General features: G+C 64.5%; 91 protein-coding genes, 1 tRNA gene and 2 pseudogenes (1 of these 94 running past the window's edge). 58 read left to right on the top strand and 36 right to left on the bottom strand.

Features of this window, described 5'->3' with window-relative positions; all coding sequences use genetic code 11:
* The 3 genes in view from panC to C404_RS46535 are tightly spaced (at most 51 nt apart) and all read right to left on the bottom strand, a layout consistent with a single transcriptional unit that may run on beyond the window.
* On the bottom strand, positions 1–278 hold the start of the coding sequence (gene panC, locus C404_RS46545) for a pantoate--beta-alanine ligase (RefSeq protein WP_021195641.1). It extends 574 nt beyond the left edge of the window; only the first 278 of its 852 coding nucleotides appear in the window; the start codon lies at positions 276–278; the stop codon falls past the left edge of the window.
* Between the two features lie 51 nt (positions 279–329).
* Complete coding sequence (locus tag C404_RS46540; protein WP_021195640.1) at positions 330–1,211, bottom strand: segregation and condensation protein A; 882 nt, start codon at positions 1,209–1,211, stop codon at positions 330–332.
* A 31-nt stretch (positions 1,212–1,242) separates the two neighbouring features.
* Entirely contained in the window at positions 1,243–1,431 is a 189-nt protein-coding gene (locus C404_RS46535; RefSeq protein ID WP_021195639.1) for a DUF3460 family protein, read from the bottom strand.
* A gap of 226 nt (positions 1,432–1,657) precedes the next feature.
* Between C404_RS46535 and C404_RS46530 the strand changes: the two genes are divergently transcribed.
* The 3 genes from C404_RS46530 to C404_RS46520 all read left to right on the top strand — a co-directional run bounded on the left by C404_RS46530 (position 1,658) and on the right by C404_RS46520 (position 7,995).
* Entirely contained in the window at positions 1,658–3,436 is a 1,779-nt protein-coding gene (locus C404_RS46530; RefSeq protein ID WP_031329594.1) for an autotransporter assembly complex protein TamA, read from the top strand.
* An 8-nt stretch (positions 3,437–3,444) separates the two neighbouring features.
* Positions 3,445–7,356 (top strand): translocation/assembly module TamB domain-containing protein, encoded by a 3,912-nt coding sequence (locus C404_RS46525; RefSeq protein ID WP_021195637.1) that lies wholly within the window; start codon positions 3,445–3,447, stop codon positions 7,354–7,356.
* Between the two features lie 96 nt (positions 7,357–7,452).
* Entirely contained in the window at positions 7,453–7,995 is a 543-nt protein-coding gene (locus C404_RS46520) for a hypothetical protein (protein ID WP_031329592.1), read from the top strand.
* Positions 7,996–8,080: 85 nt separating this feature from the next.
* Here C404_RS46520 and metG read toward each other — a convergent pair whose 3' ends face one another.
* Both metG and C404_RS46510 read right to left on the bottom strand, forming a co-directional pair.
* Positions 8,081–10,150, bottom strand: coding sequence for a methionine--tRNA ligase (gene metG, locus C404_RS46515; protein ID WP_021195635.1), 2,070 nt, complete (start codon positions 10,148–10,150; stop codon positions 8,081–8,083).
* Between the two features lie 292 nt (positions 10,151–10,442).
* The gene (locus C404_RS46510) at positions 10,443–11,072 is read right to left on the bottom strand and encodes an OmpA family protein (RefSeq protein ID WP_021195634.1); all 630 of its coding nucleotides are present in this window, start codon (positions 11,070–11,072) and stop codon (positions 10,443–10,445) included.
* A gap of 206 nt (positions 11,073–11,278) precedes the next feature.
* Between C404_RS46510 and apbC the strand changes: the two genes are divergently transcribed.
* From apbC to C404_RS46440, 15 genes are all read left to right on the top strand, one after another.
* Entirely contained in the window at positions 11,279–12,367 is a 1,089-nt protein-coding gene (gene apbC, locus C404_RS46505) for an iron-sulfur cluster carrier protein ApbC (RefSeq protein WP_031329591.1), read from the top strand.
* 3 nt (positions 12,368–12,370) lie between these two features.
* Positions 12,371–12,901 (top strand): DUF3305 domain-containing protein, encoded by a 531-nt coding sequence (locus C404_RS46500; protein WP_021195632.1) that lies wholly within the window; start codon positions 12,371–12,373, stop codon positions 12,899–12,901.
* 11 nt (positions 12,902–12,912) lie between these two features.
* Complete coding sequence (locus C404_RS46495; protein WP_021195631.1) at positions 12,913–13,473, top strand: DUF3306 domain-containing protein; 561 nt, start codon at positions 12,913–12,915, stop codon at positions 13,471–13,473.
* Positions 13,474–13,556: 83 nt separating this feature from the next.
* Positions 13,557–15,728, top strand: a complete 2,172-nt coding sequence (locus C404_RS46490; RefSeq protein WP_021195630.1) for a 4Fe-4S binding protein — start codon at positions 13,557–13,559, stop codon at positions 15,726–15,728.
* Between the two features lie 32 nt (positions 15,729–15,760).
* Positions 15,761–16,432, top strand: coding sequence for a TorD/DmsD family molecular chaperone (locus tag C404_RS46485; protein WP_021195629.1), 672 nt, complete (start codon positions 15,761–15,763; stop codon positions 16,430–16,432).
* Between the two features lie 234 nt (positions 16,433–16,666).
* Positions 16,667–16,927, top strand: a complete 261-nt coding sequence (locus tag C404_RS0130125; protein ID WP_031329590.1) for a twin-arginine translocation signal domain-containing protein — start codon at positions 16,667–16,669, stop codon at positions 16,925–16,927.
* 70 nt (positions 16,928–16,997) lie between these two features.
* Entirely contained in the window at positions 16,998–20,006 is a 3,009-nt protein-coding gene (locus C404_RS46480; protein ID WP_021195627.1) for a molybdopterin-dependent oxidoreductase, read from the top strand.
* Positions 20,007–20,022: 16 nt separating this feature from the next.
* Positions 20,023–20,694 carry a formate dehydrogenase FDH3 subunit beta gene (fdh3B, locus tag C404_RS46475; RefSeq protein ID WP_021195626.1) on the top strand — a complete coding sequence of 224 codons (672 nt, stop codon included), beginning with the start codon at positions 20,023–20,025 and terminating at the stop codon, positions 20,692–20,694.
* A gap of 2 nt (positions 20,695–20,696) precedes the next feature.
* Positions 20,697–20,933 (top strand): hypothetical protein, encoded by a 237-nt coding sequence (locus C404_RS46470; RefSeq protein WP_021195625.1) that lies wholly within the window; start codon positions 20,697–20,699, stop codon positions 20,931–20,933.
* Positions 20,934–20,956: 23 nt separating this feature from the next.
* A complete protein-coding gene (locus C404_RS46465; RefSeq protein ID WP_031329589.1) occupies positions 20,957–22,114 on the top strand; it encodes a formate dehydrogenase subunit gamma in 1,158 nt (385 codons plus the stop codon).
* A 35-nt stretch (positions 22,115–22,149) separates the two neighbouring features.
* Positions 22,150–22,467, top strand: coding sequence for a hypothetical protein (locus C404_RS46460; protein ID WP_021195623.1), 318 nt, complete (start codon positions 22,150–22,152; stop codon positions 22,465–22,467).
* 78 nt (positions 22,468–22,545) lie between these two features.
* Positions 22,546–23,088 carry a superoxide dismutase family protein gene (locus C404_RS46455; protein ID WP_021195622.1) on the top strand — a complete coding sequence of 181 codons (543 nt, stop codon included), beginning with the start codon at positions 22,546–22,548 and terminating at the stop codon, positions 23,086–23,088.
* Positions 23,089–23,185: 97 nt separating this feature from the next.
* Complete coding sequence (locus C404_RS46450) at positions 23,186–24,061, top strand: formate dehydrogenase accessory sulfurtransferase FdhD (RefSeq protein WP_031329586.1); 876 nt, start codon at positions 23,186–23,188, stop codon at positions 24,059–24,061.
* A 199-nt stretch (positions 24,062–24,260) separates the two neighbouring features.
* Entirely contained in the window at positions 24,261–24,827 is a 567-nt protein-coding gene (dcd, locus tag C404_RS46445; protein WP_012762552.1) for a dCTP deaminase, read from the top strand.
* A gap of 64 nt (positions 24,828–24,891) precedes the next feature.
* Complete coding sequence (locus C404_RS46440; protein ID WP_021195620.1) at positions 24,892–27,171, top strand: arginine/lysine/ornithine decarboxylase; 2,280 nt, start codon at positions 24,892–24,894, stop codon at positions 27,169–27,171.
* Between the two features lie 192 nt (positions 27,172–27,363).
* Here the strand turns inward: C404_RS46440 and argH are convergent, their stop codons facing one another.
* The 3 genes from argH to C404_RS46425 form a co-directional block, all read right to left on the bottom strand.
* On the bottom strand, positions 27,364–28,791 hold the full coding sequence (argH, locus tag C404_RS46435; protein ID WP_021195619.1) for an argininosuccinate lyase: 1,428 nt from the start codon (positions 28,789–28,791) through the stop codon (positions 27,364–27,366).
* A 108-nt stretch (positions 28,792–28,899) separates the two neighbouring features.
* A complete protein-coding gene (locus tag C404_RS46430; RefSeq protein ID WP_021195618.1) occupies positions 28,900–29,619 on the bottom strand; it encodes an anti-sigma factor in 720 nt (239 codons plus the stop codon).
* Entirely contained in the window at positions 29,619–30,263 is a 645-nt protein-coding gene (locus tag C404_RS46425; RefSeq protein ID WP_021195617.1) for an RNA polymerase sigma factor, read from the bottom strand. Before C404_RS46425 ends, C404_RS46430 begins: the two co-directional genes overlap by 1 nt.
* Before the next feature lie 221 nt (positions 30,264–30,484).
* Between C404_RS46425 and C404_RS46420 the strand changes: the two genes are divergently transcribed.
* On the top strand, positions 30,485–31,090 hold the full coding sequence (locus tag C404_RS46420) for a ferritin-like domain-containing protein (RefSeq protein WP_021195616.1): 606 nt from the start codon (positions 30,485–30,487) through the stop codon (positions 31,088–31,090).
* 59 nt (positions 31,091–31,149) lie between these two features.
* On the opposite strand, the gene C404_RS46415 is transcribed toward C404_RS46420, so the two are convergent.
* A complete protein-coding gene (locus tag C404_RS46415) occupies positions 31,150–32,052 on the bottom strand; it encodes a LysR family transcriptional regulator (RefSeq protein WP_031329584.1) in 903 nt (300 codons plus the stop codon).
* A 125-nt stretch (positions 32,053–32,177) separates the two neighbouring features.
* On the opposite strand from C404_RS46415, the gene C404_RS46410 reads away from it, so the two are divergent.
* Complete coding sequence (locus tag C404_RS46410; protein WP_021195614.1) at positions 32,178–33,590, top strand: MFS transporter; 1,413 nt, start codon at positions 32,178–32,180, stop codon at positions 33,588–33,590.
* A gap of 14 nt (positions 33,591–33,604) precedes the next feature.
* On the opposite strand, the gene ppc is transcribed toward C404_RS46410, so the two are convergent.
* Positions 33,605–36,616 (bottom strand): phosphoenolpyruvate carboxylase, encoded by a 3,012-nt coding sequence (gene ppc, locus C404_RS46405; RefSeq protein WP_021195613.1) that lies wholly within the window; start codon positions 36,614–36,616, stop codon positions 33,605–33,607.
* 109 nt (positions 36,617–36,725) lie between these two features.
* Between ppc and hemC the strand changes: the two genes are divergently transcribed.
* Genes hemC through C404_RS46390 form a run of 3 tightly spaced genes read left to right on the top strand, consistent with a single transcriptional unit; the run spans position 36,726 to position 41,071 of the window.
* On the top strand, positions 36,726–37,742 hold the full coding sequence (hemC, locus tag C404_RS46400) for a hydroxymethylbilane synthase (RefSeq protein ID WP_021195612.1): 1,017 nt from the start codon (positions 36,726–36,728) through the stop codon (positions 37,740–37,742).
* Positions 37,743–37,757: 15 nt separating this feature from the next.
* Positions 37,758–39,875: a fused uroporphyrinogen-III synthase HemD/membrane protein HemX gene (gene hemDX / locus C404_RS46395; RefSeq protein WP_021195611.1), complete on the top strand. Its 2,118-nt coding sequence runs from the start codon at positions 37,758–37,760 to the stop codon at positions 39,873–39,875.
* 2 nt (positions 39,876–39,877) lie between these two features.
* Positions 39,878–41,071, top strand: a complete 1,194-nt coding sequence (locus C404_RS46390) for a heme biosynthesis protein HemY (protein WP_021195610.1) — start codon at positions 39,878–39,880, stop codon at positions 41,069–41,071.
* 60 nt (positions 41,072–41,131) lie between these two features.
* Here the strand turns inward: C404_RS46390 and C404_RS46385 are convergent, their stop codons facing one another.
* From C404_RS46385 to C404_RS46375, 3 genes are all read right to left on the bottom strand, one after another.
* Complete coding sequence (locus C404_RS46385; protein ID WP_021195609.1) at positions 41,132–42,454, bottom strand: MFS transporter; 1,323 nt, start codon at positions 42,452–42,454, stop codon at positions 41,132–41,134.
* A 135-nt stretch (positions 42,455–42,589) separates the two neighbouring features.
* Positions 42,590–43,348: an SDR family oxidoreductase gene (locus tag C404_RS46380; protein WP_021195608.1), complete on the bottom strand. Its 759-nt coding sequence runs from the start codon at positions 43,346–43,348 to the stop codon at positions 42,590–42,592.
* A 36-nt stretch (positions 43,349–43,384) separates the two neighbouring features.
* Positions 43,385–44,821: an aldehyde dehydrogenase family protein gene (locus C404_RS46375; protein ID WP_021195607.1), complete on the bottom strand. Its 1,437-nt coding sequence runs from the start codon at positions 44,819–44,821 to the stop codon at positions 43,385–43,387.
* Positions 44,822–44,978: 157 nt separating this feature from the next.
* Here C404_RS46375 and ppa point away from each other — a divergent pair, with 157 nt between their 5' ends.
* A complete protein-coding gene (gene ppa, locus C404_RS46370; protein ID WP_021195606.1) occupies positions 44,979–45,506 on the top strand; it encodes an inorganic diphosphatase in 528 nt (175 codons plus the stop codon).
* A gap of 301 nt (positions 45,507–45,807) precedes the next feature.
* Positions 45,808–46,005, top strand: a complete 198-nt coding sequence (locus C404_RS46365) for a hypothetical protein (RefSeq protein WP_037011969.1) — start codon at positions 45,808–45,810, stop codon at positions 46,003–46,005.
* Between the two features lie 67 nt (positions 46,006–46,072).
* On the opposite strand, the gene C404_RS46360 is transcribed toward C404_RS46365, so the two are convergent.
* Entirely contained in the window at positions 46,073–47,287 is a 1,215-nt protein-coding gene (locus C404_RS46360) for a GNAT family N-acetyltransferase (RefSeq protein ID WP_031329583.1), read from the bottom strand.
* 55 nt (positions 47,288–47,342) lie between these two features.
* On the opposite strand from C404_RS46360, the gene C404_RS46355 reads away from it, so the two are divergent.
* From C404_RS46355 to glnK, 3 genes are read left to right on the top strand one after another with little or no spacing between them, the layout of a single operon-like run.
* Positions 47,343–48,980 carry an NAD+ synthase gene (locus C404_RS46355; protein WP_021195603.1) on the top strand — a complete coding sequence of 546 codons (1,638 nt, stop codon included), beginning with the start codon at positions 47,343–47,345 and terminating at the stop codon, positions 48,978–48,980.
* Between the two features lie 11 nt (positions 48,981–48,991).
* Positions 48,992–49,618 carry a class I SAM-dependent methyltransferase gene (locus C404_RS46350; protein WP_021195602.1) on the top strand — a complete coding sequence of 209 codons (627 nt, stop codon included), beginning with the start codon at positions 48,992–48,994 and terminating at the stop codon, positions 49,616–49,618.
* A 14-nt stretch (positions 49,619–49,632) separates the two neighbouring features.
* Positions 49,633–49,971, top strand: coding sequence for a P-II family nitrogen regulator (glnK, locus tag C404_RS46345; RefSeq protein ID WP_021195601.1), 339 nt, complete (start codon positions 49,633–49,635; stop codon positions 49,969–49,971).
* Positions 49,972–50,012: 41 nt separating this feature from the next.
* On the opposite strand, the gene C404_RS46340 is transcribed toward glnK, so the two are convergent.
* The 3 genes from C404_RS46340 to trxB all read right to left on the bottom strand — a co-directional run bounded on the left by C404_RS46340 (position 50,013) and on the right by trxB (position 52,435).
* A complete protein-coding gene (locus tag C404_RS46340; RefSeq protein WP_031329582.1) occupies positions 50,013–50,636 on the bottom strand; it encodes a trimeric intracellular cation channel family protein in 624 nt (207 codons plus the stop codon).
* A gap of 45 nt (positions 50,637–50,681) precedes the next feature.
* The gene (locus C404_RS46335) at positions 50,682–51,347 is read right to left on the bottom strand and encodes a Smr/MutS family protein (RefSeq protein WP_021195599.1); all 666 of its coding nucleotides are present in this window, start codon (positions 51,345–51,347) and stop codon (positions 50,682–50,684) included.
* 131 nt (positions 51,348–51,478) lie between these two features.
* A complete protein-coding gene (gene trxB / locus C404_RS46330) occupies positions 51,479–52,435 on the bottom strand; it encodes a thioredoxin-disulfide reductase (protein WP_021195598.1) in 957 nt (318 codons plus the stop codon).
* A 211-nt stretch (positions 52,436–52,646) separates the two neighbouring features.
* On the opposite strand from trxB, the gene C404_RS46325 reads away from it, so the two are divergent.
* The 6 genes from C404_RS46325 (at position 52,647) to C404_RS46300 (ending at position 59,175) form a co-directional block, all read left to right on the top strand.
* Positions 52,647–55,004 carry a DNA translocase FtsK gene (locus tag C404_RS46325; RefSeq protein ID WP_021195597.1) on the top strand — a complete coding sequence of 786 codons (2,358 nt, stop codon included), beginning with the start codon at positions 52,647–52,649 and terminating at the stop codon, positions 55,002–55,004.
* Between the two features lie 100 nt (positions 55,005–55,104).
* Positions 55,105–55,752: an outer membrane lipoprotein chaperone LolA gene (gene lolA / locus C404_RS46320; RefSeq protein ID WP_021195596.1), complete on the top strand. Its 648-nt coding sequence runs from the start codon at positions 55,105–55,107 to the stop codon at positions 55,750–55,752.
* 35 nt (positions 55,753–55,787) lie between these two features.
* A complete protein-coding gene (locus C404_RS46315) occupies positions 55,788–56,204 on the top strand; it encodes a hypothetical protein (protein WP_021195595.1) in 417 nt (138 codons plus the stop codon).
* Between the two features lie 101 nt (positions 56,205–56,305).
* Positions 56,306–57,613: a replication-associated recombination protein A gene (locus C404_RS46310; protein ID WP_021195594.1), complete on the top strand. Its 1,308-nt coding sequence runs from the start codon at positions 56,306–56,308 to the stop codon at positions 57,611–57,613.
* A gap of 75 nt (positions 57,614–57,688) precedes the next feature.
* On the top strand, positions 57,689–59,005 hold the full coding sequence (gene serS, locus C404_RS46305; protein WP_021195593.1) for a serine--tRNA ligase: 1,317 nt from the start codon (positions 57,689–57,691) through the stop codon (positions 59,003–59,005).
* Between the two features lie 80 nt (positions 59,006–59,085).
* Positions 59,086–59,175: transfer RNA gene (locus C404_RS46300), tRNA-Ser, on the top strand.
* Positions 59,176–59,296: 121 nt separating this feature from the next.
* Here C404_RS46300 and C404_RS46295 read toward each other — a convergent pair.
* Positions 59,297–60,199: a LysR family transcriptional regulator gene (locus C404_RS46295; RefSeq protein WP_021195592.1), complete on the bottom strand. Its 903-nt coding sequence runs from the start codon at positions 60,197–60,199 to the stop codon at positions 59,297–59,299.
* Between the two features lie 171 nt (positions 60,200–60,370).
* On the opposite strand from C404_RS46295, the gene C404_RS46290 reads away from it, so the two are divergent.
* From C404_RS46290 to C404_RS46280, 3 genes are all read left to right on the top strand, one after another.
* Positions 60,371–62,143, top strand: a complete 1,773-nt coding sequence (locus C404_RS46290) for an adenine deaminase C-terminal domain-containing protein (RefSeq protein WP_021195591.1) — start codon at positions 60,371–60,373, stop codon at positions 62,141–62,143.
* 138 nt (positions 62,144–62,281) lie between these two features.
* Complete coding sequence (locus tag C404_RS46285; protein ID WP_021195590.1) at positions 62,282–62,992, top strand: YczE/YyaS/YitT family protein; 711 nt, start codon at positions 62,282–62,284, stop codon at positions 62,990–62,992.
* A gap of 169 nt (positions 62,993–63,161) precedes the next feature.
* Positions 63,162–64,241 carry a porin gene (locus tag C404_RS46280; RefSeq protein ID WP_021195589.1) on the top strand — a complete coding sequence of 360 codons (1,080 nt, stop codon included), beginning with the start codon at positions 63,162–63,164 and terminating at the stop codon, positions 64,239–64,241.
* 371 nt (positions 64,242–64,612) lie between these two features.
* Here the strand turns inward: C404_RS46280 and C404_RS60690 are convergent.
* From C404_RS60690 to C404_RS46265, 3 genes and pseudogenes are all read right to left on the bottom strand, one after another.
* Positions 64,613–64,804 (bottom strand): annotated as a pseudogene (locus tag C404_RS60690) (hypothetical protein); the annotation flags it as partial.
* A gap of 273 nt (positions 64,805–65,077) precedes the next feature.
* Entirely contained in the window at positions 65,078–65,800 is a 723-nt protein-coding gene (locus tag C404_RS46270; protein WP_021195587.1) for a haloacid dehalogenase type II, read from the bottom strand.
* 31 nt (positions 65,801–65,831) lie between these two features.
* Complete coding sequence (locus tag C404_RS46265; RefSeq protein WP_031329578.1) at positions 65,832–66,626, bottom strand: MipA/OmpV family protein; 795 nt, start codon at positions 66,624–66,626, stop codon at positions 65,832–65,834.
* Positions 66,627–66,842: 216 nt separating this feature from the next.
* Between C404_RS46265 and C404_RS46260 the strand changes: the two genes are divergently transcribed.
* Positions 66,843–68,585, top strand: a complete 1,743-nt coding sequence (locus C404_RS46260) for an alkaline phosphatase family protein (protein ID WP_021195585.1) — start codon at positions 66,843–66,845, stop codon at positions 68,583–68,585.
* Positions 68,586–68,649: 64 nt separating this feature from the next.
* Here C404_RS46260 and C404_RS46255 read toward each other — a convergent pair whose 3' ends face one another.
* Complete coding sequence (locus C404_RS46255) at positions 68,650–68,925, bottom strand: hypothetical protein (protein WP_021195584.1); 276 nt, start codon at positions 68,923–68,925, stop codon at positions 68,650–68,652.
* Between the two features lie 393 nt (positions 68,926–69,318).
* Between C404_RS46255 and C404_RS46250 the strand changes: the two genes are divergently transcribed.
* The 3 genes from C404_RS46250 (at position 69,319) to C404_RS46240 (ending at position 70,627) form a co-directional block, all read left to right on the top strand.
* Entirely contained in the window at positions 69,319–69,537 is a 219-nt protein-coding gene (locus tag C404_RS46250; RefSeq protein WP_021195583.1) for a hypothetical protein, read from the top strand.
* 144 nt (positions 69,538–69,681) lie between these two features.
* Complete coding sequence (locus tag C404_RS46245) at positions 69,682–70,212, top strand: MerR family transcriptional regulator (protein WP_021195582.1); 531 nt, start codon at positions 69,682–69,684, stop codon at positions 70,210–70,212.
* Positions 70,190–70,627, top strand: a complete 438-nt coding sequence (locus C404_RS46240) for a carboxymuconolactone decarboxylase family protein (RefSeq protein ID WP_037011989.1) — start codon at positions 70,190–70,192, stop codon at positions 70,625–70,627. Before C404_RS46245 ends, C404_RS46240 begins: the two co-directional genes overlap by 23 nt.
* On the opposite strand, the gene C404_RS46235 is transcribed toward C404_RS46240, so the two are convergent.
* Positions 70,567–71,883, bottom strand: a complete 1,317-nt coding sequence (locus C404_RS46235) for a hemolysin family protein (protein ID WP_031329575.1) — start codon at positions 71,881–71,883, stop codon at positions 70,567–70,569. The genes C404_RS46240 and C404_RS46235 overlap by 61 nt on opposite strands.
* A gap of 501 nt (positions 71,884–72,384) precedes the next feature.
* Here C404_RS46235 and C404_RS46230 point away from each other — a divergent pair.
* From C404_RS46230 to pelG, 7 genes and pseudogenes are all read left to right on the top strand, one after another.
* The gene (locus C404_RS46230; RefSeq protein ID WP_021195579.1) at positions 72,385–75,213 is read left to right on the top strand and encodes a bifunctional glycoside hydrolase 114/ polysaccharide deacetylase family protein; all 2,829 of its coding nucleotides are present in this window, start codon (positions 72,385–72,387) and stop codon (positions 75,211–75,213) included.
* A pseudogene (locus C404_RS46225) lies at positions 75,200–79,221 on the top strand (tetratricopeptide repeat protein). Before C404_RS46230 ends, C404_RS46225 begins: the two are co-directional and overlap by 14 nt.
* An 83-nt stretch (positions 79,222–79,304) precedes the next feature.
* Positions 79,305–79,865, top strand: a complete 561-nt coding sequence (locus tag C404_RS46220; protein ID WP_031329572.1) for a hypothetical protein — start codon at positions 79,305–79,307, stop codon at positions 79,863–79,865.
* Positions 79,865–81,319 (top strand): PelD GGDEF domain-containing protein, encoded by a 1,455-nt coding sequence (locus C404_RS46215; protein WP_021195577.1) that lies wholly within the window; start codon positions 79,865–79,867, stop codon positions 81,317–81,319. Before C404_RS46220 ends, C404_RS46215 begins: the two co-directional genes overlap by 1 nt.
* A gap of 17 nt (positions 81,320–81,336) precedes the next feature.
* The gene (locus C404_RS46210) at positions 81,337–82,323 is read left to right on the top strand and encodes a tetratricopeptide repeat protein (RefSeq protein WP_021195576.1); all 987 of its coding nucleotides are present in this window, start codon (positions 81,337–81,339) and stop codon (positions 82,321–82,323) included.
* Complete coding sequence (pelF, locus tag C404_RS46205) at positions 82,320–83,927, top strand: GT4 family glycosyltransferase PelF (RefSeq protein ID WP_021195575.1); 1,608 nt, start codon at positions 82,320–82,322, stop codon at positions 83,925–83,927. Before C404_RS46210 ends, pelF begins: the two co-directional genes overlap by 4 nt.
* Entirely contained in the window at positions 83,927–85,297 is a 1,371-nt protein-coding gene (gene pelG, locus C404_RS46200; RefSeq protein WP_021195574.1) for an exopolysaccharide Pel transporter PelG, read from the top strand. Before pelF ends, pelG begins: the two co-directional genes overlap by 1 nt.
* Positions 85,298–85,466: 169 nt before the next feature.
* Here pelG and C404_RS46195 read toward each other — a convergent pair whose 3' ends face one another.
* The 3 genes from C404_RS46195 to C404_RS46185 all read right to left on the bottom strand — a co-directional run bounded on the left by C404_RS46195 (position 85,467) and on the right by C404_RS46185 (position 88,645).
* Positions 85,467–86,216, bottom strand: coding sequence for a slipin family protein (locus C404_RS46195; RefSeq protein WP_021195573.1), 750 nt, complete (start codon positions 86,214–86,216; stop codon positions 85,467–85,469).
* Between the two features lie 20 nt (positions 86,217–86,236).
* Positions 86,237–87,637, bottom strand: a complete 1,401-nt coding sequence (locus tag C404_RS46190; RefSeq protein WP_031329571.1) for an NfeD family protein — start codon at positions 87,635–87,637, stop codon at positions 86,237–86,239.
* 87 nt (positions 87,638–87,724) lie between these two features.
* Positions 87,725–88,645: a LysR family transcriptional regulator gene (locus C404_RS46185; protein ID WP_021195571.1), complete on the bottom strand. Its 921-nt coding sequence runs from the start codon at positions 88,643–88,645 to the stop codon at positions 87,725–87,727.
* A 102-nt stretch (positions 88,646–88,747) separates the two neighbouring features.
* On the opposite strand from C404_RS46185, the gene C404_RS46180 reads away from it, so the two are divergent.
* The 6 genes from C404_RS46180 (at position 88,748) to C404_RS46155 (ending at position 93,082) form a co-directional block, all read left to right on the top strand.
* Positions 88,748–89,989 carry a YbfB/YjiJ family MFS transporter gene (locus C404_RS46180; RefSeq protein WP_031329570.1) on the top strand — a complete coding sequence of 414 codons (1,242 nt, stop codon included), beginning with the start codon at positions 88,748–88,750 and terminating at the stop codon, positions 89,987–89,989.
* A 114-nt stretch (positions 89,990–90,103) separates the two neighbouring features.
* On the top strand, positions 90,104–90,898 hold the full coding sequence (locus tag C404_RS46175) for a class II aldolase/adducin family protein (protein ID WP_021195569.1): 795 nt from the start codon (positions 90,104–90,106) through the stop codon (positions 90,896–90,898).
* A 41-nt stretch (positions 90,899–90,939) separates the two neighbouring features.
* Positions 90,940–91,128 (top strand): 4-oxalocrotonate tautomerase, encoded by a 189-nt coding sequence (locus tag C404_RS46170; RefSeq protein ID WP_021195568.1) that lies wholly within the window; start codon positions 90,940–90,942, stop codon positions 91,126–91,128.
* Positions 91,129–91,168: 40 nt separating this feature from the next.
* Positions 91,169–92,206: a threonine aldolase family protein gene (locus tag C404_RS46165; protein ID WP_031329569.1), complete on the top strand. Its 1,038-nt coding sequence runs from the start codon at positions 91,169–91,171 to the stop codon at positions 92,204–92,206.
* Positions 92,207–92,221: 15 nt separating this feature from the next.
* A complete protein-coding gene (locus C404_RS46160; protein ID WP_021195566.1) occupies positions 92,222–92,803 on the top strand; it encodes an NUDIX hydrolase in 582 nt (193 codons plus the stop codon).
* Positions 92,804–92,854: 51 nt separating this feature from the next.
* A complete protein-coding gene (locus tag C404_RS46155; protein WP_021195565.1) occupies positions 92,855–93,082 on the top strand; it encodes a sulfurtransferase TusA family protein in 228 nt (75 codons plus the stop codon).
* 56 nt (positions 93,083–93,138) lie between these two features.
* Here the strand turns inward: C404_RS46155 and sorB are convergent, their stop codons facing one another.
* The 4 genes from sorB to C404_RS46135 form a co-directional block, all read right to left on the bottom strand.
* A complete protein-coding gene (gene sorB, locus C404_RS46150) occupies positions 93,139–93,483 on the bottom strand; it encodes a SorB family sulfite dehydrogenase c-type cytochrome subunit (RefSeq protein ID WP_021195564.1) in 345 nt (114 codons plus the stop codon).
* Between the two features lie 10 nt (positions 93,484–93,493).
* Positions 93,494–94,744, bottom strand: a complete 1,251-nt coding sequence (gene sorA, locus C404_RS46145; protein ID WP_021195563.1) for a SorA family sulfite dehydrogenase catalytic subunit — start codon at positions 94,742–94,744, stop codon at positions 93,494–93,496.
* Positions 94,745–94,859: 115 nt separating this feature from the next.
* Positions 94,860–95,492 carry a LysE family translocator gene (locus C404_RS46140; RefSeq protein ID WP_021195562.1) on the bottom strand — a complete coding sequence of 211 codons (633 nt, stop codon included), beginning with the start codon at positions 95,490–95,492 and terminating at the stop codon, positions 94,860–94,862.
* A gap of 117 nt (positions 95,493–95,609) precedes the next feature.
* Entirely contained in the window at positions 95,610–96,035 is a 426-nt protein-coding gene (locus C404_RS46135) for a universal stress protein (RefSeq protein ID WP_021195561.1), read from the bottom strand.
* Positions 96,036–96,459: 424 nt separating this feature from the next.
* On the opposite strand from C404_RS46135, the gene C404_RS46130 reads away from it, so the two are divergent.
* From C404_RS46130 to rrtA, 4 genes are all read left to right on the top strand, one after another.
* Positions 96,460–96,807, top strand: a complete 348-nt coding sequence (locus C404_RS46130) for an RcnB family protein (protein WP_021195560.1) — start codon at positions 96,460–96,462, stop codon at positions 96,805–96,807.
* A gap of 218 nt (positions 96,808–97,025) precedes the next feature.
* Positions 97,026–98,927: a bifunctional metallophosphatase/5'-nucleotidase gene (locus tag C404_RS46125; RefSeq protein ID WP_021195559.1), complete on the top strand. Its 1,902-nt coding sequence runs from the start codon at positions 97,026–97,028 to the stop codon at positions 98,925–98,927.
* A 121-nt stretch (positions 98,928–99,048) separates the two neighbouring features.
* Positions 99,049–101,523, top strand: coding sequence for an ExeM/NucH family extracellular endonuclease (locus C404_RS46120; RefSeq protein WP_031329567.1), 2,475 nt, complete (start codon positions 99,049–99,051; stop codon positions 101,521–101,523).
* On the top strand, positions 101,463–102,155 hold the full coding sequence (gene rrtA, locus C404_RS46115) for a rhombosortase (protein ID WP_021195557.1): 693 nt from the start codon (positions 101,463–101,465) through the stop codon (positions 102,153–102,155). The genes C404_RS46120 and rrtA overlap by 61 nt, the downstream gene beginning before the upstream one ends.
* Before the next feature lie 249 nt (positions 102,156–102,404).
* On the opposite strand, the gene C404_RS46110 is transcribed toward rrtA, so the two are convergent.
* From C404_RS46110 to C404_RS46085, 6 genes are all read right to left on the bottom strand, one after another.
* Entirely contained in the window at positions 102,405–103,478 is a 1,074-nt protein-coding gene (locus C404_RS46110; RefSeq protein WP_031329565.1) for a porin, read from the bottom strand.
* Positions 103,479–103,904: 426 nt separating this feature from the next.
* Positions 103,905–104,564 (bottom strand): GNAT family N-acetyltransferase, encoded by a 660-nt coding sequence (locus tag C404_RS46105; RefSeq protein WP_031329564.1) that lies wholly within the window; start codon positions 104,562–104,564, stop codon positions 103,905–103,907.
* 11 nt (positions 104,565–104,575) lie between these two features.
* Entirely contained in the window at positions 104,576–105,931 is a 1,356-nt protein-coding gene (locus C404_RS46100) for an aminotransferase class I/II-fold pyridoxal phosphate-dependent enzyme (RefSeq protein ID WP_031329563.1), read from the bottom strand.
* 16 nt (positions 105,932–105,947) lie between these two features.
* On the bottom strand, positions 105,948–106,844 hold the full coding sequence (locus C404_RS46095; RefSeq protein ID WP_031329562.1) for a UDP-3-O-acyl N-acetylglycosamine deacetylase: 897 nt from the start codon (positions 106,842–106,844) through the stop codon (positions 105,948–105,950).
* Positions 106,841–114,469, bottom strand: a complete 7,629-nt coding sequence (locus C404_RS46090; protein WP_031329561.1) for a type I polyketide synthase — start codon at positions 114,467–114,469, stop codon at positions 106,841–106,843. Before C404_RS46090 ends, C404_RS46095 begins: the two co-directional genes overlap by 4 nt.
* Positions 114,470–114,544: 75 nt before the next feature.
* A partial coding sequence (locus tag C404_RS46085) for an LTA synthase family protein (protein WP_021195551.1) occupies positions 114,545–115,343 on the bottom strand: 799 nt, incomplete at its 5' end.

The raw sequence follows: 115,343 nt of genomic DNA, 5'->3' as shown, positions 1-115,343 counted from the left end.
TCGCGCTCAGTGGGCGCGAACAGCACGTACACGCCTTCCTTCTGCAGCTTTTCGATGTCGTCCTGCAGCGTGCGCGGGTACTTGTCGAAGTCTTCATTCGGGCCGAACTGCAGGCGGTTCACGAAAATGGACGCCACCACCGGATCGCCGTGCTGGCGCGCCAGGCGCATCAGGCTCAGGTGGCCCTCATGCAGGTTACCCATGGTCGGCACGAAGGCGACGCGGTTCTGGCCGCGCAGCTGGTCGCGCAGTTCCTGGATGGACGAGATGACTTTCATGCGTTTGTGGTGTGAGTCAGCGGCTGACTTTGGCCGGATGTGGTGGCCGAATTACGTCGGGGAATAGGCGAGGCGCACGTAAATGGGCGCGTACGGTTCCGCCTGGGTGATCTCCAGCAGCGATTCGCGCGAGAGCTCCAGCATGGCGACAAAGTTGACCACCACGATGGGTGCGCCCTTGCCGGACTGGATCGCTTCTTCAAACAGCTCGGTGAACTCCATGAACCGCGCATGCTGCAGCTTACGCAGGATCTGGCTCATGTGCTCCCGCACGGACAGCTCTTCGCGCGAGATCTTGTGATGCTGCGTGAGCTTGGCCCGGCGCAGCACGTCGGCCCACGCGACGCGCAGGTCGTCGGCGTTGACGTCGGGGTAGCGCGGCGCAAGGCTCTGCTCGATGTAGACCTGGGCACGCAGGAAGTCGCGGCCGAGCTGCGGCAGCGTATCGAGCTTTTGCGCGGCGAGCTTCATTTGCTCGTATTCGAGCAGGCGGCGCACCAGTTCGGCACGCGGGTCTTCGGGTTCTTCGCCGGAGTCGGTCTTCTTGACCGGCAGCAGCATGCGCGACTTGATCTCGATCAGCATGGCCGCCATCAGCAGGTATTCGGCGGCCAGCTCCAGATTGGTCGCGCGGATCTGCTCGATGTACGCCAGGTACTGCCGCGTGACCTGCGCCAGCGGAATGTCCAGCACGTTGAAGTTCTGGCGCCGGATCAGGTACAGCAGCAAGTCCAGTGGCCCTTCAAACGCTTCGAGAAACACCTCGAGCGCATCGGGCGGGATGTAGAGGTCTTGCGGGAGCTTGAACAGCGGCTCGCCGTATAGCCGCGCGAAGGCAAGACCGTCGACCTGTACTGGCGTGGAGTCCTGCTCGGGCGCCACGCTGGGCAACTCGACGGGCAGCGGCAGCTTGTCCTGCGCAGAAGTGGTCATGCGGCGGCGGGCCTGGGGATCGGCTTGCCGATCAGTCCAGCGAGTAGACGTACGGTTTTTGCGCCACGCGTGCTGCCTGGGCGCGGGTGCGTTCGTCCAGGTCGATCGGGTCCTTGTCCCACAGCAGCGAGCGGCCTTGGCGCTGTTGCGCTTCCAGGTCGGGCTTCTGGGTCTTGAGTTCTTCCAGGAACTGGGTGATCTCGGACTTATACAGGGCCATGGCAGTCAGTGATATTGGGTGATCCGGCCCGCACGGGAGGTTCCCGGGCGGAAAACGGCGCATTTTACCGTATTGGCCGACGGGCACGGCGCACACGAAGCCCTTCGGATTGATCCGAAAGCTAGGTTTCGTTGCATTTGCCTGGGCACCTGCCGGGGTCCGTATGGTCAAATACGCCTTTCCTTTGACTGAGCCGGCCCGTGGGGGCGGCGCCACGCTAGCCACGATGACCGGCCCTCGTCGACCGTCACGACCGTCTCACTTTCGTTTTCCTGCTGCCAATGCCGCTATGCTCGCGGCGGGCATCGCCCTGTCGCTCGCGTGCGCGCCAGCCTGTGCCGAGTACGACGTCAAGATCGAAGCGCCCAAGGCCATCCGCGATCTGCTGGAGCGTCATCTTGATCTGTCGCGCTATCAGGATCGCAAGGACATCACCGACGACCAGCTTCAGTACATGGTCGAGACCATTGGCGACCAAGTCACCAAGCTGACGGCCACCGAGGGGTATTTCGTGCCCAAGGCCACGGCCAACATGGATGGCCCGCCCGATCACCGTGTCGTGCACGTGAAGGTCGAGCCCGGCCCGCGCACCACCATCGACAGCGTGGCGTTGGATTTCAACGGCGCAATCACGCAGGACCCAAAGCGCATTGAAGAACTGAAGAAGGCCTGGGGCCTGCAGAAGGACACGGCGTTTCGCCAGTCCGGCTGGGACAAGGCCAAGGACGACAGCCTGGCTGCGCTGCAGAGCAAGCGATATTACTCGGCCAAGCAGACGGCGTCGCAGGCGCGTGTGGATCCGGACGAGAACAAGGCGGATCTGTCCGTTTCCTATGACAGCGGTCCGGCTTACACGCTGGGGCCGCTGGACGTGCAGGGTCTGACGCGTTATCCACTGAGCATCATCACCAACGTCAATCCGCTGCGCGTGGGCGAGGATTACTCGGCAGACCGCCTGCAAGCATTGCAGGCGGCCATCCAGGGCCAGCCGTACTTCGCCAACGCCATTGTTGATCTGGGCGACGATCCGAAAGACCCGGTCAACGCGCCGGTGCGTGTGCGGGTGCGCGAGTATCCGCCCAATCGTCTCACCAGCGGTGTCGGTTACGGCACGGACACAGGTGCTTCGGTGGAAGGGCGCTATCAGTATCTGAACCTGTTCAACAAGGCGTGGGTGCTCGACACGCAGGCGCGCATTGAACAGCGCCGGCAGTATCTGTTTGCCGGCGTGACCCTGCCGCCCGACGAGAAGCAGTACGTCAACAGCCTCTACAGCAGCATGGACCGGACCGACACTTCGGGCACCGAGACGCGCAGCTATCGCTCGGGTTTCAAGCAGACGCGCGTACGCGGCATCTACGAAACCTCGTTCACCATCGACTTCTACTACGACGACCTGCGCCCCGAAGGCGCCGAGCGCCAGTTGAGCAAGGCGCTGGTACCCGGCTTCGCGTGGACGCGCCGTGACGTGGACGACCCGCTGTTCCCGCGCCGGGGCAACATCATCACCACGCAGATCGGCGCGGCGGTGAAGGGCTTCCTGACGGACCAAACGTTTGTGCGCTCGTATAGCCGCATTCGCCAGTTCGTGCCGGTCGGGCAGCGCGATATTTTTGTCGCGCGGGCGGAATTAGGCGCTGTCATCACCGGCGGCACGGGTGATGGCGTGCCGGCCACGCTGCGTTTCCGTACGGGCGGCACGCAGTCGGTGCGCGGCTATGACTTCCAGAGCATCGGCAACGAGGTCAACGGCAGTACGCTGCCGACGAAATTCCTTGCGACGGGCGGGCTGGAGTACCAGCGCTGGTTCCTGCCGCAGTGGGGCGGTGCGGTGTTCTGGGATACCGGTACCGCCACTGACAACTGGTCGGAGCGCCGCTGGTTCAACGGCGTGGGCGTGGGCGTGCGCTGGAAGAGCCCGGTCGGGCCAATCCAGCTCGACTTGGCCTACGGTATCCAGCAGAAGCAATTCCGGCCGAGCGTGTCGCTGGGCATCGCGTTCTGAGCATGACCATGACTGACTCTCAGACGCCAGCATCCACCCAACCTGAAGCGCCGAAGCCCAAGCGCGGCTGGGGCCGTCGTCTAGCACGCTGGCTGGGCGGCCTCGTCGCTCTTGTGCTGGTAATCGTGCTTGGCATTGCCGGCTGGCTGGCCTGGGCTATCCACTCGCCGACGGGCACCGCACAGTTGTGGTCGCTCGCCACGCGTTTGGGCCACGACTACGTATCGGGCACGCTGGCCGGCGGTACGTTGCGCGAAGGGCTGTCGCTGCGGGACGTGCATGTGCGTGCGGGCAGCACCGAAGTGCGCATCGACCACGTGGAAGGCCGCTGGACCATCACGCGTGGGCCGTGGCATGCCCACTTTGCGTATCTCACAGCGGGCAGTGTCGAGGTGATCCTGCATCCGACGCCGCCATCGCCGCCGAGTGGTCCGCCCGCTTCGCTGGTGTTGCCGCTGGCGTTGGATGTGGATCGGCTGGCCGTAGACCGCCTCGCCATCCGCGAGGGCACGTCGACTACCGAACTCAAGTCGATTGCCGGCAGCGTGCATACCGATGGCACGCACCACAATGTGCTGCTCGACGGGGTGGAAACGCCCGCCGGCAAGCTGGCGGCCACGCTGCGCATGACGGGCACACGGCCGTATCCGCTCACGGGGGCGGCCACGCTGGCCACGCAGTTCGAAGCGAACGGGCAGAAGCAGGATGCGTCGGTGTCGGCGCAGCTTTCGGGCTCGTTGGAAGCGCTGCATATCGACGCGACCGGCACCGGTGCCAAGCTGACTGCGCAGGCGCAGATCGACGCCACGCCGTTTGGGGCATTGCCCTTGTCGCGCGCCGTGGTGTCGGCCGATCACGTCAACCCGCGTGCGTTTGCGCCGGGCGCACCGGAGGCATCGCTCACCATCCACGCGGATCTGCGCCCCGACGAGAAAGCCAAGACGCTGACCGTCGCGGGCCCCATCCAGATCGACAACGCGCAGGCAGGTACGCTCGACAAGCAGAAACTGCCGCTGCAATCCCTGCGTGCGCAAGTGCGGCTGAACGAAGACGATCAACAGCTCGCGGGCCTCGACGTGCGCCTGCTGGGCGGTGCGCAACTGACCGGCAGCGCGGATGTGAAGAAGGGCCACGGCACGTTGCGCGTCGATGTGCGCCAGCTGGATCTGCAGGCGCTGCACGCGTCGCTGGAGAAAACGCAGCTCGCCGGCCCCATCACCGTGGACTTTGCAGGCGGTACGCAGCATGTGGCGCTGGATCTGGCGGGTGGCGACATGCGTGCACAGGCCAAGGCGGTGCTAGATGCCGCGCAGGTGGCTGTGGAGAGCGCACAGGTGTCGCTGGGCCGCTCGCGGCTGACGCTGGCGGGCACGCTCAAGCATGACGACGCGCAGTCGTTCGCCTTCAAGGGTGATCTGGCGGAGTTCGATCCGTCACGGCTGGCCAAGGTGGCCAAGGGCCGTATCAACGCGTCTTTTGACGCGCGTGGCACGCTAGGTGAGCCGATTGATGCGGCGATCAAGTTTGCGGTGCGTGACAGCGACTACGCGGGCTTGCCGATGACGGGCGACGGCAACGTCCATCTGCGCAAGGTTGACGAATTGATGCGCCTGCTACCGAGCGACGCCAAGCTGGATGTGGCCGGCAACAAAGCCAGCCTGCGCGGCAGCTTTGGCGCGGCGGGCGACCGCCTGCACGTAGAAGTCGACGCACCACAGCTCGCGCGCCTGCAGCTTGGCGTGAGTGGGGCGCTCACCCTGTCTGGCGACGTGTCCGGCACGATCAAGCGCCCGCAGGTGGATGCCACGTTCCGCGCGCAGCAGCTTGCGTATCAGGGCAACAAAGTCGAATTGGCGAATGGCCGTGCGCAGATGCGCGATGGGATCGATGGTCCGCTGCAGTTCGAGCTGACCGCGCAGCGTGTGACGGCCCCGAGTGTGTCATTGCGCGAAGTGCACGCCACGTTGGACGGTACGCGTCGCGCTCACCGCTTCCGCGCCGATGCCGACGGCAACGTGCGAAGCCAGCCGTTCAAGTTCGCGCTGGCTGGTGATGGCGCACTGACGCCCGGTAAAGAGGGTGATGCGTGGGACGGCACGATCTCCACGCTGTCGGCGCAGGGCGCGCCCAACCTCCAATTGACGGCGCCGGTACGTGTGTCGGTGGCGCCAAATCGCTTGATGATCGGCCGCGCAGATCTGACGCTGGAGCAGACGCCCATCCACATCGAGCGCGTGGAATCCAACCAGGGCCACCTGCGCAGCGCCGGCCGTGTCGACGGATTGCAGATCGCTCGCGTGCTGGAGCTGGTGCACACCTGGACTGGCCAGGCACCGCCAGTGCGCACGGATCTCGTCATCGACGGCCAATGGGATCTGGACCTCGGCGGTACAGCCACCGGCACGGCGCGCTTTGCCCGTCGCAGTGGTGATCTGTCGATCAACGCTGGCCGTGGTTTCACACCGCTTGGGCTGACCGCGTTGGTGGTCGAGGCACGCGGTGAGGGCATGCGGTTGGCACTGCGCGGCGATGCGCAATCGACGCGCGTTGGCAATCTCTACCTCGATGCCAGTATCGGACTGACGCGCGATGCTGTGCCAGGTGCGCTGGCGCTGATGTCGCCCGCATCACCGCTGACGGGCGGGCTGACCATCAGCCTGCCGCATCTCAAGGGCATCGGCGATCTGCTTGGTCCTGACGTGGCAACCGACGGCCAGCTGGCGGCCAGTTTGCAGTTTGCCGGCACGGTTGGCGCGCCCAAGATCAGCGGCTTCCTGACCGGGCAGGACATCGAGGTGGCGCTGTACGACCAGGGCATTCGTCTGACCAAGGGCGTGGTGCGCGTGGCGCTGGACCAGAACGTGGTCGACCTGCAGGACGTGGTGTTCTACGGCGGCGACGGCACCGTGCGTGCGAAAGGCCGCGTGCAACTCGGCGAGGCCAACCCCAACCTGAGCGGTTCCATCGTTGCCGACAAGCTGCAGCTCTTTGCCGATCCGGATCGCACGCTGGTGCTGTCGGGCCAGGCGCGCATTGCGAACGACAACGACCGCGTGGGCATTACCGGCAAGTTCAAGGTCGACCGCGGCCTGTTCGATCTGCCCAAGGACGGCGCACCGTCGCTGGGTGACGACGTGGTCATCGTGCGTCGTGCCGATGCTGCCCGCAATCAGGCCGAGCGCGGCGTCAAGCGCGAAGAAAAGCCTGCCGGCCGCTTCAGCCCGGTCATCAACGTCGATGTCGACTTTGGCGACAACTTCCGCTTCAAGGGCGCGGGTGCCGACCTTTCGCTGGGCGGCCAGATGACGGTGCATAGTGAACCGCTGGTGCCGTTGCGCGGCACCGGCACGATCTACGTACGCCAGGGCAGCACCTATGAAGCGTTCGGCCGCAAGCTGGCCATCGATCAGGGCGTGCTGAACTTCACCGGGCCGATCAACAACCCGTCGTTCAACATCACCGCCATGCGCCGTAATCAGGAGGTTGAGGCCGGCGTGCAGGTGACGGGCACGGTGCGTCAGCCGCGCGTGAAGCTGGTCTCCGAACCGAACGTGCCGGATGAAGACAAGCTCTCGTGGCTGATGTTTGGCTACAGCGCATCCAACGCGGGTCTGGGCCAGCAGCAGGCGATGTCCGGCGCAGCGCTGGGGTTGCTGGGCAATGTGGCGGGCAAGAATGTGGCGCGGCGCTTCGGGCTGGATGAATTTTCGATCGGCGCATCCACTTCGGGTCTGACCGACCCGCAGGTGGTGAGCCTGGGCAAGGCCATCTCCGAGAGCATCACCGTGGGTTACGAACAGAGCCTGTCGACCGCGGATTCCATCGTCAAGATGACGTGGCAGTTCTCACGGCGATGGTCGGTCGTGGCACGTGGCGGCACGATCAACGGTGCTTCGGTGCTGTTCAACAAGCGTTGGTAATCGGGTGATCCGGCTGCCAAAATGGCGACGGATCTACGTTTTGAACGAGGGGGTTCCATGCCGCATCGTCGTCAACTCGCACAAGTGGGGGTCACCATGGGCATTCTGGCGTCATTGCTCGGGTTGTTTGGTTGCGATCAGCAGAAGGTCGACCAGGCTGTCGATCGCGCGGGGGACGCTGCCAAGCGCGTGTGGCAATCGGCCAAGCCAGACAACCTGTTGTTCAAGGACATCGTTGCCGGCCAATCGACCGAGGCGGATGTGAAGGCCACCGCAGGTGAGCCCGAGATGATCTGGGAGAACGAAGGCGGCACGCGGCAGCTGGAGTATCCGCGGGGGCCAGAGGGGACTTCAACCTGGATGGTGACGATTTCCCCGGATGGTCATGTGAGCAAGATCGAGCAGGTGCTCACCGCCGAGAACTTTGGGCGTGTGCGGGTTGGGCAGAGCAAGGATGACATCCGCCGGATGCTTGGCAAGCCGGGCAAGGTGGAGGCGTTCAAGCTCAAGCAGGAAGAAGTGTGGGGCTACAAGTGGATGGAGAGCCCGACAGAGAAGGCGTTCTTCAATGTGCACTTTGGGCCGGATGGGCGCGTTACGACAACATCGCGCAGTGACAACCGGTTGAATGGCGGTTGACCGCGTGCCAGCCTAGTGGCACGTCAAAAGACAAAGGCCAACCCCGTGGGGTTGGCCTTGCTGTTTCTGGCGTGGGCTTAGGTGATCAACGCACCCGCATCCCAGGCTCTGCACCCGAATGCGGTTCGAGGATGTAGAGGCCCGGCTGCGCCTTCTCATCAGCAGCCGAAGCCGCCAGCACCATCCCCTCCGACATCCCGAACTTCATCTTGCGCGGTGCGAGGTTGGCCACCATCACGGTCAGCTTACCCACGAGGTCTTCCGGCGCATAGGCCGACTGGATGCCCGAGAACACATTCCGCGTCTGACCTTCACCCACATCCAGCGTGAGCTGCAGCAGCTTGTTCGAGCCTTCCACACGCTGGCAAGCGACGATCTTGGCGACGCGCAAGTCGATCTTGGCGAAGTCGTCAATGGTGATCGTCTCAGCCATCGGCTCGATCGTGGCAGCACCATTTGCGGCGGCAACCGGCGCATTCGCAGTGGCCTGCAGCGACTGACGATTCGCCTCCACCAGTGCATCCACCTGCTTCTTGTCCACACGCGTCATCAGGTGCGAGTACGGCTGGATCGGCTTGGCCGACGACAGTGCCGAGTCAATCGAGCGCCAGGTCAGCGGCTCAACGTTGAGGAAGCCTTCGATGCGCTCAACCGTGGTCGGCAGGATCGGCTTGAGGTACACGGCCAGCAGGCGGAACGCTTCGAGCGCCACGGAGCACGCGGCGTGCAGCTTTTCGCGGTTGGCTTCGTCCTTGGCCAGGTCCCACGGCTTTTCGGTGTCGACGAAGGCGTTGACGGCGTCGGCCAGTTCCATCACGGCACGCAGGGCCTTGCTGTACTCGCGTTTCTCGTACAGGTCAGCCACTTGCGGGGCGGCTTCGCGCAGTTGCACCATCAGCGGATGGCCCAGGGCGGCATCGCTCACGCGGCCTTCAAAGCGCTTGACCAGGAAGCCCGCCGAGCGGCTCGCGATGTTGACGAACTTGCCGACCAGGTCGCTGTTCACGCGGGCGATGAAGTCATCCAGGTTCAGGTCCAGGTCTTCCATCGTCGCGTTCAGCTTGGCGGCGAAGTAGTAGCGCAGCCATTCCGGATTCAGGCCCGTGTCGATGTAGCTCTGCGCGGTGATGAAGGTGCCGCGCGACTTGCTCATCTTGGCGCCGTCCACGGTCAGGAAGCCGTGGGCGAACACGTTGGTCGGCGTGCGGTGGCCCGAGAACTTGAGCATCGCCGGCCAGAACAGCGTGTGGAAGTACAGGATGTCCTTGCCGATGAAGTGGTACTGCTCGGTGGTCGAGTGCGCGCTGATCCACGATTCGAAGTCGAGGCCGAGCTTCGCGCTCAGGTTCTTGAAGCTGGCGTAGTAGCCGACCGGTGCGTCCAGCCACACGTAGAAGTACTTGCCCGGCGCACCCGGAATTTCGAAGCCGAAGTACGGTGCGTCACGCGAGATGTCCCAGTCCGACAGCTTGGCCTCGCCATCATCGCCGAGCCACTCGCGCATCTTGTTGGTGGCTTCCGGCTGGGCCAGGTCGGCCACCCATTCGCGCAGGAAGTTTTCGCAGCGCGGGTCGGACAGCTTGAAGAAGTAGTGTTCCGACGACTTGCGCACCGGCGTTGCGCCCGACACCACGGAGTACGGGTTCTTCAGGTCGGTCGGCTGATAGGTCGCGCCGCACACCTCGCACGAATCGCCGTACTGGTCTTTCGCGCCGCACTTCGGACACTCACCCTTGATGAAGCGGTCCGGCAGGAACATTTCCTTGACCGGGTCGTAGAACTGCTCGACCTCGCGCACGTCGATCAGGCCGTTTTCCTTGAGCTGCAGGTAGATGCGCTCAGACAGCTCCTTGTTCTCGTCAGAGTCAGTGCTGTAGTAGTTGTCGAACGAGATCAGGAAGTTATCGAAGTCGCGCTTGTGCTCGGTCCAGACACGTTCGATCAACTGGCGCGGGGTCAGGCCTTCCTTCTCGGCGCGCAGCATGACGGGCGTGCCGTGCGTATCGTCGGCGCCCACGTAGTAGGTTTCGTGTCCGCGCATGCGCTGGAAGCGCACCCAGATATCGGTCTGGATGTACTCGACCAGGTGACCGATGTGGATCGGCCCGTTGGCATAGGGCAGGGCGGAAGTGACGAGGATGCGACGTTCGGACATGGGCAGGCCAGAAAGGTGCGGGCGGGCCGCAGAAAGGGGGCGGCGCGCGAGGAAACGCGTATTTTAGCGCGCTCGGCGGCCTGGGGCCGGTGTGCGACGAATGGCGGGAATCCGAAGCTCGGAAGCTGCGGCAGGACGTCGCAGGTTGTGTGATCCAAAAAAAAGCGCCGGTCAGAGCCGGCGCAGCTTTCCACAACGGAAAAGGAGGAGAAATCAGGTACCGCCCGGGAGGTCAGCCACGCATCGCGAGCCAGCAATGCGTAGCAAGCGGTACCTGTTCTCTATGACTGGGTCATCCCTGAATTGGTTTCAAATAAATTTCGACGCGGCGATTTTGTGCCCGGCCGGCCTCGGTGGCGTTGTCGGCAACCGGCTGCGTCTGGCCACGGCCCTCGGCGGTCAGGCGGTTGCGTGCGACGCCGCGGTCGGTCAGATAGCTCGCCACGCTCTGGGCGCGCTTCTGCGACAGCGTCATGTTGTAGTTGGCGTTGCCGGTACTATCCGTGTGGCCGACTACATTGGCGGCGAGCTCCGGGTTTGCGGTGAGCGTCTGCGCAACGCTATCCAGCGCGCCGCGGAACGTCGGCTTGATCACGGCGCTGTCGGTATCAAACGAGACTTGGCTCGGAATGTTCAGCTTAAGCGAGCCGTCAGGTTGTTCCGAAATTTGCGTGCCCGTGCCAGCCGTGTCGCCGGCCAGCTTGGACTTGATGGCGCTCCAGTTGTAACCGGCGGCTGCGCCGGCAGCTGCACCAAGCGCGCCGCCGATGGCTGCACCCTTGCCGTTGCCCACCAGCGCGCCGATGCCCGCGCCCACAGCGGCACCAACGCCCGTGCCAACGGCGGTGTTGTTCTGCTGCTCGGTGGCACAGCCGGCCGCCAGCAGGGCGACAAGCGAGACGGAAATAAGCTTGGCTTTCATGGTTTCTCCTACAAATAACGGGATCGGTTCTTGTTTGGTTTGCCGATGGCCGGCGTGGCCTAGGGATATGTGGGGGGAATCGGACGAATGTCGCGCCGGCAAAATACAATAGCAAAACAGTACATAGAGTGGCCAGGACCCGACAAAGTTCATGTCGGGCAATCGTTGGCCCGTCCCCCATTTGCATTAGATTTGTGGAGTCAATGTTGAGCGTAACCGTCGAACAGATCACCGAAGCCCTGCGCGGCGTGGTGGATCCCAATACCGAGCGTGACCTTGTGTCGTCCAAATCGGTGCGCAACGTCCGGGTTGACGGCGGCGAGGTATCGCTCGACGTCGAACTCGGCTACCCGGCCAAAAGCCAGTTCGATACGATCCGCAAGCTGGTGATTGGGGCGCTGCGCCAGGTGCAAGGTGTCGACAATGTGAGCGTGCAGGTGTCGATGAAGATCGTCGCGCACGCGGTGCAACGCGGCGTGCACCTGATGCCGAATGTGAAGAACATCATTGCCGTGGCGTCGGGCAAGGGCGGGGTGGGCAAGTCGACCACCGCCGTGAACCTGGCGCTGGCGCTGGCTGCGGAAGGCGCCAACGTCGGCATTCTGGACGCCGACATCTACGGCCCGAGCCAGCCGATGATGCTGGGCATCCAGGGCCAGCCGGAGTCTGCCGACGGCAAGACCATGGAGCCGATGGAAGGCCACGGCCTGCAGGCCAACTCGATCGGCTTCCTGATCGAGCAGGACAACCCGATGGTCTGGCGCGGTCCGATGGTCACGTCCGCCCTGGAGCAACTGCTCAAGCAGACCAACTGGCGCGATCTGGATTACCTCATCGTCGACATGCCGCCGGGCACGGGCGATATCCAGCTCACGCTGTCGCAGAAGGTGCCTGTGACGGGCGCGGTGATCGTCACCACGCCGCAAGATATCGCGCTGCTCGACGCCAAGAAGGGCCTGAAGATGTTCGAGAAGGTGGGCATTCCCATCATTGGCGTGGTCGAGAACATGGCGGTGTACTGCTGCCCGAATTGCGGCCATACCGAGCACATCTTCGGCGCCGGCGGCGGCGAAAAGATGTGCGCGCAGTACGGCGTGCCGTTCCTGGGCAGCCTGCCGCTGAACCTGTCGATCCGCGAGCAGGCCGATTCGGGCCGCCCGACCGTGGTGGCCGATCCCGACGGCGCGATTGCCAGTGTCTACAAGCAGATCGCGCGCCGTGTCGCCATTGCCGTGGCCGAGAAGGCGAAGGACATGACGAGCAAGTTTCCGTCGATCGTCGTGCAGAACACGTAAGCCATGGACACCACCGAGCCGCTGCCCAATGATCGTCAGGTGGAGCGTCCGTCCGTGAGGATGGCGGTGGTGTTGTGCCGCCGTCCGACCGCCAACCGCTGGCAGCCGTTCCAGTGGCGGCTGGAGGCCGTCGTGCCGGACTTGGGCGAATACGGCACCGAGCCGCGCTGTCTCGATCGCTCAGACAGTGAAGAGCGCTGGCTCACGCCCGGCTTCAACGTCACGCTGTTCCGCGACGAGGCCGAAGGCTACTACTTGAACGTGACCTCGGCCGCGCCTTGCTGGTTCGTGCTGTGGCGCCTGGGCGAAGCGGGCACGCCCGACGAGGGCCGGGCGATTCCGCATACGGTATCGGTGAGCTACAACGAGGCGGGTCGCTGGCTCGACGGCGGCGAGACGGTTGAAAACGTGCCGCTGGACGCCGCTGCGCTGGAGTGGCTGCAGGCCTACGTGGCCGAGAACTACCGGCCCGAGCCGAAGAAGCGGCGCCGGCCCGAGTCGTTTCTGCCGCCGGAAGACCGCGCGAAGTTCTGAGCGAGGCTGCCGTGAACGACGAGTCCTTCCTGTCACGCTGGTCGCGCCGCAAAACGGCGGAACGGCGCGGCGAGCCCGAGCCGGAGGTCGCGCCGCCTGCCGAGGTGGTGTCTGCGCCGGCTGTAGCGCCCGAACCGGTGCCGGTCGAGCCTGCGCCTGACGCGCCGCCGCCACTGACGCTCGAAGACGCCGCGAAGCTCACGCCGGCTGACGATTTCGCCCCCTTCGTCGCGCGCGGCGTGGACGAGGTCGTCAAGCGCGCTGCGCTCAAGAAGCTGTTCGCCGATCCGCACTTCAACGTGATGGACGGGCTCGACACTTACATCGACGATTACTCGCAGCCCGATCCAATTCCGCCCGAGATGCTGCGCGAACTGCGTCACACGGCGGAGTTGAGGCTGTTCGAGCCCCTGGATGAGGAGGTGAGCCCGCCGACAGGAATCGAACCTGTATCGGATGCTGCACCCACCGTGTCAGGCGAAACGCCGCCTGAGCCGGCAGAGTCGCCTGTCATTGACGATCCCGCCCAGGCAAGCCCGCATGGCGGCGCTAAGCCACCGTCCGTAGAATAAAAAAAGAGGACCGTACGGCAGAAGACCGTACGGCCATGTCCCCATAGCCTGCGCATCAGACGCGGGCGCATACGCACAAATTCATGCCCACGCTGGTCTGCAGTTGCAATCACACCATGCCGCTCGACGCCGATACGGTGAGCGACGCCCTGCGCGCATCCGACGCCGCCATTGATCCGCCTGCCAAGACGCACCACCTGCTGTGCCGCCGCGAGATCGGCGCCTTCACGCAGGCGCTGGACGGCACGGAAGACGTGATCGTCGCCTGCACGCAGGAGAAGGCGCTGTTTGCCGAGGTTGCGGCTCAGCACGAAGGTGTGACCGCGCCGATCCACTTCGTCAACGTGCGCGAGACGGGCGGGTGGTCAGCGGGTGCCAAACGCGATGCGCGTGGTTTCCATGCCAAGACTGCGGCGCTGCTGGCGGTGGCTGGGTTGCCTGCGCCAGATCCGGTGCCGGTGGTCGATTACCGCTCCGAGGGCAACCTGCTGATCGTCGGCCCCGCCGAGCGGGTCATGCCGTGGGCCGAGCGTTTGGCCGATCAACTGAGCGTAACGGTACTGGCCACCGGGCGCGATCGGTCCGCCGGTCTACTCTCGCCGCCGATGGAGCGGCGCTGGCCCGTCCATGCAGGCGAACTGGCGGAGATCAAGGGCTGGCTTGGCGCCTTCGACGTGCAGTGGCGCAACCGCAATCCGATCGATCTGGACCGTTGCACACGCTGCAATGCCTGTATCGATGTGTGTCCGGAAAACGCGATCGACGCGCTCTACCAGATTGATCTCGATCTCTGCCGCGACCACCGCGATTGCAAGGAAGTCTGCATACGGGCCTGTGGTGAGGCCATGGCGATCGACTTTGGCCGCGTGAACGCACCGCAAACACTGTCCGGCCAGTTCGACCTGATCTTTGACCTGAACGACGCACCAGCCTTTTCGCAGCATCAGCCACCGCAAGGCTACTTCCACGCAGGTGCTGATGCGGGCCGTCAATTGACGGCATCGCTCGCACTGCTGCAGATGGTGGGCGAGTTCGAGAAGCCGAAGTTCTTCCAGTACAAGGAATCGATCTGCGCGCACGGGCGTAACGGCCAAGTGGGTTGCGATGCATGCGTGCAGGTGTGCTCCGCAGCGGCGATCTCGTCGCAATGGAAGGACGGACGCGGCAGCGTGCACGTCACGCCCAACCTGTGCGTTGGCTGCGGTGCCTGCACGACGGCGTGCCCGACCGGCGCGATCACCTATGCGTACCCGAGCGCACCGTACCAGGGTCGCAAACTCAAGACGCTGCTGAACACCTACGCATCGGCAGGTGGGCGCGATGCGGTGGTTCTGCTGCACAACGGTGAGCGTGGCCGCGCACTGATCGAGCAACTGGGCCGTGCCGCACGTACCGGCAAGGCGCAGGGCGTGCCCGTGAATGTGCTGCCCGTCGAGGTGTTCCATGCGGCGTCGACGGGGCTGGAGGTGTGGCTCTCGGCGCTTGCCTATGGCGCCGCGCGTATCGCCATTCTGCTGACGGAAGACGACGCGCCGCAGTACCGGGCGATGCTCGCCGAGCAGGTCGCAGTGGCGCAGGCTGTACTGCAAGGCTTGGGCGAGCCAGCCGATGCATCGAGCGTTGTGCCGATCGATGTTGCCGACCCGGCCGCGCTCGATGCGCGCTTGAATGCGCCCGACGTATCCGGCCCGCTGCGCGGATTCCGCCGTGACATGCCCGCCGCGACATTCGCCGTGGCTGCCGCCAAGCGCGAGACGCTCGATTTTGCGCTTGAGCATCTTGCTCGCCACGCCAAGGCGACCGAGGCTGTGATTCCGCTGCCGGCTGGCGCACCGTTTGGCGCCATCACCGTGGACCGCGAGCGTTGCACGCTGTGTATGGCCTGCGTCGGGGCATGCCCCTCGCAAGCGTTGCGCGACCAGGCCGAGCGGCCAGTGCTGGCCATGATCGAACGCAACTGCGTGCAATGCGGCCTGTGCGAAACCACGTGCCCCGAAGATGCCATCGCGCTCGTACCGCGCCTGAACCTGTCGGCCGAGGCGCGCCAGCCTGTCACGCTGAACGAGACGCAGCCGTTTCACTGCATCCGCTGCGGCAAGCCGTTCGGCACTGCACAGATGGTGACCACGATGCTGGCCAAGCTTGGTGCGCATCCCGCATTCTCCGGTGCCGCCGCCGAGCGCCTGAAGATGTGCGGCGACTGCCGCGTGATCGACATGATGGAGCGCGGCGAACGTCCGGGCACCACCCACTGAAGAACGAACTCCCGATCCCGTTTCTGTTTCCCATGACCGACGCCAAGCCTCTGCAATTCCAACGCACCGCCACGCCCACCGACAGTGCGGAGGATCTCGCTCGCGCAGACCTCTATGGTTTGCTGGCGACGCTGTTCTTCCACGCGCCGGACGCAGACTTGCTGCAACGGATTGCGGCAGCGCCACTGGAGCCCGCCAGCGAGAACGACGCCGACCCGGCTGATGCGCAAGCCGCCGCCAGCAGCGCGCTCACGCAGGCCTGGCGCCGCTTGGTTGCGCGTGCCGGCCAGACCACCGCGGCGCAGGCCGATGACGAATACACCGAGCTGTTCATCGGTGTCGGCAAGCCGGAAGTGTTCCTGTACGGCTCGTACTACCAAGCCGGTTTCCTCAACGAGAAGCCGCTGGTGGTGTTGCGCGACGACCTGCGCCGCTACGGCCTGGAGCGCGCCGAAGGCATCACCGAAACCGAAGACCACCTCGCGACCCTGTGCGAGGTCATGCGTTATCTGATTGCCGGCGACGATGCGGCCATTGCCCATGTGGAGGAGCAGCGCGCCTTCTTCCAGCGTCATCTGGCGTCATGGGTCGACACCGCTTGCGATGCTGTGTTGCAGCATCCACGTGCCCGCTTTTATGCCGATGCGGCGGGTTTGGCCAAAGCGTTTTTTGAAGTCGAGCGGCTCGCGCTCGAATTGGCGTGACTGCACGCCGGATACTTGCCTAAGAAATAAGCATGCCGCCAAGAGCAAGGCCCCGCCCACGTCATGGCGGGGCGGTTTAATTTGTGCTGATTGAAAGAAATCGTCGCCAAATCCTAAGAAAACTCAGTCGGTGAGGGTGTCAGGCATGGTTTTCCCCGACAGTTGCTTCTAAAATATGTCGGATAATTCCTATTAGATTCGATCATCGGTTTCCCGAAACCGGGGAGCATCGACATGCCAGGTCCGAACACTGTCCCTCACGCCCGTCCGCAAGCAGATTCCGTGGAGTCCGCTGACAACGCGCCGACACGCCGCCGTTTTCTAATGGGCGCTGCCGTCGCCGCTGCTGCTGCCGGCACCGCCGCCACGGCAAACCACCTGGCGCACGCGCCAATCGCTTCCGCTACGCCGCAGGCCGAACCCGCTGATGATGGCGCGACGGGCTACCGTCTGAGCGAGCACATCCGCAAGTACTACAAGACAACGTGGATCTGACACGGGCGCGTTCGCTCCCGTTTGCCCCGCTGTTGTCATTGCACGCACCCCACATCTTCAGGTGACCCCTATGCTTCTGACCCGCAAACCGGCGGTACAGGACACCAAGACTGCTTCCCAATCTGGCCCTACTCGCCGCCAGGGCGCAGCGTCGCTCGCCGGTAGCCTGGCGCGCAGCCTGGCCGGCGCGTTGCCGACCATGGACCGCCGCACCTTCCTCAAACGCTCCGGCATTGGCGTGGGTGCGGGGCTGGCATCCACGCAACTCTCACTGGTGAAGAAATCGGTGGTGGGCGAGGCCCAGGCCGCGGAAGGGAAGGGCGACATCGTCGTGCGCCGTACCGTGTGCTCACACTGCTCGGTTGGCTGCTCGGTGGATGCCGTGGTGCAGAACGGCGTGTGGGTACGCCAGGAGCCGGTGTTCGATTCGCCGATCAACCTGGGGGCGCACTGCGCCAAGGGCGCTGCCCTGCGGGAACATGGCCACGGCGAATACCGCCTCAAGACGCCGATGAAGCTCGTCGACGGTCGCTACCAGCGCATCAGTTGGGAGCAGGCGTTGAATGAGATCGTCGCCAAGATGCAGACGATCCGCCAGGAGACGGGGCCGGATTCGTTCTTCTTCGTCGGTTCATCCAAACACAGCAACGAGCAGGCGTATCTGCTGCGCAAGTGGGTGTCGTTCTTCGGCACCAACAACTGCGACCACCAGGCGCGTATCTGCCACAGCACCACCGTGGCCGGCGTGGCCAATACGTGGGGCTACGGCGCGATGACGAATTCGTACAACGACATGCAGAACGCCAAGTGCGCGTTGTACATCGGCTCGAACGCGGCGGAGGCGCACCCGGTGTCGATGCTGCATTTGCTGCATGCCAAGGAAACCGGCTGCAAGGTCATTGTGGTCGACCCGCGCTACACGCGCACGGCGGCCAAGTCGGATGAGTACGTGCGCATCCGCTCGGGTACGGACATCGCCTTCCTGTTCGGCGTGCTGTACCACATCTTCAAGAACGGCTGGGAAGACAAGCAGTACATCCACGACCGCGTCTACGGCATGGACAAGGTGCGCGAAGAAGTGCTCGCCAAATGGACGCCGGACAAGGTCGAAGAGGTGTGCGGTGTGCCCGAGGCGCAGGTGTTCAAAGTCGCGCAGATGATGGCGATGAACCGCCCGAGCACGCTGGTGTGGTGCATGGGCCAGACGCAGCACACCATCGGTAACGCCATCGTGCGTGCGTCGTGCATCGTGCAACTGGCGCTGGGCAATATCGGCAAGTCGGGCGGCGGTGCCAACATCTTCCGCGGCCACGACAACGTGCAGGGCGCGACGGACGTCGGCCCGAACCCCGATTCGCTGCCGGGCTACTACGGCTTGGCCACAGGCGCGTGGAAGCACTTCGCCAAGGTGTGGGATGTCGACTACGACTGGATCAAGGGCCGCTTCGCCTCGCAGGAGATGATGGAAAAATCCGGCACCACCGTCTCGCGCTGGGCGGACGCTGTGCTGGAGAAGAATGACCTGATCGACCAGGACAACAACGTCCGCGCCGTCTTCTACTGGGGCCACGCACCGAATTCGCAGACGCGCGGGCTGGACATCAAGCGCGCGCTCGACAAGATCGATCTGCTGGTGGTGATTGACCCGTATCCGTCGGCCACGGCGGCGATGGCCAATATGCCGTCCGCTGATGGCTCACCGCCGAATCCGAACCGCGCCGTCTACCTGCTGCCGGCCGCCACACAATTCGAAACGTCGGGCTCGTGCACGGCGTCCAACCGCTCGTTGCAATGGCGCGAGAAGGTGATCGAGCCGCTGTTCGAATCGCAACCCGATCACGTCATCATGCAGGCCTTTGCCGATCGTCTTGGCTTTGGCAAGGAGCTGAGCAAGGGTTGCAAGATCACCGAGTACAAGCGCGCCGGCATGACGTGGCGCGAGCCGGAGATCGAGTCGCTGCTGCGCGAGATCAACCGCGGCAACTGGACGATTGGCTACACCGGTCAATCGCCGGAACGCCTGAAGGCCCACATGCGCAACATGCATCTGTTTGATGTGCGAACGCTGCGCTGCAAGGGCGGCAAGGACCCGGAAACGGGCTACGACCTCACCGGCGACTACTTCGGCCTGCCGTGGCCGTGCTACGGCACCCCGGAGCTCAAGCACCCCGGCTCGCCCAACTTGTACGACACCAGCAAGCACGTGATGGAAGGCGGCGGGAACTTCCGCGCCAACTTTGGCGTGGAGCGGGATGGCGTCAACCTGCTGGCGGAAGACGGCTCGTTCTCGCTCGGTTCGGACCTGACCACCGGCTACCCTGAGTTCGACCACGTCTTCCTCAAGAAACTCGGTTGGTGGGATGACCTGACCGACGCTGAAAAGAAGGCTGCCGAAGGCAAGAACTGGAAGACCGATCTCTCGGGCGGCATCCAGCGCGTGGCGATGAAGCACGGCTGCCATCCGTTCGGTAACGCCAAGGCGCGCGCCATCGTGTGGAACTTCCCTGATGCGATTCCGCAGCACCGTGAGCCGCTGTATTCCACGCGGCCCGACATGGTTGCCAAGTACCCGACGCACGACGACAAGAAGGCCTTCTGGCGCCTGCCCACGCTGTACAAGACGGTGCAGCAGCGCAATATCGAGAACAAGGTCTACGAGAAATTCCCGATCATCCTCACCTCCGGCCGCCTGGTGGAGTACGAGGGTGGCGGTGAGGAAACGCGTTCCAACCCGTGGCTGGCCGAGCTGCAGCAAGAGAACTTTGTCGAGATCAACCCGAAGGCCGCGGCCGACCGGGGCATCCGCCACAACGATTTCGTCTGGGTCAAGACGCCGACCGGCGCTCAGATCAAGGTGCGCGCGCTGGTGACGGAGCGCGTGGGTGTCGACCACGCCTTTATCCCGTTCCACTTCTCGGGCTGGTGGCAGGGCAAGGACTTGCTCGACTACTACCCGGAAGGTGCCCACCCGATCGTGCGTGGCGAGGCCATCAACACGGCCACCACCTACGGCTATGACGCGGTGACGATGATGCAGGAAACGAAAACGACGGTCTGCCAGATCGAGCGGTTCGCATAAGGACGGGGAGATCAACATGGCACGCATGAAATTCATCTGTGACAGCGAGCGCTGCATCGAATGCAACGCTTGCGCCACGGCCTGCAAGAACGAGAACGAGGTGCCCTGGGGCGTGAACCGGCGCCGCGTGGTCACCATCAACGACGGCATGATCGGCGCGGAGAAATCCATCTCCGTGGCGTGCATGCACTGCTCCGACGCGCCGTGCATGGCGGTCTGCCCGGTCGACTGTTTCTATCGCACCGAAGACGGCGTGGTGCTGCACGACAAGGACGTCTGCATCGGATGCGGTTACTGCTCGTATGCGTGCCCGTTCGGCGCGCCGCAGTTCCCGAGCCAGGGCACCTTCGGCGTGCGCGGCAAGATGGACAAGTGCACGTTCTGCTCGGGTGGCCCCGAGAAGAACGGCAGCGAAGAAGAATTCGAGAAGTACGGTCGCAACCGTCTGGCCGAAGGCAAGCTGCCGCTGTGCGCGGAGATGTGCTCGACCAAGGCGCTGCTCGGCGGCGACGGCGATGTGATTTCCGACATCTTGCGCAACCGCGTGATGAAGCGGGGCAAGGGCGCGGACCTGTTCGGTTGGGGCACGGCCTATGGCGGCGCCGGCAAGAGCGCGCAGGCTGCACCCGCAGCCCCAGCGCAGGGGGCACCGGCCAAACCGGATACGCCCACTTCGGGAGCGTACTAGCCATGAAGACGATTTCGATCGTGGTGATCGCCGGTACGCTGGCCACGCTGCTGGCCGGCTGCGGTGAGCGACAACAGAGCGCTTTCGCCTCGCACCGCAAGGACGATGCGCCCGCCTACACGGGCGCGCCCGGTGACCCGTTCATGGCCAAGAACTGGACGCCCGGTGACCGCACGAGCTGGCAGAACCAGATTCGCGCGCGCGGCCAGTATCAGAACGAGTACAACAAGACGCCATGACGCGCGCAAGCGGAGGTCCGTCCATGGGCACTTCTTGGAAACATTGGGCGATAGCGTTGCTGCTGGGTGGTGCGTCGGCGTTGGCGTGCGGGCAGCAGCCGGCCAGCGCACCGGCCACCGACGCGCAGCCCGTCAACCCGGCTGTGCAGCCAACGCAGCCGTTCTCCAACATCGTCTCGGAGAACGTGTTTGATGTGCAGAAGCGCGATCTGGCCAAGGAAGCACAGGACCAGACTGTGCGACGCACCACGCAGCCCGGCAACAACGCGCCGGTCTGGCGCGAGGTCAATTCTGACCAGGCGCATTACGCCAGCATCCCCGGTCTGGAAGCCGGTGTACTGATCCAGCGCACCGGGCAGAAATGGCGCCTGTTCCGCAACGGTGTCATCACCGTGTGGGGTGGCTGGCTGGTGGTGCTCGTGCCCTTGGTCATCCTCGGCTTCTTCCTGTGGAAGGGGGCGATTCCTTTGAAGGAAACGCCGACCGGCCGCAAGATCGAGCGCTTCACGCCGACCGAGCGCTATGTGCACTGGACCATGGCGATCTCCTTTGGCACGCTGGGCGTGTCGGGCATCGTCATGTTGTGGGGCAAGCATTTCCTGCTGCCAATCCTGGGTCACCAGTTGTTCGGCTGGCTGACGTATGTGCTGAAGAATCTGCACAACCTGATCGGGCCGCTGTTCACGGTCAGCATCATCGTGGCCTTCGTGATGTGGGTGCGTGACAACCTGCCGCGCGGGATCGATCTGCAGTGGATATTGAAGGGGGGCGGCCTGTTTGGCGATGGTCATGCGCCGCCGTCACATCGCTTCAATGCTGGCGAGAAGCTCTGGTTCTGGGGCGGTCTGGTCTTGTTCGGGCTGATCCTGTCGGCCTCGGGTTGGGTGCTTGATCGCATTGTCCCGGGCGTGGACTATTACCGCAGCACGATGCAGCTGGCCGAGATCATCCACGCCATTGCGGCGGTGGGCATGATCTGCATGTCGCTGGGCCATATCTATATGGGCACGATCGGCATGGAGGGCGCTTACCGCGCCATGCGCGATGGCTATGTCGACGAGGCCTGGGCCAAGGAGCACCACGAGCTTTGGTATGACGACATCAAGGCCGGCAAGATCCCGGCGCAGCGCTCGCAGCCACCGGCGCCGCCGGCACCGAGCGAGCAGCCAGCCAAGTCGTGATGCGCCCGGCTGCCACCGAATCGAGGAATCTCTCCATGCATGTTTTCACGATGACACGTGTCGTAGGTACGACGCTTGCTGCGGCTGCGCTGTGCGTCGCCAGTGGGCTGGCCACTGCCAAGTTGCCGGCACCGACCGAAGAGCAGAAGGCCAAGGCTGAAGTGGACAAAGCCAAGGCAACCTGGAGCGACAAAGTGGCGGCGTTCCAATTGTGCAAAGCACAAGACAAAACCGCAGCGGCTTACCAGGCTGGTGGCAAGGGCGCACATACGCAGCCGGGCACGGCGTGTGCCGATCCGGGGCCCTTCGTGCCGCCGACGCCAGCCGCATCGGCGCCTGTTGCCAAAGGTTGACGCAGCGGCCATGTTGCGAGTTCATCATCCGGCAGTACAATCGTCCGCTCGCAAGTGAACCCTGACTGGAGGTGACACATGAAGCAACTCGCGATTGGACTCGCCGTGATCGGCCTGATGGCCGGCTGCGCATCGAATACCGGCTCGACGGCCAAGGCGGCTGACTCGGCCATGGCGGCTTCGGCCGTGCTGGCGCCCAAGAGCGGCAGTACCGTGCAAGGCAGCGTGAAGCTGGCACAGCAAGGCGACAATCGGGTTGCCATGGCCGTGGATATTTCCGGCTTGCCGGCCAATGGCATGTTCGGTTTCCACGTGCATGAGAAGGGCGACTGCTCCTCGGCTGATGGCATGAGCGCCGGTGGCCACTTCAACCCGACTGGCCAGCAACACGGCAACCCGGTCAGCGGGCCGCACCATGCTGGCGACATCCCGATGCTGCAATCCGATGCCAACGGCAAGGCCGTCGGCTCGATCACCCTCTCCGGCGTGACGCTCTCGCCCGGCCCGACCAGCCTGGTCGGCCATGCGCTGGTCGTCCATGCTGGCAAGGATGACTATGTAACCCAGCCCACCGGCAATTCCGGCGGGCGCATCGCCTGCGGCGTGATCGTGGCCAACTGACCTGAGCCCGCACGCGGCGCCCGCTTGAGAAAGAGGGCGCCAGCCGCATGCCCATGCGCACGCTTGCCGTGCGCATTTTTGTTTGGACGAAGATCCGATGCCGCTGCGCCCCGAACTGACCAACGCTTCTGTTCCATTGCTCGACGAGGTTGAAGTGCTCGACGAGCTGGGCCGCGCACGCGAGGTATACATCCCCGGAGAACGCCCGCTGACGGTCTATCTGGACAAGCGCGAACTCGTCACGCTGATGACGTTGGGCGGTGCACCCGAAGCGCTCGTGCTCGGCTATCTGCGCAACCAGCGACTCGTCAGCAGCATCGAAGACATTGCGTCGGTGCAGGTCGATTGGGAAACCGAATCGGCTGCCGTCACCACCCGCGCTGGCATTGCCGACCTGGACGAGAAGACTTCACGCCGCACCGTCACCACCGGCTGCGGGCAGGGCACCGTGTTCGGCTCGCTGATGGACGAGATCGACACCATCCACCTGCCGCCCGAGGCGCGCATCACGCAAACCACGCTGTACCGCGTGGTCGACACCATCCGCCTGCAGCAGTCGATCTACAAACAGGCGGGTTCTGTGCACGGCTGCGCGTTGTTCGATGCGCGTGGCGAGCTGTTGATCTTCATTGAAGACGTGGGTCGCCACAATGCCGTGGATGCCATTGCCGGCCGCATGTGGCTGGAAGGCATGGACGGCAGCGACAAGATCTTCTACACCACCGGACGCCTGACTTCCGAGATGGTCATCAAGGGTGCGCAAATGGGCATTCCGTTCCTGCTCACGCGCTCGGGTGTCACGCAGATGGGTCACCAGATGGCGCTGCGGGTCAACCTGACCCTGTTTGCGCGGTGCACTGGTCGGCACTTCCTGCTCTATACCGGCCGCGACCGGTTTGTGGCCGAGCCGGAAATGGCCAAGGTGGTTGGCCCGCGCGGCGAGCTGCCGCAGGCCGTGGGGTCGGGCAGCTGAGCGGGTCGTTCAGGCCCAGGCAAGTCTGCGTCCGGCGCGGGGTTTTCCGTCACAGGTTTGGGAGTACAATCCGCGTTCCAAACGGGGATCACCCAAGGGATCACCCCGCCGGGCCCGGCCACCGGCGTGACCAAATGGGGACAGTTTTCGCACCGCGAAGCCTGCCCCCATTTGTTCATCCAAGGTATCTGGACGCTCCATGAGCATCAAATCCGACAAGTGGATCCGCCGCATGGCCGAGCAGCACGGCATGATCGAGCCGTTCGAGCCCGGTCAGGTGCGCGAATCCGAAGGGCGCCGCATCGTCTCCTACGGCACGTCGAGCTACGGCTACGACATCCGCTGCGCCGACGAATTCAAGATCTTCACCAACATCAACAGCACCATCGTCGATCCGAAGAACTTCGACGAGAAGTCGTTTGTCGACTTCAAGGGCGATGTGTGCATCATCCCGCCGAACTCGTTCGCGCTGGCCCGCACGATGGAGTACTTCCGCATCCCGCGCACGGTGCTGACCGTGTGTCTGGGCAAGAGCACGTACGCGCGCTGCGGGATCATCGTCAACGTCACGCCGTTCGAGCCCGAGTGGGAAGGCTACGTGACGCTGGAGTTCTCGAACACCACGCCGCTGCCCGCCAAGATCTACGCCGGCGAAGGCTGCGCGCAGGTGCTGTTCTTCGAGAGCGACGAGGAGTGCGAAACCTCGTACAAGGACCGCGGCGGCAAGTACCAGGGCCAGCACGGTGTGACGCTGCCCAAGACCTAGTTTTTGTAGTCCGTTTCCGAGTTTCCGGAGCGGTGTCTTCTATTTCATCTGTCAAGGAACCACGATGAAATTCCGCTTTCCCGTCATCATCATCGACGAGGACTTCCGCTCCGAGAACGTCTCCGGGTCGGGTATTCGCGCGCTGGCCCAGGCCATCGAGCAAGAGGGCATGGAGGTCACGGGCCTCACCAGCTATGGTGACCTGACCTCGTTCGCGCAGCAGTCGAGCCGCGCGTCGACCTTTATCGTCTCGATCGACGATGACGAGTTCATCAACCCGGACAACGACAAGCCGGAGCCGGAAGCGGTCGAAAACCTGCGCAGCTTCGTCGCTGAAGTGCGCCGCCGCAACGCCGACATCCCCATCTTCCTGTATGGCGAAACGCGCACCTCGCGCCACCTGCCGAACGACGTGCTGCGCGAGCTGCACGGCTTCATCCACATGTTCGAGGACACGCCGGAGTTCGTGGCCCGACACATCATCCGTGAAGCGCGCAACTACCTCGATTCGCTGCCGCCGCCGTTCTTCAAGGCGCTGATCGACTACGCGCAGGACAGCTCGTACTCGTGGCACTGCCCGGGGCACTCGGGTGGTGTGGCGTTCCTCAAGAGCCCGGTGGGGCAGGTGTTCCACCAGTTCTTTGGCGAGAACATGCTGCGCGCCGACGTCTGCAACGCGGTGGAAGAACTCGGCCAGCTGCTCGACCACACGGGCCCGGTGGCCGCATCCGAGCGCAACGCTGCGCGCATCTTCGGCTCGGACCACATGTTCTTCGTGACCAACGGCACGTCCACGTCGAACAAGATGGTGTGGCACGCCAACGTGGCACCCGGCGACATCGTCGTGGTGGACCGCAACTGCCACAAGTCGATCCTGCACGCGATCATGATGACGGGCGCGATTCCCGTGTTCCTGATGCCGACGCGCAACCACTTCGGCATCATCGGCCCGATTCCGAAGAGCGAGTTCGAGCCAGAGACGATTGCCAAGAAGATCGCCGATCACCCGTTTGCCAGCCAGGCCAAGAACAAGAAGCCGCGCATCCTGACCATCACGCAGGGTACGTACGACGGCGTGCTGTACAACGCCGAGATGATCAAGAACATGCTGTCGACCGAAATCGACACGCTGCACTTTGACGAAGCCTGGCTGCCGCACGCGTCGTTCCACCCGTTCTACGAGGACATGCACGCCATCGGCCACGGCCGCGCGCGCAGCAAGGACGCGCTGGTGTTCGCCACGCAGTCTACGCACAAGCTGCTGGCCGGTCTGTCGCAGGCCTCGCAGATCCTCGTGCAGGATTCGGAGACACGCAAGCTCGATACGTACCGCTTTAACGAGGCGTATCTGATGCACACGTCGACGAGCCCGCAGTACTCGATCATTGCCTCGTGCGACGTGGCCGCGGCGATGATGGAAGCGCCGGGCGGCACCGCACTGGTGGAAGAGAGCATTGCCGAAGCGCTGGACTTCCGCCGCGCCATGCGCAAGGTGGAGCAGGAGTACGTTGGCACGAATGGCGGCAACGGCAAGGGCGACGACTGGTGGTTCAAGGTCTGGGGCCCGAACGACCTGTCGGACGAAGGCATTGAAGAGCGCGAAGCGTGGATGCTCAAGGCCAACGAGCGCTGGCACGGTTTCGGCAACCTGGCAGAAGACTTCAATCTGCTCGACCCGATCAAGGCCACCATCATCACCCCGGGTCTGGACGTGGACGGCAAGTTCAGCGACTCGGGCATCCCGGCCGCCATCGTCACGCGCTACCTGGCCGAGCACGGCATCATCGTCGAGAAGACCGGTCTGTACTCGTTCTTCATCATGTTCACCATCGGCATCACCAAGGGCCGCTGGAACTCGCTGGTGACCGAGCTGCAGCAGTTCAAGGACGACTACGACAACAACCAGCCGTGCTGGCGCGTGTTGCCGGAGTTCGTGCGCCAGTTCCCGCAGTACGAGCGCATCGGCCTGCGCGAGCTGTGCGACAGCATCCACAGCGTTTACCAGGCCAACGACGTGGCCCGCGTGACGACCGAGATGTACCTGTCGATCATGGAACCGGCGATGAAGCCGTCGGACGCCTGGGCCAAGATGGCCCACCGCGAAACCGAACGCGTGGCGATCGACGACCTGGAAGGCCGCATCACTGCCATCCTGCTGACGCCGTATCCGCCGGGCATTCCGCTGCTGATCCCTGGCGAGCGCTTCAACAAGACGATCGTGCAGTACCTGCAGTTTGCGCGTGAGTTCAACAAGCTGTTCCCGGGCTTCGAAACCGATATCCACGGCCTAGTGGAAGAGGAAATCGACGGCAAGACGGGTTACTTCGTCGACTGCGTGCGATAGGAAGACGCCGCAAAGCTACTGCGCGGCTCAATCTTGGCCCTGCGATGCTCGCCGTACCCATGTACGGCTGCACTTCTCGGGCCAACCTTGAACCGCTCGCTACGCTTTTCGGCATCTTCCCCGGTTGCAGGGAGCAAACAAAAACGCCGCGCAAATCAGCGCGGCGTTTTTGTTTGGAGCGTGTGACGCGGATTACTCGGCCAGCGCAGCGCGTGCAAACGCGATGGCCTGCTTCACCTGCTCCGGCGCCGTCCCGCCGATGTGGTTGCGCGAAGCGACCGAACCTTCCAGCGTCAGCACAGCGTGCACGTCGTCACCGATGAGGTTGGCCCGCTCTTCTCCTTCCTTGCCCAGGCCGCTGATGTCACGCAGTTGCGCAACCGACAGATCCGCCAGATCGCAGCGCAGATCGTCGCAGGCACGCACAGCGTGGGCCACGGCTTCGTGTGCGTCACGGAAGGGCAGGCCGCGCTTGACCAGGTAATCGGCGAGGTCGGTGGCGGTGGCGTAGCCCTGCAGAGCGGCGGCGCGCATGGCGTCGGCCTTGACGGTGATGCCGGTCGCCATGTCGGCAAAGATGCGCAGCGTGTCGACCACGGTATCGACCGTGTCGAACAGCGGTTCCTTGTCTTCCTGGTTGTCCTTGTTGTACGCCAGCGGCTGGCCTTTCATCAGCGTGAGCAGGGCGATCAGGTGGCCGTTGACGCGGCCGGTCTTGCCGCGCGCGAGTTCCGGCACGTCGGGGTTCTTCTTCTGCGGCATGATCGAGCTGCCGGTGCAGAAGCGGTCGGCAATGTCGATAAAGCCGACGCGCGGGCTCATCCACAACACCAGCTCTTCAGAGAAGCGCGAGATGTGCGTCATGACGAGCGCGGCTGCGGCGCAGAATTCGATGGCAAAGTCGCGGTCGGACACGGCATCGAGCGAGTTGCGGCACACGCCGTCAAAGCCGAGTTGCTGCGCGACGAATTCGCGATCGATCGGGTAGCTCGTGCCGGCCAGCGCGGCGGCGCCCAGCGGCAGGCGGTTGACGCGCTTGCGGGCGTCGAGCATGCGCTCGGTGTCGCGCGTGAACATCTCGACGTAGGCCAGCAGGTGGTGGCCGAACACCACCGGTTGTGCGACCTGCAGATGCGTGAAGCCCGGGACGATGGTGTTGGTGTGCTGTTCAGCCAGGTCCAGCAGCGCGCCGCGCAGGGCCTTGAGCAATCCGACGATGTTGTCGATCTCGCTGCGCAGCCACAGGCGGATGTCGGTGGCGACCTGGTCGTTGCGCGAGCGGCCGGTGTGCAGGCGCTTGCCGGCGTCGCCCGCCATGGCGGTCAGGCGCGCTTCGATGTTCAGGTGCACGTCTTCCAGGTCCAGCTTCCATTCGAACGTGCCGGCTTCGATTTCCTGGCGAATCTGCGCCATGCCCTTCTCGATGGCGGCGCGGTCAGCCTCGGCGATGATGCCCTGCTTGGCGAGCATGGCCGCATGCGCAAGCGAGCCCTGGATGTCGAACAGCGCGAGGCGCTTGTCGAAGAACACCGACGCGGTATAGCGCTTGACGAGATCGGACACCGGCTCGTTAAAGCGGGCGGACCACGCTTCAGCCTTCTTGGCGAGTTGGGAGGTCATGGGCGGACAGCTGGAGGAGGGCGGCCGGCGAGGGGTGCCAGCCGCAAATTCAGGAAACCGCGATTATATCGCCCGGCGGGCCTATCGGCCTCAGTGCGGGCATGCCGGCTACAGCGTGCTGTCGATCAGCGCGCCCTTGAAGACCACTGGCCCCGTCGGCCCGTCTGGGTTAGGCGAGCCGCTGCGCGGCTCCACGCTGATGGCCAGAGCAGGCACTTGCTGCAGTGGCTGCGCCACGGTCAGCCGGACTGCGCGCTGGTGCCCGATCACGCCAAGTGACTTCGGCTTCCCGCCGGGCGGTAGCGCCCAGAGCTGCAGGGCTTGTTCCGTGGTGAGCGGCGTCGCATCCAGCCGCTTGAGCGACAGCGTGCCAGTTCGCGCATCCCAGGTGACGAGGACGGCGGCCTGTGCCTGTGCATCCTGCAGCACGGCTACGGCATTGGCGATGGGCGCCTCGCGCAACTGCTCCGACAGCCGCAGATTCAGCCCGACCGCCACCGCCGCGACAATCGCTGCGACCGCCGTGGCACCGCGCCAGAAGCCGGTGCCTTCCCAAAGCTTTTGCCAGAGCGCCTTGGGCGAGGGTGCGGGTTCGCGCCAACCGAGCTGCACTTCCACACGGCTGAGGATTTCCGGCGGGGGCGCTGTGGCCGGCTGCAGTGTGGGCAGGTCGGCCAGATAGCGTTGCCAGCGTTCGACGGTCGCACGAACGTCGTCATGGCGGCGGATCCATTGTTCGAACCGGCGGCGGGCGCCCGCGCGCAGCGTGCCCACCGCGTATTCGGCAGCCAGCTTATCGACGAGATCAGGGTGGCGGCGCAGATCCATCACGGCGCTCCCAGGCATTCGCGCAGGCGGTCGAGCCCGCGCCGCATCCACGATTTGACGGTGCCCAGCGGCAGCGACAGCGCTTGCGCCAGCTCGCTGTGCGACAGGTCACGCAGATACGCCAGTGAGATGACCTCGCGTTGCTTCGGGTCCAGGCGCTTGAGACATTCGGCCAAGGCGCGTGCCTGCTGGCCGGCGAGCGCGAGGTCGGCAGGGCCGGGAGCGTGGTCGGCCAGCACCTCGGCGTGCGTTTCATCCAGCGGCACGGATTCCTGCACACGTTCGGCATGCTGCCGGCGCAGGCAATCGAGTGCGCGGTTGCGCACGATGGTGGTCATCCACGTCATCGGGGCGGCCAAGTGCGGGCGGTAATCGCCAGCGTGGCGCCAGATGTTGACGAAGCTTTCTTGCAAGACGTCCTCCGCCCAATCCTTCCTGACCAAGATACGCAGCGCGAGGCCAAACAGTTTCGGTGCGCAGCGCGTGTAGAGCGTGCGCAGGGCGTCGCGGTCGCCCAAGCCGACGCGTTGCAGGAGTGCGGCCAGCTCTTGCGCATCGGCGCTTTGCGGGCGGCCTGCTGCGGTTGACGGCGGATCGTCGTCTTGCTCGGCGTGGTGTTCGGTGGTGCGCTGGAAGGTGAGCACGGGGCGATTTGTGGAGAGGTCTGCCCAAAGTGTAGGAAGAAACTGGGGCCGTTGTGGGAATTCACGTGGGCGGCGCTGTGGTTTGCTCCCGGTTTGCATCCAATCAGACGAGCCCTCCGTATAAGCGGTCAGGCGCTGGACAAACGCCGGCGATCCGCACCACGGCCGCACCTCGGCACCATGCGGGTCGCGCTTCTTCCCCACATGCAAGGAGACCGACGATGGACACGATCAAAGAGATGGACCTGTTGGATGGAGACAACCCGCGCATCGATGTGCGCCGCCGCGTATTGCTGCGCGCGCCGGGGCTGATGGCGCTGGGCTCGCTGGCGGCGGTGTCGCTCGGGCAGTCGATGCCGGCCTGGGCACAGACCCAATCGGGCAGTGTGAAGGACGACATCGCCATCCTGAACGTGGCGCTCGGGCTGGAGTATCAGGCCATCGCCGCGTATCAGGTGGGCGCCGAAAGCGGCCTGCTGCAAAAGCCGGTGCTGGCCACGGCGGTGAAATTCCAGGGGCACCACAAGGCGCATGCGCAGGTGCTGGCCGGCACCGTATCCAAGCTGGGCGGCACGCCGGTCATGGAGAAGACGGTGGCGGAATACAACTTCCCGGTCAGCCAGTTGAAGACGCAGGCCGACGTGCTGCGCTTTGCCGCCGGGCTGGAGAAGGGCGCCACCTCGGCCTACCTGGGTGTGATGCCGAACTTCTACACGCGCGACCTGACCAAGGCCGCCGCCAGCATCATGGGCGACGAGGCGATGCACTGGGCGGTGCTGCTGTCCGCGCTGGGTGAGGACCCGGTGCCGGGGGCGTTTGTTGTCTGAGCCCTGAGCCGGAAATTTTTGCAGCGTCCGCTCGGCGTACCGTGCGGATGGCTTGCCCGTCATGCCGTTTGGGCTCGTTGCGGCGTGGCGGGTTTTTTATAGGCGCAGAACACGTTGACGATGGCATCCATCAATGCGCGCACCCGTGCGGTCTTGTGCAGATCGGCGTGCGTGACCAGCCAGACGTCTTGCGTGTCACGGCGGTTTGGCAGCACGCGGACCAGTTGCGGGTTGGTCTCCGCGCGGTGGCAGACCAGTTCTGTGATGCCGATGCCTGCCACGATGGCTTCGAAGACGGTCATGGCCGAGCTGCTCTGCAGGACCACGCGGCCTCGCGAGATCGGCTCGCCGCACAGGTCTTCCCACATCCACGGCACCTCGTTACGGGGATAGAGCACGAGGTCGTGTCCCGCAAACGCGGTCCCTTCTTCGGGCATGCCGCGCGCGGCCACGTAGCTGCGGCTGGCGTAGATGCCGGTTTCCAATTGAGCGATACGGCGCGCAATGAGGTCCGGCGAGTCTGGCCGCACTGTGCGCACCGCGACATCCGCCTCGCGCTTGGTCAGGTTGGCGATGCTCTTGGAGGTCATGCACACGATGTCGATGCCGGGGTGCTGCTGCCGCAATTGCGCAATGGCGGGCAGCACGAAGGTGGCGGCCAGCGTCTCGGTGGTCGCCACGCGGATGGTGCCGGCAAGCTGCTCGTCCGTGCCGGCGATGCGGCGTTCGATGGTGTGCGCGGCCTGTTCCATGGCTTCGGCCGGGCCGATCAGCGCTTCACCGGCGGGGGTGAGCACCAGCGCGGTCGATGTCCGCAGGAACAGCTTGGCCGATAACTCGCCCTCCAGCGCGGCAACGCGGCGGCCGACCGTGGCCTGATCCACAGCCAGGCGCTGCGCCGCGCCGCGCAGCGTGCCCGTGCGCGCTACGGCCAGAAAGATGCGGGCGTTGTCCCAGTTCACGTTTGGCTCCGGATGACGATTGGCGGGTGATGCATTTTTGCTGTGCTGCAATGCAAAAACGCTGCTTTTTTGCATGCTCGGTCAAGCCTACACTGGGTCGCATGACACTGCCAAACGGTTCCCTCATGTCTTCCTGCAACACCATTCCTGTCGTATCGCCCGCTGCGGATCTCAGCCGCTGGCGCCGCAACGCCACGCTGGCCATCCTGACCTCGGGGGTGTTCATGGCGGTGCTGGATACCACCGTCGTCAACGTGGCGCTGATCGCCATGCGCGACAGCCTGCACAGCAGCGTCGCCGAGCTCGCCTGGATCGTCGATGCCTACACGCTGGCCTTCGCTGCCTTCATCCTCACCGGTGGTTTGCTGAGCGACCGCATCGGCGCGCGCACCGTCTTCATGGCGGGGATGGCCGTGTTCATCGTGGCCTCGGCCGGGTGCGGGCTGGCGCCTTCAGTTGTCACGCTGATTGCCGCGCGCATTCTGCAAGGCGTGGGCGCGGCGATGTTCCTGCCGAGTTCGCTGTCGCTCATCCGCAGTACGTTTGAAGACCCGCGCGAGCGCGCCTGGGCGATCGGCCTGTGGGGCGCCATCGTGGCAACGGCTGCTGCCGTGGGCCCGGCGCTGGGCGGCATCCTGGTCGACACGTACGGCTGGCGCAGCGCCTTCCTCATCAACGTGCCGTTGGGCGTGGTGGGCATGCTGGGCACATGGGTGATCGTGCGTCACGTGCAGCCGGCACGCGCCCGGCCGTTCGACTGGGCGGGGCAGGTGACCAGTGCAGTGATGCTCGCTGCGCTGTGCTTTGCGGCGATTGAATGGCCGGTGCGCGGCGCACAGTCGCCGTGGGTGTGGGGTGCAGCGTTGCTGATGGTGGTGGCTGGTGCGCTGTTCGTGATGGCCGAGCGCCGGGCGCCTGCACCGCTGGTGCCGTTGTCATGGCTCGCGCATCGCACGCTGGGCGCGGTCAACGGCGTAGGTTTCCTGCTGAACTTCGGCTATTACGGTGCGCTGTTCGCGTTGAGCCTGCATCTGCAGAACGTTGAACACCTGAGCGCACGCCAGACCGGTCTGGTCATGCTGCCAATGGCCGTGAGCCTGTCGGCAGGCAACATCTTCGCGGGCAAGCTGATGGCGCGCTTCTCTACGCCCACCATGATGCTGAGCGGCCTGACGATCGGTGCCGTCGGTTTGCTGGCAACGTCGGCCGCGCTGACTGCACATGCGCCGCTTTGGCTGATCAGTGTGGTGATGATGGCGTACGGCGGTGGTACCGCGCTGGCCATCGCGCCCATGACGTCCACCATCCTCTCGGCGGCACCCGGCGAGCTGGCCGGCACGGCGTCGGGCTTGCTCAACGCCGCCCGGCAGACCGGCAGCCTGCTGGGCGTGGCAGCGGCAGGCGCGGTCGTCACGGTGGTCCCCGATCTGATGCGCGCCTCGCCAACGGTGTTCGGACTGATGACGCTGTCCTACGCCGGTGCGATGGCGATGGCCTGGATCAGCCGTCGCCCCGCCGCTACCGCGCTGGCTGTGTAATCAACCGCTCGCCTTTAACCGCTATTGCGCAGCCCCGCCGCAATCCCGTTGATCGACAGGTGGATGCCGCGCCGCACGCGCGCATCGTCGCTGCCGGCCTTGCCCGAACGGAAACGCTTGAGCAGTTCCACCTGCAAGTGGTTCAGCGGGTCGAGGTACGGGAAGCGGTTCTTGATCGAGCGCGCCAGCAACGGGTTGTCGGCCAGCCGCTCCGATTGCCCCGTGATGCTCGCCAACACCTGCTCGGTCAACGTGAACTCAGCCGAGATGCGCGAGAACACCGCCTTGCGCAGCTTGCGGTCGTCGCACAGTTGCGCGTAGCGCGAAGCCACGTTCAGGTCGGCCTTGGACAGCACCATGTCCATGTTCGACAGCAGGTTCGCAAAGAACGGCCACTGCTTGTGCATACGCTTGAGTGTGGCCAGGCGTGCGGCGCGGGCCTTCTCGCTGCCGGCGTCATCCAGCCACTGCTGCACCGCACTGCCAAAGCCGAACCAGCCCGGCAGCAGCAGGCGGCACTGGCCCCACGAGAAGCCCCACGGAATCGCGCGCAGGTCTTCGATCTTGCGGTGCTTCTTGTCCATCAGCTTGCGTGACGCGGGGCGCGAACCGAGGTTCAGGTCCGCAATCTCGGTGATGGGCGTGGTGGCGAAGAAGTAGTCCTTGAAGCCCGGGGTTTCGTAGACGAGGTTGCGGTACGCGGCAAAGGCATTGTCCGACAGCGCCTGCATGGCGGCCTCGAATTCTTCCAGCCCCTTCGGGCGGTTGCGCGTGGGCAGTAGCGTGGCTTCCAGCGTGGCCGCGACAATGGTCTCAAGATTGCGCCGGCCGATCTCGGGGTTGGCGAACTTGCTGGAGATGATCTCGCCCTGCTCGGTCAGGCGGATCTGCCCGTTCACCGTGCCCGGTGGCTGCGACAGGATGGCCTGGTAGGTCGGGCCGCCGCCACGGCCCACCGTGCCGCCGCGGCCGTGGAACAGGCGCAGGTGCACACCCTTGCGCTCGAACAGTTCCACCAGCGCCAGCTCGGCCTTGTACAGCTCCCAGTTGGAGGTGAGGAAGCCGCCGTCCTTGTTGGAGTCCGAATAGCCGAGCATGACTTCCTGCTCGTTGCCCTGCGCTGCCAGCACAGCGTCAAAGCCCGGCAGGGCGAGCAGGTCGCCCATGATTTCGGGGGCGTTGCGCAAGTCTTCGATGGTCTCGAACAGCGGGATCACCATCACGTCGAGTCCCGCGCCAGCGCCATTGGCGTTCGCGCGGAACATGCCGGCTTCCTTCTGCAGCAGCATCACTTCCAGCAGGTCAGACAGCGTCTCGGTGTGCGAGATGATGTAGTTGCGCACGATGCGGTTGCCGTAGCGGGCACGCACCTCGCGCGCCGCGCGGAAAATGTCGATCTCCGACGTGGTCTGCTCGCTGTACGTGTGGAATGGCAGCGTCAGCAGACGCGGCTGTTGCAGCTCGCGCAGCAGCAGCGTGCGCTTATCGGCTTCCGACAATGCCGCGTACGCGCCTTCCACGCCTGCCACCTTCAGCAATTCGGCGACGGTCGCTTCGTGCACATCCGACACTTGTCGCAAGTCGATCGACGACAAGTGGAAACCGAACACATCAATCGCACGCGCCAGCGAGGTCACGCGCGCATCGGCCAGCGCCTCGCCGTGGTGCGCCGCCAGCGAATCGATGACGATCTGGATGTCGGCGCGCAGTTCTTCTGCGTTGTTGTAGGCCGGGGCGGGGCCGACGGCGTGGCGGCCGGCATCTTCGCCAGTCAGCTCGCGGCACGTCGCGGCCAGGCGCGCATACACGCCGATGAGCGCACGGCGGTACGGCTCGTCCGCGCGATGCTCAGAGCGATCGGGCGACTGTTCGGCCAGCGCCAGCAGTTCGGCGCTCACGTCCACCTGCGACGTGGACATCGACAGCTCGGCGCCCAGCGCATGGATCTCTTCCAGGTACCACGCGAGGATCACGCTCGCCTGCTTTTGCGCGGCGTCACGCAACGTCTCTGCAGTGACGAAGGGGTTGCCGTCGCGGTCGCCGCCGATCCAGGACCCCATCTGGAAGAAGGCCGGCAGCGGTGTCGGCTCGCCACGTGCGCCACGGCGCGGGAACACGCTGGCGACGTCTTCTTCCAACTCGCGGTACAGCGCGGGAATCTCGCGCAGAAAGGTGGTCTGGTAATACGACAGCGCGTTTTCGATCTCGTCGGCCACCATCAGGCGCGTGGTGCGCAGCATGCGCGTCTGCCACAGCTTGGTCACGTGCGCGCGCAGGGTCGTCGTATTGCGGTCGCGCTCGCGCGTGGTGAGCGGCGTGTCGCGCTCGGCCAGCAGGCGGGCGATTTCACGCTGCGCATCCAGAATGCTCTTGCGCTGTACTTCAGTCGGGTGCGCGGTCAGCACCGGCACGATCAGCGCCTTGTCGAAGAAACGGCGCAGCGCCTCCCCGGAGACACCTTCATCGGCCACCGACAGCAGGGCGCGCATCATGCTGCCCGGCTGCGGCGGGGAGCCCGCCAGCGCGTGCACGCGGCGGCGGCGGTTGTGGTGCTGGTCTTCGGCAATGTTGGCCAGGTGCGAGAAGTAGCTGAACGCGCGCACCACCGAGTTGGTCTGTTCGCGCGAGAGCGCCTTGAGCAGCCGGTCGAGTTCCTGCTCAGCCTGGCGGTCGCCGTCGCGGCGGAAGCGCACGGCGGTCTGGCGGATGGTCTCGACGGTTTCGAAGGCGGCGCCGCCTTCCTGTTCACGCAGCACGTCGCCCAGCAGGCGGCCCAAGAAGCGAATGTCCTCTTTCAGCGGCTGATCTTTGGCCGCAGCGCTGCCCGACGAGCGGCGTGAGGTTGGACCGAGTGATGCACCGTTGGCCTCGTCCGCGCCATTGGGTTTGGGCGTGGCCTTGGCAGCGGGTTTGCTGGCGGGCTTTGCTGCGGCCTTGGCGATCTTGCTGGTCTTGGGCGGCACGGCGGATGCCTTGCGGGCGGGGGTCGCGCGCGAGGAAGCGCGGCGCGCGGCGGGCTGCGTCATTGATGTCTCCTAGGTCGGGTGGGTAAGGTGCCTGAAGGGCCCTCTTTTCTGCATCATTTCAACGTGATAGTCGGTCTGTGGCGAAAAAGCTGCGTGCTACCATTGCCGCATGTCTTCAACCGCCCGCCCGACTTCTGTCGAATCCCAGCTTGCAACGACTCCTGCAGCCCAGGCGCCGACCAAGCTGGTCATCGCCTCGCGCGAAAGCCGGCTTGCACTTTGGCAAGCCGAACACGTGCGTGCTGCATTGCAAAAATACTATCCCGCGTGCGACGTGTCCATCCTCGGCATGACCACACGCGGCGACCAGATTCTCGATCGCTCCCTCGCCAAGGTGGGGGGCAAAGGTTTGTTCGTGAAGGAACTGGAAGTCGCGCTGGCCGAGGGACGTGCCGATCTGGCCGTCCATTCGCTCAAGGATGTGCCGATGGAGTTGCCGGAAGGCTTCGCACTGTCGGCCATACTCGAACGCGAAGACCCGCGCGACGCCTTTGTCTCCAACGACTACGCCGATCTGGCCGCGCTGCCGGCCGGTGCCGTGGTGGGTACGTCCAGCCTGCGCCGCGAGGCATCGCTGCGCGCGCGTTTCCCGCATCTGGTCATCCAGCCGTTGCGTGGCAATTTGGACACGCGTCTGGGCAAGCTCGACCGTGGTGACTACGCCGCCATCATTCTGGCTGCCGCCGGGCTCAAGCGCCTGGGTTTGGCTGAGCGCATCCGTTCGACCATCGCGCCGGAGGAATCGCTACCGGCCGCGGGGCAGGGTGCGCTGGGCATTGAGATCTGCGCCGATCGTGCTGACGTGCAGGCCGCGCTCGCGCCGCTGCATGACATGCGCACCGCGCTGGCCGTGACCGCGGAGCGCGCCGTGTCCCGCATCCTGGGCGGCTCTTGCCAGGTACCGCTGGCGTCGTTTGCACAGTGGTCGGAGTCCGGCACGCTGCGTTTGCGTGCTTTTGTTGCCTCGCAGGATGGCACCCGCAAGCTCGCCGCAGATGGCGAAGCCACGCCGTCCACGCCAGCCGAGGCTGACGCGCTCGGTGTACAGGTCGCCCAGCAGATGTTGAACGGCGGCGCGCGTGAGATTCTCGCCATGCTGGGCGCCGACGCCCCGCCCGCTACCTAACTTCCACGGCTCGCCATGGACGATCGCTTGCCACCCTCATCCAGCGCGCCATCTGTCGCCGGTTCGGCCGCCAACGCGGCCGCCGAATTGGCCACCACCGCGCCCGTGGTGGTGGTGACGCGTCCGCGCGCGCAGGCACCCATGCTGGTGACGGCGTTGGAACGCCACGGCCTGCGCACGCACCAGTTCCCGCTGCTCGACATCGCGCCGACACCGAATCTGGACGACCTGCGCGCCGCGCTGGGGGATCCTTCGCGCTATGCGCTGGTTGTGTTCGTCAGCCCCAATGCCGTACAGCAGGCGTTTGCCGCCATGCCGGACGGCTTCCGCTGGCCGCAGGAAGTGCCGGTGGCGGTAGTGGGCCCCGCGAGTGCGCAGGCCCTGGCCACGCACGGCGTTGCACCGCCCGCGTATCGCGTGATCCGACCCGACACCCACGCCGACGACGCCCGCCAGGATTCCGAAGCCCTGTATGCGCGGTTGGATGTGCCGTCGCTCAGCGGCCGCGAGGTGCTGATCGTGCGCGGCAACGGTGGCCGTGAATGGTTGGCCGACCAACTGCGCGAGGCTGGCGTCTCGGTGCGTACGGTGGAGGCTTACCGCCGCAGCGTGCCTGTGCCCGATGCCGCCGCTTGGGCTGCGCTGCGCGCCGTGCTTGCCACCCGCCATGCCTGGACGCTCACCAGTTCCGAGGCGGTACGCAATCTCGACGATCTGGCGCGCGCCAACCTGACACCCGCCGAGGTCAATACGCTGCACGGCGCACCGTGCTTTGCGCCGCATGCGCGCATTGTTGAGCAAGCCGAGTCGCTGGGCTTTCGCGATGTGAAGCTCACTGGTGCCGGCGATGATCGCCTGCTTGCCGGGGTCCTGGCCTGGGCCGGCCCGGTGCCTGCGCCCGTACCGACGCCGTCCGCTCCGGCACCGGCTGAATCGAATACTTCTCCTTCTTCTCCCACTGTGACGCAGACTTCCGCTCCCTCGTCCGCTCCCGCCGCGAAGCCCGCGGCTGCCCAGCCGAGTCCGGCGCCCGCCCCAGCACCCGCATCGTTCGCGCCCACCATGACCGTCAACCATGCACCGCGACGCGGCGGCTGGCTGATCTGGACCGTGCTGGCCGTTGTCGTGGTTGCAGTGGCTGCACTGCAGGTGCGCAACGAGCGCCTGGCCCGTGAGATCCGCCAGCGCGGACAGCAGAACGAAGCACTGGCGCAAGAGATGCGCGTGCTTTCCAGCGCAGACCGGGACGCGGTTGGCCAGTTGCAGCAGAAGTTCGGCGCGCTGGATGCCCGCACGACGGAAACCCGCGACCGCCAGGGCGCGTTGGAGCAGGCCAGCCAGGATCTGCTGCGCAACCGCGACGATTGGCAGCGATCCGAGATCGAGCGCTCGATTGAAGTCGCTGCCGAGCAACTCCAGCTCACCGGCAACGTGAGCGGTGCGCTGGCCGCGCTGCAGACCGTCGACACCCGTCTGGCATCGCTCAACAAGCCGCAGTTCAACGCCGTGCGCCGCGCCGTGGCGCGCGATATCGCCAAGCTCAAGGCGATGCCGTCGATTGACCTGAGTGGCGCGGCCATCCGCCTGGACGATGCAATCAACGCGGTCGATACGTTGCCGCTGGTGTCGTCGGCCCAGCCGCTGGATGCGGAGCAGGCCGCGCAGGCACCGAAGGCGCGTCCGGCAAAGAATGCCAAGGCCGTGGCGGCTGCATCGGCGTCGGCGCCGGCGGCATCGACGCAAGCCGGCACAGGCTGGTCGGCCGGCGTGCGTGCTTGGTGGGGTCGTTTGTGGAGCGGCGTGCGTGATGAGCTGGGCCAGATCGTGCAGGTGCGCCGTGTGGATCAGACCGAGGCGCTGCTGCTGTCGTCGGATCAGGCGTGGTTCCTGCGCGAAAACCTCAAGCTGCGCCTGATGAACGCGCGTCTGGCCTTGCTCTCGCGCAACGATGCTGTGTTCCGCGCTGATCTGGGCCGCGCCGACACGCTGCTCGCGCGCTACTTCGACACGCAATCGCAGCGTGTGACTGCGGTGCAGAACCTGCTGGCGCAGGTGCGTACGACGGTCGGCACGCTGGAGGTGCCGACGCTGGCCGACAGTCTTGCCGCTGCGCGCGGTCAGGGCAAGGAGTGAGCATGCGCTGGGTATTCTGGATTGCGCTGCTGTTTGCCGCCGCCGTTGGGCTGGCGCTGTTTACCGAACTCAATCTGAGCAATGTCGTGCTGTTCTACCCGCCGTACCGGGTGGAGATGTCGCTCAACTTTGTGCTGGCCGCGTTGCTGGTGACGTTTGTCGTGCTGCATCTGGTGATGCGGTTGTTCCACCATGTGGCGGGCATGCCGGCGCGTGCTGCGGCGTATCGTGAACGCAACCGTATCCTGAAGGCTTCCGCTGCGTTGCGCGAGGCGATGGAAAGCCTGTTTGCGGGCCGCTTCGGCCACGCCGAGCGTCAGGCGCGCGAAGCCCAGGCCTGGGAGGCACAGCGCGAAACTGCGGCACTGATCGGTGCACGCGCTGCGCACCGTATGCAGGAAACCGAGCGCCGCGATGCGTGGATGGCCGAGGTGAAGTCGCCGGATCGCGAACAGGCCAAGCTGGTATCGATGGCGGAACTGCTGGTCGATGCACGCGACGCCGAGGGTGCGCTGGAGAGGATCGCGCAACTGCAATCGCAGGGGGCGCGGCAGATTCAAGCGCAGCGGATTGCGCTGCGTGCGCATCAGCACCTTAAGAACTGGAATGAGGTGCTGCGCCTGACGCGCGCGCTGGAAAAGCGCAATGCCATCCACACCGTGCTGGCCGCGCGCCTCAAGCAGATGGCGTGCGAGACGCTGCTGACCGAACGCCGCCACGACGCCGACGCACTCAACGCCTTCTGGCGTGAACTGACTGCGGAGGAACGCCGCTCGCCGCGCATTGCCTCGCTGGCCGCACTGTACTTCGCGCAGCTGGACCGTACCGATGACGCCAAGCGCATCGTCGAAGAAGGCCTGAAAGCGCATTGGGATGGCCGCCTGATCCGCCGCTATGCGGATTGTGCGGTGCCCGGCAAGGCGCTGCCGCTGATCCAGCAAGCAGAGAAATGGCTCGCCCAGCATCCGGTGGATGCGGACCTGTTCTACACGCTCGGCATGCTCTGCTTCAAGGAGCAGCTCTGGGGCAAGGCGCAGTCGAGCCTGGAGTCGGCGCTGAAGTATGCAGATGCCGATCACCACGGCAACCTGCGTGCCCATGCGCACTTGGCGCTCGCGCAGATGTACGAGCAAACTGAGCGGCCGGAAGAGGCCCAGCGCCACTACCGGCAGAGCGCATTGCTTGCCGTGAAATGAACAAGGCCGGGAGATCCCGGCCTTTTCTTTGTTGCCTGGGTTTCGTGGTGCGGGTGATGCCTACTTGTTCACCTTCGATGCCGGCACCGACAGCGTGAGGATCGCCCCCAGCACCATCGATGCAGCCAACATGTACATGCCGGAATCGGTGCTCTTGGTAGCGTCTTTCAGCCAGCCCACGGCATAGGGGCTGATGAAGCCCGCCAGGTTGCCCAGCGAGTTGATGAGCGCAATGCCCGCCGCTGCGCCCGTACCGGCCAGAAACGCGGTCGGCAGGCTCCAGAACAGCGGCAGTGTGGTCAGGATGCCCATCGTGCCGAGCGTGAGCGCCGCCATCGCCAGCGTGGTGTTGGTGTGCCAGACGGCCGAGAGCACCAGCCCAATCGCGCCCGCCACGGCCGGAATGGCGATGTGCCAGCGGCGCTCGCGCGTGCGGTCTGCGCTACGGGCGACCAGGATCATGGCGATGACGGCCGCGCCATACGGAATCGCCGTCAGCAAGCCCACCGAGAACGGATCGGCTACACCGGTCTGCTTGATGAGCGTCGGCAGCCAGAAGCTCACGCCATACAAGCCCATCACGAAGGTGAAGTAGATCCCGCTCATCAGCCACATACGCGGGCTGGACAGGACCGTGCCGATAGGCGGGTCCTCTTTCTCTGCGTCTTCCGCAGCAATGTTGCGGGTGAGCAGGGCCTTTTCATCATCGGTCAGCCATTTGGCGTGGCTGATGCGGTCATCCAGATAGAGCAGCACCACGACGCCGACGATGACCGACGGAATGCCCTCGATCAGGAACATCCACTGCCAGCCGGCCAGACCGTACTTGCCTGCAAAGGCGGTCATCGCCCAGCCCGACAGCGGCCCGCCGATCACGCCCGAGAGCGCCACCGCCGTCATGAAGAACGTGGTGGTGCGCCCGCGCCGCTGCGCCGGATACCAATAGGTGAGGTACAGGATGATGCCCGGGAAGAAACCGGCCTCGGCCAGCCCCAGCAGGAAGCGCATCACGTAGAACATGGCCGGCGTGGTCACGAACATCATGGCCGCCGAGATGAGGCCCCACGAGATCATGATCCGCGCGATCCACATGCGTGCCCCCACGCGATGCAGGATCACATTGCTCGGTACCTCGAAGAGGAAGTAGCCGATGAAGAAGATGCCTGCGCCCAGCCCATAGATGGTCTCGCTGAACTTCAGGTCGTTGAGCATCTGCAGCTTGGCAAAGCCGACGTTCACGCGGTCGAGATATGCGACCACGTAGCACAGCAGCAGAAACGGAACCAGGCGCCACGTCACCTTGCGGTAGGTGGCTTCTTCGAAGTCGCTTGCAGATTGGGGCAGGGTGCTTGCGCTACCCAGCGGTGGAGTGGTGAGGGCCATCGGGTCTCCTGAGTTGTTATGAGTTCAGGCCGATTGCTCCTCGTCACCAACATCGGCCCGGAAAACCGCCACCGCATTCTGCGCCTTCTCGCGAGGCCCTGCCAAGCTGCCCTGCTGCAGGGTTCGCAGTGACGACTATACGCAGCGCCCGCCATCCACCTCCAGGCACGCGCCGGTGATGAACTCCGCCTCATCCGAGGCCAGGTACAAGCAGGCATTGGCCACATCCTGCGGCGTAGACAGCCGCCCCATCGGAATCGTCGCCAGAAAGCGCGCACGGTTCTCGGGCGTATCGGGCATGCCCATGAACTGCTCGATCAGGCCGGTGGCGCCCATCACCGGGTTCACGCAGTTCACGCGGATCTTGTCCGGGCCGAGCTCGGCCGCCATCGCTTTGCTGGCCGTGATGACGGCCCCCTTGCTGGCGTTGTACCAAACGAGCCCCGGCCGCGGCCGGACGCCCGCCGTGGACGCCACGTTGACGAACACACCGCCGCCGCGCTCGCGGAAGTGAGGCACCATGTGGCGCGCCGTCCAGTAGATGCTCTTCACGTTGACGGCCATCACGCGGTCGAACTCGTCTTCGGTGATCTGCAGCAGCGGCTTGTTCTTGTGCGTGGTGCCGGCGTTGTTAATGACGATGTGCAGATCGCCATAACGCGCAAGTGTGGCGCCCAGCAGCTTGGCGACCGAATCACCATCCGACACGTCGGCATGCACGAAATGCGCATCGCCGCCAGCCACGCGGATGGCATCGGCCACGCGCTCCCCGGCCTCGGTGTTCAAGTCATTGACGATGACGCGTGCGCCTTCACGGGCAAAGGTGTTGGCGATGCCCTCGCCAAAGCCCGAACCCGCGCCCGTGACGATGGCGATCTTGCCCGCAAGCCGCATGGTGTCTCCTCGTGGTGTTGTGTGGTTTGTGTTGCTCTAGCCGTGGCGGATGGCGATGGTCTTCAAGGTGGTGAAACCGTACAGCGCCTCGAAGCCTTTCTCGCGCCCGTGGCCCGATTGGCCCGTGCCGCCGAAGGGCAGCTCCACGCCGCCACCTGCGCCGTAATTGTTGATGAAGACCTGGCCGGCTTTGAGCTTGCGCGCCAGGCGAAGCTGCCGTCCGCCGTCGCGCGTCCACACGCCGGCCACCAGCCCGTACGGCGTGCCGTTGGCGAGTGTCAGGGCTTCGGCCTCGCTGTCGAAGGGCAGGGCGGCCAGCAGCGGCCCAAACACCTCTTCCTGCGCAAGGCGGTGCGTGTGCGGGACGTCGCGCAACAGCATCGGCGCCTGGTAGTAGCCGGTCTCCGGCGCCTCCGGCACGACCTGCCCTTGCGCCATCACCGGAATGTTGGCGTGCTGTGCATCCGAGACGAAATCCCACACCCGTTGCTGCTGCTTCGGGTTGATCAGCGGGCCGCAATCCAGATCCAGCGATGCGGGGCCGACCTTGATCGATTCGAATACCGTGGCCAGTTGATCGAGCACCGCCTCGTAGATGCTGCGCTCGATCAGCACACGGCTGCCGGCTGAGCAGGTCTGCCCCGCGTTCTGGATGATGCCGTTGACCACCGCCGGGATCGCCGCTTCCAGATCCGCATCGGCAAACAGGATCTGCGGAGACTTGCCGCCCAGTTCCAGCGTGACGGGCACGTGGTTTTCAGCCGCCGCGCGCACGATGGCTTTGCCCGTTTCCGGCGACCCGGTAAACGACACATGGTTGATGCCCGGATGCGCCGCCAGTGCTGCGCCCGCCTCATGGCCGTAGCCGGTCACGACGTTGAGTGCGCCATCGGGCAGCCCCGCCTCGGCAGCCAGTTCGGCCACGCGCAGGATCGACAGGCAAGCGTCTTCGGCCGGCTTGACCACGCAGGCGTTGCCCGCAGCCAAGGCGGCGCCCACGCTGCGCCCGAAGATCTGCATCGGGTAGTTCCAAGGGATGATGTGCGCCGTCACACCATGCGGCTCGCGCACGGTCAGCACGGTGGTATCCGCCGGATAGGGGATGGTCTGGCCGTGCAGCTTGTCGGCGGCCCCGGCATAGAACTCGAAGTAGCGGGCGATGGCACGGGCATCGGCGCGGGCCTGGCGCATCGGTTTGCCGGTGTCGCGGGCTTCCAGGCGGGCGAGCTCTTCTTCGTGATCGGCCAGGCGCAGGGCCACGCGCATGAGCAGCCGGCCGCGCTCGGCGGGGGGTAACTGGCCCCAGACGCCTTCAAAGGCACGCCGCGCGGCGTGCACGGCCACGCTGATGTCGGTGGCATTGCCGCGTGCGATCTCGGCAAAGGGTTGGCCGTCGGACGGGTCGAACACCTTGATGCGCATGCCCGAATCGGGCGACATCAAGCGGTTGGCGATGAAGTGCTGGGCGTGCATGGGGGGTTCCTGCAGAAGATCGGCAACGCGCGATTTTCGCACGGGTGCGCCAGGGTTGCCGGGCGTCAGGGGCTATAATGCCCGCCGACGGTTTTTGACCTTTTTTCAACCATTTGCGTCGCGTTTTTACGCACTTCGCGCATTCCGGAGCATTTCCATGAGCTTCAACAACGTCTCGCCGGGCAAGGACATCCCCAACGACTTCAACGTCATCATCGAGATTCCGGCGCAAAGCGACCCGGTCAAGTACGAAGCCGACAAGGAAACGGGCATGCTGCACGTGGACCGCTTCGTGGGCACCGGCATGCGCTACCCGGCCAACTACGGCTTCATCCCCCAGACGCTGTCGGGCGACGGTGACCCGGTGGACGTGCTGGTTGTCACGCCGTTCCCGCTGATCCACGGCTGCGTGGTGCGCTGCCGCGTGCTGGGCATGCTGAAGATGACGGACGAGTCCGGCGTGGATGCCAAGCTGGTCGCCGTGCCGGTCAACAAGCTGAGCCCCGCCACCGCGCACATGACGGACCTGTCCGACATCGGCCAGAACCTGCTGGATCAGATCAAGCACTTCTTCGAGCAGTACAAGGCGCTGGAAGCCGGCAAGTGGGTCAAGGTCGAAGGCTGGGGCGGCATTGAAGAAGCCCACAAGGAAATCGTTGACGGCGTGGCCAACTATAAGAAGTAAGACACCTGACGAATTTGCTGTACGCCTGAGCAGGAAAATCCCGGCATCCGTAAGGATGGCCGGGATTTTTTGTTTGGAGGGTCGAAATGACTGCAATGTCGCACTACCCACCAACCCGCATGGTGCAGCCATTTGTGGCGAGCGAATATCGCATCATGCATTCTCCGGGGTGTTTCTTCATGTAATGCATGAAGGGGCGACGCAATCCCGCTATACAGAGATTTAAGTAACGCTCATTTGCCCGTCGGAAACGGCGCCTCTAGACTCCCGGACAAGTTTGACTCCAACCCCTGGTACTGCGATGTTGAACAAGACCGTTGCCGTTCCCGTGCTTTCTCTCATGGCCATGATCGCCTTTACCGTGTGGGCGTTGCTTGCTGGCCCGGCCGATGCGGCGCATGCTGGCGAACGTGGTGTCGCGCCGGCTGGCGCCTTGCCGACTGCGGGTGCCTGCCCGGCGCAGTGCCCGGTCCCCGCACAGAAGCTGGCCGCACGCTAAGCTGTTTCGCGTCCGCCGTTGTGGCAGACGCCGTCTCCCCGGCCTTCGCGGTCCTTTCCCCGGTTGTTTACTCCGGACGCTGCCTGAACGGCGAGCGGTCCGTCAGTTCGTCCAGATACGCTTCCATGCCGGCCGTCTCGCGGTCGAGGAACCGGCCTACGGCATCGGCAAAGCCCGGATGCGCGAGCCAATGCGCTGACAGTGTCGCCACCGGTTCAAAGCCGCGTGCCATCTTGTGCTCACCCTGAGCACCCCCCTCGAACGTACGGATGCCGTGCTCGATGCAGTACGTCAGCGGCTGGTAGTACGCCGTCTCAAAGTGCAGGCAGGGGTGATGCTCGATCGCGCCCCAGTAGCGGCCGTACATGACCGACGCTTCCGGCCGTGCATCGACCACCAGCAGCGCGCTGGCGATGTCGTTGCCCGCGCGTGAGGCGATTACCAGCAGCAGGTTCTCCGGCATCGACTGGCCGATCTGGCGGAAGAACTCCAGGTTCAGGTACGGCGAGGAGTGATGCTCGCGGTAGGTGGTGCGGTAGCAACGGTGGAAGAAGCGCCAGTCGGCATCGGTGGCCGCCGCGCCGGGGACGTGGCGGAAGGTGATGCCGGCGTCATGCACACGGCGGCGTTCGGCGCGGATGTTCTTGCGCTTCTTCTGCTCCAAGGCGGCAAGAAAATCGTCGAAGCTGCCGAAGCCCGCATTGCACCAGTGAAACTGCACCCCGTGCCGCAGCAACATGCCAGCGGCGCGCATCTGTTCGGCCTCATCCGTGGTCGGGAACAGCACGTGCAGCGAGGACAACTCGCTTTGTCGCGCCACCGCCAGCAACGTGTCGAGCAGTGCAGCGCGCGCGTCGGCGCTATGCGCCAGCAGACGAGCGCCCTGCACCGGCGTGAAGGGGATGGCAGACAGCCACTTTGGGTAGTACTCCAGCCCGTGCTGCGCATACGCGTTGGCCCAGGCCCAGTCGAAGACGTACTCGCCATAGGAGTGGCCCTTCACATACAGCGGCGCGGCGGCAGCCAGCGTTTCTCCGTGTGCACCGTCTTCCCACAACGTCAGGTATTGCGGCGACCAGCCCGTGTCGGGCGATGCGCTGCCGCTCTCGTGCAGGGCGTGCAGGAAGTCGTAGCGCAGGAAGGGCGTCGCCTCGGGCTGCTGGCCGAGCAGGGCGTCCCACGCGTCGCGGCCGATGTCGCGCAGATCGGTCACAAGCCGCATGCGATAATGCTGCGATCCGGCGCGGGTTTCGGGCTCGGGAACAAGGGGGCGGGAAGTCATGCCGCCGATTCTAATTCCAGCCCGGGGTGCTGCGCTTGCATCCCATATTGCCCCCATGACCGTCACTGTCGCTCTCGCCCAGATCAACTGCACCGTCGGCGATTTCGCCGGCAATGCTGCCCGTATCGTCGCCGCTGCGCGTGAGGCGCACCAGGCTGGTGCGCGCATTCTCCTCACGCCGGAGCTGTCGCTTACCGGCTATCCGCCCGAAGACCTGTTGCTGCGCCCCGCGTTCATCGATGCCAGCGCGCGTGCGCTCGATGCGCTCATCGCCGAGCTGGCGGCCTTCCCGGGCCTGCACGTGCTGATCGGGCACCCGCAGATCTCGCTGGAAGCCCCAGCGCCCGGCGTGCTGCCTAAACCGACCAATAGCGCGACCGTGGCTGTGGACGGCCGTGTGGTCGGCCGGTACAACAAGCTCGAATTGCCCAACAACGAAGTCTTCGACGAGAAGCGTTACTTCCAGCCCGGCACCGAACCCTTTGTGTTCGAGGTGGACGGCACACGCTTCGGCATCATCATTTGCGAAGACGCTTGGTACCCCTCGGCCACGGCTTACGCGAAGGCTGCCGGCGCACAGGTGGTGTTGATTCCCAACGCCTCGCCGTATCACCTGGACAAGGAAGACCTGCGCGAACGCATCATCGGTGCGCGCGTGAAGGAGTCGGGCCTGCCGCATGTGTATGTGAACCTGGTCGGCGGCCAGGATGAGCTCGTGTTCGACGGTGGCTCGTTCGTGCTCGATGCCGAGGGCAAGGTGGTCGTGCAGATGGGCCAGTTTGTCGAGGGCGTCGGCACCGTGCAGTTCGACGGCGGCAAGGCGTTGCCCGGCACGATCGTGCCGGAAGCCTCGTTGGAGGCGCAGGTGTACGAGGCGCTCAAGCTGGGTGTGCGGGATTACCTCGGCAAGAACGGTTTCCCGGGCGCGATTATCGGCCTGTCGGGCGGCGTGGATTCGGCGCTGGTGCTGGCGATTGCCGTCGATGCGCTGGGCGCCGATCGCGTGCGCGCGGTGATGATGCCCTCGCGCTACACGGCCGATATCTCGTGGGTGGATGCGCGCGACATGGCTGCCCGCTTGGGCGTGCAGTACGACGAAATCCCCATCGCGCCCATGTTCGATGCGTTCAGGGGCGCGCTGGCGGAAGAATTCCGTGGTCTGCCGGAAGATGCGACGGAGGAAAACATCCAGGCGCGCATCCGCGGCACGCTGCTGATGGCGTTGTCCAACAAGTCTGGCCGCATTGTGCTGACCACCGGCAACAAGAGCGAAATGGCGGTCGGCTACTGCACGCTGTACGGCGACATGGCTGGCGGTTTCGCTGTCATCAAGGACATCTTCAAGACGCTGGTCTATCGGCTGTGCCGCTACCGCAATACGCTGTCTGAAGTGATTCCGGAGCGCATCCTGACGCGTGCGCCGTCGGCCGAACTGCGCGAGAACCAGACCGACCAGGACAGCCTGCCCGAGTACGACGCGCTCGACGCCATCGTGCAGCGCTACATGGAGCAGAACCAGCGCGTGAGCGACATCATCGCCGCCGGGTTTGCCGAAGCCGATGTGCAGAAGATCGTGCGCCTCATCAAGATCAACGAGTACAAGCGCCGTCAGGCGCCGGTGGGCGTGCGTGTGACGCAGCGCGCGTTTGGGCGCGATTGGCGGTACCCGATCACCTCGCGGTTCAAGGAATAAGCACCGACGCCATGCTCGACTACTACGCCAAACGTGCCCCCGAATACGAGCGGATTTATACGAAGCCCGAGCGGCAGGGTGATTTGGCGTGGTTGAAGGCGCGCGTGCGTGACGTGACGCGTGGCGCGCGGGTGCTGGACCTGGCTTGTGGTACCGGTTTCTGGACCGAGGCGATGGCGGATGCGCGCAGCATTGTCGGCGCGGATTACAACGACACCGTGTTGCGCATCGCGCGCGGTAAGGGCATTGCGGGCGCGGCGTTCGTGCGGGCCGATAACGATGCGCTGCCGTTCGCACCGGGCACGTTCGAGGTGATGACGGCAGGCTGCTGGTGGTCGCACGTGCCGTTGCAGCACCTGCGTCAGCATGTCGAAGGGCTGCACCGCGTGCTCGGGCCCGGCGTGCGGGTGCTGTGGTTTGATAACCAGTATGTGTTTGGTTCCAGCACGCCCGTTGCCTACAACGACGAGCATGGCAACACGTGGCAGCGCCGCCCCTTAAGTGACGGCAGCGAGCACGATGTCCTGAAGAACTTTCCCGACGATCCGACGCTGCTGCAAACGGTGGCCGGCATCGCCCAGGATGTGCGCATTAACCGGCTCCAGTATTATTGGACGCTTGAATACCTCACCAACTAGTTAGCGAGACACCCATGAAACAGATCACCGCCATCATCAAGCCCTTCAAACTGGACGAAGTGCGCGAGTCGCTCGCCGACGTGGGGGTGACTGGCCTGACCGTCACCGAGGTCAAGGGTTTCGGCCGCCAGAAGGGCCACACCGAGCTGTATCGCGGTGCTGAATACGTGGTCGACTTCCTGCCGAAGATCAAGATCGAGGTGGTGGTGGCCGACAACCAGGTCGAAAACGTGATCGACACCATCGTCAAGGCTGCCAAGACCGGCAAGATCGGCGACGGCAAGATCTTCGTGATGCCGGTGGAGCAGGTGATCCGCATCCGCACCGGCGAGAAGGACGAAGCTGCGGTCTAAGCGACCTGTCTGGCCGGCGTGCTCGCGCCGGCCGCTACCGATCAGCGCGGTAAGGTGATGTTCCAGCGCAGCGTCACCAGTCGCCCGATCACGATCGCCAGCGTGGCGATCACGACGGACACGCTCGGCAGCAGGTCCGTGAACGTCAGCCCGACGTAGAGGAAACACCCGAGAAACGCGCAGGTCGCGTACGGGTGGTTATCCCGCAGCAGCATGGGCACCTCATTGCAGACCACATCACGCAGCAGGCCACCAAAGGCCGCCGTGATCACGCCCATCATCACCGACACAAAGATCGGCACGCCGGCATCCAGCGCCAGTTGTGTACCCAGCACGCCAAACAGGCCCATGCCGATGGCGTCTGCCACGATCAGCACGCGGTCGGACACAAGCTGGCTCACCAGCCGGATCACCCAGTTGGCGAACAGGCTCATGATGAACAGCGCGAGCAGGTAGTGCTCGTGCTCGACCCAGTAGAAAGGCCGGCGATCGAGCAATAGATCGCGCAGCGTGCCGCCGCCAAAGGCCGTCAGGAAGGCCACGATGAACGCGCCCACGGCATCGAGCCGGCGCCGCTTCGCCTCAGCCAGCCCCGAGATGGCGAATGAGAAGACCGCGAGGATCTCCATCCAGTGCATCACCAACTGCAGGCGGGTTACGTGCATGGGCGTGTTGTTCTTGTTATTGGGGGCGATGGGAAGATGAACGCGTCAGGAACCGTGCGGCTGGCGCAGGAGCACCAGTACAGCACCAGCGCCGCCGGCCGTGTTGCGTGGCTCGACAAAGGCAATCACTTCTTCCTTTTGCACCAGCCACGAGCGCACCTTGCCTTTGAGCACCGGTGTCTTATCGGGCGAGCCCAGGCCCTTGCCGTGGATCACGCGCACGCAGCGAATGCCGCGCTGCACCGCGCGACGCAGGAAGGCGGCCAACGCTTCGCGCGCTTCTTCGCGGCGCAGGCCGTGCAGGTCGATCTGGTCTTGCGTGGCCCACTCGCCGCGGCGCAGTTTCTTGAGCACGTCGTCACCGATGCCGGGGCGGCGGTAGGAGAGCGTGTCGTCGGTCTCCAGCAGGTTGTCGACGTCGAATTCGTCCGACAGCGAGGCATCCAGCACGCGCTTGTCTTCCGCACGTGAATGCACGGGGTCGGGGGCAGGCGGATTGCGCGGATGCTCGACGCGCTTGTTCTGGCGCAGCGCGTTCACCTCGCCGACGTTGGCGCGGAACACGTTGGCCTCTTCTTCTGCCTTGCGCGCAGCGGTTTCGGCGCGCTGGCGTTCGGCCTCGCGTGCCTCGGTTTCGTGCTTGAGCTGTTCGCGCAGCTTGCCCAGGTCGGTCAGGCTGAGCTTGGTGGCGGGCGTAGGGGCGCGTTTCATGGCAGCAGGCGGGGCAAGCGAATCAGGGTGGAGCGTGCGTCGATTATACGAAGGCGCCGCGCATGACAAAACGGCCGATGGTGTCCCATCGGCCGCGTTGTTTGAACCCGGGAAACCCGGGGGCAGGAGACTTACTCCTGGCCTTCCAGGTAGCGCTGGGCGTCCAGCGCGGCCATGCAGCCCGTGCCGGCGCTGGTGATGGCCTGGCGGTAGATGTGATCCTGCACGTCGCCGGCGGCAAACACGCCCTGGATGTTGGTGGCGGTGGCGTTGCCGGCCAGGCCGCTCTGCGTGCGGATGTAGCCGGTCTCGTTCATTTCCAGCTGACCCTTGAAGAGATCGGTGTTCGGCTTGTGGCCGATGGCGATGAACACGCCAGCCACCTTGATCTCTTCGGTCTTGCCTTCGTTCTCGTGCGTGCCCTTCAGGCGGGCGCCCGTCACGCCGGAGTCATCGCCGAGGATCTCGTCGAGGACCATGTTGGTCTTGATCTCGATCTTGCCCTTCTTCTCCTGCTCGTGCAGGCGGTCAATCAGGATCGGCTCGGCGCGGAACTTGTCGCGGCGGTGGATGAGCGTGACCTTGCTGGCAATGTTGGCCAGGTACAGCGCTTCTTCCACAGCGGTGTTGCCGCCGCCCACCACGGCCACTTCCTGGCCCTTGTAGAAGAAACCGTCGCAGGTGGCGCAGGCAGACACGCCGCGGCCGGCAAATTTCTCTTCCGACGGCAGGCCCAGGTATTGGGCCGAGGCGCCGGTGGAGATGATCAGTGCGTCGGCGGTGTACTCGCCCGAGTCGCCAATCAGGCGGATCGGCTTTTCATTCAGGTGCGCGGTGTGGATATGGTCAAACACGATTTCCGTGTTGAACCGCTCCGCGTGCTCCAGGAAGCGCTGCATCAGCTCGGGGCCTTGCAGGTGCTCCTTGTCGGCGGGCCAGTTTTCCACGTCGGTGGTGGTCATGAGCTGACCGCCCTGGGCCAGGCCGGTAACCAGCACCGGGTTCAGGTTGGCCCGGGCGGCGTAGATGGCGGCCGTGTAGCCAGCGGGGCCGGAGCCGAGGATCAGCACTTTTGCGTGTTTTGCCATGATGCGTTCCGTAGTTGCGCGGCGCGAGGGGTGAAGCGACCGCCGCGCAGGGTAGGTGAGGGTGACGGGCGACATTATAAAGTGGCACCCCCTCGTCCGCCCGGTTGTAAATTCCAATGGCAGTGATAGGGGCGCGTTACAATCCTTGGCATCGTATTTGTGCTGTCTTTAAGCCGCGCGGGCTCGCCCAAGCGGCGCACCCGTCTCCCGCATGGCCCGAGCTTCCACCACCCCGACAACCCGTACCGACCCCGCCGCGCTGCCGTCCCGCATTGGGCGCCTGCTGGGCGAGGTCCGCTGGTTCCTGTTGTTGGCGGTGACCATCGCCTTCCTGATCATCCTGCTGTCATACAACCGTGCGGACCCCGGTTTCACCCACGCCAGCCAGGTCGACGAGATCCGCAACCTGGGCGGGCGCGTGGGGGCATGGCTAGCAGACCTGCTGCTGTTCGTGTTTGGTGCCTCCGCCTACTGGTGGGCGTTGCTGCTGGTGCGCCGCGTCTGGCGTGGCTGGCGAGAGTTGATGTCGGATGAGCGCTTGCCACCGAATCGGGCAACTTCGGCCATGCCACGCGTGGACGCCAGCGTCACCTGGATCGGCTTTGCGCTCATCCTGGCCTCCAGCATGGGGCTGGAAGCCATCCGCATGTACAGCATGCATATGAAGCTGCCGCGGGCGCCGGGCGGGGTGTTGGGCGACCTGATTGGCGGGGCGATGCAGCATTCGCTGGGCTTTACCGGCGGCACGCTGGTGCTGTTGCTGATGTTTACGGTGGGGCTGTCGCTGTTCTTCCATTTCTCGTGGCTGAACCTGGCTGAGCAGATCGGCGCGGGCGTCGAGATGCTGTTTGTCGGCTTCAAGACGCGCCGCGAGAACAAGCAGGACCGTGCCATCGGCGAAGCAGCCAAGGTCGAGCGCGAAGAGGTGGTCGAAACCCGCCGCGTGCGCATTGAAGAATCGCCGCCGGTGCAGATCGTGCGTCCGACCGCCGTGGTCAAGAGCGACCGCGTGGAGCGCGAGAAGCAGCAGCCGCTGTTTGTCGACATGCATGACTCGGACCTGCCGCCGCTGGCGCTGCTCGACCCGATTCCGACCGTCGTGGAAACCGTGAGTGCCGAGACGCTGGAATTCACCTCGCGCCTGATCGAGAAGAAGCTCAAGGATTTCGGCGTGGAAGTGCAGGTGGTGGCGGCCTATCCGGGCCCGGTCATCACGCGCTACGAAATCGAGCCGGCCACGGGCGTGAAGGGCAGTCAGATCGTCAACCTGGCGAAGGACCTGGCGCGTTCGCTGTCGCTGGTCTCCATCCGCGTGGTGGAGACGATTCCGGGCAAGAATTTCATGGGCCTGGAGCTGCCGAATCCGAAGCGTCAGGCCGTGCGCCTGTCCGAGATTCTCGGTTCGCAGGTCTACAACGAGAGCGCTTCGCAGCTCACCATGGCGCTGGGCAAGGACATCGCCGGCAAGCCGGTGGTGGCGGATCTCGCCAAGATGCCGCACTGCATGGTGGCCGGTACCACGGGCTCTGGTAAGTCGGTCGGCATCAACGCGATGATCCTGTCGCTGCTCTACAAGGCCAAGGCCGATGCGGTGCGCCTGATCCTGATTGACCCGAAGATGCTGGAGCTGAGCATCTACGAAGGCATTCCGCACCTGCTGTGCCCGGTCGTGACCGACATGCGCCAGGCGGGCCACGCCCTGAACTGGGCGGTGGGAGAGATGGAGCGCCGCTACAAGCTCATGAGCAAGATGGGCGTGCGCAACCTGGCCGGCTTCAACAAGAAGATCGAAGAAGCCGCCGCGCGTGAAGAGAAGATTCCGAACCCGTTCAGCCTGACCCCCGATGCGCCGGAGCCGCTCGACAAGCTGCCGATGATCGTGATCGTGATCGACGAACTGGCTGACCTGATGATGGTGGTCGGCAAGAAGGTCGAAGAGCTGATCGCACGGATTGCGCAGAAGGCGCGTGCCGCCGGCATTCACCTGGTGCTGGCGACGCAGCGGCCGTCGGTGGATGTGATTACCGGCTTGATCAAGGCCAACGTGCCGACGCGGATCGCCTTCCAGGTCAGCAGCAAGATCGACTCGCGCACGATTCTCGACCAGCAGGGCGCCGAAGCGCTGTTGGGCATGGGCGACATGTTGTATCTCGCGCCCGGCACCGGTTTGCCGGTGCGCGTGCACGGCGCATTTGTGTCGGATGACGAAGTGCATCGGGTGGTGGACAACCTCAAATCGCAAGGCGAGCCGAACTACATCGAGGGCATCCTCGAAGGCGGCGTGGTCGATGGCGAGGGTGGCGGCGACGGCTTTGGCGGTGGTGCAGGCCTCGTTGGCGCTGGCGGCGGCGAAGCAGACCCGCTGTACGACCAGGCCGTCGACGTGGTGCTCAAGAACCGCCGTGCGTCGATCTCGCTGGTGCAGCGCCACCTGCGCATCGGCTACAACCGCGCCGCGCGCCTGCTCGAAGACATGGAAAAGGCGGGCCTCGTCTCTGCCATGTCCGGCAACGGCAACCGCGAAATTCTGGCGCCCAACCGTAACGGCAACGTCGTCGAAGAGGAATGACGCTGCGTGCATGTTGCGGTTACATCGCGTTACCGCATCGACGGAATGTTCGGGTGCGGCCGGCCACTAACAACAAGATCAACTGAAAACCGGGATTCCTATGTTTGTGTTGAAAGCACGTCACCTGATGGCCGCCGGGCTGGTATCGCTGGCGGCGTGGTCGGCCGGTGCCTATGCGGGCGCGGTCGAGCAGCTCAACGCCTTCGTGAGCAACGTCACCACCGCGCGTGGTGAGTTCGTGCAGCGCCAGGTCAAGGGCGGCACCAATGGCAACCCGCTGCGTCTGGCTGGCACCTCCAGCGGTGATTTCTCCTTCTCGCGCCCGGGCCGTTTTGTCTGGCGCTATGTGAAGCCGTATGAGCAGCAACTGTCCGCAGATGGACAGACGCTCTACATCTACGACAAGGACCTGAGCCAGGTGACCGAGCGCAAGCTTGATGCATCGCTCGGTTCCAGCCCGGCCGCCATCCTGTTCGGCAGCAATGACCTTGCCAAGAACTTCACGCTCAAGGAAGGCGGGACAAAAGACGGCATCGACTGGGTTGAACTCACGCCCAAGGCGAAGGACACGCAGTTCGAGCGCATCGCCATCGGTTTCCGCAGTGGTGAGCTGCAGGGAATGGAGCTGCGCGACGCCTTCGGGAACACCACGCTGCTGACGTTCTCGAACATTCAGAAGAATCTACAACTGCCGGCCAACGCGTTCCGCTTCGTGCCGCCCAAGGGGGCTGACGTTATCAAGCAATAACGCGTAGGGGCCGGTTTTCGATAGGGAGACCGACCATGCCTTTGCCGTTCACCACATCGCTGCAGCGTGCAGCCGTTGTTGCCGCCACAGCGGTGGTGTTTGCGGGATGCGCCTCCACGGGTGCGTCCCGTTTTGACGTCGATTCGTTCCTGACCGCGCCCGACACCGTGCTGCCGGAGGTGCTGGTCAACAAGGATTTCCTGCGGGTCACGAAGCTATCGGATGCGGAATGCGCCGCGTTGGTCAAGGGACATGCCGCGCAGGTTGTCGCATTGCCCAATGCGCAAGACCCGCGTATTCCTGAGGCCGCGTTGCGTAAGCCGTTTGTGATTCAGCCACCGGGTAGCGAGAGCGTGTGGTTGCTGCTGCGCGAGTCGGACGGCACGCAGTCGTGCCACGGCCCGCTGCCCGCCAAGGAATTCATGGGGCTGGCGCAGCGCGCGTCGAACTGAGCGTGCGGTGCGGGAGCGGGGCGCCGGGGCCGCGCCCGGTTTCTGCGACAATCCCTCGCATGAACGCTTCTGCTTCTCTCTTCCCGGACGCGCCCGCCCACATGCCGTTGGCCGAACGCCTGCGCCCGCATTCCGCCGATGATGTGATCGGCCAGCAGCATCTGCTGGGGCCGGGCAAGCCGCTGCGCGTGGCATTTGCCTCCGGCGAGCCGCATTCGATGATCCTCTGGGGCCCGCCCGGCGTGGGCAAGACCACGCTGGCGCGGCTGATGGCGCACGCCTTTGATGCCGAGTTCATCGCGCTGTCTGCGGTGCTGTCGGGCGTGAAGGACATCCGCGAGGCGGTCGAGCGCGCCGAGCAGTTTCGCGCCAACGGCCGCCGCACGCTGGTGTTCGTTGACGAAGTGCACCGATTCAACAAGAGCCAGCAGGATGCCTTCCTGCCGCACGTGGAAAGCGGGCTGTTTACCTTCATCGGCGCGACCACCGAGAACCCGTCGTTCGAGGTGAACGGCGCGTTGTTGTCACGTGCCGCGGTGTACGTGCTCAAGAGCCTGTCGGACGACGAGCTCAAGCAGTTGGCCGAGCGCGCCCGCCTAGAGCTGGGCGGCCTGGAGTGGACGCCCGCCGCACTCGACGCCATCGTCGCTTCTGCCGATGGCGATGGCCGCAAGCTGCTCAACAACGTCGAGATCGTGACGCGCGCGGCGCGTGCACAGGCCGACGGCGATACCGCCCCGGTGATCGACGAGGCGCTGCTGGCGTCTGCGCTGTCGGAAAACCTGCGCCGCTTCGATAAGGGTGGCGATGCCTTCTACGACCAGATCAGCGCGCTGCACAAGTCTGTGCGCGGCTCCGATCCGGACGGGGCGCTGTACTGGTTCTGCCGCATGCTCGACGGTGGTGCCGACCCGCGCTACCTCGCCCGCCGCATCGTGCGCATGGCGTGGGAAGACATCGGCTTGGCCGACCCGCGCGCCGGGCGCATTACGTTGGATGCCGCCGAGACGTATGAGCGCCTCGGCTCGCCGGAAGGGGAGTTGGCGCTGGCCCAGGCGGTGATCTACCTGGCCATCGCGCCCAAGTCCAACGCCGGCTACAACGCCTACAACGCGGCGCGCGCGTTCGTCAGTCAGGACAAGTCGCGCACCGTGCCCGTGCACCTGCGCAACGCCCCAACCAAGCTCATGAAAGAGCTCGGTTACGGCCATGCCTACCGCTACGCCCACGACGAGCCCGAAGCCTACGCGGCCGGCGAAACCTACTTCCCCGACGATCTGCCCGCGCAGAACTGGTACGTGCCGACGCCGCGCGGCCTGGAAGGCAAGATCGGCGACAAGCTGCGGCACCTGCGTGAGCTGGATGCGCAGTGGCACGCCGAGCAGGCCAAATCCTCTCGCAACAAATAAGACCCGCGGGCCGGTGCGATAAAATCGGCCTTTTCGATCCTTCGGATCGTTCGTCCCCACAGTTTTCTTCCCACCATGCTTGATATCCAACTGCTGCGCAAAGACATCGACGCCGTCGCCGCGCGCCTCAAAGACCGCGGTTACGTCCTCGACGTGGCAGGCTTTGCCGCGCTCGAAGCGGAACGCAAGGCCATCCAGACCCGGACCGAAGAGCTGCAGGCGCGCCGCAACAGCCTGTCCAAGCAGATCGGCATGCTCAAGGGCAAGGGCGAGGACGCATCGGCGGTGATGGCCGAGGTGTCCGGCATTGGCGATGAGTTGAAGGCATCTGCCGCACAGCTCGACGTGGTGCAGACCAAGCTGCAGGACCTGATGCTGTCGATCCCGAACGTGCCGCACGAAAGCGTGCCGACCGGCCGCGACGAAACGCAGAACGTGGAAGTGCGCCGTGAAGGCACGCCGCGCGCGTTTGACTTCCCGGTCAAGGATCACGTGGATCTGGGCAGCGCGCTGGGGCTGGATTTCGACGCCGGTGCCAAGCTGTCGGGCGCGCGCTTCACCGTGCTCAAGGGCCAAGTGGCGCGTCTGCATCGTGCGCTCGCGCAGTTCATGCTCGACACGCACACGCTGGAGCATGGCTACACCGAGGCATACGTGCCGTACATCGTCAATGCCGCGTCGATGCGCGGTACCGGCCAGTTGCCGAAGTTCGAGGAAGACCTGTTCCGCGTGCCGCGCAAGATGGGGCACGGCGCGGAAGGAGAGACCGGCGAGCACGTCGAGAATTTCTACCTGATCCCGACGGCCGAGGTGCCGCTCACGAACCTCGTACGCGACGAGATCGTTGCCGGTGATGCGCTGCCGATGATGTTTGCCGCCCATTCGCCGTGCTTCCGTTCCGAAGCCGGCTCGTATGGCAAGGACACGCGCGGCATGATCCGCCAGCACCAGTTCGACAAGGTTGAGATGGTGCAGATCGTGCAGCCCGAAACCTCGTTCGCCGCGCTGGACGCCATGACCAACTGCGCCGAGAACATCCTGCGCAAGCTGGAACTGCCGTTCCGCACCGTCGTGTTGTGTACGGGCGACATGGGCTTCGGCAGCACCAAGACGTACGACATCGAAGTGTGGATTCCAGCGCAGAACACGTACCGCGAAATCAGCTCGTGCTCGAACATGGGCGACTTCCAGGCGCGCCGCATGCAGGCCCGCTTCCGCAACGCGCAGGGCAAGCCGGAGCTGGTGCACACGCTCAACGGCTCGGGTCTCGCTGTGGGCCGTACGCTGGTGGCCGTACTGGAGAACTATCAGAACGCAGATGGTTCGGTCACGGTGCCGACGGCGCTGCGCCCGTACCTGGGCGGCCAGGAAGTGCTGAAACCGGCAGTTTGATGGAGTTGCGCCGACCCTCTTGATCCGGCCGGCAAAATTCTGTTATAGTCGCGGTTTCGCGATTCAGCGACCCAGTTACCGGAGAGGTGGCAGAGTGGTCGAATGTACCTGACTCGAAATCAGGCGTACCGGCGACGGTACCGTGGGTTCGAATCCCACCCTCTCCGCCAGCAAGTCCAGCGCCCCGGTCAAACGGAGCCTGGTTCGAACAAAGCCCCGCCACTGGCGGGGCTTTTTCGTTTACGCGCCCAAGGCGGCGCCATCGGATGACGTGTTGGCAAATCCACCAACTCACCCGCTCATCGCCCCCAACACGCTCATGATTTCCTCAGCGAGCAACAAGCTCGCAAGCCCATGCCCGTGCTTCTCGCGGCGGACCAGTGACAGGGCGTTCTTGCTGAAGGCCCGGTCGCGAATCTGCCGGTAGGTCAGCAGTTCCTGGCGGTGCTCCTCGGCAATGTCGAATCGGCTGAGAAACGCGATGCCCTCGCTCGCGGCAGCCAGGCGCTTCATCGTCTCGATCGAGTTGGTTCGGAAGGCCGGCTCGACATCCAGCCCCGCCTCCACGAACGTATCCGCAACGATGCCGTGCATCAGCATGGAGCGGTCCGCGAAGATCAGCGGATACGAAGTGCAGAAGGCGAGCGGTATCGACTCCATGCGCGCCAATGCGTGTTTAGTTGAGATCACGGCCCCTAGGCTCGTGTCCATTTCCCACAAGCTCTCGAGTTGCGGCGAAGGCGGCAGGTTAAAGCCGAGCCCCAGATCAGCCTCGCCGCTGATGAGCGCATCGGCGATTTCGCGCGTGGACATCACCCGGATCGAAATCTGGATGTGCGGGTGGCTCGCACAGAAGTTCGTTGCGGAGGTGGAGGCAATACCGCTGGCCAGACCGGTCACCGTGGCGATGATGACTTCGCCTTTCTGCAGCGTTTTCAGGTCACGTATCTCGGCTTCGACCTGGCGATATTCGAGGATGGTCTTGCGCACATGGGCGAGGAGGATTTCTCCTGCCGGCGTGGGCCGCAGCCCGCGCGGCAAGCGCTCGAACAGCGGCTCGCCGATCTCCTCCTCAAGCAGCAGCAGATGCTTGTTGATCGCCGATGGGGCGATGTGCAGTTTTTCGCCCGCGGCACGGATTGAGCCGGACCGTGCGATCTCGTCGATGTACCGCAGCAACCGTGAATGCAGCATGTGAGCCCGCTCCTGGAGTCGGATTGAGCGTACTCGAAAAGTGCACACTCTGTGCGAAAAACGCTTCTTTTTGGAAACGCTGACTTCGGTCTTAATGGCACCAGTCGCAGCCGCAAGAGTTCGTTGCAGTGCGGCACGGACAAGTCAAAACCAATTGAGGAAGCGTCAATCATGTACCAAGAAGTCAGCGGACGAGGCATCACGGCGGCGGACACAACGCAGAGCGAGGTCGATGCCCACTACGATCAGGTGAAAGCAATCTTTGATGTGCTCAACGGCAAGAAGGAGGCCGATCTTCTCCTGAAGAACCTGAACATCCTCGATGTGCATAGCGAGTCGGTGTATCAAGGGTCCATCCTCGTCTACAACAAGCGCATCGTTGCGTTGAACCCGGACGAGACGGCCATCAAGGTGCGCCAGGTGTTCGACGGCGAAGGCCTGTACGCCATTCCGGGCCTGATCGATGCGCACGTGCACTTCGAAGCCCAGTTGGCGCATCCGGCCGCTTTTGCCGAGGCCATCGTCCCTTGCGGTACGACCACCATCTTCTCCGAGTGCCTCGACTTTGTGAGTGCGGCAGGTGACGAAGCGGTGCAGGCTACCGAGCAACTGTTCAAGCACCACGAGCGCTTGCCGTACCGGGTGTTTGCGTTTGCGCCGGGCAAGAAGACGTCGGTGGAAGTCACCGATGCGTTGCTGAAGATGGATCCGGTGATCGGCCTGGGCGAACTGGCGCATTTGACCTACAGCGTGGGCAACGACGACGACTTCCGAAAATCGGCCTTGGGGCGCGCCAAGGGCGGCTTCATGAACACGCACTGGGGCGTGACGACGCTGTCGGACATGATGCTGAACTACATGCCCGCCATCGGCGCCTTCGCCAACCACGATGTGTGGAAAGAGGACGACATCGAGAAAAGCGTGCGCTATGGCCTGCAGACGCAGATCAAGTTTGGCGTGGGCAGCCCGGAAGTGATCAAGATCATGCTGCGCTCCATCGTCAAGCGGAAATGGCCCGCCGAGAACTTCCAGCTCTGCGCCGACAACATCTCGGTCGACCGGTTGCTGACCAAGGGCCACATGGACTGGATCGTCTCGCTGTGTGCGGAGATGGGCATTGAGCCGATCAAGGCGATCAAGATGGCCACGCTCTACACGGCACGCGCATTCCGCATGGACAACAAGTTCGGTTCGCTCACGCCGGGCCGCTTCGCCGATATCGTGCTGACTGACAGTCTGTCGAAGATCAACCCGCGCTTCGTCTTCAAGGATGGCGAACTGGTGGCGAAGGATCGCAAGCTGCTCAAGCAGGCCGACATCGACTATTCCGGCATGGTGAAGAAGGCGGTGCCGGGTCTGGCTGACTTGACGCCGGAACAGCTGGATCTGGTGCCGATGGAAATCTCGGCGGACGGCCAGCAGGCGAAGGTATACCTGTTCGACGTCTACGGCCGCGGCCACGAAAAGTTCTTCCAGGAAGTGTGGGTGCCGTACCGCGACGGCAAGGTCGTGCCGGAATTCGGTGGCGTCAATCTCAACCGCATTTCGGTTGTGCAGCGTTACGCCAACGGCAAGCGCCACGTCGTCAACGGCCTGTTCAAGGGCGTGCATATCGATCGCGGCGCGGTGGCGACCTTCTGGCCGGCACCTAAGGCGTACTTCGTTGCAGTGGGGCAGGACAGTGCGGAGATGTGCCACTGCCTGAAGGAGGTCGACGGCTACGCAGGCGGCTGCGCGGTCACCGAGAACAAACAGGTGAAGGCCTTGCTGCCGCTGGAGATCTACGGCGTCCAGGCCAACATGAACCTCGACGAACTGCTGACGGCCACCCGCGACATTGATGCAGCGCTGGCGGCAATGGGTAACCACAACGAAGGCGAGCCCGTGGTGAACAAGTTGCTGACGCTGTTCATCTCGCTCGATCGCTTCGGTTTCATGGTTTGATGAGGCGCCGATAGAAGGCGCGTATCTGCCGGGGGCTCAGGCCCCCGGCGGCCTGGGGAGCTAAGAACAAAAGCGGCGACCGTCGTCGACAGTCACGAATGGCACCGCACAAGGCAGGCAGACAACGGAGGGACAACCATGGCACACCACGCAAGGGAAGCGGAAGTCATTGATACCGGTAGCCTGACACGGCGCTGGATTACATACGTCGTTGGCATTTACATACTGACCCTGGGGATCAGCCTGGCCATCCGGGCCGGCATCGGCATCTCGCCGCAAAGCAGTCTGACCCGCACCATGACGCTGGTGTATCCGCCGCTCAGCCAGGGCACCTACAACTTCATGCTCGAGTTGTTGATGTTGCTCCTCACGTACCTGGTCGCGCGCAAGGACTTCACGGTGAAGAACTTTGCAGCGTTGATTCCCGCCTTTGTGCTGGCGAGCTGCCTGGACCTGAACCTGCTGCTGACGAAGTCGATCGGGTTCCAGGACTACTACATGAAGTTCCTGCTGTTGGTGTTTGCCGATGCGTTGCTCGGGTTCGGCCTGTTCCTGATGATCCGCGCCAACCTGGTGCTCATGCCGATCGACATGTTCGTCAACACGCTGTTCAAGCGGACGGGCTTCAAGTGGGGCGATATCAAGACCAGTTTCGATTGCACGCTTCTGGTAATCAGCGCGGCAATTGGCTTTGCGCTGCTAGGCGGTCCCAAGTTCATTCGTGAAGGCACCTTCATGAACGCGATCCTGGTGGGGCAGTACATCAAGCTCTATTTCTTCCTGTTCCAGAAGGCCAAAGTCGCGGTGTCTTCCTATCAGCAGCGATCGCTGGAACATCGAAGTTACTGACCTCATCCCACGGGCTACGTGATCAGCCGCGCATCGCTGTAGGCGTCTAGCGGTACCTGATCTGCGGCAGTACGACCGGCATTGCCGCCCCTTTCCATGGTTCCGATTTCGAGGCGTCGACCCAGGCGTCGGCGTTCACTCGTCCTTTGAAAAGAGAAGAGACCTCACCATGCTCAAGCAACGCGCATTGATCACGCTGAAAAACATCTGCCGAGTTGCCACACCCCTTGCGTTCATGACGATGGGAACCCAGGCAATCGCGCAATCCAGCGTGCAGTTGTACGGCATCGTCGACACCTGGGTCGGCGTTCAGCGGTACCCCGGAAAATCCGCCGTCTGGCAAGAGGGTAGCGGCGGCATGTCGACGTCGTTCTGGGGGTTTGGCGGTAAGGAGGATCTGGGCGGCGGCAACAAGGCCATCTTCGCGATCGAGGGATTTTTCCGCGCGGATACCGGCGCCTCCGGTTCCTTCAACGGCGATCCGATGTTCTCGCGCAATGCCTATGTCGGGCTCTCGACTCTGGCTGGCACGATCACGCTCGGGCGGCAAAGCAGCCTGCTGTATCTGCAGGCGTGTCAGTTCAACCCGTTCTACGCGTCGTTCACGTTCTCGCCGACCATCGTCCAGATGTACGCCGGGCTGGGGACGTATCCGGCGTACAAGACGGACCAGGGGATTGTTGGCGGAACCGCCTGGAGCAATGCAGTGCAGTACGCCACGCCCGACTTGCACGGTTTGACCGGTCGCGTTATGTACGCGTTCGGCGAGGGCAGCACGGGCAATGGAAGCAAGCAGTATTCGGCGCAGCTTTCTTACCAGAACGGTGGCTTCGCAGCCGGTGGTGTTTATCAATACGCGAACTTCAACTCGGCAGCAGGTGATCTGAATGGGTTGATCAATGGACTGCACAGCCAGTCAGTGGCCCAGTTGGCTGCATCGTATGAATGGTCGGTCGCCAAGTTCTATGGCGAATACACGTACACGAACAACAACGTGATCAACAAGAACTTCCACGTGAACATGTTCGAGGGTGGGGTGACGATAGCGCTTGGCACCGGAAAGGTGCTTGCGGCCTACGCGTATTCACGCGATTCCGGTGGACTCAACCAGACGCGCCGGACTGCCTCGCTCGGATATGACTACCCGCTTTCCAAGCGCACCGATCTCTATGCGGTGTATATGGTCGATCGGTTTTCCGGGCTGTCGACGGGTGAGACCGCGGGCGTCGGGATTCGCGCCCGGTTTTGAGTGAGCGCTGCCGTCGGCAGTAGAAAAAGCCCCTTGGCTTTACGACCAAGGGGCTTGTATTGATCCGCTATTTCGATGGAACAGGCGAGGCAGCACTACAGCTTCTCAGAAGCGACGTGCTTGGCCTGCGGTAACGGGTTGCTATCGAAATGCGAGCCCGCGGCAAGCTCCGAGAGGTGATGAATCTTCGGATCTCGGTGCGTGTCGGGCCCGTCCTGCGGATCGAGGAACGACATTGCCGTGCGCCGCCGCAGCAGATGTGAATCGCGCGACTGCGCTTGCGACTCACGCCACAGTTCGGCCGTGAACTTGAGCCCGGCGCGCAGCGCGTGCGCGCTTTCCTGCTTGCCCTTGCGTTGATCGGAGACGCGCTCAATGCCTTTCTTGACGACCTCTTCCAGGAAGGTGATGCGCGCGCGGTAGTAGTCCGCATGCATCTGCGCGTCCATCACGCGCTGTTCCGCGTGATACAGCTCCATGCGCAGCTCGTTCAGCGCACGTTCTGCCTGCTTCTCCGGAGACGGAGCATGGTTCATCGCCCAGTGTGCAATCCATCGCAACATGGTGAGGCCCTCCTGCCTTGCAAGTGTTCATCCACTTGTTTGAAGACATCGGTCGCTGTCCGCGCGCGTTGATCGGAAGCGATTGTCTGCCTGCAAAACAGACTACCAAAAAAATTGGCGACGGTTGAGGGTGATTGCAAACACGCCTGTTGCGAAAAGGAGGCATGGTCCTTTTGGGGGAGAGGCGCGTGGCTGGTGTTCTGGTCTGATAGGTGTTTGTCTCATGCCGAAGCCGCTGCCACGGCAGGTTCGGCGCTAATGCAACCGATTGCGCTAGGCGCCAAGCCGGGTTGCGAGTTCTTCCATGTCAGCCACGTTACAGTCGAACGTCGGATCTGGCGTGATATCGACGGCAACACCGGGCCCAAACTCCAGCGGCCGCGCGATGAATGCCGTCCGAAAACCCTGTGCACGGGCCGCCACCAGATCGTATTTGTGTGATGCGACCATCATGATTTCGTGGGGTGCCACACCGAGCGACCGGACGGCGAGGGCATAGACCTTCGGGTCGGGTTTGAACGACTGCACAAGTTCGCCCGTGAGGATGGCGTCGAAGGGCAGGGCGCCATGCCGCGCAATGCGGATCACCGAAGCCATGCTGCCGTTCGATAGCGCTGCCGTCAGATAACGCGAGCGCAACCGGCTGAGGCCGCGCTGGGTATCCGGCCAGGGGCGCAAGCGGCTCCAGCTTGTGTTGAGCGCATCGCGGTCTTCCGCGCTGACCTGCTGGGCCCACGGATAGTTGGTCAGCAACATATCCAGTGCTTGGCGATAGATCGTGTCGGTGGAGATCCAGGCGCGCTGTCCGGCCAGGAACGCGTCCATGCCGGCGCGGTAGCCGGCGCGCCAGCGCGTGATGACTTCCGGCCAGTCGGCGACGAATCCACGCTGCGCCGCCAATGCTTCACCGGCTTCGATGAGCGGCGTGGTGAAGTCGACCAGCGTGCCTTGCACGTCAAAGCACAGCGCTTTCAACGAGGATGGGTCGAAGGTCATGCGTGGCTCCCTGGAAACACGCGCGGCAGGGTTAACGGAACCGGTACGTGAGCGATGCCATGGCGGTGGTCTGCTGTCGGCGCTGCGTGATCGGGCTGTCGGCGGCATCACCGCGCAGACGCGCCACGGTGACCGAGCCGTTGGCGGTCCAGCGGTCATCCAGCTTGCACGTGACGATGGCGTTGAAGTGGATGTCGCGCACACCGGCGTGCGTGGCGAACACCGGCAGACCCGACGCCGCGCTTTGGCCGCCGTCCACGCCAAAGAAGGTGCGCATGTACTGGCCGTTCGTCCATGACACGCCGGAGCCAAGGCTGAAGAGCCAGCGGCCGAGCGGGGCGCTGGCGTACACGTCGGCATTGGCGATCAGGCCCTGGCGGTTGCCCAGGATGTCCTGCTCGGCGTCGGTGGACAGCGTCAGGAACGACACCGTGTATTGTGCGAACGCCTTGGCGCGCACCGTGGCGTTGACATTGCCGAGACCATTCAAGCGCGCGTCGTCATGTGCGTGGCGCCAGGTCGGATCGAATTGGAAGTTGCCGCCCACCTGCCATGTGTCGTCGTTGGCGAGGTAGGCGCCCAGGAAGTCCATGCCCTTCGAGAAATACCGGTGCTTGTACTCGATCTCCTGATCGATCCACGGGAACACAAAGCTCGACTTCGCGCCCGGATACTTCGGTGCCACATAGATGGACGGGCCGACGGCGACGCTCCAGTCGCCGGGTTCCGCGCTCGCGGCGGGCGTGGTCTGGGCCGTGGCAATGGAGCCGGTCAGGGCCAGCAGGCAGGCAAGCGCGAAGCAGGGCAGGGCACGCGAAGAGAGCATGGAATCGAGCAAGTGAGCATCAAGGAAAAAGCGATGGGCACGCCATTCTAGAGGAATCATCCGTACGGCCGATGACAGTGCAAACGTTGGCTCAACCGGGTGGTGGAGGCGACGTTACATTTGTCACCGGGTCGACATACGCGGGTCGCTGCACAGACATACGGTGGGCATAGCGTGACCGGGCCGCCTCATGGCGGTATCCCAGAGGAGAATCCCGTGTCCCCCAAGAAATACCTCGCGCTCGCTGTACTCTCCACGCTTGCATGCGGTCTGTCTGCGCATGTGTATGCCGATGACGATGATGCGCATGATGTGCGGCAGGCGCACGCCAAGCATGTCCTGCTGATCTCGGTCGATGGTTTGCATCAGTCCGATCTTGACTGGTATGTCGGTAGCCATCCGGGTTCCACGCTCGCGCGCCTTGTGCACCAGGGTGTGAGCTATCGCAACGCCCGTACGCCGTTTCCGTCCGACTCGTTTCCCGGCATGGTCGGCCAGGTGACCGGCGGCAATCCCAAGACCACCGGCATCTACTACGACGACGCGTACAGCCGGAGCCTGCTGCCGGCCGGTACGACGGCCGCCAACTGCCACACCACCAAGCCGGGCGCCGAGGTGTTCTACGCCGAGGTCATTGCCAAGGATCTGAACCGTCTCGACAGCGGCCAGGGCATCCCCGGCCTCTATGCTGATCTCTCGAAGATCTCGCAATTGACCGGCCATGCGCAGGACCTGATCGACCCGGCCTTCCTGCCGGTCTCGCCCATCACGTGCGCGCCGGTCTATCCGCACCAGTATCTGAAGGTGAACACCGTGTTTGAAGTCGCGCGCAAGCACGGTCTGCGCACGGCTTGGTCAGACAAGCACGCCGCCTACGAAATCCTTAACGGCCCGAGCGGGCAGGGCATCGATGACTTGTTCGCGCCCGAGATCAACAGCTCGGTGACCGACCCGTCGCTGCCCGGTGGCCCCGGCCCAGACTGGACCAAGGACAACACCGACACACAGCGCTACGACAGCTTCAAGGTGCTGGCCGTGCTGAACTGGCTCAAGGGCCACGACCACGCCGGCAACGGTACGCCGGGTGTGCCGGCCATCCTGGGCATGAACTTCCAGGCCGTGTCGACTGCGCAGAAGCTGAACAAGTCGGCGTACTACCCGGACCCGTCCAACACCGCCAACAAGGTGAAGGGCGGCCTGGGCGGCTACACCAACAACGGCACGGTGCCGGTGCCGGGGCCGGTGCTGCAGAGCGCGCTCACGTTCGTCGACAACAAGTTGGGCGAGTTGGTCAAGGCGACGGACCCGTCCAACACGGTCGTGATCGTGTCGGCCAAGCATGGTCAATCGCCCAACAGCCGCGCAGACCTGACCATCGTCAACGACGGCGACATGATCGACGCGCTCAACTGCGCGTGGGAAAAGTACGCCGCCACCTGCAAGGATGCGACCAAGCCGCACCTTGTCGCGCATGCAATGGATGACGACGGCATCCTGCTGTGGCTGAACGACCGCTCGCCAGCCGCGCTGCGGTTCGCCAAGCAGTTCCTGCTGGGCTATTCGGGCACGGGCCTGGGTTCGGACGCCGCGGGCAATGCAACCGCCAAGCCATTCACGCAGGCCGGCGCGAGCCGCTTCGTGATCGGTGAGGAGGTGGCCGACTTCTTTGGTGTGAAGCCCAGCGACGATCGCTTCCCCGATGTGGTCGGCATCGCGCAGCAGGGCACGGTGTGGGCGGGCAGCAAGCTGTCGAAGATCGCCGAACATGGTGGCTTCCGTCCGGAGAACCGCCACGTGCCGATCGTGGTGTGGGGCGCAGGCATTGGCTCCAATGTGGTGGACGAGCATGTCGACACCAACCAGATCGCACCGACCATCCTGAGTGAGCTGGGCCTCAAGCCGCACGAGCTTCAAGCGGTGCAGATCGAAGGCACGAAGCGTCTGCCGCACCTGCATTGATGCGGTTTAAGCAGGCATAAAAAAACGCCGGGTAATTCCCGGCGTTTTTCACTGCACGATCGCCTTATTGCTTGGCGGGTTCAGCGGCCTTCGGTGCCGAAGCGGCATCGGTCTTGGCTTCCGACTTGGCTGCAGCCTTGTGCGCCTTCTTGTGGGCGTGGTGCTTCTTCTCGTGCTTGGCTTCGGCCTTCGGAGCGGAAGCGGCATCGGTGGCAGTCGCCGCAGCGGCCGGTGCCGGTGCGGGAGCAGCAGCCGGTGCGGACGCGGTGCCAGCTGCGAACACGGGGGCGGCAAAGGCACCAGCAACGATCAGAGCGGCCAGGGATTGAGCGACTTTCATGTGAGACTCCTTGAGGATATAGCGGGACTTCAGATACATGGATCTCGTCCAATGTGCGATCCATGCCTCCAAAAACGCTTCATATCGTGAGGCCGTGTACCGCTGTTTGTAAGCGTTCTTCCCACGATGTAAGCGCGCGTAACAATGTAGAAAGTGTGTCACGCAATATCTGTCAATTTTGTTGAGACGCATCAACGTGCCGATCTGCACATCGGCGTATCGTCAGGCATCAGGTGGACATTGGCCGGCGCCTGCACCACACTGCCCGGTGATGCGCGGGTCATCCCGATGCTGGGGTCGCGCGTTGAATGGCAGTGGCGAGGGACGCATTGGGTCACGTCCCATCCTGTTACCGGGTGCGCCGCATCTCCGTATTTTCATAAGGACAACACGATGAACAAGCTTCTGGCTGCCCTCGTGGCAGCAGTCTTCAGCGCCGGCGCATTTGCGCAGGCTTCCGCCCCGGCCGCTCCGGCTGCACCCGCCGCTGCCCCGGCACCCGCCGCAGCCCCGGCCGCAGGTGAGAAGAAGGCGCACCACCACAAGAAGAAAAAGAAGCATGACCACCGTCCGAAGGTGGCGAGCCCGAGCGAGTTCGGCAAGGGCGGCTAACCGGTTTCCCGGTTTTTCTGCACACCAAGGCGCCGGCCCTCGAAAGGGGGTCGGCGTTTTGTTTTGGGGCTGCCCGTCAGGTCGGTGCAAACCTGCGCTAAAGTCGCTTGACTTAGAGTGCGCTCTAACTTCTAAGCTCCGTTCATGACCACTTTCCTGACCATCGCCCAAGTTGCAGAAGCCACCGGCCTGTCGACACATACGCTGCGCTACTACGAGCGCATCGGCCTGCTCGACAGCGTGCAGCGGCGCGATAACGGCCACCGCGTCTTCCGTGCGGAAGACATGACGTGGCTCGCGTTCCTGCTGCGCTTGCGCGACACCGGCATGCCGATTGCGCAGATGCTGCAGTACGCAGCGCTGCGGCGGCAGGGCGACAGTCTGGCGAGTGTGTCGGCGCGCCAACGCTTGCTGGAGTTGCATGCCGCGGCGCTGGAGGCGGAGCAGCGCGCGCGGGCCGAAACACTGGCCGTGCTGCGCGAGAAGATCGTCAACTACGACGGCATCCGGGCCCGGATTGCCGCCGCAGAAAGCGCGCTGGGTTCCGCTTCCTCATCTCGCAAATCGAAACAACAGCCGAAACGCCAATCGAACGAGGACGCACATGACGCAGATCGCACAAACCGCACCGCAAGGCGCAAACCACGCCAACCTGCAGGACGCCCTGAATCGTGATCGCTACGACCGGGGCTGGCAAAAACTCAAGGAAGTCGATGACGTGGCCGGCGAACGCGTGGTGGAGGCCTTGGCCGACATCTCGCCCGACCTCGGTCGTTACATCGTCGAATTTGGGTTTGGCGATGTCTACAGCCGCCCAGGCCTGACGCTGCGCGAGCGTGAGATCGCCACCATTGCCGCGCTTACGGCCCTGGGCAATGCGGCACCGCAATTGAAGGTGCATATCGCCGCGGGGCTCAACGTGGGGCTCACCCGCCACGAGATTACCGAGACGATCCTGCAGATGGCGCTATACGCAGGCTTTCCGGCGGCGCTCAACGGCATGTTTGCCGCCAAGGACGTGTTTGCCGCTCACGATGCGGAGGACGCAGGCGTGGCAGCCGGATCGATGCGCCGCGACACGAGCAACTGATCGATGCGGTGGTTGTCGATGTCGAGCACCTCGATGTGCAGCGGCCCGATGTCGATGCTTTCGCTCTTCTTGGGGATGCGTTTTAGCGCGTAGATGACCAGTCCGGCAATGGTTTCGATGTGGTGCTCGCCGGGCAGGTCGTCCAGGTCGAAGGCGCGCTTGACGTCGCCGATGGGTGTGACGCCATCGATCAGGCAGGAGCCGTCATCGCGGCGCACGATCTGCTCGTCTTCGCCCAGGTAGAGGATGTCACCCATCACCGCGCCGACGATGTCGTCAAGCGTGACGATGCCCACCACCAGCCCGTATTCGTTGACCACCGCGCCAAAGCTCTGGTGCATCTCGCGAAAGCGCGTGAGCGCCTGCGACAGGTTGAGCGTGTCAGGCAGCACCAGCAGGTTCTTGTCAAAGTGCTTGGCCAGGTTGCGGATCACAGTGGCGGATTCCTCCGACAGGATCTGCTTCAGGATGTCCTTCGAGGCGATGAAGCCGAGCACCGAGTCGATGTCGTCGCGGCAGACGAGGTATTCGGCATGCGGCTGGGCGATGATCTTCAGCTTGATCGATTCCAGCGGCTCGTCGGTCGTGAAGTAGACAACCTCGTCGCGCACGGTCATGACCGAGGTGATGGTGCGCGATTCCAGCTCGAACACGTTCTCGATCATGGCCAGCTCGTGCTTGCGCAGCACGCCTGCCTCGGCGCCAGCGCCCACCATGGCGGTGATGTCTTCGGTGGTGATTTGCTCAACACGGTGCGTGGGCACGCCAAACAGCTTCAGGAACAGGTCAGCCGCGCCGTTGAATAGCCAGACCACTGGCCGCAGCACGCGCAGGCAGGTCTGGATCGGGCCGATGACGCCCAGCGCGCAGCGCTCGGGGTAGAGCACCGCCAGGCGCTTGGGCAGCAGGTCGGCAAACAGAATGAAGAGCCCCGTCACGATGATGAAACCGGCGATGCTGGCGATGCGCTCGGCACGGGCGGCTGGCAGCCAGTCGCCCAGCCACGTGGCCAACGGCCCCGAGATCTGGCTGTCGCCGATGACACCGGCCAGGATCGCCACCGCATTCACGCCGATCTGCACCACGGTGAAGAAGTTGCCGGGCGTGTCCTTGAGCTGCAGTACGCGCAGGGCGCGGGTGTCGCCATCGTCGGCCAGCGTTTGCAGGCGGGTGCGACGCGAGGCAGTGAGCGCGATCTCGGAAGCAGAAAAGAAGGCGCTGATCAGGATGAGCGCGACAAGGATGAAGGCGGACATGGTGGCGGGGCGGGCGTGCCGTTGCGCTGCAAGGCCGCTCGGAATGTGGCTGCGGACGATCATGGTGCAGCCGGGATCGCTTTGTCAAACCACAGCGCGGATCACGCATGTCGGGGCCCACGTTAAACAATTGTCTATGTCCCGGTGTGGTGCATAGCCATCGAAAAGTGGTTTGCCGCGTACCCACACCATGGGTGATACTTGCAGCCTGGGAACATATTGCCTCGGTTTGCCTTGCGGGGCCTGCGTTTGCGGGTGGCATTCCGGAGAAAGGGCAAATGTTCCGTTTGGCGTAAGTATTGGCGCCGCTATTTCAGTGCCGGCGCAGATCGGCCCAATGTGGCACGGAGTTGTGTGCACACAGTTGCATAGGAGTGGTAGGTCATGTGGATTCTCAGCCGCGTACAGTGGCGCACCGGGGGGAAACGGGGGAATACGGCAGGGACGATCGGACGGGTTGTGTCCGGGTTTGCAGCCTGGGTTGCGGCCGCACTCGTGTCGATGCCTTGTGTGACGCTTGCTCAACAGGCGTCTGCCACCACCGGGCCCGGTGCATCAGGGGTCACGTCTTCAAGCTCGGCCAACGCGCCAAACATTGCCTGGTACTACGGCGACAAGCCGCCCGTGGCACAGCTGCGTGCCTTTGACGCGGTCGTCATCGAGCCGGACCACGGCTTTGATCCGTCGCAGTTCAAGACACCCAAGACACAGTGGTATGCCTACGTGAGCGTGGGCGAGGTCACGCCCGAGCGCAACTGGTACAAGGATCTGCCCAAGGCCTGGCTGTCTGGCCGCAACGCGGCATGGGCGTCGCGCGTGGTGGACCAGGCCCAGCCAGACTGGCCGGCCTTCTACGTTGATCACGTCATCAAACCGCTGTGGGACAAGGGCTATCGCGGCTTCTTCCTTGATACGCTCGACTCGTACCAGCTTGTCGCCAAGGACGATGCGGCGCGCGCGGCGCAAGAAGCCGGCATGGTGCGCGTGATCCGGGCGATCAAGGCGCGTTATCCGGATGCCAAGCTGATCTTCAACCGTGGCTTTGAGATCCTGCCGCAGGTGCATGACCTCGCCTATGCGGTGGCGTTTGAATCGCTGTACCGCGGTTGGGATCAAGGCAGCAAGCAGTACAAGGAAGTCAGCGATGCCGACCGCGAATGGCTGATGGGCCAGGTGCGCAAGATTCGCGACGAGTACCACCTGCCCGTGATCGCCATCGACTATTGCCCGCCGGCTGACCGCGCCTGCGCGCGCGAGACGGCCAAGCGCATCAAGTCGCAGGGGCTGGTGCCGTACGTGACGGATCCAGATCTGTCGACGATTGGCGTGGGGCGCATCGAGGTGCTGCCGCGCAAGGTGCTGATCCTGCAAGACCGCGACCCACGCACCACCATCGACACCAGCGAGGGCGTGCGCTTTATTGCCACGCCGCTCAACTTTCTCGGCTACGACGTCGAGTACGCCGACATCAACAAGCCGCTGCCCGCATCTGTACCGCCCGACCGCTATGCCGGCGTGGTGGTGTGGGTGAACACCAGCCCGATCAAGCAGGTGGCAGCGCTGTCGTCGTGGGTGCGGCAGCGCATTCATGACGGCGTGCACATCGCCTTCATGAACCAGTTCGGCCTGCCGGTGGACGGCAGCATGGCCGACATGTTCAAGCTGCAGCTGGTGCGCGGGCGTGCTAGCGGACCACTGTCGGTGGTGTCGCAAGACAAGATCATCGGTTTCGAGATGGCGCCGCAGCCCGAGCGCCGCGAGGCCCAGCCGATTCGGGTGGGCGACCACGGACAGTCGCTGCTACGCCTGAAATCGGGCAATTTCGAATTTGACGCCGCCGCCATCACCGATTGGGGCGGCTACGTGCTGAATCCGTACGCGGTGTTCTCGATGGACACCGTTGAGCAGGCGCGCTGGGTGGTGCAACCGATCGAATTCCTGCGTCGCGCGCTGGCGCTTCCCAACATGCCGATCCCGGATGTGACGTCGGAAAACGGTCGCCGCCTCATGCTGGTGCACGTGGATGGCGACGGCTTTGCTTCGCGCGCCGAGTTTCCCGGCCCGGAGTATTCCGGCGAGGTGCTGCTGCAGGACGTGTGGGATAAGTACCGTATCCCGACCACGCTGTCGGTCATTGAAGGGGAGGTGGGCTCCAGCGGCCTGTATCCCAAGCTGACGCCCCGCCTGGAGGCGATTGCACGCAAGATGTTCGCGTTGCCGTACGTGGAGCTGGGCACGCACACCTATTCGCACCCGTTTGACTGGAGCCGCACGGTCCAGAGCCCTGCAACGAAAGAGGGGCCGGGTAAGGATGCAGGCGGTGGCGATACGGCCTTCGCGCTGACCATTCCTGGCTACAAATTCAGTCTGGACCGCGAAATCTCGGGTTCCATCAACTACATCAACGAGCGTCTGGCACCGCCGGGCAAGCGCGTGAAGATCCTGCAGTGGTCGGGCGACTGCCAGCCGCCTGAGCTTGCCGTGCGCATGACCTGGGATGCGGGCGTGCTCAACCTCAACGGTGGCGATACCACCATTACGCGCAGCTCGCCGTCGTGGACGGAGATCGCGCCGCTGGGTATCGACAAGGGCCCGGGGGCCTACCAGGTGTTTGCACCCAACCAGAACGAAAACGTCTATACCAATGACTGGACCGGGCCTTTCTACGGTTTCGATCGCCTGATTGAAACGCTGCAGATGACCGACACGCCGTATCGCTTCAAGCCCATCAACATCTACTACCACATGTATTCGGGCACCAAGCTTGCGTCGCTCAAGGCCTTGAAGAAGGTCTACGACTACGCGCTCTCGCAGCCGGTGTTCCCGATCTATTCCACCGAATACGTGGTCAAGGTGCTGGATTTCCGCAACATGGCCGTTGCCCGTGATGTCGATGACGGCAACACCTGGGTCGTGCGCGGCGATGGCGATCTGCGCGAACTGCGCTGGATGGCGCCCGGCACCCCGCGGCTGGCCGATGCACAGGGCGTGGTCGGCTATGACAAGGCAGCCGGCGGCATCTATATTCACCTCGACGAGGGGGCAGCACGTTTTACCGTCGCACCGGAGGCAGAATCGAACAAGCCGACATACATTGCGGAAGCCGCAGCCTTCGTGCGCAACTTCGCGCGTAGCGGCAACGAGATGAGTTTCGAGGCGGGCGGTTATTACAAGCCGTTCGTTCGTCTGGCCAACGCGGGCGCCTGTCGCGTGAAGGTCAACGGCAACCCCGCCCGCACCGCCCGTGCACAGGACAACACCGTGCGCGTTGACCTGACTGGAACTGCTGCTCAAACCGTGACCTATCAACGTGTCGATGTGGTCTGCTGACCTGACCCCGCGTGAACGGCTGCTGCCTGCCTGGCTGATCGGCACGCTTGGCGCGCTGATCGGGCTGGCGCTCGCCTTGATGTTCCCGCGCGAACGCCTGGAGGCCCGCCTGCTGGAAGGTGGTAAGGTCGATGCGCTGTCGGTGGCCTATCTGGAAGCCTGGCTGCGCGTGCGCCCGAACGATGGGGAATTCCTCAGCGTGCTGGCCGCCCAGTACGTGCGCACCGGCCGGCTGGAAGAGGCCGAAGCCATGGTCGCCCGCATGCGCGCGCTGCATGACAAGTCGCTCGACCGTGAAGCGTTGCTGCTCGATATCGCCATCCGCGAGCAACGCGCCTATGCGCTGCAACCGAATGATCCACAGCGTGCGGCCATGCTGGTCGACCTGCGTGGTCTGCTCAAGCAAGCCCTCGACTACCGGTGGACCGCATCCGAGCTGGAGATTCTTGCGGCCAAGTCCCGTGGGCTGGATCAGGGCGCGATTGCCATGCAGTTCTACCAGCGCCTGGCCAAGCAGGACGTGGCCCGCGCCGCGCAGTGGCAGGCGCGTACCGCCGAAATCGCGCTGGGCGTGGGTGAATACCGCGCCGCCGCCGCTGCCAACTTTGCCGCGCAGGACACCGCCAAGTCGCTCGATGAGCAGCGCCGCTATTTCATCGCCGGCCTCAAGGCATTGCAGGGCGGCAACCTGCTCGACGATGCCATGACCGAGGCGCAGCGCCGCGTTGGCCCGCTGATCGACGATACCGAAACGCTGCGCTTCCTTACGCGCCTGGCTCAGGCATGCAATCGCCCCGATCTGGCCGACCAGTACGCGCGTCGCCTGCTGCATCTGTCGTGGCGCCAGACGAATGAGGGGATTGCCTTGGCGTCGGGCGCAGTGCGTCATGACTGGGCATTCGCTGGCCGGCCCGAACCGCTGCCGAGTCCGACCGACGTGGTGTTCATGGACGGCCCGGAGGGCCTGGCCCGCCGCCAGCGTCATGCCGCACGCATCCGCCACGTGGCGGACAAGGCCAACGATGCCGAATCGTCTTCGCAACGGAAGGGCGCTCAGGCCATTGTGCGCGGCATCGCGCCTTTCAATGCGGATGACTACGACCTCGCTTTCCAGGTCTTCATGGGCAGCGGCAACCTGAACGACGCCATGCGCGTGGCCGAGGCCGCTGTGCGTCAGCGCCCCGACCTGAAGATCTGGACCGAGCGCGCCGCCCAGGTGGCTGAGTGGAACCGCCAGCCGATGGTCGCGTTGAACTACTGGCTGTCGTACGCGCAATCCACCGGCGACGATGCGGCCTGGCAGCACGTGCTGCGCCTGGCGCCCGCGCTCAACGAAGATCACGCCTATCTGGCGGGCTTGCGCTACCAGGCCAGCCGCCAGCCCGGTGACATGAAGCTGCTCGACCAGATCATCGCCGCGTATGAGCGGTTGGGCGAGCCGTTAGAAGGGCTGGCGTATCTGAATAGCATTGCGCGTGGCGCGCACCGGCAGGCGGTGCTGGAGCGTTATGCCAACCTGGCTGAGCGTGCCGGCAAGGACGACCAGGCTTACGACACGTACGTGCGTCTGCAGAAGGAATTTGGCCCCAACGCGCAATACGCGCTCAAGCTGGCGAACATCCTGTACGTACGCGGGCAGTTCGAGCAGGCGCTCATGGCCATGCAGGCCGCGGAGAAGGCCGCTTCGCCCACGGACGATCTCTACTGGCGCACCTTCGCGCAGCTCGCGCGTCTGAACCAGCGCGATGATCTGTCACGCAAGGCGTATCGCCAACTGCTGATTGGTGGCAAGGCAGAGCCGGACGATCTCACCACGATGATCGACTTCTACGACGCCAGCCCCATTGACGCCGGCCGCCTGTCTGAGCTTGCCTTCCGCAAGGACGGCACGATGGTTCACCTGCAGCAGGCCATCTACTACTACACGCGGGCGCGTGCCTTCCGCCGCATCGAAGGGCTGCTCGCCTCGCTCACACCGGAGCAACGCAAAGCCGCCGAGCAATCCGCCGGTGTGCTGGCGCGCGTGCCGAGTACTTCCGCCAGAGCGGCCAATGGGATGCGGCCATGCGTGATTTGCGCCGCGCTGTCTCGCTGCCCGATGCCGGCAGCGATGTGAAGGCCGCCTTCCTGTGGGGCCTGCTCGACTCCGGCCAGAATGCCGAACTCAAACGTGCCCTGGCCCTGTGGCGCGGCGAGGCCGAGAACGATTCCGCCTATTGGGGTGCCTACGCTGCGGCCGGGCTGCAACTGTTCGACGCCAACCTCGCGCTGCGCTTCCTGGGCCGCCAGGGCAAGTCGATGCAGACCGATCCGCTCTGGCTGCTGGCCTATGCCGATGCGCGCGAGATGGCCGGTCAGGCCGACGCCGCCTGGGGCTTGCGCCGCGAAGCGTGGTGGCTGCTGTGGCGTGCCGAAGACAAGGTCGGAGGCGACAAGACCAAGGCGCCCTCGGGCCGCCGTGTCGGTACACGCGTCACGGTGGGCGATGATGATGCAGTGCCGCTTGAAGAGGATGCCCGCACTGAACTGCGCGCCCGACGCGTCGCGCTGGCCCAAACGTTCGGGTCCGGTGACCTGTCGCAGCGCTTGCTGATCGAGTTGCTGCGCGATGATCGCCGTGCCACGAAGCAGGCACGCGAGGGCGGTCGGTCGGCCATGGACAAGTCCGAGCTGGGCGATATCGACATGCTGCCGCCCGAGCCGCCGGAAATGCCAGCGGACAAGCGCAAACAGGCCCGCGTGAGCGATCAACTCGTCTCCGCCGTGGCCAAGGAAGCCGCGCTGGGCTGGGCGTTGTCGCAGGAAGCGAATGACCTGGCGCGTGCCTGGCTGCTGCAGCAGTACGCGCGCCGCATGACTCGGCCTGCCTATGCCGAGATCTCCATCGCTCTGGCCGAGCGTGACCTGCAGACGCTCAACCGCCTGCTGGACGACACGCCTGACCGCATCCCGCTCTACAACCGCATCGACGCCAACGTGATGACGGACCGCCTGGGCGAAGCGCAGCGGCTGTCGTTCGAGGGGCTGACCACCGCGCCCGACGATGAGCAGATCCACGAGCGCGTGCAGGAAACGCTGCTGACCAACGCACAGGCATTGGAGCCGCGCGAGACGTGGTTCAAGCAGGCGCCGCTCACGTATTTCGAGACCAGCGCCGCAGCCGGCATGCGTCTGACCGACCACTACAGCATGCTGCTGCGCGCCACCCAGCGGAACCAGCGCTCGATCGACGATACGCAGCTCACCGGTGTGCCGGCGCAGGATCGCAGCGTCGACTGGATATCTCAGTACCAGACGCAGAACACGCAGTGGAAGGGCACGGTGGGCTGGCGCCAGGGGCTGGCATCGTTCTATGCATTCCGGCTGGATGGGCTGCTGGGGCAGGTCGGGCCGCTGGGCACCGAGCTGTCGATCGGCCGCAACCAGCCTGCGAACGAAACGCCGCAACTGCGCGTGGGCGGTGTGAAGGATCTGTTCTCGATCGGCAACAACTGGCGCCTGACCCAAAACGAGTACGTGCGCGCCCGGGTGGAGGGCGACCGCTTCTATGGGCAGGACCGCTCGTTCCTGGGCAGCGGCATGGTGGTTGACGGCGAGATCGGCCACCGTTTCCGCGTGGAATATCCTGACTACACCATCCGCGTGGTCGGCACGGTGGCGCGCTACAACGCATCAGGTACCGTCAGCCCGCTGATGGCGCGCCTGCTGCCGGGCGACGGTACGCCAGACGTCAACCAGATCATGCCGCGTTCGTTTGCACAGTTCGGCATGCTGTTTGGCTTCGGCACGGACTATCTGGACCGCTACACCCGCGCCTGGCGGCCGTTCATGGATGTCGGCATGCTGCACGACAATCGCGAAGGGTGGGGCGTGCAGGCGCAGCTTGGGGTGGCGGGCAGCGTGTTCGGCAACGACCATCTGGCGCTGTACATCGAACACCAATCGATCACGCGGTCGGGCACATCGCCGCTGACGGAAATCGGCTTGCGATACCGATGGCTCTATTGATGCGCAAGCGACGAACAAACAACGAACAAGCAGAACGGGAAAACACCAGCATGAAGAACAACGGAAGCATCCAGGAGAAAGCGATGACACCCTTGCTCGACAAGATGAAAGCCGACCGCCGCCGCTGGCTGGCCGCCGCTGCAGGCGTTGGCGTGGCGCTTGCGCTGTCTGCGTGTGCCGTGGTCGACAGCGGCCGCGCACCGGCCACCAGCGCGTCTGACGCATGGGTCGTGCTGCCCATCGTCAACTACACCGAAACCCCGCAGGCCGGGCTGCGTGCCGAGACCATCGCCACCAGCATCCTGAAGGCGCGCGGCTTTACCAACCTCAAGCAATATCCGGCCAATTTGAACAGCGAATCGTTGTTCGAACCAGCCGAGCGCGAGGCCGTGGCCCGCGCGCTGGATTGGGCGCGCGGCGAGAAGGCTCGCTATGCCCTGACCGGCGCCGTGGACGAGTGGCGCTACAAGGTGGGCGTGGATGGCGAGCCCGCCGTCGGCATCACGCTGCAGGTGATCGACGTGCAGAGCGGCAACGTGATCTGGAGCGCGGCCGGTAGCCGCACCGGCTGGAGCCGCGATGCCGTCTCGGCGGTGGCGCAGAAGCTGCTGCGCGAGTTGCTCTCGCCGCTGGGCCGAGGCTGATGAAAACCGAAGCGGCGCAGGGTTTGCGGCAGAGCGCGCAGTCCGCCGCAGCCGAGGCGCGCGGGCGCGATCGTCGGCGCAATGCGCAGGGCATCGGCGCATCGTCGTGGTATGGGCGTTTGATCGCGCCGGCCGTGTCGAGCCCGAGCGCGGTGCTGGAAACGCTGGGCGCCACGATCGTTGCCATCGGCATCGTCTGGCTGTTCGTGCCGGACAATCCGCTGCTGCTCGGCTACGGGTTCCCGTGGATCTGGCTGGTGCCGCTCATCCTGGCGCTGCGCTACGGCACGCTGCTAGGCGCGGCCGCTGCGCTGGTGGTGTTGGGTGCGTGGTGGCTGTTCTACGGGCAGGCCGCGGCGGCCGGCGCCTTCCCCCGCATGTACTTTCTGGGCGGGCTGATGTTCGTGCTGATCGGCGGGCAGTTCGGTGATATCTGGGGCGCGCGGCTCTCGCGTGCGCGCACCGTCAACGGTTACCTGAACGACCGCCTGGCCGCGCTGACCAAGAACCACTTCCTGCTGCGTCTTTCACACGAGCGGCTGGAGAACGATCTGCTGGCCAAGCCGACTACGCTGCGCGACACGCTCACGCAACTGCGTAACCTGGCGCTGGCCGCACGCGAACACTGCGACGGTACCAACCAGCCCGACGTGGCACAACTGCCGGGTGCCGTGCAGTTCCTGCAATGGACGGCGCAGGCCTGCCAACTGGAAGTGGCGGCGATGGTGCGTGTGACGGGCAACCAAGTCGACACTGACCCCGTGGCCCGCGTCGGCACACCGTTCGACATCGTCGCTGACGACCCGCTGATCCGCCATTGCATCGACACTCACACGCTGGGCCACCCGCAGGCGCCCGAGCTGCGCCATGAAGACAGCTCGCGCTACGTCGCCTGCGCGCCGGTGCTGTCAGGTGCTGACGAGTTGATCGGCATCGTGGTCGTGCAGCAGATGCCGTTCCTCTCGCTGTCGTACGAGAACCTGCAGTTCCTGTTGGTGTTGCTGGGCTACTACGCCGATGGCGTGCGCCACCTCACCGTCAGCTCCGAGATTCTCGACCTCGTGCCCGATGCGCCGTACGACTTTGCACTCGACCTCGGCCGCCTGGCGCGCCTGCATCGCGATACCGGCATCGACTCGTCGGTGGTGGCGCTCATCTTTGACCAGGACGAGGCCAGCGATGCGCTGTTCGAGCAGGTGGTGCGCAGCCGCCGTGCGCTGGACGTGGTCTGGCAGGCGCGCGGCAAGGCCCGTCGTGCCATCGTCACGCTGATGCCGCTGTCGGACGCGGGTGCCGTGTCAGCCTACCTTGTGCGCATTGAAGACAGCCTGCGCGCCCAGTTCGGCGTCGATTTCGAGCAGTCGCACATTGGCGTCCAGACGTTGCACGTGACGGGCGAGCACCCTGGTGAGGCGCTGGTGCGCTTCATCGCACGCTGCCACCTCGACGGCTGAAGCGAGGGCACGCGACCATGTTCAAGCTCACGCTCGCCGGTATCTCGGCCCAGATTGCAGCGGTGGTGATGGTGCTGCACGCCGGCAACAGCCTGGCACTGCTGCTGTCGTGCCTGCTGCTGCAAGGGACCGCCGCCGCGCTGATCGGGCTGGCCGCCTGGCGCCTGCTGCCGCGCCGTTATCGCGTGCCGTTTGTCTGGACGTATGGCTACCTCGTCGCCCTGTGCTTTTTCGTGCCGGTGGCGGGGTGTCTGCTGGTGCTGGGCAGTCTGTTGCTTGGCAAGCTGTTCCCCAAGCCGGAGGGCGACAAGGACATCGCTGACGTGGGCTTGCCGGTGTTTGTTGCGCATTTGATTTCGCGCGTGACGCACGGCGGTGGGGCGCGGCTGCGCGCCCAGCTCAGCAATGAGCGCGCACCCGTGCAAAGCCGCATGACCGCGCTGGTAGCCATGCAGTCGATGCCGACCCGCACGGCCAGCCCCGTACTGCGTGACCTGCTGGCCGATCCGGTGGACGACATCCGCTTGCTGGCCTACGGCATGCTCGACAACGCCGAGAAGGTGTTGATGCAGAAGATCCTGGCTGAGCTACCGCGCCTGGAGGAGGCCACCACGCCCGAGGCTCGCTACGACATCAACAAGCGCCTGGCCGATCTGTACTGGGAGCTGATCTACCAGAACCTGGTGCAAGGCGATGTGTACCGCTACACCGCTGAACAGGTGGAGCGCTACGCCAGCGCGGCGCTGGATATCCAGCCGGACAACGCCGCGCTGTGGTACATGCGCGGCCGGCTGGCCTTGTCGCGCCGCGAGCCCGATGTGGCCGAATCGCACCTGCGTGAAGCCGAGCGGCTCGGCTTTCCGCGTGACCGTCTGCTGCCACCGCTGGCCGAAGCCTGCTACCTGCGCCGCGACTACGCCGGCGCGCGCGCCGCGCTGGCGCAATTCTCCAACCGCTCGCCGCTGCCATTGCTGCGTCCGCTGCTGCGCTACTGGACATCATGAGCGACCAATTTCCACGCGCCCAGTCCGCCGACGTCGCGCTGCTGCTCGAAGGGACGTTTCCCTACGTGAGCGGCGGGGTGTCGAGCTGGGTCAACCAGATGATCCGGGCGTTTCCGGACATCCGCTTTGCCGTCGTCTTTATCGGCAGCCGCCGGGAGGACTACGGCAAGCCCGTCTACGCCATCCCCGACAACGTGGTGCACGTGGAGTGCCACTACCTGTACGACTTCCCGGCGCCGCCCCTGGTGCAGGCCAGCGGCGGTGATCCGGCGGCCTTCGAGCGCTCGCGCAAGCTGCACGAAGCGCTGCGCAATCCCGCGCACAAGGAAGAGACGGCCGATCTGATTCGCGCGTCCATTGCCGACCTGCGCGACGACGGCCCGCTGGCCGAGGAGCAATTCCTCTACAGCCACCGCGCCTGGGACATGATGACGGACTACTACCGGCGCTACTGCACCGACCCGTCGTTCACCGATTACTTCTGGACCGTGCGCATCATGCACAAGCCGCTGTGGCAGCTGGTGCGCATTGCCGAAAACCTGATCCCGGTGAAGGTGTTCCACACCATCTCGACCGGCTATGCGGGTTTCCTGGGGGCGCTGCTGCGCTACAAGCGCGGGCGTCCGCTGCTGGTGTCGGAGCACGGCATCTACACCAAGGAACGCAAGATCGACCTGTTCCAGAGCCAGTGGATTCGCGACAACCGCAGCATCTTCGAGAAGGACATCGCGCAGATCAGCTACTTCCGTGATCTGTGGGTGCGCTTCTTCGAGACCATGGGCCGTGTCTGCTACGACGCCGCCGAAGAGATCACTGCGCTGTACGAGGGCAACCGGCTGCGGCAGGTGATCGATGGTGCGCCGGCCGAGAAGACGCGCAGCATCCCCAATGGCATCAACCTGCCACGCCTGGCTGCACTGCGCGATAAGCGCCCGGCCAACGTGCCGCGCGTGATGTGCCTGATCGGGCGGGTGGTGCCGATCAAGGATGTGAAGACCTTCATCCGCGCCATGCTGACCATCACGCGCGAGATGCCCGACGCCGAAGGCTGGATTGCCGGCCCGGAAGATGAGGACCCGGAATACGCACAGGAATGCCACAGCTTGGCGGAGAGCCTGGGCCTGGGGGATCGCATCAAGTTCCTCGGCTTCCAGAAGATCGACGACATCCTGCCCAAGGTGGGCGTGCTGGTGCTGAGTTCGATCAGCGAGGCGCTGCCGCTGGTGGTGCTGGAAGGATTTGCCGCGGGCGTGCCTTCGGTCACCACCGATGTGGGTTCGTGCCGCCAGTTGCTGTTCGGCCTGGAAGGCGACGACGCCGCTTTGGGTGCCGCCGGCGCCGTGGTGCGCATTGCCGACCCGGCCGCGCTGGCCGGCGAAGTGCTCACGTTGCTGCGTGATGAATCGCGCTGGTATGACGCACAGGCCGCCGGCATCGCTCGCGTGGAGCGCTACTACACGCAGGAGATGATGGTCGGCGCCTATCGCGAGCTGTACGACCGCCTGCGCACGCTGCCTGATCTGTCCACCGAGGCCACGGGCAAGGCCGCCGCGGCAGCCTGCCCGCACCATGCCGGGCAGGTTAAACAGCAGGGAGCACGCTGATGGCCGGCATCGGGTTCGAGCTCCGCAAGATGCTCAAGCGCGACAGCCTGCTAGGGCTGCTGCGCGCCTACACCTACGCCGGCATCATCAGCTCCGGGCCGTGGATTCTGTCCATCGTCGGGATTCTGCTGATCGGTATTCTGAGCCTGCCGTTCGTGATTCCCGGCTCGCTCATCACGCAGTTCCAGGTGTCCGTCACGTACTTGATTGCGGTGAGTCTGATCTTGACCGGGCCGCTGCAGCTCGCCTTCACGCGTTTCACGTCCGACCGCTTGTTTGAGAAACGCGACGATCTCGTCCTGCCAAACTACCACGCCGTGTCGCTCGTGATGACACTGGTGGCGGGCGGCCTGGGGCTCATCGTCGTGCTGTTTGCGTTTCCGCAGCAGTCGGCCATCTACCGGGTGCTGATGCTGGCGGGCTTTGTGGTCATGGCCAACATCTGGATCGCGGTGATCTTCTTGTCGGGCATGAAGCAGTACAAGGCGATCGTGTGGATCTTCCTGATCGGCTACTCGCTCACGGTGCTGCTCGCGCTGCTGTTCAACCGCGTGGGGCTGGAGGGGTTGCTGCTGGGTTTCGTGCTGGGGCAGCTGTGTCTGCTGATCGGCATGGCGGGGCTGATTTACCGCAATTTCAGCGGACGGCGCTTCCTGTCGTTCGAGGTGTTCGACAAGCGGTTTGCGTATCCCTCGTTGATGCTGATCGGGCTGCTGTACAACCTTGGCATCTGGCTCGACAAGTTCATGTTCTGGTATGCGCCGGGCACGGGGCAGCAGGTGATCGGGCCGCTGCATGCGTCGGTCATCTATGACATTCCGGTGTTTCTGGCGTACCTGGGGATCATTCCCGGCATGGCGGTGTTCCTGGTGCGGATCGAGACGGACTTTGTCGAGTACTACGACGCGTTTTACGACGCTGTGCGGGGTGGGGCGTCGCTGGAGCACATCGAAGACATGCGCAACACGATGGTGCAGACCATCCGCGCGGGCCTGTACGAGATCGTGAAGATTCAGGCGATGGCGGCGCTGGTGCTGTTTGCCGTGGGGGCTTCGGTGCTGCGGGTGCTGCAGATTTCCGAGTTGTATCTGCCGCTGCTGTATGTCGACACCATTGCTGCGAGCTTGCAGGTGGTGTTTCTGGGCGTGCTGAATATTTTCTTCTACCTGGACCGGCGGCGCGTGGTGCTGGGGCTGACGGCTGCGTTTGTCGTGCTTAACGGCGTGCTGACGTGGATCACGCTGCAGCTTGGGCCGGCCTGGTATGGGTATGGGTTTGCCGTGTCGCTGCTGCTGGTGGTGATGGCGAGTCTGGTGATTCTGGATCGGAAGTTGGATCGGTTGGAGTACGAGACGTTTATGTTGCAGTGACACGCTGACGGGAAGGGACGGTTGGTTTTGGTCTTGGTGGTCCACCTCCCTTTCGTACCCTGCCGGGGACGACTCACTTTCTTTGGCAAGACAAAGAAAGTGAGTCAGCCCCGGCAGGGGATGAAACAGGGGATGCACCAACAAAATCCATAGCGTGCCAACCGTGCCGCTAAGCCTTCTTCAAAGCCCCCAACACCTCTATCGGCAACGGAAACACAATCGTCGAACTCTTGTCGCCAGCAATCTGCGTAAGCGTTTGCAGGTAGCGCAATTGGATGGCCTCAGGTTGCTGCGACAGCATGCGTGCGGCTTCCAGCAGTTTCTCCGACGCCTGCAATTCCCCCTCTGCGTGAATCACCTTGGCACGTCGTTCGCGCTCGGCCTCAGCCTGACGCGCAATCGCACGGATCATCGATTCATTCAGGTCGACGTGCTTGATCTCCACGTTGGCGATCTTGATGCCCCACGGGTCGGTCTGGATGTCGAGCACCTTCTGGATGTCGAGGTTGAGCTTCTCGCGTTCGGCCAGCATTTCGTCCAGTTCGTGCTTGCCGAGAATGGCCCGCAGCGTGGTCTGCGCCAACTGACTGGTCGCCTCCAGAAAGTTGGCCACCTGGATGATGGCGCGCTCCGGGTCCACCACCCGGAAGTACACCACCGCGTTGACCTTGACCGATACGTTGTCGTGCGAGATCACATCCTGCGGCGGCACGTCCATCACCACGGTGCGCAGGTCCACACGCACCATCTGTTGGATGGCCGGGATGATGAGCACCAGCCCCGGCCCTTTCACACGCCAGAAGCGCCCAAGCAGGAACACCACGCCGCGCTCGTACTCGCGCAGCACGCGAAACGACGAGATGATCAGCAGCACAGCCAGGAAGATCAGGCCGCCTGCGCTGAAGAATCCGTAGAGCATTTTTCTTCTCCTTAGGATGGCTAACCCGCAGGCACGACGTCGAGCGTGAGCCCATGTCGCGCCGTCACGCGTACACGATCACCCCGTGTCAGACGGCCGGTGCAATGCACGCGCCAGCGCTCACCATGCACCTGCGCCCAGCCGGCAGCGGGGTCGTTGGGGTCGGCCGGGTCCAGCTCCAGCAATTCGCCTGTCATGCCGATCAGGGTGTCGCCGCCGGCCACCTTGGGACGCCGCCGCGCGCGCATGGCCATGCTGGAGAGCAGCAGGATTACCGTCAGGCTCACGAAGGCCATCGATACGATCAACGGCAGCGGCACGCCAAAGCCCGGTGTCTGCGTATCGATCAGCATCACCGCGCCCAGGATGAACGCGACGATGCCGCCCACCCCCAGCGCACCGAAGGTCGGCAGGAAGGCCTCGGCCACCATGCAACCGAGGCCCAGCGAAATCAACGCCAGCCCCGCGTAGTTGATCGGCAGCATCTGCAGCCCATACAGCGCCACCAGAATGCACACCGCGCCGAGGATGCCCGGCACCACCATGCCCGGTGTGGAGAACTCGAAGATCAGCGCATACACGCCCACCGTCAGCAGCAATAGCGCGAGGCTCGGATCGGTGATCACAGCGAGGAAGTGGTTGCGCCAGCCGGGCTCCAGCGTCACGGTCTGGGCGCCTGCGGTGTGCAGCGTGACCGGGCCCGTGGCGGTGCGCAGCGCGCGGCCATCCACTTGCTTGAGCAGGTCGGGCACATCGCTGGCGATCAGGTCGATCACGCGCTGGCTGGCGGCTTCGGATGCTTCCAGGCTCACGGCTTCGCGGACGGCGCGTTCACCCCATTCAGCGTTGCGGCCGCGCAGTTGTGCCAGGCCCCGGATGTACGCCGCAGCATCGTGCATCTGCTTGCGGGCAAGGGTGTCCTCGTTGCTTGAAGACAGTGCGGGGGCGCTGGCCGGTTTGGCGGCATCCCCCGGATTGGCAGGGTTTGGCGTGGGGCCGGACGGCGCATGCCCGCCGATACCGATCGACACCGGCGACGCCGCCCCCAGGTTGGTGGCCGGCGCCATCGCGGCAATATGGCAGGCATAGAGGATGTAGGTGCCGGCACTGGCCGCGCGTGCACCGCCCGGCGCGACATAGCCTGCCACCGGCACCGGAGAGGCGAGGATGGCCTGGATGATCTGCCGCATCGATGCGTCCAGCCCACCCGGCGTATCCATCTGCAGCACCACGAGCTGCGCGCCTTGCTTGCGCCCCTCTTCCAACCCATGCACGACATAAGCAGCGCTGGCCGGCCCGATGGCACCCGTGAGCGGCAGTACCACGACGGGCGCAGCGGCCAGCGCCAGGCAACTCCACGCGGCGGTCAGCACGCCCGCCATCCACGCCATGCACTGTGCTGCACGAGACGACCGTCGCATGACAGCCTCCGTTGGTGACCGCCTTTGCTGTTAGACCGGCGGCGGGGTCTTTGTATTCAGCTTATTGATTCAGCTTATTGATCCAGTTTAGGCGGCGATGGCTTCACCGGCGGCGGGGGTGGTCAATGCGTCAGCCGTGGCATGTGGCTCGCTCAGCACCTGCACGAGTGCTTGCAGCGCCGGCCCAGCCATGTCGCGATGCCACGCCAGGATCGTGTCGACGCGGCTGGGTTTGTTGAGCGCGTGGATGCTGATGTCCGGCGAGTTCGAGTACAGCTCCAGCACCGAGCGCGGCACCAGCGCCACGCCAATCCCCGCCGCCGCGCACGCGATGATGGCGTGATACGAGCCCAGTTCCAGCACGCGCGACGGCACCACGCCGTCGGCCTCAAACCAGTCCTCGATCAGTTGCCGATAGGCGCAGCCGGCCTCGAAGGCGAGCAGGGCGGGCGTCTGCACGTCAGTGGCGCGGCGGATGGGCGGATGCGCGCGGTGGGCGATCAGCACCAGCTCTTCGGCAAAGGCGGGCAGTGTTGTGAGTGCGGCGCGCGTATTGACCAGGCAGGCGGTTTCCGCAACGAAGGCGCAGTCGACTTCAAAGTTCGACAGCGCCTGGATCGACTGGCGCGTCGGCATGGTCACCAGCTCCAGCTGCACGCGCGGCCAGCGCTGGTGCAACGTGGCGAGCAGGCCGGGCAGGCGGCTGGCAGCGGTGCTTTCCATCGAGGCGATGCGTAGGCGCCCGTGCGGCTCGCGTGGCTGGACGGCCTGCCGGGCTTCGGCGGCCAGGCGGAGGATGTCGTCCGCATAGGTCAGCAACGTCTGGCCGGCGGGCGTGAGCACCATGCGCTTGCCCTCACGCACAAACAGCTGCACCCCCAGTGACGTTTCCAGCTGGCGGATACGCGTGGTCACGTTCGACTGCACGCGGTGCAACTGCTGGGCCGCCCGTGTGACGCCGCCTTCGCGCACGACGGTCCGGAAGATTTCAAGCGAGGCCAGATCCATGATGCATCTCGAATGCTAATAGATTCGTTCAATATAATTCATTTTTCGGAATGCACCGCGTTGCGTACGATGAGGTACCGATCTCCCCGTCCGGGCATCCTCATGCAATCCGCGCTGTCGTCCTCGTCCACGTCTTCCTCCTCTTCGTTGCCCGCTGCACATGACACACGTGGTGCGGCTTGGCGCGTGGCAATTGCTGGCATGGTCGCGCTGTCTGTGGCGATGGGTATCGGCCGCTTTGCCTTCACCCCGATCCTGCCGATGATGCTGCACGACGGCAGCCTGTCGCTGGCGCAGGGCAGCTGGCTGGCCACGGGCAACTATCTGGGCTATTTCCTTGGTGCGCTGGCCTGCATGGCGGTGCGCGGTGATGCGGCGCGGCTGATTCGCGCGGGCCTGATTGCCACGGTGCTGCTCACGGCGGGGATGGGGCTGCTGCAAGGTCAGCCGGCGTGGTTCGTGCTGCGCTTTGCTGCCGGCATGGCAAGCGCACTGGTGTTCGTGTTCACGGCGGGCTGGTGCCTGCACAAGCTGACGGAGCTGGGGCATGCGGCGCTGGGTGGCATCATCTTCTGCGGGCCGGGGCTGGGCATTGCCATTCCGGGTCTGGCAGCCAGCGGTATGGTGGCGCTGGGTTGGCATGCAACATCAGCGTGGATCGCGTTTGGCGTGTTGTCGGCGCTGCTGACGGTGGCGGTGTGGTCGACCATCCGCCCAGAAGTGCACGCCCATGCGGCTTCGCCCGCTGCGGCTGCAACCGCTGCAGCGCCGCGTCTGGACGCACCCACCACCGCCATCACATTGGCGTACGGCCTGGCCGGTTTCGGCTACATCATCACCGCCACCTTCCTGCCGGTGATCGCGCGCAAGGTGCTGCCGGCCGGCTCGATCTGGCCCGATCTGTTCTGGCCGATGTTCGGTGTGGGCGTGGCGCTGGGCGCTTTTCTCTCCACACGGATCAGCCTGGCGCGCGATAACCGTTCGCTGCTCGCCACGGCGTATGCCATGCAGGCGGTTGCCGTGGCAGTCAGCATCGTCTGGCCAACGGTGGCAGGGCTGGCGCTCTCCAGCACGCTGCTTGGTCTGCCGTTTACGGCGATCACGCTGTTTGCTATGCGCGAGGCACGCCGGCTCTGGCCACATGCGGCGCCACGCCTGATGGGGCTGATGACAGCTGCCTATGGCATTGGCCAGATTGCGGGGCCGCCGCTGGCCAATCGGCTGTTTGCCGCTACGGGCGGCTTCAGCGCATCGCTGGCGGTGGCGGTGGCGTCGCTGGTGGTGGGCGTGGCCATCTTTGTTGCGGTCAAGCGTGCTTCGCCCCTCTCGCCCGTACGTGCGTGATGGACGGCGATGAGGGACAGCGATAAAGGACCGCGATGAAGGACAGCATGTCGCGCAGGTCACCGCGCGATTTGCGCGCACGTTCTAGAATGCCTCCTCCATTGGAGGAGCCCCATGTCTTTTGCCCTGCGCCCCGGCGCCGTTGTGCCCGGGGGCGAGATCAGCGAAGCCGAGCGCGCCGTGCGCGTTGACCTGGCCGCCGCCTATCGGCTGGCCGCGCTCAACGGCTGGGATGACCTGATCTACACCCATCTGTCGGCCACCGTTCCGGGTGAGCCGGATCACTTCCTCATCAACGCCTTCGGCCTCGCCTTCGACGAGATCACCGCGTCCAACCTGGTGAAGATCAATGGTGCCGGCCAGCTCGTCGGCGATTGGCCTGACGCTGCAGCGCGGCCGTCGGTGAACGTCACGGGCTTTGCGCTGCACGCGGCTGTGCATGCGGCGCGCGCCGATGCGCATTGCGTGATCCACCTGCACAACACGGCGGGCATTGCCGTGTCGGCGCAGAAGCACGGGCTGCTGCCGCTGTCGCAGCATGCACTGCGCTTTCACAAGCGCATCGCGTATCACGACTACGAGGGCTTGGCCTTCTCGCCGGAAGAGGGCACACGCCTGACCGCATCGCTTGGGGCCCGGTTCGCCATGTTGCTGCGCAATCACGGCACGCTCACGATCGGCCGCACCGTGGCAGAAGCCCATGTGCTGATGGCCACGCTCATTAAGGCATGCGAGATCCAGATCCAGGCGCTGACGGGCATGACCGGCGATGGGGTGGTCTCGCCCGCGCCGCACGTGGCCGACCGCGCTGCCGAACAGCTGGAAGACGGCGGCGCCATCGAAGGTGTGATGGAGTGGCCGGCCCTGCTGCGCAAACTGGATAAAATTGACGCTTCATACCGCGGTTAACTAAGCGATTGAACACGCGAATCCCCAACACCGGAGACACCATGCCGACTTTCCATATCGAGATGTTTGAAGGCCGTACTGTTGAGCAGAAAAAGAAGCTCGTCGAAGAAGTGACGCGCGTCACCTGCGAAACCCTGGGCTGTGTGCCGGGCGCGGTCGACATCATCATCAACGACGTCAAGCGCGAGAACTGGGCGACCGGCGGCGTGCTCTGGTCCGAACAGAAGTAACGCCTTTCCTCAATCACGCCGCCGGCCCGCGATGCAGCCCATGCAACATTTCGCCTCTGACAACTACGCGGGCTTCTGCCCGGAATCGCTGAAGTACTTCCTGGAGGCCAACGGCAGTGGCCACGAGCCCGCGTATGGCGACGATTCCTGGACGCAGCGCGTGTGCGATCGCATTCGTGACCTGTTCGAGACCGACTGCGAAGTCTTCTTCGTCTTCAACGGCACGGCGGCCAATTCGCTGGCGCTGTCATCGCTGTGCCAGTCGTACCACTCGGTCATCTGCCACGAGCTGGCGCATATCGAGACGGACGAGTGCGGCGGCCCCGAGTTCTTCTCCAACGGCTCCAAGCTGCTGACCGCCAAGGGGGAAAACGGCAAGCTCACGCCCGATGCGGTGGAAGCGCTGGTCACGCGCCGCTCCGATATCCACTACCCGAAGCCCAAGGTCGTCTCGCTCACGCAGTCGACGGAGGTGGGCACGGTCTACACGGTGGAAGAGGTGCGTGCGATTGCTGCCATCGCCAAGCGCCGCCAGTTGCGTGTGCATATGGACGGCGCGCGCTTTGCGAATGCGGTGGCGTCGTTGGGCGTGCATCCGTCGGAAATCACCTGGCGCGCGGGCGTGGATGTGCTGTGCTTTGGCGGCACGAAGAATGGCCTGCCCGTGGGCGAGGCGGTCGTCTTCTTCGATCGTCGTCTGGCGGAAGATTTTGCGTATCGCGTCAAGCAGGCGGGGCAACTGGCATCGAAGATGCGGTTCATCTCCGCACCGTGGCTGGGCCTGCTGGAGAACGACGTGTGGTTGCGCAACGCGCGCCACGGCAACGCGATGGCGCAACTGCTGCATTCGCGCATCGTTGATGTGCCCGGCGTGCGCATCATGTTCCCGACTGAATCGAACGCCGTGTTTGCCGAGCTGCCGCTGCCGGCCATCGAAGCACTGCGCGCACGTGGCTGGAAGTTCTACACGTTCATCGGTGCAGGCGGCTGCCGCCTGATGTGCTCGTGGGATGTGCTGCCCGAAACGGTGGAAGCCTTTGCCGCCGACATCCGCCTCGCTTGCGAACACGCCGCATAACTTGACCTCATCACCATGAGCTTCGACTACCGCTTCTGCCCGCAATGCGCCACGCCGCTCGTCGAGCAGCACAACGCCGGACGCCTGCGCATCGCATGCCCGGCGCCGGATTGTGGCTTTGTCCACTGGAACAATCCGCTGCCGGTGCTGGCAGCGGTGGTCGAGTATCGTGGGCAGATGTTCCTGGCGCGTAATGCGTTGTGGCCCGAAGGCATGTTCGCACTCGTCACCGGTTTCATGGAGCGCGACGAAACGCCCGAAGAGGGCATCGCACGCGAGCTGAAGGAAGAGACCAATCTCGATGCCCAATCGATTTCGCTGATCGGCGTGTACGAGTTCATCCGCAAGAACGAGCTGATCATTGCCTACCACGTGGTGGCCGATGGCGAGATCGCGCTGTCGGAAGAGCTGGTCGAATACCGCCTGAAACCGTTTGAGAAAGTGCGCCCGTGGACGGCTGGCACCGGCTATGCGGTGGCGGACTTCCTGGCGGCACGCGGCTTGCCTGTGAGCTACATCGACATCCGCACCGGAGAGCCCGCCGAGCCGCCGCCGCGCCAGTGGCAGCCCACGCGGCTCGTTACAATAGCGGAATGACTTACGCGAGCAGTGCCCCCAAGCTTGCTTGCTCGAAACCCAGAGGAAGACATGGAGTTCCAGAAGGAAGTTGACGCACGCGGCCTGAATTGCCCGCTGCCCATCCTGCGCACGAAGAAGGCGCTTGCCGATATGCAGAGCGGCGACGTGCTCAAGATTCTCGCCACCGACCCTGGCGCCACGCGCGACTTCCAGGCGTTTGCCAAGCAGACCGGCAACGAACTGCTGGAGCACAGCGAGCACGACAAGGTCTTCACGTTCTACATGCGCCGTCGCTGATCCGGCCGCGTGTTCAAACAAGCGGGGCGATCCGGTTTAGCCGGATCGCCCCGTTGTCATTTGGCGGGACCGGCTTGCGGGCGTTCTGCGCCGTAGGTCTTCACCAGGTAGTCGACCATCGCCGGGATGTCTTCCTCGGGAAATGGCGCGCCGAACGGCACCTTCATCTTCTTGACGGTGGCCTCCCAGTAGCTGCGCGGGAGTGTGGGCGGCTGCGTCTGCACGTACTGCGCGGCGTGGCAGATCATGCAGTTCTGCAGCACGAGCCGGTAGCCCGGCAGGTCGCTCGGCTTGTATTGCGCGGTCTCGGGCGGCAGCGTGACGTCCAACGCGTGCGTTGTCGTCGCGCCCATTAGCGTTGCCAGCGCGAGGCAGGAGCGCAGTGTCTTGCGATTGAGCATGGTGGCCTCCTCACGCAACGGTCACGCGCGTGGTTTCCACCACGTTGCGCATGTAGCCTGGCGGGTTCCACAGTGCCGTCATCGGCTGGCTCTGGCCGATGCGGTTGACTGCACGCACCTTGAGTTCGTACGCGCCGCGCCGAGTGGGTTTGAATGGCACACGCCATTCGCGGAACGAGTATTTGCCCAGGTCTTCACCCAACTGCGCTTCCACCCATGTGCGCCCGCCATCTGCGGAGAAGGCCACCTCGGTGATGCCGTAGCCGCCATCAAAGGCGATGCCACGCACGATGTGTTCCCGCCCGGCCGCAACGGTCGCGCCATCGGCCAGGCTGGTGATAAAAGAGCGCACGTTGAAGCGGCCGATCGGCACGGTCTTGGCAGGAGCGGTGCCGGGCGCCACGCAGGCGCAGGTGTTATCAGGAATCCGGTAGGCCGTGCGCATCCAGAACCCGTCGAATGGCTTGTCGACGACCTGGATGTTCGTGAGGTGCTTGACCCAGTACGTGCCATAGTGGCCCGGCACGATCAGGCGGATCGGGTAGCCATTGAGCAGGGGCAGGTCGGCGCCGTTCATGGCCCAGGCGATCATCACCTCGCCGTCGAGTGCATGGTCGATCTCCAGCGCCTTGATGAAATCGGGGCTCTTGGCGTCGGCCAGCGGCGGGTGGTCGAGCCCGTCGAACACCACCTGCACGCTGCCCGCGCGCACGCCGGCCTTCTCCAACACTTGCTTGAGCGGCACGCCTGTCCAGCGCGCGTTTCCCATCGCCCCATTGGAGAGCTGCCCGCCGCCCACACGCGGTTGGAAGTACCCGCGCCCATTGCCCGAGCACTGGTTGACGGCCACGATCTCGCGCGCCTCACCCAGCGCCTTCAGGTCTGCCAGCGACAGATCGAGCGGCGTGTTGACGTTGCCGCCCACCTGCAGGCGGTATGTTGCTGGGTCGATCGAGGTGGGGATGCCGGCCCAGTGGTAGCGCACGAAGAACGCATCGTTGGGCGTGATGGTGCCGTCATTGAACACCGCGAATGGTGTTTCGAGTTGCGGCGGACGGCTGGTCAGCAGGATCAGCGGGCGCTTCTGGGGAAAGGCCACCAGCTCGCGTTCGCCGTTGTCGAAGGGCAGGGTCACGCTGCCTGCGGTGGCAGCCAGCGCGGTCAGTGCCGGGTGGCTGAGCGCAGTGCCGGCACCGAGCGTGCCAAGCGCCTTGAGTACGCCGCGCCGCCGGGCGCGTTGCTGTGGATCGTCTGGGTGCATGCCGTCATCTCCTTGGGGTCACCTCACGGTATCCAAGGACATGGCGGCACCCGTGTCAATCAGGATTGTCGACGGTGAGGACGGTGCGCCGCAGTGACCGCGTACCATCGAGCGCTTACTTGCGTGCTTCCATCGCCATGCGCAGCGCCAGGCTGGTCAGCATCGTCCCCATCAAATAGCGCTGGATCGACAGCCAGCTCGGCTTGCGCGACAGGAACGCGGCAATGCTGCCGGCGGTGGCCGCAATCATCGAATTGACGGTCACGCTCACGCAGATCTGTGTGACGCCCAGGCAGACCGATTGCACCAGCACGCTGCCGTGCGACGGCTCGATGAACTGCGGCAGCAGCGACAGATAGAGCACCGCCACCTTCGGGTTCAGCATGCTGGTCAGCAAGCCCATCGTGTACAGCTTGCGCGGGCTATCCACCGGCAGTTCACGTACCTGGAACGGCGCGCGGCCGCCCGGGCGCACCGCCTGCCAGGCGAGGTACAGCAAGTAGATCGCTCCGCCAAAGCGCAGCGCATCGTAGGCAAACGGCACCGCCATCAACAGGGCCGTGATGCCAAATGCTGCGCACAGCATGTAGAACACGAACCCGGTGGCAATGCCCATCAGCGAGATCAGCCCCGCGTTGCGCCCCTGGCAGATCGAACGTGAGATCAAATAGATCATGTTCGGGCCGGGCGTCAGCACCATGCCGAGCGCGACCAGTGCAAAGGTGAGCAGGTTGGTGAGGGTGGGCATGATGAAGCCTGTGAGCCGAGAACAGATGAGCTTGCAGGCTAGCACCCGGCGGGAATGGCCCAACAGGTACAGAAGTCCTAGAAATTGACGGATTCTGTATTGGTCCGGCAGAACGCGTTACCGCACCAGCGTCACCGGAATCGACGACAGGCGGATCAACCGGTTGGACAGCCGGCTCGACATGAGCGAACCGACGGCGGTGCGCCCGGCTGTGCCCATCACGATCATGTCGCATTGGTTGGCGGCGGCCATTTGCGCAATGGTTTCAGCGACGCGCCCGATCTTGACCTGCGCGGTGTAGTTGGCGCCGGCATCATCCAGGATGCTGCGTGCCGGGCGAAGCGCCTCTTCCCCGCTTTGTTCTTCGAGTTTGCGCAGCATCTCCAACGGGTGGTAGGCGCTGGCGCGGCCGCCCTCGATCGGCTCCTGCACGTTGAGCAGCACGATGTCGGACGCGCAGCGATCCCGATACAGGAAGGCTGCATGGCGCACGGCATCCAGCGCATGCCGGGAGCCGTTGACGGGGACGAGGAGTTTGAGCATTGCGCGTTCCTTACACGTTGAGCGGGCGGCGGCAGGCTGGGTCGGGTTCGCCTGTGGTGGCCGGGCAGGGCCGCTGTCAGGGCATGCGGCCTGATTTCGTTATACGGAGTGCGCCGCAAAGATGGTGTAAAGAGATCGCGCGCGGTGTAAAGAACGCGTAAACAGGGGGAGCGCGCCGTGTGGCGCGTGCAGATATGGCGTGAGGTACCCAAACAGGATGAGGTGCCCGCCGCACCAGCACGAACGCCAGTGGCAACACCGGCACCCCGATCCCCACGAAGACCGCACCGCCGCGAGCCGATGAGTGACGCCCAATAATCTTCCGTTACATCCTTAACCGTGTTCGTCACAGCCTTAAGGCACCCTCAAGCCTAGACTGCAAGCAAGGTCCGGCGCTGACCGGACGTTCCATAGGAGAAGGTCGATGCAGAAAGCCAAGATTTTGACTTCCTTGATGCTGGCGGTCTCTGCGCTGGTGCCGCTTGCGAGCCACGCACAAGGCCATGACCGCGATCACGATCGCCGCTGGGATCGCGACCGCCACGAAGAGCGTGTCGATGTCGACCGTCGTGCTGACCGCGAGATGGCCCACCGCTGGAACCGCGGCGAGCGGATTCCGCCTGAGTACCGCGATCGCCAATACATCATCGACAACTGGCGTGACCACCATCTGGCGCCGCCGCCGCGCGGGGCCCACTGGATTGGCGTCAACGGCGGTTATTACCTCGTGCAACCGAGTGGTGTTGTTCTCAACGTGACCATCGGCGGATAGCGCGCATCTTCGTTGATCAACAAAAAACCCGCGACTGCGAAAGCGTCGCGGGTTTTTTTGGGGGGCGCAGCAACGTCAATCGCGGGGGTGCGCGCGGTGGGGCGAAGCAAACAAAAAGGTAGCTTAGGGATCGCTGAAAGATGCATGACGGCCCGCAATGTGTACGTCATCCGCATTGCTGAAAGTCTGCGTCTTACCCAACCCCACCGTAGTCAACCATGGCACGCCATTCCAAACGTCAGGCGGGCGCGTATTCGCTCGTCCTGATTTCGACGCTGTTTTCGCTGGCCGCCTGCGGCGGCGGTGACGACACAACCGCATCCACCCAGCCGCCCGCAACGGCGCAGCCTGCCGAAGCCAAGCCGCTGTCGCTGACGCTCCTGCACGTGAACGACCACCACTCCCATCTCGATGCAGAGTCGGTCAAGCTCAACCTGATGACGGCTGCGGGCAAGCGCGAGGCGATTGATGTGGAGTACGGCGGCTTCGCGCGCGTGACGTCCGCCATCCAATCGCTGGCCACTGCATCGCGCAACGTGGTGAAGATCCACGCGGGCGATGCCGTGACCGGTGACCTGTACTTCAACCTCAGCAACGGCAAGGCCGATGCCGAGATGATGAACACGGTCTGCTTTGATTCGTTCACGCTGGGCAACCACGAGTTCGACAACACCGACAGCGGCCTGAAGACCTTCATCAACTATCTGCACGCGGGCAACTGCAAGACGCCGGTGCTGAGCGCCAATGCCAAGTTTGCGGCCACCTCCGCGCTGGCGAATGGCCCGGTGAAGGCCTCCACTGTGGTGGAGCGTGATGGGCAGAAGATCGGCATCATCGGTCTGACCATTGCTGACAAGACCAAGAATTCTTCGCGCCCGGATGCGGGTACCACCTTCGACAACGAAGCTGTGGCCGCGCAGGCGGAGATCAATCGTCTGCGTGCGCAGGGCATCAACAAGATCGTGATTGCCTCGCACGTGGGCTACACCGGCGAGCTGGCGTTGGCCAAACAGCTCAGCGGTGTCGATGTGATCGTGGGTGCAGATTCGCACACGCTGCTTGGGCCCAAGGCCACCATGCAGCCGCTGGGGTTGACCCCGGAAGGCGACTACCCGACCCGCACCACTGACAAGGACGGCAAGCCCGTTTGCGTGGTGCAGGCGTGGCAGTACAGCTACGTAGTCGGTGAGCTCAAGGTGGACTTCGACAAGAACGGTGATGTCGTCAACTGCCAGGGTACGCCGCATGTGCTGATTGGCGACACCTTTAAGCGTGGCACGGTGGCTGTGTCCGATGCTGACGCCGCTGCCATCCGTCAGGACATCGCTGCCAGCGGTGTACTGCGTATCACGACGCCGGATACCGCTGCCGCCGCCAAGCTGGCCGGCTACAAGGCCGACAAGGACGCGCTGGGCAAGAAGGTCGTGGCCACCGCGCCGACCAACCTGTGCCTGCGCCGCGTGCCCGGCACCAAGCGGGACGCCACGCGCTCCACGCTGGGCGACGTCTGCAACAAGGACGCCGATGTCATCGCGCATGGCGGTGACGTACAGCAACTCGTGGCCCAGGCCTTCCTGGAGCGCGGCAAGGCGTTCTTCAATGCTGACATCTCCATCCAGAACGGTGGCGGCGTGCGCGTTGATCTGCCGGCCGGCAACGTGACCGTGGGCGGCATCTACAGCGTGCTGCCGTTCAAGAACACGCTAGTGCAGCTCAAGATGACGGGCGCTGAAGTGAAGGCCACGCTGGAAGACGCCATCGCATCGGTGGTGGCCAACAACACCGGTTCCTACCCCTACACCGGTGGCTTGCGCTGGAAGGTGGACCTGAACCAGGCCACCGGCGCGCGCCTGAGCCAGCTCGAAGTGAAGACCGCCTCGGGCTACGTGCCGCTGGATCTGGCCAAGATCTACAGCGTGGTCACCATCAACTTCCTCGCGGATGGCCAGGACGGCTACACCACGATGAAGAGCGTGACCGGTACACGCCGCACCGAAGTCGGCCTCGACTACGCAGAAGCCTTCCTCACCTACGTGGATGGCCTGCCCGGCACCACCAAGCAACTCAACAAGCTGCCGGTGGCCGACTACAGCACGCAGAGCTTTACCGATACGCCTTGATTGAGCGTGCCCAGGCGTGCCGTGGAGGTTTCCACGGTGCGCCGGGCTGCGCTGTTGTTTCCGTTGCACCCGTCATTCCCCGTTTGTTCCCTTCCCCCACAGCACCAAGCCCCCCGACCCCATGCGTTTGCACCACATCCTCCCAGTCGCGCTCTTCATGGCGTTGCCCGCCCATGCCGAGCTCATCTTCAGCGAATACGTTGAAGGCACCTCCAACAACAAGGCGCTCGAGATCTACAACCCCGACAGCACCGAGGTGGATCTGTCGCTCTACAAGGTCGAGCAGTACAACAACGGTGCGACCACGCCGACCACGTCTTTTGCGCTCACCGGCAAGCTCGCGCCGGGCGCGGTGTACGTGATGGCCCACAGCACGCTGGCTGCCGTGCTCGGCTCCAAGGTCAACCAGACCACGGCGTTCACCTTCAACGGCGACGATGCCATCACCCTCACGCGCTCCGGCACGGTGGTGGACCACATCGGCCAGGTCGGCTACCGGCCCGCAGTGGGCTATTGGGGCACGGCCTCGGCCGGCACCATGGACCACACACTGCGCCGCAAGAGCACGGTCAAGCAGGGCGATACGAATGTCTCCGCAGTCTTCGATCCGGCTGTGCAGTGGGATGCGTTCAACGTTGACGACTTCTCCGACCTTGGCTTGTACAACGGTCAGGGCGGCACGCCCACGCCACCGCCGGTGCAGCCTGTGTGCGGCGCGGCAGCCACGCATATCGCAGACGTGCAGGGCGCAGGGGCAACGTCACCGCTGGCCGGTCAGAACGTCGAGGTCGAGGCGGTGGTGACGGCCGACTACAGCGGCACCAACGGTTTTAACGGCTTCTTCGTGCAACAGCCGGACGCGCAGCGCCGCAAGCTGGCGGGCGTGTCGGAAGGCCTGTTTATCTATGCACCCGGCGTGACAGCGCGTGCGGGCGATCTGGTGCACCTCGTCGGCAAAGTCGAAGAGAAGTATGGCCAGACGCAACTGACGCTGGCCGCGAATGGCCTGGCAAGCTGCTCCAGCGGCAACCGCGTGACGCCGGTGGACGTGACGCTGCCGGTGGCGGATACCAAGTCGCTGTCGGCCTATGAAGGCATGCTGGTGCGCCTGCCGCAGACGCTCACTGTGAGTGAAACCTACGAACTCGGCCGCTATGGCAGCGTGCTGCTCAGCAATGGCCGCCTGCCGCTGCCGACCAACGTGGCCCCGGCCGCGAATGGTGCGGCTGCACAAGCTGCGGCCAACGCGCTCAACCGCCTGGTGCTCGACGACGGCTCCAACCAGCAGAACCCGGGCGCGGTGCCTTATCCGGCGCCAGGCCTGTCTGCCGCCAACCCGGTGCGTGCCGGCTATACGGTGAGCGGCGTGCAAGGCGTGCTGGAAATGCGCTACAACGCGTGGCGCCTGCAACCGGTGCCTGGCGCCACTGCACCGGTTTTCAACGCTGCCAGCAACCCGCGCACAGGCGCGCCCACGCGTCACGCACAGGCAGACGTGCGCGTAGCTTCGTTCAACGTGCTCAACTACTTCAATGGTGACGGCAAGGGTGCTGGCTTCGATGATCCGAACAACCGCGGCGCCAAGACGCAAGCCGAGTTCGAGCGCCAGGAAGCCAAGATCGTTTCCGCCATCCGCGCCATCAATGCCGACGTGATCGGCCTGATGGAAATCGAGAACGACGGCTATGGCGACCTGAGTGCCATCCGCCGCCTGACCAGCCAGCTGGGCGCCGACTGGCGCTTCGTTGATCCGGGCGTGCCCAAGCTGGGCGGCGACGCGATCACGGTGGCCATCATCTACAACAGCCGCACGGTGGAGCCCGTTGGCTCGGTCGCAACGCTGGCGATCGACGACAAGAACCGCCAGCCGCTGGCACGCAGCTTCCGGCGTATTGGGGGCACGCAAAACTTCACCGTGGTGGTCAATCACCTGAAGTCCAAGGGCTGTACCGGCGCCACCGGCAAGGATGCTGACCAGGGCGATGGCCAGAGCTGCTGGAACCCCACCCGCCTGCGTGCCGCTGGCCTGATCGCCGATTGGCTCGCCACCTCGCCGACGGGCGTGGCCGATGTGGGCAAGCTGCTCATCGGTGACCTGAACAGCTACGCCAAGGAAGACCCGGTGCTGCTGTTCGCGCAGAAGGGCTACGCCGACATGGTGGCCAAGTTCGTTGGCAAGGACGCGTACAGCTATGTCTTTGGCGGTGAGTCCGGCTATATCGACCACGCCCTGGCGACGTCCGGCCTGGCGGATCGTGTGCGCGCCGTGCACGAGTGGCACATCAACGCCGACGAGCCGATCGCGCTGGAATACTCGCTGGCCTACAAGAGCGCTGAGCAGCAACAGACGTACTATGCGCCGGACGCCTACCGCTCTTCGGACCACGATCCGGTGCTGGTTGATTTTGCGCTCAACACGCAAGCAACTGGCGGTACCCCGGGCACCGGCGGCACGACACCGGAAGGCAGCACGGGCACGCCCGGCGGCAGCAACAACGCGGGGGATTCGGGCTCGGGCTCGCTGGATCCGCTGATGTGGCTGACGCTGACGGCCGGCATGGTCGCCCTGGCGCGCCGACGTTCGTGGCGCGCCTGAGCGTCTGGACACACCGCTGGCCTGACTGGCGGTCGCACAGCCCGGTGCATCCGGGCTTTCTGGCGGCCGCCTTGCTGATGCTTGTGCTGCAGGCCCGTGGGGCCACAGTGGTCGACGCACTGCGCTATGACCGCGCCGCCATCCTCAACGGTGAGGTGTGGCGGCTGGTCTCCGGCCACTTCGTGCATCTCACCTGGGTGCACTGCCTGCTCAACGTGGGGGGCCTGGTCGCGCTCGCGGCCATCCTGCCCGCGTCGCTGCGCGCCTGGCGCTGCTGCGTGGTGCTTGCCACGCTGATCGGTCTGATGCTCTTTGCGGCCCTGCCTGGGCTGCAGTACTACGCTGGGTTCTCCGGCATCAACTACGGCCTTGCTGCGCTGGCGCTGCTGCCACGTGCGCGTGGCGAAGCGATTGCCGCCGTTGTGCTGGCCACCCTCCTGGGCCGTGCTGTCTGGCAGTGGTTCGGTGGTGTCAACGTGGAAGCTGTGGCGTGGCTCGGTGCTCCGCCGCTTGCCGCCGCCCACCTGGCAGGGCTGGCAGTCGGTGCGTTGATGTTGTGCGTCCCCATGATTCGCCGCAGACGTGAGGCCATGGGCTCGCAAGCCAATCCCGCTGGGCCGGCAACGCGCTGAGTGCGTCGTCGATACGGTGTGTTTCGGACGTGGCGCGACGTTGATGGCGCACGCGGTTGCCCGCATGCACAGGCTCGCAGGGGAGACGAGCGCAAACAAAAAGAGGCCGATCCAAGCTTGAAGAATCGGCCCAACGAGCCCTGCAAGGAGGCAAGGTCGATATGAACGTGGTGTCGTCACGCCGCAGCCTCGTAGGGGAGGTGCGGGTGACGACGATTTGATGATGTGCCGTCGTCCGGCGCGTACGGCTTAGAAGCGGTGACGCAGGCCGATCGTGGCGCCGGTCTGGTTCTCGCCCGCAGCAACGAAGGTCGAGCCCGAGCCGCTCAGGCCCTGTGTCGAACCGTTCTTGTTCTTCGCGTAGCCGATGTTCAGGTAGACATCGGTGCGCTTGGAGAAAGAGTAGTCAGCCGACAGCACGAACAACCACGGATCCGCGCTCGAGTTGCGGTTGTCCGTGTAGTACGCAGCACCCGTCAGCACCAGGGCCGGCATGACGCGGTACTGGCCGCCCAGCCAGTAGACATTGGTGCGCGTGATGGTGGCCGTGGCGCTGGCCGTACCGTCGTCACGCAGCCAGCGGAAGCCGCCGAACACCTTGGCATCGCCAAAGGCGTACGAAGCCCCGATCGCGGCGCGCTTGGCGCTGCGATCCTGCAGTGCCACGGTGGCACCCTGGTACTGGTCATACGCGGTACCGATCGAGAGATTGCCTGCGGCATAGGCGAAGCCCAGGCCGTAGTTGCGAGCCACCTTCGGTGCGCCCGGCACTTCGCCGTTGTTATCGCGGCCGAAGCTGTAGAAGCCGATGGCGGTCAGCCCGCCAAACTTGCCGGTGTACTTGATGGCGTTGTCAGCGCGGCCATTGAATGCCGAGTCGACTGCAGCCAGCGAGTAGCGCGGGTTTGCGCCCATCGGGTCATAGGCGCCGAACAGGTCGTACAGCGCGGTCTGCTGACGGCCCAGCGTGACAGCACCAAAGTTGCCCTGCAGGCCAGCGTAAGCCTGGCGGCCGAAGAGGCGGCCACCCTGGGCCGACATGCTGGTGTCGAGGTCGAAGCCGCTTTCGAGTGTGAAGATCGCCTTCAGGCCGTTGCCGAGATCTTCCGTGCCACGCAGGCCCCAGCGCGAACCACTCAGGTTGCCGGCGTTCATGCGGACAGCGGTGTTGCCGCCGGCGCTGTTGCCCGGCACGTGATTGATGGCTTCGATGCCAATGTCGGCCAGGCCGTACAGCGTGACGCCAGATGCGGTTTGGGCGAGTGCCCCGGAAGCGCCACAGGCTGCGGCGATGGCTGTCATTGCGAGGAAAGCTTTTTTCACTGTCTATCTCAACGTATGTTCGGGTGAAAGGATGTCGCCGCCATCGGCCAAGCGCGCATGGCATGAGCGCATTCGCCCCCCCTGGCGTAGCGGCAGGACGCAGGCTATTGACGGCACGTGAAATTTCGTTGGCGTACTGCTAGCAATTCGTAAGCGACTCGCAAGCGCCGTCCGCATTGCGTGAACAGTAAGAGGGCAGGGAGATGGCGGGCCGCGCGTGATGCGGGCAGAGATGTCAGCTGCGGGCTGGGCAACAAAAACCCCCGCAGAGCCAAGCCCAGCGGGGTTTCATTGCCAAACGTCGAAGACGTTTGAGTGCGGTGTTTGGTGGAGCCGGCGGGAATCGAACCCGCGTCCGCAAGCCCTCCACAGAGAGTTCTACATACTTAGTTCTGTCATTTGATTTAACCGCCGCATCGAAGCCAGTCAGGCCTGCGCGCGATACCGCATCCGTGTAGCCGCCAGGTGTGCCGGCAGTTTGGGTGAACGGCGGCGGGCTTCCATCGGCTCGAAGCCGAGTTCCCGGTAAAGCGCGGCTGCCTGCCTGTTGGTGTCCAGCACGTCGAGCACAAGCATCTGGCCGGGTGCGCCGGGTAGCAACTGTTGCGTCATCGCATAGGCGAAGAGGGCGCGGAAGATGCCGCGGCCGCGAAGATCGGGATGCGTGGCGCAATGCGCCAACAGTGTTTGCCGACGCTTTGGGGCAGGGATCTCGCTCTCAAGGGTCAGGCCGCGTTGAATAATGCCAAGTGTGCGGCGTGGGCCAAAATGTCGCAGAAAATCTTGGGCCGAGTACGGGTCATCCAGCCAGTTACGACTGCCGTCCTGGATGGCGAGCGCTGCGACAAGCTGCCCATCGAGCGTAGCGACCAAGTGGCGTCTCCACGAGAAGCGCCCGCGCGCAGTGGCGATGGTCCGGCGCAGAAAGGCCTCGCATTCCGGCGGCGGCACGCCGAGCAGCCAGTCGAATTCCTGACTGCCGGAAGCCAGCACCAAAGGCGCGAGCGCAGCGGCATCGCCAGCAACAGCGCGGCGGAACGTGAGCGCTGAACTTGATACTGCGTTTCTCTGGGGAGCCGTATCCATGATGTTGCTTGCTACTTGCTAGCCAACTGCGCAACTGCCGCCACCGTATAGGCGATCTGTTCCGGCGTGTGGGTGGAGCAAATGAAGAAGCGCAGTCGGGCGGCTCTCTCTTCCACCGCTGGATAGAAGATCGGTTGCGTGTTGATGCCTTTTTCGAACAGCGCATTGGCCCACTGCGCGGCCTTGAGCGAACTGCCGACGATGACCGGCACGACCGAGTATCCGGCGCTGAGGCCCGTGTTGAGACCGGCTTCGCGCGCAGTCTCCAGGAACTGGCGTCCGCGCTCCCGGAGCGTGGCGATGCGCTGTGGCTCTTCCAGCATGCGCTGCAGCGCGCTCAGCGAACTGGCAGCCAGCACCGGCGACAAGCCGACGCTGTAAAGGAAGCCGGGCGCCAGATGCCGCAGGATATCGATAAGCGCCTGCTCACCCGCGATGTACCCACCGCAGCCTGCCAGCGTCTTGCTGAAGGTTCCCATCCAGATGTCGACATCGCGACCGGCCAGCCCGAAATGCTCGCGGATCCCTCTGCCGGTTGCGCCAAGCACGCCGAGCGAGTGCGCTTCGTCGACCATCAGGAAAGCGCCGTGGCGGCGCTTGATGTCGACAAAGCGTTCCAGTTCGGGGAAATCGCCGTCCATGCTGTAGATGCCTTCCACGGCGATCAGCACGCGGCGATAGTCACGCCGCACGCGCGTGAGCAGCGCATCCAGTGCGGCCCAGTCGTTATGCGGGAAGTTCAGTCGCTTGGCGCCGCTGAGCTGCGCGCCCTGCACGATGCTGTTGTGGGCGAGCGCATCGTGCAGGATCAAGTCACCGGGGCCGAACAGGCAGCCGATCGTGGTGACGTTGGTGGCATGCCCGCTCACAAAGGCGACGCAATCATCGACCTCGTAGAGATCGGCCAGCGCACGCTCCAAGTCACGTTGAATCGGCCGCTCGCCGGCCACCATGCGGCTTGCCGAAGCCGAGGTGCCGTACTGGTCGATCGCCGCCTTGGCGTGCTCGGAAACCACGGAATCCCCCGCTAGGCCGAGGTAGTTGTAGTTGGCGAAATTGATGTAGGACTGGCCGTTGATCTGCGTGGTGGCACCGGCCACGCCTTCGTGCACGCGGAAGAAGGGTGACGCAACGCCCATGCGCTCACTCACTTCGCGGATGATCGAGACCTGCTGATACGCAGGCAGCGTGTCGAAGCGGCACAGTGCCGCGTAGTCCGCCGGCGTGGCCGGCTGTGCCGCTCGACCGTTGTGCACAGTCGCGGCCGCCCGTTCGGCGCCCGTCTCCATTTCCTTTGTGACCCGGTCAAGCTGGCGCTTCAGGGCCTTGGCGGCAAGCTGCTGCCGCAACTGGTCTCCCAGTCTCATGCTGCGCGTTCCTTCATCAACGTGGTGGGGTCGCCCATTCCCAGGCGTCGGGCTGGGCGAGCAGGGCGGCGCAAAGCCGATAGTTCATTTCATGACTGGGGCGCAAGGCCGTGACCTTGCCTTGTAGCGGCGCGCCCAGCAGGGCAAGGTCGCCAACCAGGTCGAGCACGCGGTGCCGCACGAACTCCATCGGCAGGCGCATGCCGCCAATGACGCCGGAGCCAAGAATGGTGGCGGTGCATGACAGCCTTGCGCCACGCAGGATGGGTTTGCCGCGCAGGTAGCCAAACAGGATGGCCGGCAGCGCCCAGCGCAGGCGCCCATATGAGCGCGATGGCGCGATGTCAGCGGCGAACGAGGCGGGATCGATGATGCCCTGCCAGTTCATCTCACCGAACCCCTTGAGATCGTTGGTGACCGACATCGCATAGTGGTCAGCCGGCTCCAGGGTGGTGCGATGCATGGGCCCGTCTTCTACTGCAATGGTCTTGAGCACCCGCAGGAAGCGCTTGGGTGCATCCAGCGGGAGGCGCCCGCAGGCCTCGATCGCCTGCAGCCAGGGTAGAGCACTGCCGTCCAGGATGGGGACTTCTTCGGCATCGATCTCGACGGTGGCGTGGTCGATCTGGCTGGCCAGCAAGGCAGCAAGCAGGTGTTCCACCGTGCGTACGCGCTGGCCCTCGGCGTCTTGCAGCGCTGTGCACAGCGGCTGCGCCAGGCGTAGCCCCGCAGAGGCCGGCAGCACTGCGAGCTGCTGGCCGCCACGCATACGGCGGAACACGATGCCGTGACCGACACCTTCGGGATGCACGCGTACGTTGACGCGCTTGCCGGTATGCAGCCCGTGGCCGGACAGGCGCAGCTCGCGCGCCAATGTGCCCTGATTGGTTGCCCAGCCCGATGATGTCGTCACGACGTCGTCTCGGTGGCTACATCGTTGATCGAACGGTTGGTGCGCAACTCACTGGCCATCTTCTGGAGATCTTCGCTGCTGAGGTCCGTGCCGTGGATAGCCGACAGGGAAGCCAACTGCTGCTCCATCTCGCTGGCGGCGCCTGCATCCTGACCTTCGGATGCCCCGGCACGCACCGATTCGGCGATCTTCTGCGCCAGCGAGCGCACGGTTGCGCCTTCGGCCAACATCATCACCGGTAGCTTGACCTCAAAGCATTCCTCGATCGCCATGCCCAGCTCCATGCCCATCAGCGAGTCCATGCCCAGATCGGTCACTGAACGGTCCGGGTCGATCTTGGCGGCCGACAGATGCAGAATCCGGGCGATCTGCGCTTGCAGGGTTTCGATCACCAGTTGCACGGCTTCGGTCAGCACGAGCGCACGGATCTCGATCAGCATGCTGGCGCCATCGGCGCGCTGCGTTTCCTGCCCGATGCCGCTGCGCATGTCGAGATAGCGCAGTGAGCGCGCAGCCGGCATGACGCGCGAGATGGATTTCCAGTCGAGCCACAGTACCGCCTCGCCTGGTTGGCCGCGCAGCAGTACCTGCTCAAGGGCGGCCATCGCCTGCGCCGAGGTGATGGCGCGGCCGCCAATACGGCCCTGCAACGCTTCCAACGTTTGCGCATTGCGAGCGAGGAAGCCCACATCTTCCAGCGGGCCCCAGGCCATGTAGGTGCCCGGCAGGCCTAGCGCGCGGCGCTGGTGGACCAGCGCTTCGAGGAAGGCGTTGGCGGCCACGTAGTTGGACTGCCCAGGGTTGCCCAGGAAGGTGGTGGCCGACGAGTACACGACGAAGAAGTCAAGGGCGAGGCCGCGCGTGGCCTGGTGCAGGTTCCAGGCACCGGCAACCTTGGGCGCCAGCACGTCGCGCATGGCGGCGTCATCCAGGTTGGCGATCAGGCCGTCGGCGATGGTCATGGCCGAATGCACAAGCCCCTTCAGCGGCGTACCGTTGCTGCCCAGCTTGTCGACCAATGCCTGCACTGCAGCGCCGTCATTGAGGTCGCACGACACGACGGTCGTCCCGACCTGCAGCGTGTCGCGCCAGCGTGCCGCTTCTTCGGCCAGCTCGGGCGTGAGCGTGCCACGTCGGCTCGCCAGCACAACATGGCGAGCGCCGCGCTCGACCAACCAGCGTGCCGTGGCGAAGCCCAGGCCACCGGTGCCGCCCGCAACCAGGTACGCGCCGGAAGGGTCCAGCGCAAGATGCGGTGCGTCGGTGTCCTGCGGTGCGGGCACGCCTTCAGCGAAGGTCACGACGATCTTGCCGATCTGGCGTGCTTGCTGCATGTAGCGGAAGGCATCTTCAATGCGCGCGACAGGGAAGGCGCGGTACGGCAGCGGATCGAGCACGCCCTGTTCCAGCAGCGCCATCACCTGGGTGAACAGCGCGGCGGTGAGCTGCGGTGATACATCCATCAACTGGTCGGCATCGATGCCGAAATAGCTGATGTTGTTGCGGAAGGGGCGCAAGCCGATCCGGCTGTTTTCGTAGAAGTCGCGCTTACCGAGCTCAAGGAAGCGGCCGAACGGACGCAGTACGTCAATGCTGCGCACCATCGCTTCGCCGGCAAGCGAGTTGAGCACGACGTCGACGCCTTCGCCGCCGGTTGCGGAGCGGATGTCGTCCGCAAATGCGAGGCTGCGCGAATCGAACACGCGGCTCGCGCCGAGCAGGCGCACAAACTCACGCTTTTCATTGCTGCTGGCTGTGGCGAAGACTTCTGCGCCAAGGTGGCGCGCCAGCTGTACAGCGGCAATACCGACGCCGCCGGCCGCGCCATGCACCAGCACGCGTTCGCCCTTGCGGATGCGTGCCAGTTCGTTCAGTGCATAGTGTGCCGTGAAGAACGTGGTCGGGATGGTGGCGGCTTCTTCAAAGCTCAGCCGTGCGGGCTTGTGAGCCAATGCTGTTGCGCGGGTGCGCAGCCGGCTTGCATAACAGGCCGGGGCGAAGCCCAGCACCGGGTCGCCGACGGCAAAATCCGTGACCGCACTGCCCACGCGCGTGACACGGCCGGAGAACTCCATGCCGATGGTGGGCCCGGCAAAGCCGTTCTCGACGGCTTCGTCCGACAACAGGCCCATTGCGTACATGACATCGCGGAAATTCAGGCCCGCGGCCACCGGTTCCACTTCGACTTCATCAGGCTCCAGCACGAACGCGGGCAGCGGGAACCACTCCAGGTGGCTGAGCGAACCCGCTGACTTGAAGCCGAGCACGGCGGGTACGGCCGCGGCACCCGCCGCAGCGCGTGCCGCGTGCTCGCGCAACTCACCGACTTCAGCCGCCAACATGCGCGACACGTAGCGAGCTTCGAGGCCAAGCACCACTTCGTCTTCCGCATCGTTGCACAGCAGCTCACGGCTGAGCGCCGGCACCGGCTGCGTTTCGCGCGGATCGATATCGATGAGCCTGCAATGCAGTTCTGCGTACTCGTTCATCAGCACGCGGCCCAGACCCCACAGGGTGGCCTGTGCCGGCTGCAGCGCCGTAGCGGGCGTGTCGGGTGCGCTCAGCGGCGCGCCGCCACGGGTGACGATGGACAGACGCACGCTCGCGCGCTTGCCGCTCAAGCCACGTACCAGCCGCGCCAGCGCAACCGACGTCGGCTCCTGCGCTTGCATCAGTTTGGTGGCGTCCACATCAGCCTCAAGCTGTGGTGCGTCTGCGGCAAGGAAGACGATCTGGCAAGGTACCGCGGTGTCGTCCAGTGCTGCATGCGCCAGCGCGGCTTCGGGCGAGTCCACCAACGCAACGCGCGAGCTGCCATCTGCCGGGTTTGCACCGGCAATGGCCGCAGCCAGCGTGGTGGCAAGTTCGGCCGGTGCGCCGGGGCACACCACCAGCCAGTTGGCTGCCGAGTGTTCTTCGTTGGCGGCGAGTGCGTCGATGTCGTGCGAATCCGCCGGGCGCCCAAGCTGCCGGCGTGCCAGCAGCAGCACCGGGGCGCCTTCAAGCTGGAGATCGGCCTCGACGTGGCGGGCTGGTGCCTGGAAGCCCTCGGCCAGCAGCATGGCTTCGATGGATTCCGTGGGGAGCAGGTCACCACGGCTCGCAAACCACCATTCGGGCGACAGGCCGAACACGATGTCGGAGAAGCGGCTTGCCTGAGCCTCGCTGAGCACCAGCAGCGCACCTGGCGCCATCCACGTGCGCAGCGCCGCCAGCAAACGTTGGGGCTTGTCAGAGGCGCGCAGCAGGTTGTTGATCACCACCACATCAAAGGTGCCGCTGCGTCCGGCTTCAACCGTCAGCGCGGGCTGCCCGCCCAGTTGCAGGGTCGCGGTCCGGATCAGCGGATGACGGCCCGTATCAAACGCGCCGAGCTGCTCGGCGCTGCCAGCGATGGTGTAGTCGCAGAGGCCCTGCACGCGCGCGCCGATCGGCTCGAACAGATTGGCCTGCGGCGGGACAATTTCCAGCACCCGCATCGGACGCCGCTCGGTCCATCCTTCGATGCATGCATCCAGGCTGGCGCAGGTCATGGCGTTCACATGCGACCAGGTGGGGGAGGCTTCGAACAGATGGTCCAGGAGGCTGTTGCGCGTCGACGGCAGCACGGCAGCCGCTTCCAGCGTACCGCGCAGAACTGCGGGCAGCGATGCGCCGCAATGTGCCAGTAGTGTCAGTTCGGCAACGTGGCCGGGCGACAGCGAGAGCAGGCTACGCCAGAGATCTTCGATGGCCGGCAGCGTTTCGTCGCCCAATGCGAGCACGCTGTCGCGGTGCGTCAGGACGCCATCTTCCAGCAGCATGTCGACCAACCGCGCAAGCAGCGCCGGGTTCGTGCACACCGGCAATTCGGCCTTGCCCAGCACATCGAGTGCCTGGACGGCGCGCAGGGCATAGGCTGCGGCCAGTACGTCGAGCAGTGGCATGACCTCGGCGAGGTGTCGGTCGCGGTGTGCTGCGTCTTCGATGCTGGCGACTGCGGCGGCCGCCGTGGCCAGCAGGCTGGCCGGCGACGGTGCCGCGGCCGAAACTGCGGCTTCGACTGCTGGTTTGGCCTCCAGGGCAAAGACATAGCGCCCCGGTTTGCCATGACGACGGCCGATCAGGTCAACGCGGCGGAAGCGGCATGCAGTGAGCTTCAGCACCGTATGGCCGGCCGCATCCAGGTACTGGAAACTGGCGACCAGCGAATGCGGGCTGCGGCGTTCGATGCGTGCGACCACGCGGGCGGGCACGCCGCCAAAGTAGTCCATGCGGCCGAACTGCACCGGTACATAGGCGGCCTGGCCCGTGCCGGTCTGGTCGGCGGCCATCAGGGCCAGCAACGGATGCAGGCCGCTGTCGAGCGCGCCGGGATGCATCGCGTAGCGCGCGAGCTGCTCCTGCTGCGAGGCAGGTACCGCCAACTCGGCCAGCGCAACGTCGCCGTCGACCCTGACCGTTTGCACCCAGCGGAACGCCTCGCCAAATTCCAGGCCCAGGGCGAGTGCCGCTTGATACAACGTGCGGCCGGCAACGGGATTTTGGGCTTCGAGCGCGGCCAGGCTGTGCGGCGCAATGATCGGTGCGGCTTGCGACGGGCCACCGACCAGTAGGCGGCCGGTCACATTGATGGTCCAGGGATCATCGCTTACGCGCGGGCGTGTTTCGATCACGAACCCCGCCGTGCGCGGATCGAGCGTCAAGCGGAACAGGCGGCCTTGCTGCGGCTGGAAGACCACCGGCGTGCGGATTTCGAGGTTCTCGACCGCGCAATCCTGCGTGCCGAAGTAGCTGCGCGCGGCAGCCAGCGCCATCTCAGCGTAGCCCGCTCCCGGGAAGGTAACGGCGCCATCCACCACGTGGCTGGCAAGCATCGGGAGCTTGACCGGATCGATCTGGTTTTCCCAGGCCGCAGCAGCGTCCTTCAACCGGTAGCCGAGCAGCGGGTGCTCACGGTGGCGGTGAATGAGGTCGTAGCCTTCCGCCGTGAAGGGCGCCCAATAGGCCGTGCGCTGCCACGGATAGGTCGGCAGCACGATCTCGCGGTGTGCGTCGGGGTAGACGGTATTGCGGTCCAGCCGCGCGCCGTGCGCGAGCACCGCGCAGAAGGCATGGCGCAACTGGCTGCCCTGGTCGTGGTTACGCTTGAGCGTCGGCAGGGCGATGCCGTTCGCACGTGCCGTCTCCAGCGACTGCGACACATAGGTGCGCAGGATGGAGTGCGGTCCGATTTCCAGGAACAGTCGCATGCCGCCATCGATCAGTTGGCGTGTGGCCGGTTCAAACTGGACCGGCTCGCGGATATTGCGCCACCAATAGCTGGCGTCCAGTTCGGTGCCCGACAGCGGCGTGCCGGTCACCGTTGAGATGAGGGTGCAGTGCGTGGCCTGCGGTTGCAGGTCTCGCAGGCCTTCGACCACGACATCATGGATGGCATCCATTTGCCGGCTGTGGAAGGCGTAGTCCAGGTCGAGCACCTGGAAGAAATGACCGCTCTGGGCCAGGCGTGCCTGCACGGCCTCCAGCGCAGCGAGCGAGCCAGCCAGCGTGACGGCGCCGGGGCTGTTGATGCCGGCGACTTCCAACACATCGCCCAGGCCCAATTCGGCGATCAGTTCGCGCGCAGCGCTTTCGCTCACGCCCGCAGCGGCCATCTTGCCCTTGCCAGCGGTCAGTGCCTGGGCGCGGCTGCGCACCTTAATGACGCGCACCGCCTGATGCATCGACAGGGCGCCAGCGGCATACGCTGCGGCCACTTCACCTACGCTATGGCCGTAGCACGCATCGAAGCGCAGGCCTTGCGCCAGCAACGAATGGACGATACCTGCCTGCATCGCAAATAGCAGCGGCTGCGCGTTTTCCGTCTGCTGGAGCCACTCGGCGGTGGCGCCCGCGCGCATCACTTCAAGCAGCGACGCGCTACCGTCAGCGCACCAGAAGGCATCGATCTGTTCTACGGTTGTGCGGAAGACGCTGCCTTCCTGAAGCAGGCGTTGCCCCATGCCGGCCCACTGCGAGCCGTTGCCGGAAAACACCAGTGCCAGCTTGCCGTCGCTGGTAACGTCTTCACCGGTGACCACAACGGAAGCGCTTTCACCTTGCGCCAATGCAGCCAGCGCCGTGACGCCTTCTGTTGCCGCTCCAGTGTCGGATGGGTCAATGACCGCACGGTAGCGCAAGGGCTGCCGGCGATGGGCCGTGGCGCCTGCCAGTGCCTGCCACGATATGCCCGCGTTCAGTTGGTCGCCATAGGCGGCAGCCAGCGCTCGCAGTGCGTCTTCCGAGCGCGCGCTGAGCATCAGCGGGGCGGAGCGGTCTGGTGCCTTGCCGGTTGCGACCGCCTTGGTGGATGGCGCGGCTTCGCGCAACAGCACGTGTGCATTGGTGCCGCCGAAACCGAACGAGTTCACGCCGATCAGCAGAGGCGTGTCCTTGGGTGGCAGCGGCGTGTAGCGGTCGACCACACGCAGGTTGCCGCCCGTGAAGTCGATGTTGGGATTCGGCGTGCGAAAGTGGAGCGATGCTGGCACTGCGCGGTGCTTCAGGCACAGGATCGCTTTGATCAGACCCGCCATGCCAGACGCCGTTTCCAGGTGCCCCACATTGGTCTTGGCCGAGCCGATCAGCAGCGGCGCATCGGGGCTGCGCAGCTTGCCGATGACGTCGATCAGCGCACGCGTCTCGATGGGGTCTCCAACTGCGGTGCCGGTGCCGTGCGCTTCCAGGTAGTCCAGCTCGCGCGGGTCGATGCCTGCACGGGCGTAAACGTTTTCGAGCAGCGCCGCTTGCGTTGCCGATGTCGGCACGTTGATGCCACCCTGCGAATGGCCATCCGAGTTGACCCCCGACGACGCGATCACAGCGTGGATGGTGTCGCCGTCGGCCAGTGCCTTGGACAGCGACTTGAGCATGACCAGTGCACCGCCTTCGGCTCGCACATAGCCGTCGCCGGAGGCATCAAACGCGCGGCAACGCCCATTGGGCGACAGCATCGACGCCTTGGCAAAGCTGACAAACGGGAACGGATGCAGCAGCAGGTTGACGCCGCCAGCCAGGGCCGTTTCCACCTCTCCGGCACGAATTGCATTGCACGCCTGGTGCAGCGCGACCAGCGACGACGAGCACGCCGTGTCGATCGACATGCTCGGCCCGCGCAGGTCGAACAGATACGAGATGCGGTTGGACGCGATGCTCAGCGTATTGCCGGTGGCGGAATACGCATCCACCACGCTGAGGTCGTCGACGCCGCGGTCGCCGTAGTCCTGTGCCGCCACGCCGATGAACACTGCGCAGTCCTGGCCAGCCATTTGCTGGGGCGCATGTCCCGCATGCTCGAACGCTTCCCAGGCCAGCTCGAGGAGCAGGCGCTGCTGCGGATCCATCTGCTGCGCTTCGCGTGGCGAGATGCCGAAGAACTCCGCGTCGAAGCCAGCCACGTCATCGATGACGCCGGCTGCGAAGGTGTAGCTCTTCCCGGGTTCGCGCTTGGAGGGGTGTTGATAGAACTCGGTACTGAAGCGGTCGGGTGGCACCTCGGTCACGGCATCGGTTTCGGCAACCAGAAGCCTCCAGTAATCCTCCGGGCTATGCACTCCCCCCGGAAACCGACACGACATTCCAACGACAGCGATTGCATCCTTCATCTTCTTAACCTGCTCGATTTCTGCTCTGCTTGCGGCTTCACATTGCCACCCTGGCGCATACACGGATGGCAGAGACTATTGCTGCTGGTTCTCAGTGTTCGCCGCGTTTGTTCTTGATGTCCCGGCATCGGGGGATGCCGGAAGTGGTGTGCTGATGCAATCGATCAGCAACTGCCCCAGCGATTCGATACGGGCCTGCACGCGTTTTTGCCGGGGGGGCGGTGTCGACACAGCATCGCTGCACCACACCAGATAGTCGCTATCCATGGGTTGCTGGCCGGTCTCGCGATACACCGCCGGCAATGCCGGCACATGGTCGCCATAGAAGCACAGGATCGCGGGGCGGTTGCGGCCAGCCAGATAGCGCGTCAGTTGTCCGACCATGGCATCCGCATTCACCAAATGGCGCAGGTAGGCCGTCAGGTCATCCCACGGCTTGCCTTCGCCAAACGCATGATAAGAGGCGGCCTCGCCGGGCGCTACGCGCTCCAGGTGCAGCGGCCCGTGGTTCTCGATGGTCATTGCCATGACGAATACAGGCGAGTCGCCAGCAGCTTCCAGTTCGGCCTGAATGGCATCGGCCACGGCAACGTCAGCCACGTAGGGGCCAGCGCGCCGCGCCTGATCGAAATGTCGGATGTCGAGAAACCGATCGAAATGCAGCAACGGCAGCACGCGATTCCGGCCAAAAAAATCCCCGTGATACGGATGCATGGCCACCGTGCGGTAACCCGCGCGACCGAACCATCCCGCCAGTGAGGTGCATGGCCGGTGAATATAGGCGTACGGGTAGAACTGCGCATAGCCTTGTGCGGCGGCATCCAGGCCCGACAGTAGTGCGAATTCCGTACGCATCGTGTTTGCGCCCCAGGCC

This window comes from Ralstonia sp. AU12-08 (assembly GCF_000442475.1).
GTDB lineage: Bacteria > Pseudomonadota > Gammaproteobacteria > Burkholderiales > Burkholderiaceae > Ralstonia > Ralstonia insidiosa.
Note: the sequence above shows the minus strand (reverse complement) of the source record. Positions and strands in the feature narration are given on the sequence as shown.

Bases quoted from the DNA above. Each gene is read 5' to 3' on its own strand.
- C404_RS46540 (WP_021195640.1), bottom strand. From the start codon at position 1,211: ATGACCACTTCTGCGCAGGACAAGCTGCCGCTGCCCGTCGAGTTGCCC.
- C404_RS46535 (WP_021195639.1), bottom strand. From the start codon at position 1,431: ATGGCCCTGTATAAGTCCGAGATCACCCAGTTCCTGGAAGAACTCAAG.
- C404_RS46530 (WP_031329594.1), top strand. From the start codon at position 1,658: ATGACCGGCCCTCGTCGACCGTCACGACCGTCTCACTTTCGTTTTCCT.
- C404_RS46525 (WP_021195637.1), top strand. From the start codon at position 3,445: ATGACTGACTCTCAGACGCCAGCATCCACCCAACCTGAAGCGCCGAAG.
- C404_RS46520 (WP_031329592.1), top strand. From the start codon at position 7,453: ATGGGCATTCTGGCGTCATTGCTCGGGTTGTTTGGTTGCGATCAGCAG.
- metG (WP_021195635.1), bottom strand. From the start codon at position 10,150: ATGTCCGAACGTCGCATCCTCGTCACTTCCGCCCTGCCCTATGCCAAC.
- C404_RS46510 (WP_021195634.1), bottom strand. From the start codon at position 11,072: ATGAAAGCCAAGCTTATTTCCGTCTCGCTTGTCGCCCTGCTGGCGGCC.
- C404_RS46500 (WP_021195632.1), top strand. From the start codon at position 12,371: ATGGACACCACCGAGCCGCTGCCCAATGATCGTCAGGTGGAGCGTCCG.
- C404_RS46490 (WP_021195630.1), top strand. From the start codon at position 13,557: ATGCCCACGCTGGTCTGCAGTTGCAATCACACCATGCCGCTCGACGCC.
- C404_RS46485 (WP_021195629.1), top strand. From the start codon at position 15,761: ATGACCGACGCCAAGCCTCTGCAATTCCAACGCACCGCCACGCCCACC.
- C404_RS0130125 (WP_031329590.1), top strand. From the start codon at position 16,667: ATGCCAGGTCCGAACACTGTCCCTCACGCCCGTCCGCAAGCAGATTCC.
- C404_RS46480 (WP_021195627.1), top strand. From the start codon at position 16,998: ATGCTTCTGACCCGCAAACCGGCGGTACAGGACACCAAGACTGCTTCC.
- fdh3B (WP_021195626.1), top strand. From the start codon at position 20,023: ATGGCACGCATGAAATTCATCTGTGACAGCGAGCGCTGCATCGAATGC.
- C404_RS46470 (WP_021195625.1), top strand. From the start codon at position 20,697: ATGAAGACGATTTCGATCGTGGTGATCGCCGGTACGCTGGCCACGCTG.
- C404_RS46465 (WP_031329589.1), top strand. From the start codon at position 20,957: ATGGGCACTTCTTGGAAACATTGGGCGATAGCGTTGCTGCTGGGTGGT.
- C404_RS46460 (WP_021195623.1), top strand. From the start codon at position 22,150: ATGCATGTTTTCACGATGACACGTGTCGTAGGTACGACGCTTGCTGCG.
- C404_RS46455 (WP_021195622.1), top strand. From the start codon at position 22,546: ATGAAGCAACTCGCGATTGGACTCGCCGTGATCGGCCTGATGGCCGGC.
- C404_RS46450 (WP_031329586.1), top strand. From the start codon at position 23,186: ATGCCGCTGCGCCCCGAACTGACCAACGCTTCTGTTCCATTGCTCGAC.
- dcd (WP_012762552.1), top strand. From the start codon at position 24,261: ATGAGCATCAAATCCGACAAGTGGATCCGCCGCATGGCCGAGCAGCAC.
- C404_RS46440 (WP_021195620.1), top strand. From the start codon at position 24,892: ATGAAATTCCGCTTTCCCGTCATCATCATCGACGAGGACTTCCGCTCC.
- argH (WP_021195619.1), bottom strand. From the start codon at position 28,791: ATGACCTCCCAACTCGCCAAGAAGGCTGAAGCGTGGTCCGCCCGCTTT.
- C404_RS46430 (WP_021195618.1), bottom strand. From the start codon at position 29,619: ATGGATCTGCGCCGCCACCCTGATCTCGTCGATAAGCTGGCTGCCGAA.
- C404_RS46420 (WP_021195616.1), top strand. From the start codon at position 30,485: ATGGACACGATCAAAGAGATGGACCTGTTGGATGGAGACAACCCGCGC.
- C404_RS46410 (WP_021195614.1), top strand. From the start codon at position 32,178: ATGTCTTCCTGCAACACCATTCCTGTCGTATCGCCCGCTGCGGATCTC.
- ppc (WP_021195613.1), bottom strand. From the start codon at position 36,616: ATGACGCAGCCCGCCGCGCGCCGCGCTTCCTCGCGCGCGACCCCCGCC.
- hemC (WP_021195612.1), top strand. From the start codon at position 36,726: ATGTCTTCAACCGCCCGCCCGACTTCTGTCGAATCCCAGCTTGCAACG.
- hemDX (WP_021195611.1), top strand. From the start codon at position 37,758: ATGGACGATCGCTTGCCACCCTCATCCAGCGCGCCATCTGTCGCCGGT.
- C404_RS46390 (WP_021195610.1), top strand. From the start codon at position 39,878: ATGCGCTGGGTATTCTGGATTGCGCTGCTGTTTGCCGCCGCCGTTGGG.
- C404_RS46385 (WP_021195609.1), bottom strand. From the start codon at position 42,454: ATGGCCCTCACCACTCCACCGCTGGGTAGCGCAAGCACCCTGCCCCAA.
- C404_RS46380 (WP_021195608.1), bottom strand. From the start codon at position 43,348: ATGCGGCTTGCGGGCAAGATCGCCATCGTCACGGGCGCGGGTTCGGGC.
- C404_RS46375 (WP_021195607.1), bottom strand. From the start codon at position 44,821: ATGCACGCCCAGCACTTCATCGCCAACCGCTTGATGTCGCCCGATTCG.
- ppa (WP_021195606.1), top strand. From the start codon at position 44,979: ATGAGCTTCAACAACGTCTCGCCGGGCAAGGACATCCCCAACGACTTC.
- C404_RS46365 (WP_037011969.1), top strand. From the start codon at position 45,808: ATGTTGAACAAGACCGTTGCCGTTCCCGTGCTTTCTCTCATGGCCATG.
- C404_RS46360 (WP_031329583.1), bottom strand. From the start codon at position 47,287: ATGACTTCCCGCCCCCTTGTTCCCGAGCCCGAAACCCGCGCCGGATCG.
- C404_RS46355 (WP_021195603.1), top strand. From the start codon at position 47,343: ATGACCGTCACTGTCGCTCTCGCCCAGATCAACTGCACCGTCGGCGAT.
- C404_RS46350 (WP_021195602.1), top strand. From the start codon at position 48,992: ATGCTCGACTACTACGCCAAACGTGCCCCCGAATACGAGCGGATTTAT.
- glnK (WP_021195601.1), top strand. From the start codon at position 49,633: ATGAAACAGATCACCGCCATCATCAAGCCCTTCAAACTGGACGAAGTG.
- C404_RS46340 (WP_031329582.1), bottom strand. From the start codon at position 50,636: ATGCACGTAACCCGCCTGCAGTTGGTGATGCACTGGATGGAGATCCTC.
- C404_RS46335 (WP_021195599.1), bottom strand. From the start codon at position 51,347: ATGAAACGCGCCCCTACGCCCGCCACCAAGCTCAGCCTGACCGACCTG.
- trxB (WP_021195598.1), bottom strand. From the start codon at position 52,435: ATGGCAAAACACGCAAAAGTGCTGATCCTCGGCTCCGGCCCCGCTGGC.
- C404_RS46325 (WP_021195597.1), top strand. From the start codon at position 52,647: ATGGCCCGAGCTTCCACCACCCCGACAACCCGTACCGACCCCGCCGCG.
- lolA (WP_021195596.1), top strand. From the start codon at position 55,105: ATGTTTGTGTTGAAAGCACGTCACCTGATGGCCGCCGGGCTGGTATCG.
- C404_RS46315 (WP_021195595.1), top strand. From the start codon at position 55,788: ATGCCTTTGCCGTTCACCACATCGCTGCAGCGTGCAGCCGTTGTTGCC.
- C404_RS46310 (WP_021195594.1), top strand. From the start codon at position 56,306: ATGCCGTTGGCCGAACGCCTGCGCCCGCATTCCGCCGATGATGTGATC.
- serS (WP_021195593.1), top strand. From the start codon at position 57,689: ATGCTTGATATCCAACTGCTGCGCAAAGACATCGACGCCGTCGCCGCG.
- C404_RS46295 (WP_021195592.1), bottom strand. From the start codon at position 60,199: ATGCTGCATTCACGGTTGCTGCGGTACATCGACGAGATCGCACGGTCC.
- C404_RS46290 (WP_021195591.1), top strand. From the start codon at position 60,371: ATGTACCAAGAAGTCAGCGGACGAGGCATCACGGCGGCGGACACAACG.
- C404_RS46285 (WP_021195590.1), top strand. From the start codon at position 62,282: ATGGCACACCACGCAAGGGAAGCGGAAGTCATTGATACCGGTAGCCTG.
- C404_RS46280 (WP_021195589.1), top strand. From the start codon at position 63,162: ATGCTCAAGCAACGCGCATTGATCACGCTGAAAAACATCTGCCGAGTT.
- C404_RS46270 (WP_021195587.1), bottom strand. From the start codon at position 65,800: ATGACCTTCGACCCATCCTCGTTGAAAGCGCTGTGCTTTGACGTGCAA.
- C404_RS46265 (WP_031329578.1), bottom strand. From the start codon at position 66,626: ATGCTCTCTTCGCGTGCCCTGCCCTGCTTCGCGCTTGCCTGCCTGCTG.
- C404_RS46255 (WP_021195584.1), bottom strand. From the start codon at position 68,925: ATGAAAGTCGCTCAATCCCTGGCCGCTCTGATCGTTGCTGGTGCCTTT.
- C404_RS46250 (WP_021195583.1), top strand. From the start codon at position 69,319: ATGAACAAGCTTCTGGCTGCCCTCGTGGCAGCAGTCTTCAGCGCCGGC.
- C404_RS46245 (WP_021195582.1), top strand. From the start codon at position 69,682: ATGACCACTTTCCTGACCATCGCCCAAGTTGCAGAAGCCACCGGCCTG.
- C404_RS46235 (WP_031329575.1), bottom strand. From the start codon at position 71,883: ATGTCCGCCTTCATCCTTGTCGCGCTCATCCTGATCAGCGCCTTCTTT.
- C404_RS46230 (WP_021195579.1), top strand. From the start codon at position 72,385: ATGCCTTGTGTGACGCTTGCTCAACAGGCGTCTGCCACCACCGGGCCC.
- C404_RS46220 (WP_031329572.1), top strand. From the start codon at position 79,305: ATGACACCCTTGCTCGACAAGATGAAAGCCGACCGCCGCCGCTGGCTG.
- C404_RS46215 (WP_021195577.1), top strand. From the start codon at position 79,865: ATGAAAACCGAAGCGGCGCAGGGTTTGCGGCAGAGCGCGCAGTCCGCC.
- C404_RS46210 (WP_021195576.1), top strand. From the start codon at position 81,337: ATGTTCAAGCTCACGCTCGCCGGTATCTCGGCCCAGATTGCAGCGGTG.
- pelF (WP_021195575.1), top strand. From the start codon at position 82,320: ATGAGCGACCAATTTCCACGCGCCCAGTCCGCCGACGTCGCGCTGCTG.
- pelG (WP_021195574.1), top strand. From the start codon at position 83,927: ATGGCCGGCATCGGGTTCGAGCTCCGCAAGATGCTCAAGCGCGACAGC.
- C404_RS46195 (WP_021195573.1), bottom strand. From the start codon at position 86,216: ATGCTCTACGGATTCTTCAGCGCAGGCGGCCTGATCTTCCTGGCTGTG.
- C404_RS46190 (WP_031329571.1), bottom strand. From the start codon at position 87,637: ATGCGACGGTCGTCTCGTGCAGCACAGTGCATGGCGTGGATGGCGGGC.
- C404_RS46185 (WP_021195571.1), bottom strand. From the start codon at position 88,645: ATGGATCTGGCCTCGCTTGAAATCTTCCGGACCGTCGTGCGCGAAGGC.
- C404_RS46180 (WP_031329570.1), top strand. From the start codon at position 88,748: ATGCAATCCGCGCTGTCGTCCTCGTCCACGTCTTCCTCCTCTTCGTTG.
- C404_RS46175 (WP_021195569.1), top strand. From the start codon at position 90,104: ATGTCTTTTGCCCTGCGCCCCGGCGCCGTTGTGCCCGGGGGCGAGATC.
- C404_RS46170 (WP_021195568.1), top strand. From the start codon at position 90,940: ATGCCGACTTTCCATATCGAGATGTTTGAAGGCCGTACTGTTGAGCAG.
- C404_RS46165 (WP_031329569.1), top strand. From the start codon at position 91,169: ATGCAACATTTCGCCTCTGACAACTACGCGGGCTTCTGCCCGGAATCG.
- C404_RS46160 (WP_021195566.1), top strand. From the start codon at position 92,222: ATGAGCTTCGACTACCGCTTCTGCCCGCAATGCGCCACGCCGCTCGTC.
- C404_RS46155 (WP_021195565.1), top strand. From the start codon at position 92,855: ATGGAGTTCCAGAAGGAAGTTGACGCACGCGGCCTGAATTGCCCGCTG.
- sorB (WP_021195564.1), bottom strand. From the start codon at position 93,483: ATGCTCAATCGCAAGACACTGCGCTCCTGCCTCGCGCTGGCAACGCTA.
- sorA (WP_021195563.1), bottom strand. From the start codon at position 94,744: ATGCACCCAGACGATCCACAGCAACGCGCCCGGCGGCGCGGCGTACTC.
- C404_RS46140 (WP_021195562.1), bottom strand. From the start codon at position 95,492: ATGCCCACCCTCACCAACCTGCTCACCTTTGCACTGGTCGCGCTCGGC.
- C404_RS46135 (WP_021195561.1), bottom strand. From the start codon at position 96,035: ATGCTCAAACTCCTCGTCCCCGTCAACGGCTCCCGGCATGCGCTGGAT.
- C404_RS46130 (WP_021195560.1), top strand. From the start codon at position 96,460: ATGCAGAAAGCCAAGATTTTGACTTCCTTGATGCTGGCGGTCTCTGCG.
- C404_RS46125 (WP_021195559.1), top strand. From the start codon at position 97,026: ATGGCACGCCATTCCAAACGTCAGGCGGGCGCGTATTCGCTCGTCCTG.
- C404_RS46120 (WP_031329567.1), top strand. From the start codon at position 99,049: ATGCGTTTGCACCACATCCTCCCAGTCGCGCTCTTCATGGCGTTGCCC.
- C404_RS46105 (WP_031329564.1), bottom strand. From the start codon at position 104,564: ATGGATACGGCTCCCCAGAGAAACGCAGTATCAAGTTCAGCGCTCACG.
- C404_RS46100 (WP_031329563.1), bottom strand. From the start codon at position 105,931: ATGAGACTGGGAGACCAGTTGCGGCAGCAGCTTGCCGCCAAGGCCCTG.
- C404_RS46090 (WP_031329561.1), bottom strand. From the start codon at position 114,469: ATGAAGGATGCAATCGCTGTCGTTGGAATGTCGTGTCGGTTTCCGGGG.